Here is an 87,914-nt window from a genome sequence, read left to right on the forward strand (position 1 = left end):
GATCATCAAGATTATTACAGGATGAATTTCCAGAACTCAAAAAGAAATACTGGGGCCAGCATTTATGGGCAAGAGGCTATTTTTGCGCAACGGTTGTTAACACTTACTTTAGGTAAGTGGGCAATTAGTGGGCAGTAAACAATTTAAAAGCATGCACAAAAAAATACCAAGGGACTCAAAACCCTTGGTATCATTGATGCGGTCGAGAGGACTCGAACCTCCACGGGGTCGCCCCCACTAGGCCCTCAACCTAGCGCGTCTGCCATTCCGCCACGACCGCATATTGCAATATGAGAGATCATTAATTGAATTGGTGCGGGTGAAGGGACTTGAACCCCCACGTCATAAAGACACTAGATCCTAAGTCTAGCGCGTCTGCCAATTCCGCCACACCCGCTTATTAGATGCCAGATATGAGAGGTCTGAGATTGATGCATCACTTCGAAGCAATGCTTTTAATCCGATTTCTCACTTCTAGGATGGTGAGCCATGAAGGACTCGAACCTTCGACCCTCTGATTAAAAGTCAGATGCTCTACCAACTGAGCTAATGGCTCATTTTAATAATGAGTAGTAGTAATATATTGTTTTGCCCTTGTCTCAGGCACCCTCATCTCAGGAGGATTAGGCAAGAAGCAGCTCGATGAGTGCGCTGGAGATTCGCTTCGAAGCTTACTCGTTCGTGCTCTGCCAACTGAGCTAATGGCTCATTTTATTACTATTGTTATAAAAAATGGCTGGGCTAGCTGGATTCGAACCAACGCATGACGGAGTCAAAGTCCGTTGCCTTACCGCTTGGCTATAGCCCATTGAGTAATCACCATAAACGTTTCTTTGAATTATCTTTATGAATTTACATCCAAGAGGATATTGCGAAATATCGCCGATTTCAAAGGGAAAATTTGTTTTCCAGAGAACTTAGAATGTGGCTGTTTCATACGATTAACATAAACCGGTTGATTGTCAATTCAACTTATGGTGGCGGTCCCGACGGGAATCGAACCCGCGATCTCCTGCGTGACAGGCAGGCATGTTAACCGCTACACCACGGGACCATATGCTGTGTTTAAAGAAAGTACTGTCCAATGGTGGAGGATGACGGGATCGAACCGCCGACCCTCTGCTTGTAAGGCAGATGCTCTCCCAGCTGAGCTAATCCTCCAGATAATGGTGTTATGAAAGTTGATAAGTGGGAGGCCCGGTTTCTAAGGCTCCCACTTAGGAAGAATGACCCGTACGGGATTCGAACCCGTGTTACCGCCGTGAAAGGGCGGTGTCTTAACCGCTTGACCAACGGGCCAAATCATTAGATAAATGGCGGAGAAGGAGGGATTTGAACCCTCGCGCCGCTTACGCGACCTACACCCTTAGCAGGGGCGCCTCTTCAGCCACTTGAGTACTTCTCCATTTGGCTCCGCAGGCAAGATTCGAACTTGCGACCGATCGGTTAACAGCCGATAGCTCTACCACTGAGCTACTGCGGAATAATTAGCTTATAAAAAAATGATAATCTGCAATTAGATCGCAGACTTCTTTAATTATATTTATTTTTAAATGGGTTGTCAAGCCCCAAAAACTCAATTATTAGTCAGCTGTTTATCAGCGACGGCTTTTATAATTTATCATACAGTTAATCATTAGTCAACACTATTTTCGAGAATAATTTCCCTCCGCATATACCGCAGACATACCTTTTCGTATTTATCCTTCTTTTTCTAGCGAACACCTGTGAGCACGAGGAACAGATATAATGATATCGCTTTTCGGGTTTTCGATTTTCTTTGAGAGGCTTACAGAACCTTGGGGCATCCACTCTTTTAAGCAACCGTCTGAAGTCCTGATCTCTATGCTGATACCCTTTCCCTTCTAGATGCAAATGGTAATGACATAACTCATGTTTGATAATTCCTTGTATCTCATCCATTCCAAACTCATTAAAGTATTTAGGGTTTATCTCTATATTATGAGAGTTAAGCAAGTACCTCCCGCCTGTAGTCCTAAGTCTGTTGTTAAAGATGGCTTTATGACTAAAGGGTTTGCGGAAATATGATAGAGAAATGGATTCAGTTAATCTTTGTAGTTCTTCATTTGTCATGACATTCACCCACTTTTTTAGAACAGGACATTTTTTCCGTGCATACATTAGTTATTACCCATACTTCATTATATCTATAAAGGGGGCTTAAGCAATGCCATCTTGGTTGAAAAGTCAAATGCAAAAAGCATTTTATGAAAAAAACCGTTACCAAATCAAACTCTTAAATCAGTGTTGGTTTTTTTACAGAAAAAAACACTGCTAAATGCAGTGTTCAAGCTATTTTACCATCGTTAAAGCTACTCTTCCTTTTTTAATGTCCACCTGGTCAACCCAGACAGTGACGATATCTCCAACAGAAACAATATCAAGAGGATGCTTTACAAACGATTTACTTAACTTCGAAATATGAACTAGTCCGTCTTGCTTTACTCCGATATCTATAAAAGCGCCGAAGTCGACAACATTCCTTACAGTGCCTTGCAGCTCCATTCCCTCTGTTAGATCTTCTAACTGCAGAACATCCTTTTTTAATAATGGTTTAGCAACTTCATCCCTGGGATCTCTTTCAGGTTTAACAAGGGCGTCGCAAATATCCTTCAAAGTTAAGCTGCCGACCCCTAATGATTTTTCTGCTTCTTCAAGATTTAAAGAGGCTAATTTTCCCTTTAATTCTTCTGTGCCTAGTGCATTTACAGTCATATTTAACTCACCTAACAGCTGATTAACAACTTTATAGCTTTCTGGGTGAATTCCAGTACGATCTAAAGGCTGATCACCATCAATTATTCTTAAGAATCCAATACTTTGTTCATAAGTTTTTGCACCTAATCGCGGGATGTCTTTAATTTCAGCCCTGTTTGTAAATTTCCCTTTTTCTTCACGCTTCTTCACAATATTAGCAGCTACTGTTTTTGACAGACCTGATACATACTGCAGCAATGCTGGTGATGCTGTATTCACATTTACACCAACCTGATTTACCACTGTCTCTACTACAAATGTAAGGGAATCATTTAATTTCTTCTGGCTTACATCATGCTGATATTGTCCGACTCCTACTGATTTTGGATCAATTTTTACTAATTCAGCAAGAGGATCCTGAAGTCTCCGAGCAATTGAAACAGCACTTCTTTCTTCGACTTTTAAATCAGGGAATTCATCTCTAGCAAGATCAGAAGCTGAATAAACACTTGCGCCTGCTTCATTTACAATCAAGTAGTAAAGATCTTGATTGCTTTCTTTAATCGTTTCAGCGATAAATTGTTCTGTTTCTCTTGAGGCCGTACCATTACCAATTGCAATGACTTCAATTTTATATTCTTCGATTATATTTGATACCACTTTCCTTGCTTCAACTGTTTTGTTAACAGGTGCATGAGGGTATATGACCCCGATATGATGAACCTTCCCAGTTTCGTTAACAACCGCTAGTTTACAGCCGGTTCGATAGGCAGGGTCTACACCTAACACCATCCTTCCTTTCAGAGGAGGTTGAAGCAATAATTTGCGTAAGTTTTCTGAGAAAATGTGGATCGCTCGATCTTCTGCTTTCTCTGTTAATTCTTTTCTAATTTCGCGTTCAACGGAGGGCTCGATTAATCTCTTATAAGCATCTTCCACCGTTTCAATCAAAATATCATCCACAATTGAAGGCTTCTTTAATTCTTGTTTTTGGAGGTAGGATAAAATTTTGTCAACAGGTGATCCAACTCCAATCTTTAGTATATCTTCCTTTTCTCCGCGATTTACCGCCAGGACACGGTGGGGCACAATTTTTTGAATAGGCTCTTCATACTCGTAATACATTTCGTACACATTCTTCTCATCCTTCTCTTCGTCTTTCACTTTTGATGAAATAGATCCAAATTTAAACGTTGTGTCCCGAATCCACTGCCGGTATTTAGGCTCATCAGAAATTTGTTCAGCAATAATTTCCTTTGCACCTTGAATGGCCTCTTCAATCGTTGCAACCTCTTTCTCAGGATCGATGAATTTTTGAGCTTCATCCGCTAAGGACCCTTGAGCGGGTAATTGAAGAATCCACGCTGACAGGGGCTCTAGCCCTTTTTCTTTGGCCATAGTTGCTTTCGTTCTTCTTTTTTGTTTATAAGGCCGATAAAGATCTTCAAGCTGTTGTAATTTCACAGCTTGCATAATTTCTTTCTTTAACTCACCCGTCAGCTTCCCTTGCTCTTCAATTAATCGAATGATTTCTTCCTTTCGATTTTCTACATTTTGCATGTAAGTCCATTTTTCCGAAATGTCTCTGATTTGAACCTCATCTAATGCCCCTGTTTGCTCTTTTCGGTATCTAGCAATAAAAGGGACAGTGTTCCCATCGTTAAGAAGCTCAATAACACTTTCAATTTGTTTATATGTAATGGAAAGATCTTTACTTATCACTTTCATGATACTTATTATTTTGTCTGACATACTTGCTCCTCCAAATCCAAAAGTGGGTATGAAGCTATTTTAACAAACTTCCCCCTGATTGTTGAAATAGAAAAGCATATGAACATCTATTCTAAATAAAGAATAGGGCAGAGCACTCGCCTAATTGACAGCAAACATAAGAAAACTGGCTGAAAGGAGGTTGTTGTTAAACAACTTTGCCTGTTGACCTATGAATCGAATTCATTCACATGGATAACTCACTTTATTTAAACTAAACTTTTTGAAACTACAAAAAAGCCGGCCGCCTAAAGCAGCTGACCGACTATATAAGTTAAATCATCATCTCTTTTTCTTGTATAAGCTTCGAGATGATTGGAAATGTCTTCAATTGTATGAAAATCTTTAAGGAGTGACTTTACACTTGGAGCCTTAAGTCCATCTGTATAAAGGATAAACTTTGAGCCTTTTTCATAGGAATAAGATTGAGTTCGGTATTTTTGAGGCTTGCCCGAAAGATAACCCAAAATCGGGAGAGGGTAAATAAACTTTCCAGAAGGAGAGTATAAAACAAAAACTATATTTCCAACGGAGCTATAAACAAATTGCTTATTTGTAAATTCAACCTTCAAGATAGACACAGTTGCTCCACGCTTGTCCTTTACAACTGTATTACAGCGTTCCATCAAGCTTTGGACATTGTCCTCATGGTGGTTTTCAACTACGCGGCTGATGGCAGCAGAAGACATGTATGCCATTTCCCCGCTTCCCAGCCCATCTGCAACTACACAAATAAAATATTCATTGGTTGCTTTGATGAAATAACTATCTCCACAATATACTGTACCTTTTTTACCAACCTGATAGGCTAAGGTGTGGACAAAAGGATTTGATTCAAACTGAATCATCCAGGAAGCTCCACTGTTTGTTCGTTAGACAAAGCCTCTTTTAGTTTAAGAACCGCTCTCCGCTGCAGTCTTGAAACATGCATTTGCGATATACCGAGTATTTCTCCTGCCTCTTTTTGACTCTTATTCTCTATATAGGTGTATTGTATGATTATTTTCTCTCGTTCTGACAAAACATGAAGAACACTTTCAAGCATCATTCGCTGATTCACTTTTTCATAGCCTTCATCACTTGCTCCTACAATATCAAGAATTGTTACGGTGCTTCCGTCTGAATCAGCTTCTATGGAGTGGTCTACCGAAAGTGCCTGATAACTTTTACCCATCTCCATCGTTTCCAATACATCTTCTTCAGATACTTCAAGATAATCTGCAATCTCTATTACTCGGGGAGATCGCTGCAGCTGGTTTGTTAATTCATCAACAGCCATTTTAATCTTCGGGCCAAGCTCCTTAATACGGCGGGGAACATGAACACTCCAGGTTTTATCACGTAAAAACCTCTTAATCTCCCCAATAATCGTTGGAATGGCAAAAGCCTCAAATGATTTTCCAACTGTTGCATCATATCTTCGAATCGCCCCAAGTAAACCAATCATACCCACCTGCTTTAAGTCTTCATGAAAGCTTTTACCTCTGGAATATTTATTTGCAAGTGTTTCAACTAGACCAGAATAGGTAAGGACAAGTTTCTCCTGGGCCTCTTCTACCTGATGCAGCTGATAATCACTGATTAGCTTGTTAACTTCTTCTTTAGTTAACTTCTGATTTCTTGATGGTTGTGTCATGATCCATCTCACACTCCCCATCTAAGTACTTGGTCATGAAAACTGTTACACCGAAGTTTACATGCACCCGGACTTCATCCATGAGCGTTTCCATCAAATACAGCCCTAACCCTCCTTCTTGCAGTTGATCAACAGAGCTGGCTGCTGTATAAGGACCAAGTTCTTCTTTCTTTTGTTCAAAATTAAAGCTTTGTCCGTTATCAGAAATCATTACTTCCAATCGATCTCCGTATAAACCATAGCCAATAACAACTTCTCCTGTTCCCTCTTTGCTGTTATAAGCATGCTGTACGGCATTTGTACATGCCTCACTAGTAGCAATTTTCAAATCTTCAATTTCATCGTAGGAATAACCCATTCGGCTGGCAATTCCAGATAAGGTCAATCTGACAATACCAACATATTCAGGTTTCGCCGGAATCTTCATTTCAATATAATCAATTAGCTGATTCATTGTACTCCACCTTCCGACTTTGCAGAAATATTAATTATGTCATTTAAACCTGTGATCGAAAATAAACGTTCCAGTCTAGGAGATAACTCAGTTAATTTCATATCTCCATCATTTTTCCGGACGGTTTTAAATAACCCTACAAGTACTCCTAATCCTGTGCTATCCATGTAAGATACACCTTTTAAATTTATAACAAGCGACGGTTTAGACCCATCTACTAATGGAACTAATTCCTCTCTAAGCTTAGGTGCGGTATAAGCGTCAATTTCGCCGGCTACAAAAACTTCTGTATTTTCTCCTAAACGGTTAACATCTATCTTAATATTCATCCATAATCACCCCAAAGTACAAAATTAACATTTCTCTTTTTACTTACCCTTATAGATACAATTTAAACCTCACGCCGAAGGATTATTAAAGTAAAGTCATCTTTTAAATCAAAATCCTGTAATTTAAGAAAATCCTGATAAATGTTTTCTGCAATTTCCTGTGTATTGTATTTTTTATATAACCGAATCGCATTCGTAATGTCTGAACGGTCTACAAATCCGTCAGCGGTTCGGGATTCTGTTACTCCATCTGACAATAGAACGATCATATCTCCAGGTTCTAGCTTTTTTTCATAGTGTTTATATTTTACATGTTGATTCACACCTAAGATAAGACCCTTTGAATCTAAATCATAGAATTTGTCTTCGGCATGGGAGTAATAAAAACCTGGCTCATGACCTGCAGACGCATAAGAAAATACATTTCTATCCAAATCATACATTCCATAAAACATCGTAATAAACATGCTCGGATCCACATTTCGCTCAACCACACTGTTTAAATTTTCCAGTACTTGATTCGGATTTCTCCTTGACTCCGGCAAGCTGTCCATCGCGTATTTAATCATCGACATACATAATGCTGCAGGAATTCCTTTCCCGATAACATCTGCGATCGCAATACTAATATGTGTGTCATCTTGTACAAAATGATAGTAGTCTCCGTTCATTTGTTTAGCGGGTATACTAACGGCCCCGATATCCAGCGAATCGACTTTAGGGACATTTGTCTCAAGCAGCGTTTGTTGAACGTTAGCGGCAATTTCAATCTCTGACCGGATTTCCGCCTGTTTGTCCCGCAAGCTCTGATGCTCCTGATACGCAAGTCCATACCCCATCATAACCTCTAAAAGAAAATCCAAAGAGTGCAAAATATCTTCTTTGATATCTGGAAACAGCTCTTGTAATACTTTACGATGAAAGCTGACAATCTCTTCAGGAGGGACTTGGTGTGCAATGGAATGGCGGCTAAACTTTTGACCTTGATAAAGGGATGTTTCTGTTAATTCATTGATATAGGTTCTTAGCAGATCTCTGTATTTTAATTCAATGTCCTCCCTAAGTTCCATAAGCTCCTCCTACCTAAGCCATTTGACAGCTTGGATATCAGTTCCTTCCCCTGTGGACGAATCAATCGTAAACTCGTCCATTAAACGCTTCACTCCCGGTAAACCAGCCCCTAACCCTCCTGAGGTAGAGAACCCATCCTCCATCACCTTGCGAATATCCGGAATACCCGGACCACTATCAAAGGCTATAATTTTTAGTCCCTTCTTTCCAAACTCTTCAATTCGTTCTATACAAATCTGGCCTTGTCCAGCATAAAGATAGATATTTCGGGCAAGTTCCGAAATTGCGGTAGTAATACGGGCTTGATCGACACTTCCAAAGCCTAATTCTTTGGCTTCATTACGGCCGAGTTGCCGAGCCGCTACAATATCCCACTCCGTCACAATTTTTACACAGGATTGGTTATCCATGTATCTATTCCCCCAATTCCTGTTGTAATGTTTCAAGTCCTTTTTCAAGATCTAATGCTGTTTGTACATCTTGCAGCACGATTCCAAGTTCAATCAGTGTAATCGCAACTGCGGGCTGGATTCCGGTAAGTACGACTTTTGCTCCCATTAGCTTTGACATATTAATGACATCGCCCAGCACTTTAGCGATAAAGGAATCTATCACGTCGACTGATGTTAAATCAATGACAACACCATTCGCCCCTGTTTCATGGATTTTATGGAGCAGGTCCTCTTGGAATTGGAGAGCCGTTTGATCGTCAAGCTCCCATTGGATGGACACTAAAAGACAATTGTACAGCTTAAGGATCGGTATTTTTGGGGTCATGTCTTATCCCTCCAACGAAACGATTTTACGATTTGTCATTTCTAATGCAGTTTGTATTCCTTTTTGCAAAGAATTTTTTGTCGTAATTTGATTTAAATCAATGCCTAAATTAACAATAGTTTGCGCAATTTCAGGACGGATACCGACAAGCAAACATTTCGCCCCTACTAATCTTACAGCTTCAGCAGCTTGAATAATATGATGTGCCACCATTGTATCAACAACAGGCACTCCAGTAATATCGATTAAAACTACCTGGGATCTATGCTTCACAACTCCTTGCAACAGATTCTCCATAATACCTTTCGCACGTTCTGTATCAATAGTACCTACCAAAGGCATAACTGTAATATGCTCAAAGACTGGTATTAATGGAGCAGATAATTCCTGCAGGGCAATTTTTTGCAATGATACCGTTCTCTCCCATGAATCAGCATATTGATGGATAACCTCATTGGTGATGGGGGATAAATAACGATCAATTTCCCAAACTAATTCTATTTTTTCTTTATCAGACTTTTCTTCCGTCATTCTATTAAAAATAATGATACTTAATTCTTTAATCGCACTTGACACAAACTTTAAAGTCCACCCGTATTGAACCGTTTTATGAGCAAAGTCATTAACTTTATCTGTCTGATCCTCTTGAGGATTTTCTAAATGATTCATAATGAGATTTATGTATTCATTACAAATATTTGAATACATTTGATCAGAAATCACTGCTAATAGCTTTGTATCTACTAATTCTTTAATTCTCTCAGTCCATTCTTCGCAAACCTCATTACGATTTTGTTGAAGAAAAGATAAGAATGGATTATTGGTTTCTATCACGGTTTCTCCTCCTATAGTGCTTCCGTAAATATGATCCTTCCTATATTATACCGATTAATGTCATGAAATTAAAAAAAAAGTTGCCCACTGGAGCAACTTACTAATTTTTTTAACTAAATCAATTAAAAGTCGATAAGTCCCAAACTGATCTGCAAGGCTTCATCTACTTTATCCATCATCTCGTCATCGAGATGGGTAATTTTATCAGTTAACCTTTGCTTATCAATTGTACGTATTTGTTCTAGCAAAATAACTGAATCCCGTTCAAATCCATAACGTTTCGCATCAATCTCAACATGTGTGGGTAATTTTGCTTTTTGAATTTGCGCAGTAATGGCTGCTACGATTACAGTAGGACTAAAGCGGTTTCCAATATCATTTTGAATAATTAATACCGGACGGACGCCTCCTTGCTCTGAGCCTACAACAGGTGATAAATCCGCAAAATAAACGTCACCGCGTTTAACAATCAATCGATTACCCCCCGCTTACTAAGCGGTCAACGGTGTGATCTGCCTCGGACTCTGCCAGGAAAGCTTCAGAAGCAATATTCAAGTTTATTTTCGCCATCTCCATGTAACCGCGTCGCATAGATTCTCTAATCTGACGCTTCTTCCGCTCACGCAAATACATTTTCGTTGCTTGATAAATAAGCTCATTACGGTTTCCGTTTTCTTGCTTCACAAGACCATCTAGTTCTGAAACTAAAGTCTGTGGTAAGCGAATTAAGATTTCAGTTGTTGCGCTGGATTCAGACACAAACAAACACCTCCACCAAACTTTCACACCCGATATTTCGTTCCATTATCCATAATACCATTAATAAATCAAGAATACAAAGCCATTTTATAAAAACGTAATAGAGAAGCCGCATTTACTTATAAAATCTAGCCTACATGTGTAGAAACCAGATGGCACATGGCTTTATAGCTTTACCTGGACATCCCCGCTCATCCTTTACTGGAATCGTTTTTAGCCCAATGACAAAATCAACTGTTTTATAATAATTCTTAACTATTATTGGCATTAAATCCTCTTTTTTATTCATCTAACTTCATTTCATTCTAATTTTATGTGGCAAAAGAGAGTTTTCCACTTCAATTATTTTATTTTTCTTTAAATATACTCTAGGGACTCTCGAAGTTATCGTACAAGGTACCTCATAATTGATTGTATCAAGTCTTTCCGCGACTTCGTCAATTGAAATAAACTCTTGTTCCTGGTGTCCAATTAATGTAACCACTGTTCCAACCTTGATATTTTCAGGTAATCGAACCATAAATTGATCCATGCATATCCTTCCAACAATCGGCACCCTTTTTCCGTTAACTAAAACATCAGAATCCCGCAGGCGGCGAATCCACCCGTCCGCATAACCAACCGGCACCGTCCCAATCCACTCTTCATCTGATGCCGAGTAAGTTGCTCCATAGCTTACTTTTTCTTGTGCATGAATTGTTTTAACATGTACAAGCTTTGTATGCAAGGAAAAAGCTTCTTTTAGAGGAAAAGGAAGCTCAGGTTTAATTTCATTTGAAGGAGACAGTCCGTACATTGAGATTCCGAAGCGAACCGAATTGAACAGCTTTTCAGGAAAACGCAATCCAGTCGCACTATTACCGCAATGAATGATCATTTTATCCAAGTCGAAAGCTTCAATTAAGTTTAAAAGCTTTTTATATTGCTCATCGAAATAATCTGTGTTTATCTCATCAGCCGTTGCAAAATGTGTGAAGGCTCCGCTTAATACCAAGTTTTTCTGCTTTGAATTAAATTGGATGACATCATTTACTTCTTCTTTATCCCGTACACCTAATCTGCCCATTCCAGTATCTAGCTTTAAGTGATAATTGAGCTTTCCTTCCCTTATATGACCAGCAGCTTCTTTTAGCCATTGTAGCGAAATGGCTGTAGCAATCACGTTATATTGAATAGCGATCTGCACATCTTTCGGCCTAATCGCACCGAGGACAAGAATTGGAGAAATAACACCCGCCTCCCTCAGTGAAATGGCTTCATCTAAAAAAGCAACTGCAAGCATAGCTGCTCCTGCCTCTAATGCCGTACGAGCAACTTGAATATCTCCATGGCCATAGGCATTTGCTTTAACAACAGCAATTAAAGATTGTTCGGTCCCAATGTGTTTTTTCATATTTTTAATATTTTCGTCGATAGCATCTAAGTTAATTTCCGCCCAAGTATCCCTGTAAAAACCTGTTGTCATGTCATACACTTCCTTATCAAGATTACCTTGTTCGATTATCGGACGAGTATGAGGTTTTTGTCAATCGGGAGGGCAGAAAAAGACAGAGGCGGACGCGGTACCGCATACGTAAAAAACGGCCGAAGCTTCGGCCGTTTTTTACGTTTATTTATTTTGCAGATTGGCCTTCTACAGATTGAGCAACCATTATCATTTCCTCTTGTGAAAGCTCTTCTGATGCAATCATATATTCCACTCCGTCTTGTGACCAAGTGAGGGATTGTTCTGTTAGGACTCCGACAGTAAAGCCTAGATTAGCAGGCTCTCCCCCGCTCACATATGTGGAAGTGGATGCAGGTGCTGCTATTTTCACTTTTTCCTGAATAAGTGTGAAGTTCTTCTCTCCGCCATATAAGATGACAACTCGTTCTCCACCGTCAGTTGATACTTCTTTCTCTTCTACCTTTTTTACCCCATCAGGTAAATTAGTCGGGTATTTTACTGCAAATGGTTCATTTTCTGCACTTGCATTTGCAGGCACCTCTAATTGAGCGTAGGACATATTCTTTTGAGTATCAAATGCATCTTTATCAAAAGAAGGGTTGAATTCGAACTCAGAAAATTCCACTACTACAAGTGGATTTCGGTCCGCGTCCATCACTTTTACATATTTCGGTGATAAATCCTTTTTGTTAAATGCAATTTCTTGGATTGGCAGCATTTGATTGTTTTGGTAATTTGTTTTCGTTTCGAAAACATATTGATCCTCTGTCGCTTTAAACTTTGCTTCTGGATCCTCCTTAATATCCTTCACAAGTGATTCATATAAATAGGCCTGACTGCTGTTCTGCGGCCATTCACTTTGAAAGCGGAAGCTTTTATTCAAGGCAGGAGTTAAAACAAAAACCCCTTCATCATTTCTTAAAATCATCTGGCTTTGATCTTTTTCCGTATTCTTTAAATTTACACGATAATAAGCTGGTTCTTTGTGCCAAATTTCCACATCATACACTTGCGGTTCACTGCCTGTTTGCAAAGTCATTTTGGCTTTTGTTTTATTCCCCGTTAACTCCTCAACCTTTTTGTTCAACGCTTTTACAACATCCGCTTGAGATTTCTCCCCACAAGCAGCAAGCAGAACAACGAGCAGTCCTACCAAAAGTAAAACAAAGCTTTTTCTCACCTTTTTCAACCCCTTTTTAATTAGATGACGTTTTAAAAGGAAGAAACCGCTTGTTCGACTCCATTGATACGCGCGGTTAAGACCGCTGACATTGTCCTCTAGCATATAAATGCGCGACTACGTACCATGAAAGCCTGAAGCAACTTGTCTCCCCTATTGCAATATCCAATATATGAGGCAAGTGCTCCTAATATGCAGACTAGCTTGACAAGCTTTCAATAATTACTTGGGCAGCCGCGTAATTTTTTGTGTGTGTGATAGAAAGGTGAACCCCATCTGCTCTTGAGTTCATTAGAAAAATCTCGGGTTTCCCAGCTTCGTTATTTAAAATTTCGATATCCAAAAAACTAAGCTTTTTTCCAATCCCTGTTCCAGTTGCTTTTGCATATGCTTCCTTTGCCGCAAACCTGCCGGAGATGAATTCAATTTTTCTTTTGGCAGATAACTTACAAAATGTTTCCTTTTCCTTTAAAGTTAAAATACGGTCGACAAACTTTGATTGCCTTAATAAAAGTCCCTCTATCCGCTTTGTTTCAATAATATCCAGACCTATTCCATCGATCATCTTTTACACCTCTTATGTACTAACTAGGGGCTCGGACGCATATTCGTGTTACTATAAGTTTACTATTCTTGTCTAAAAGGGTGAATGCCAATGTTTGTCCGAACAGAAAATTTTCGTACCTTTATCCATTTATATCCGATTGTTACCGCTATAATCGCTCTTCAAATAGGATTATGGTTAATTTTCCTTATTCCAGTGCCAGCTTTTTCTTTATTTTTTTCATTGTTTGCTGGTTTCAATGCTGGAATAGCGAATGGAGAATGGTGGAGACTTATAACACCTATCTTCTTACACACAGGATTTTACCACCTTTTCTTCAATACTGTTTCTTTGATATTATTTGCACCTGCTTTGGAAAGAATCTTAAATAGGGTTTTATTTCTTATCATCTATTTTGGTTCTGGAATTTTCGCAAACTTAGCAACTTACTGGCTTGAACCCCTGGCCTTTACACACGTTGGGGCATCTGGGGCAATATTCGGTTTGTTTGGGGTTTATCTGTTTATGGTCCTCTTCAGAAAGGATTTAATCGATGCAGCTAATTCACAAGTTGTGATCACCATCCTTGTGATTGGAGTCATTATGACCTTTTTGAACACAAATATTAATATCGCCGCCCATTTGTTCGGCTTAATTGGCGGATTCCTCCTTGGAAGCATTTTTTTGAGGTCAAGAAAAACGAGATCCCCTTGGAGATGACGTGTTCATTGAAACGCTTCGCTGATAGGCGAACTCTTTCTTTAATTTGATGCTTTTGTACAGAAATCAGATTAATTGCACCGTCAGCAAATTATTTGCACTTTATTCGAATATTTGCGCGCTTATCGAATTAATCGGACACAATTGTGACAAAAGTGCGAAACCACTATACTCTTGTCCACAGTTTGCATGCATGATTGATGGTGTGAGTTTAAAAAATAAATAACATAATATATTCTGATGTTTGAACGAAAAGTGCTATCGGCGAAAAGCAAAAGAAGAGCCGGCTGAAAGTTTGTTCTTTAACCTTCCAGGGCGGATTGGCTTATGTTCTATGGCAGATTCGCCAAAAAACAGGACATCGACAGCTTAATACTTTAATTAACCTAATTATTCGCACCTTAAAACAAAAGCTGACCGAAAAAACATTTTTCAAGTCAGCTTTTTTGTTCATAAGAGTACCAGCCATAGATTTCTTCCGCATGCTCTCTTTCTAGGTCAACTAACTGATGGTGTTCTCCAAGAAAAGCAGAAATCGTAGAGGTTTTTACAGTTCCTAGATTCGATCTTTTTTGGAAAAAGGAAGATTTCACTTCTAAAGATTGAACCCTTCGTTTATGTACTAAAAACGTTGTTTTCGAGAAGGTTCTGTAGGTTAATTGTAGTTGCTTTTCTTTTATTGCCCAGCCTGCATCTTTATAGCCCCTGTACCCAAGTAAAATACCAATTGGGATTAGCAATAAAGAAAACAGTCCCCAAGGAAATAAAAAGATACTAAAAGGAATGCTGATTAAAATTCCAGGAACTACACAGCGAAACAAATACCGTTTTAAAGCCCTTTTCGGCAAAGGATTTAAAGTCGATTGATTGGTGTATTCAGGTAGGAACTGTTTAATTAAGTCGGTTGCCTTGGTTTTCTTCACTACCGGAAACAACAAGGTAGAAACGTCTTTATCTTTGCTTCCTCCGCCGGCGCTAACCAGATGAACCGTTACAAACCCAAGCATTTGACGGATAGGGTTCTCTTTTATTTTGATTGCTTGAATCCTTTTGATTGGAACGGTAACTTGATTTTTTTCGAGCAATCCTCTGGAAATCACAATTTCCTCGTCTTTTTTTATCACAGTAAAGGATGCATATTTTAACATCATCCCTGCAATACTAAGCACCCACGCAAGCAGAAGCCCTACTGCGACTAAAATAGCATAAACCGTTACACTTGCACTGATAAACGAAGCGAATTGATCAAAGATTTTTTCATAGGGGATAATATCGTCAACCTGAGAAAATAATGCTGCTCCCGCAGAAAGAATAACTCCAATTCCACTTGAAGTGGACGCCGCTATAATTAATTCTTTTTTTGTCATCTTATATGTTAAGTCAGGCTCTGTGTTAATCATCTCTTTTTGAACATCTTCCTCATGAGTCTGTACTGTCTTTAAAAGCTGTTTTCTTTCATTGATGTGTTCTCTAATTTTATCTGCTTCATCTTTTCTTATGGCGCCAAGAACAATTTCAGCTTCATGAGCCCCTCCAGCCGTTTCTACTTGGAGCTTCACAAGACCAAACAACTGCTGAATGATCCCAGCACTTACATTGATTGTTTGAATTCTTTCAATTGGTACGTAGCGCTTACTTGTAACAATCACACCTTGTTCAATCCGAAATTCATCCTCTTCAATTCTGTAGGTGAATTTCATCCATTTCATGATACTAATGACAATAAACGCTAAAAGAATGACGCCAAAAGCTATAAATGAATAGAAAGAATAAGATTTCATATCATTCGCCATATTAACAAAAAAGAAAATCAGCATCGGGATTAGAAAATCCTTCAATTGTTTAAAAAAATTCAGCAAAACAGATGCAAAGTGCAGCCTTTTTTGATTAGACATCATCATCTGTCACCCTTGCTAATTTAGAAATAAAGTCTCTTAATTGATCTGCTTCTTCGAGATTTAATGCAGGTATTACATGAGTAGTGGCAGCAGTTGAAATTGTGACAGTAGCAAGTTTGTATTTTTTCAAAAGCGGTCCCTGCTGTGTGTCAACATGCTGGACTCTAACCATAGGAACCAGCACTCGTTTGACTACAAAAACCCCAAATTGAAGATCAATTTCATGTTCAAACACCTCGTAGCGCCAAATACGATGTCTGAGCTTTGGAATAATGAATATTGATAAAATGGCAGAGATCGCCCAAACGATCGTTACGCTGACTGGAATCCAGTAAGGCCAGTCAAAAAAGTATTTTAAGATATAAATTCCTATTACGACCAATAAGCTGATTCCATGGAAAACAGAACTAGATAGTTTCCATACAGTTAAAGCTTTTGGGCTGATCTGATTTTTTGGTGCAGATCGCATATTTCTCCTCCTAATGGTTTATCTCCTTCTATACGTATCATAACAGGCTTTAGTTTCAATTACTTCCCAAAAATAAGCCAATCTCCATATAGATATGATTTTTTAATTGAGGCTTAAAGGTGTTCTGCAAACAAAACTTCTTCCCATGTAGGAGGTTGAAGTTATGAGTACTCCTGGTTATATCTGTTGAATCAAAAAAAGAAAGCACTCATCATTAAGTGCTTTCTCTTCAATCATTAGCTTTGTTGAGATTTTTTCTGATATCTTCCACCGCGGGAGTTTGATTTTGAACGGTTTTTATCTGAGCCGTAGCGGTTTCCTTTTGAGCGATAAGAATCTCTGCCATCTCTTCTTCGCGGTCCGCGTTTGTTATCTTTTTTGCTATATAATGGCTTTTCTTCTGTCAATCGAACTGGGGTTTGATTTGGTTCTTTCGTCATCATCTTAATAGCCGCTGAAACAATCGCAACAGAATCATGCTCTTCTAACAGCTCTTCTGCTGCTTGTTTGTAGAAGGCTAAGTTGTTTTCTGTAATAATCGAGCGCAGTTTCTCCAAGACCATTTGCTGCTGGCCTTCTAGTGCCTCGTCAAGAGTTGGAGCTTTCATACGATCCATTTTTCTTTTTGTAATTCTTTCAATGTTTCGTAAGTTATCCATTTCTCGAGGAGAAACAAATGTCATGGCCATACCTGTTTTTCCTGCACGGCCTGTCCGTCCGATTCGATGAACATAGCTTTCAGGATCTTGAGGCAGGTCAAAGTTGTAGACGTGTGTAACACCAGAAATATCAAGTCCGCGCGCAGCTACATCTGTTGCTACAAGCACTTCAATGGAACCTTCTTTAAATCTGCGAAGAGCTGTCATACGTTTAGCCTGACTTAAGTCGCCATGGATTCCTTCTGCTGCATAGCCGCGGATGTTTAACGCTTCTGTCAGCTCATCAACACGGCGCTTTGTACGTCCGAATACAATCGCAAGCTCCGGTTTTTGAATGTCAAGAAGACGTGTTAGTGTATCAAATTTTTTCTTCTCAGGTGTTTCAACATAAAATTGTTGAATGTTTGGCACTGTTACTTCTTTCGCTTTTACTTTAACATGTTCAGGGTTTGTCATGAACTTTTCAGCGATCGCTTTAATTGGTGCCGGCATTGTTGCCGAGAATAGCAATGTTTGGCGCTCATTTGGAATGTTAGATAGAATAGATTCAATATCTTCAATAAAACCCATGTTTAACATTTCGTCTGCTTCATCTAAAACAACTGTGTTTACTGCGTTTAACTTGATTGTTTTGCGGTTAATATGGTCAATTAATCGACCTGGCGTACCAACTATAATGTGGGGATGTTTTTTCAATGAACGGATTTGACGGCTGATATCTTGTCCTCCGTAGATAGGTAAAACACGAGCACGTTTGTAGAAAGTGAATTTATAAAGCTCTTCTGATACTTGAATCGCTAGCTCACGTGTTGGGGCAATAACAATCGCTTGAATGTTCGGGTTATCTATATCAATTTTCTCAATAAGCGGCAAGCCGAACGCAGCAGTTTTTCCCGTACCTGTTTGCGCCTGGCCGATTACATCTTTATGTTGAAGTCCCAATGGAATGGTTTCTGATTGAATGGGTGTTGCTTCTTCAAAGCCCATGCGATGAATAGCTTTCATCATATTTGAGCTAAGACCTAACTCTTCGAATTTTTTTGTCAATTTATTCCTACTCCTTTTTAAACCTGTTAGATAGCATTTTCAGACTCAGTTAAACATGGCAAAAATGCCCTTCACACCTAAGGGCAGAATCAAATTGTATATATAAGCCCGGAAACACTTTAAATTTTATCTTACCACTAAGAGAACCGAATTTCAATAACCCCTATAAATTACCACTCTCTCCGATTAAGAATTCATCAACCTTTTTGACTAGGTCTTCAAAATCACATCCATGGCAAACGTGATGGTGAGAGCCTGGAAGAAACATCAATTCTTTTTGTGGTGAAGGGATTTTTTCATATAAATAAAACGCACTTTTTACGGGAACAATCCCATCAACTTCCCCTTGAACAATTAACACTGGAACCTGAATCTTTTGGAGGAGAGGCCTCACATATTGGACTAGCTTCCGAAATTCCATCGTTGCACTAAAGGGCGTATTTTTTATTTTTTTCTTATAGCGTAAAAATAAATCATTTTCCTTTAGCTTCCCTCTAAATGTGTCTCTTATCATGCCGCCAATATCTGCAAATAACCTTTTTGGATTGACATAATAAACCGCTGCACTTAATAAAACCAGCTTTTCGACTGGATACTTTGTCGAAAGATAAGAGGCAATTAGTCCTCCCATTGAAAAACCAATGACATACACTTTTTCACATTTCGATAATAGCTTCTCAATCGCCTGCTCAGCATGCTCGATCCACTCTTGATAAAACACACCTTTTAAAACTAATTCTTCTCCATGTCCAGGTAACGTAACCATCTGGATTTCCCAATCAGTCACCTCTTGGAGATGAAGAGCTAACGGCTCTACCTCGTATGGCGCTCCTGTAAAACCATGAATACACAAACAACCAATCATCATTTTTCCTCCGAAGATATCGAAAATTAATGGTGGGCCATTAAGCTTATTTTCAGACTATCAGCAATTATTATTTTAACAATTTTAAGGGAACTTATTAATAGTAGTCCAGCTCTTTAATATGAATATACCCGATTTTTATGAAAATCAACCATGAATTTACATGGAATTCATTTCAATATACGGGATTAAGTTAATCAAATTTTTACTTTTTTTACTGACAAAAAAGCCAAACCATTGAGGAGTGGCTTTTCATATAAAATTCTTTTAGACCCTCTTTAATTTTCTGCTGTTTGCTGTCTTTTCCTTTTTGCGTTTGTGACCCAGTCAATAAAGGCACGCTTTTGAGAAAGGACGAAAGCTTCAATTCTTAGCTATTGGATCTGTACAAAATTTATTGAGTAATTCCTCGAAGTTTTTTTACACTTTCTTATTTTAACCCTTCAACTACTTCTTCAAGCCTCATTCCACGGGAAGCTTTGACTAAAATGAGATCTCCCTTTCCTGCCGTTTGTTTAAGATCCGCAATCAACTCCTGTTTATCTTCATAGTGCTTCACTTTTTCTGGAAGGAAATTTTTTAAAGCGCCGTTCGCAATATAAGCTCCCAATTTTCCGAAAGTATATACATAATCAATGGCCGTGTGATTTATTTCCCGGCCTACCTCAGTATGAAAGAACTCTTCATGGTCGCCTAGCTCAAGCATGTCCCCTAGAACAACGACTTTCTTTATATATCCATCCAAATCCTCCATCAATTTGACTGCTGCTTTCATTGATGTTGGACTCGCATTGTAAGCATCATTAATAATTGAAAGGCCGCTTTCCGTTTTTGTCATCTCGAGGCGCATGCCTGTCATCTCTAAACAGCTTAAGCCTTCTCTTATTTTTTCTTCAGATAAACCGAAATGCTTGGCGGCTGCAATAGCTGCAAGAGCATTGTATACATTATGTTTACCTAAGATTGGAATAGAGTACTCTGAGCCGTTCACTTTAAAAGAGGTGCCTCCAGTCTTCTGCAGGATTTCATCTGGATAAAGGTCATTCCTGTCCCCATCACCAAACGTGGTCTTCTTAAATGGGAGATCCTTTACCCGCTCTTGTAATAAAGGTTCATCTCCAATGTAGATTAACTCTCCAGAAGAATTTAAGCCTGATACAATTTCCAGCTTTGCATCTGCAATTCCTTCACGTGAACCTAAATCCATTAAATGAGACTCTCCGATATTCGTTATCACAGCAATATCAGGTTTCGCTAATTTAGACAACAGCTCTATTTCACCTTTACTGCTCATGCCCATTTCAAGAACAGCAATGTCAACTGATTCAGGCATAGCAAGCAGAGTAAGGGGCAGGCCGATATGGTTATTGAAATTCCCTTTTGTTTTATGTACTTGATAAGCAGTTGACAAAACCGATGCGATTAAGTCTTTCGTCGTTGTTTTTCCATTACTCCCAGTGACCCCGACAACTTTAACCTGTAATTGCTCTTTATAATTCTGTGCTAATAATTGGAGAGCTTTCAACGTATCTTCGACAAAGATAACCGGTTTATTCTGAGGGGGATTCTTTTCTTTTTCAGACCATAAAGCAGCGCCTGCACCATCTAAAAGCGCTTGAGCCGCAAAACGATGTCCATTAAAATTTTCTCCTGCAATTGGAATAAAAAGGCTTCCTTTGACTACCTTTCTAGAATCTATTATAACTTGTTCAATTACGTTGTTTTCATATTTGGAATCCAATCCTCTGCCGTTTACCATTTCTTGAATCTCTTTTAGAGATCGTTTTATCATTTACGGTCCCTCCTTACTAAAAGAAAGGCCGACTCCATTGGTCAGCCCCTCCTTTGTCTTTTAGGCTCTTTTCTAAGAGATTTTTATTGTTTAACTTAAATTAAGACACTCATTGATTCACCTATTGCTTCATGTCCTCATACTTGACCTTCCATCTCGGGAGTACTATAACTCTTGAGGTAATAGGTTTTGTTTAACAACAAAGTTTCGAAAACAGCTTTCATTTAGAATGTATGTTTAATTTGTTGTTTGGCTTCATGGCGTTCAATAGCTAAATGAACAAGCTTTTCAATTAATTGCGGATATTCTACTCCAGTATGCTTCCATAAGAGCGGAAACATGCTAAAAGGTGTAAAGCCAGGCATTGTATTTACCTCATTAATTAAGGCTCTTCCGTCCTTCGTTAAAAAGAAGTCTGCACGCACAAGTCCTGCTCCATCAATCGCTTTAAAAGATTTAATCGCCATTTCTTTGATCATTTCATATTCTTCCTCTGATACCTCTGCAGGGATGATGAGATCTGTATTCCCGTCTTCATATTTTGCTTGGTAATCATAAAAATCTTTTTTCGGAGCAATTTCCCCAACGACAGAGCATTCAGGATGGTCATTACCTAATACGCCAATCTCTATTTCTCTCCCTGCAATTCCTTCTTCAACAATGACTTTACGATCGTATTCAAATGCTTCTTTAAAGGCTTTCTCTAAGCCGGCGCGGTCATTACATTTGCTGATTCCAACACTTGACCCTAAATTTGCCGGCTTAACAAAGCAAGGGTAGCCTAACTCGCTTTCTACTCTCGAATATGCATTTTCAGGTGATTTATCCCAATCGTTCTTAATAAACCACACATAGCTTGCTTGCTCTAAACCAGCTTGAGCAAAAAGGTTTTTCATGATGACTTTATCCATCCCAGCGGCAGAAGATAAAACTCCATTCCCAACGTAAGGCATATTTAGGAGTTCAAGCATACCCTGAATGGTTCCGTCCTCCCCATTTGGACCATGCAATAATGGGAAAACAACATCAATTTGTTCCTGCTTTATTTCCGTTTTAGCTGGGAATAAATCTTGGTTTAATGCCAGTGGAGAAACTATTTCTCCTTTATCTAATTGAAGAAGCTTCACATCTGAGACAGCTCCTTCGAGTTGATTACCTCTTATCCATTCGCCATTTGATGTAATATATATGGGATGTATTTCAAATTTTGTTAGATCTAACGCTTTAATTACTGCGAGGGCTGTCTGCAAGGAGACGTTGTGTTCTGCTGATTTTCCGCCATATACTAGCCCAAGTTTAATTTTCATTCGTTTTCCCCCTCAGAAGTTCATCTCTTACATTTTATCACTTTCGCCTATTTTTGTTCTAACTTTTAAAAAAATCTCTATAGTATTCGTCTTGTTTGGGAAATTTCGTCCTTCAAGCATGAATTCCCTCTTCATTTATGTTTTATAATACAATAGATGTAGAAAAGAAAGGTGTGTTTTTCATGGAAGAAATTCAATCAACAGAACAATTTAATGAACTAATTAACGGAGACCGCGAAGTACTTATTAAATTTTTTGCTGACTGGTGTCCTGACTGCACTCGAATGAATATGTTTATTGAGGAAATATTAGAAGAGTATAGCAGGTATGAGTGGTATGAAATCAATAAGGATAAGTTTCCTGATATAGCAGAAGAAAACCAAGTAATGGGAATCCCAAGCATCTTAATTTTCAAAGAAGGCAATAAGATCGCTCATCTCCACAGCGCTAATGCTAAATCACCTGAGGAGGTTCAAGAATTCTTAAGCGAACATTTGGGATAATGAAAACTTTCATGGACACCCCAGCCAAAAGCAATTTTATACAGAAAACCTGAGGGATTTTCTCTGCAAGCGGAGCTTAAAGAACAGACAGCCTGCTAAATTAGCACATACGATTGGAAGATGGGACAACCCTGTTAGCAAAAAATGGAGCTTTTCTTTCAATTAAAGGAAAGTTTTTATAAACATTGTTTATCCAGGATCTAAATAATTTACATTAATAACAAAGGGCAAACTAGAACCGAAAATAAGGTTTTAGTTTGTCTTTTCTTTATATAGCGCAATAGATCACGCTGTCCTTGATGAGTCTCTTGCATTTGACCTTCAAGAAAGTTCCTAGTTCGGTATTCCCTGATATTTCGTAACATTAAATCAAAACGACCTTTCCAAATAAATGGAGATAACCTGACAAATTTAATCCCTCCCCACAAGGTTAATAGGTTAAAATAAAGTTACATTTTCAGAATTCACCAAAAACAGGAGAGGTCTAACATGCTTCTTCGCAACAGTAATTTTTTATATTTTTGGTTCGGTCAAACGGCTTCCATATTTGGCAGCAGGTTAAGTGACCTGGCCATTCCGTGGATTGCTTTACAGCTTACGAATTCGCCTATGCAGACTGCTTTGATCACGATGAGCTCCCAGTTAGCACCTCTTATTTTTTCTCTACCAGCAGGAGCATGGGTAGAATCACGATCTAAAATTAGAATGGCCATGTTATCAGAAGCTGCTAGAGCGGTGATGATTACCCTTTTGGCTATTTTTGTTTTTTCGGAGCAGTTTAATGAATGGGTCGTTTTTTTCCTTCTCTTTTTCAGCGGTTTTTCCGGACTGATATTTCGAATTTCAACAAATGCCATGCTCCCTTCCCTTGTTGGCAGGAAACATTTATTAGATGCTCATAATTATTTAGAAGGGGCAGACGCCATCAGTACATTCATTGGTCCATTATTAGCAGGCTTTATTTTCACAGCTTTAGGTGCGGGTTGGACGATTGCTATTGATGCTGCTACCTACTTTGTTTCTTTGCTGGGCATTTGCTTCATTTGCTTTGAACCCAATAAATCTTCAATCCAAAAGGATACACTGATAAAAGGTACTACATTCAAGCTGGCGTTAGAAGGAATCTTGTATATGTTTGCTTCACCCTTACAGCGATTCCTATCCTTCAATCACATTATGCTAAACTTTTTATCAAACGCTGTAATCTTATTAGTGATTATTTACAGTAAAGATTCCTTGAATCTGAACCCAGCTCAAACAGGGATCCTTTTATCTGCAGCAGGTCTGGGTAATATTGCAGCTGTGTTATTATTAGACCGTATGAAATGGCTTACTTGGCGAACCCTTTATTTCTTTTCAACGTTTGTTACTTTGATAGGAATCTTATGTATTAGCACTGGAAATCATTTTTACGTTCTTTTCATTGGGATGTTTTTGTTTGACGGGGCATTGTCAATGGGGTTTGTTATTCATGGGACTAGTAGACAATCTGTTACACCTGACCGATTGCTTTCACGAATTAGCAGCGGCGGTCTTTTTATTTCTGGTATAGCCACTATTACTGGACATCTGTATGCTGGCGGATTGGCTGAAATGCTCGGCGCAAGGCTGGGATTACTATTTTGCAGTGTCTTGCTGGTACTTGCGATTCTTTATTCTTTGTCAAAAAAAGAAATGCGACTTACCTTACAGGAGCTGGAGCCGGAAAAAGAATAACACGAACAATTCGCAGTAATGTTCATGTTATCCTTTAATCGCTTCAAATGTAAACGTCTGATCATGATGAGAAGGTTCTTTTTCATATTGATAATCCGCTGAAAGAGTAATGCCTGAGAATCCAATCCGTTCTAATATTAATTTGAACTCTTTTATTCCATACCATCTTTGCGGAAGTCGCTGAAGCTCACTTTTCATTAATTCTCCTTGTTTCCATTTCTCATATTTCAAGAAACTTACACTGTATTGATTCAAAAAGTCTACTTCAACCATCTTAGTCTCAAGAGTGATCAATTCGCCAGCCTTTGTATTCCACGACTTCGTTGTGACTGTATTTGGAGACAACTCATTTTGTAAATATAGATCAAGGATTAGCTTGCCGCCAGTTTCAAGATGATCGTAGAAATTTTTCAGGGCTTGAATCGATTCTTTACGGTCTTCAATCAGCAAAAAGGTTCCTGCAGGCAAGATGATAGCCTCGTACTTTTTCGGCAATTTGAAATGATGCATCTCCATTTGATAAAGAGTGGGTTTGATTCCCCTTTCCTCGCACCTTCCTCGGCATGATTGCAGCATATGGACAGAATGATCCAATCCTTCTACTTTAAATCCAGCTTCAAGCAGCGGAATCAAGACTCTCCCAGAACCAGTTCCAGGTTCTAATACATGGCCTGAAACACTTTTTAATCTTTTTTTATAATATTCGATATCACCAAAAGTATGGCCTAGCGGTTTATCCAGATCGTACACTTCTGTTGCAAGTTCACTATAAGAATGAAACATTCAAGTCTTTACCTCCCGCAATTGCTTGAATAGCTTGGCACACTTTATAAAGAGTGAGAGCTGATCTTTTCCTTATTAGGTATTCCCAACTTTACTGTAATTTCTTCTTATGTTTTGGAAAACGCTTGTGCTACATAATCAAAATGCTGCAATTACCCAATATGAAATAAACAACAAAGCTTTTTAGACAGCAGGTGGTTCGCTTCTTTTTCATTTAATTCATAATAGCTCCAAGTTCCTTTTGTTGTTTTTATTATAAGGCTTGCATCCAATAAGATTTTCAAATGATAGGAAAGCTTTGATTGCGGCATTTCTACCACATCACTTAAATCACAAACACACACACTTCCTCTCTTTACAATCTCATTCAGAATTTGTAATCTCTTCTTGTCAGCCAGTGCCTTAAATTTCTTCTCATAAAGCTCAAAGGTTTGCTCTATGGATAAATCTTTATGGATGAATTCTGCCATTTACGTTCCTCCTGTAGGAAAATTCAGTTAACGCTTCACCTATGTGAGTTTTTTTGGGGGATTCTTTAATTATCTTCATTATAGAAAAGCGAATCTTATCCAACAAGCTTTCAATTTTATTTCTAAATAAAGACAATTTGCTTCAAGTATCACATCAGATCTCAATTTTTTGTTTTATCAGAACGAAGTTTTTGAGACAGCCTTTTTATTCGACGTATTTCCCCAGAAATATTTCCGGGGAAACATTTTCTCGTAAGATCAGACAAAAATAAGACTAAAAACTTAATGGCGGCTTGTCCAATGCTGACAAATAAAGAGGAGCCTTCTGGAAAAAAGTTATTTTTGCCCTGTTTGGAGACTTGCTTATAACCTTAAACTATTTAGCGTTTGAACTCGATAAAGATAACATTCTTTTGATAAAAAAATCGGCCAAGGATTGGCCGATTTTTTTCTAGCAGGTTATCCATTCACACTTTAATGAAGAAAGCTCCCAGTCTTCAGGAACGGGGACATCTGATAAAACTTTATTAATAGTAGATAGGCTTGCCATTTTAAAATTTGCTTTTACGCCTAACTTCGAATGATCAGTAAGCACGAAGGCCTCAGTAGAATTTTTGATAAGAATTTTTGCCATTGATGATTTTTCTAAATCATAACATGTCAGTCCATCATCAGGAAGAAGTCCATCAATTGAGATAAATGCCTTATCAATAAAAAATTCCTTTGCCATTTGTTCTGCAAGTGAACCCGAAGTTCGATAGTGGCGGCAGCGGACAATTCCTCCAATAAAGATGACTTCCCCATTAAATTGCTGCTTATTTGCATAGCATAGAAGTTTAGATGCCGCTGGGAACGAGTTTGTGATGATCGTTATATTGTTCAGATCGCATAAATTGTGAATCATTTGGAGGGTAGTACTTCCTTCATCAATAAATATGACGTCTCCGTCACTTATAAAAGATACTGCCCGATCAGCAATCCTGCGCTTTTCTTCAATATGAAGAATTTCTCGTTCGAACATGGATGGCTCTTCTGCTTCACCATCCAATTTCACAGCACCGCCGTATACTTTCTTTAGCTTTCGTTCACTTTCCAATTCTTCAAGATATCTGCGTATTGTCTCAGTAGAAACAGCGAAGCTTTGTGCAAGATCATTCACACGTACTTTCCCATTCTGATCAATGAGTTCGATAATCACTCGTTTTCTTTCCTCAGCTAATAAAGACATCCTCTAAACTCCTTGCTCTATTTTCATTTCTACTTTCGTTACTTGTTCTTTGACAAATATACCACGTTTTTCTAATTCTTTGAATATAAGGGTGGGATCAATAAAGGCTTCTTCTGGAATGACAATCCCTTTTTGTTGTACCACTCCTTTGGCCAAAAGTTCTGTCGCAATAGCAAATGGAATGGCAACATTTCTTGTGTAGGCTCTTAGTTTTTCCCAGCCCTTCACACTTCCATCTGAAGACGGGTGAGTATGGGTGAGAGTATGCTTATACGTGTTGCAGTCTTTTTGACCGATCACTTCAATGTGCAAGGCATATCCATATAACTCCGTCTCAGTTCCTTCTCTAGATTGATATAAATATTCTGATATACAATCTAAAATACCGACATTCATTCCATTTATTGAAATCTCATCATTCCGTAAAAAACCATACTCATATAAAGCGCGCACAAGCTTCATGTTTGGCTCCGGCCATTTACCTCTTACTTCTATTAACTTTACACCTTTCCCACTTAAAGCCTTAGCCAGAGTTTTCGTCTCAGAATGAGGAATAATATATTGGATCCCCTTCCCGTATGGTTCAGGCAGTTCAATTTCTCTTGGTCTTGCAAATGGCGGAACCTGTATAAATTCGCCATTTTCATAGACGACCCTTGTTGGAAGATTTGGATCGTATTCATAGGTTGTCGTTTCGGTTATTGATTTTGAGAAGGCAATGGGACGATACGATCCATGGCTTACACGGACAGATTCCACTGTATCAAGCTGACCTGCTGCATGCATCGCCATCATTTGCGTTAATCCAGGCGTCATTCCAAAGCCAGGCAGACATGTCCTTCCCCTTGAAACAAACAAATCATGGTGCTCATCTTCCTCGCCAAAACCATTTAAATTAATACCATGACAGCCCGCTTCTGCAATACAAGCAGTTGATTTACCATTTAACGTGATTGTCGTACCATCCATCACAATGTCATAACCTTGCATTTTTTTTACTGTATCCTCATGGTCAAATACGTTCACCTTTATAAAATCAACACGAGGATCGTCCAGCCATTCTACTACCTTTCTCCCTTCTTCTTCATTAAAATCCGCCACTGTAATTTTTTCAAAAGAAGAGAATTGGACTAAATCTAAAATTGCTTCTCGACAAATCTTTCCTGCTCCGCCAAGGCAAAATACTTTCATACACTAAAAACCCCCTCACTTAAGTTTACGTCCTTCACTGTCTCTACTAATCTCTCAATATCTTTAGGATACACTTCACCAATATTTCCTATCCGGAACGTTTCGACCTTAGAAATTTTACCTGGGTATATAACAAAACCTTTTTCTTTCAACCTTTTATAAAAACTCTCAAATGTAAATTCACGATTTTTTGGATAAAGAAAAGATGTGATAATCGGTGATTGATCCTCTTCTTTTAGAAGTGGTTTAAAGCCATTTTCCATCATTCCGCCCACTAATCGTTTTTGATTACATCTGTACCTCTCATATCGGGCAGGTACTCCACCTTCTTTTTCAAGCTCCAATAATGCTTGGTAAAATGCCCTGACCACATGGGTTGGAGAAGTAAACCGCCACTTTCCATGGTGCTCTTCCATTGTTCTATATTGATCATACAAATCTAGTGATAACGATCTGGCAAAACCTTTACAACCTTCAAGCTCTGCCCGATTTGCAATAACAAATCCGAACCCGGGTACACCTTGAATGCATTTATTTGCACTGCTAATTAAGTAATCTATTCTAAGCGCTGAGACATCTATTTGAATTCCTCCAAAGCTGCTCATCGCATCAACAATTGTCACTTTGTGATATTCCTTTGCTAAGCGGCATACTTCTTCAATCGGATTGAGCATACCTGTTGTTGTTTCACAATGAACGACAGCAACATGAGTAATATCAAGATCTGTGTCCAATATTTTCTTTATCTCTGAAAGATTTGTTGAAGATCTCTCATCAGTTACACTAACGGCAACAGGTATATTCAGCATTTTTGCCATTTGAACAATCCGGTCCCCATATGCTCCATTGGTTGCGATTAATAGCTTTCCTTTATCCTGTGGAATGACAGAGCCAATAACCGATTCTACGCAAAACGTTCCGCTTCCCTGCATGAGGACTGCAGTATAAGCATCCGAATCGTTAGCTGCTAAAGCTGTTAACCTGTTTCTTACTTCTTGAACCAATTCATTATAATCTTGATCCCATGTGCACCAGTCTCTAAGCATAGACATGCGAACTTCTTTAGAAGTCGATAGCGGTCCTGGTGTTAAAAGCAAATAAGGATTTTCCATGTCCACCCCACCAATCCAATTTAAGAATGATTTATACTTAAATGATTATTTATCTCCTCAAGAACACTAGGAAGCTCTTCAAAGCGATCAATTACATAGTGAGCTCCAGCTTGGAAGAAACGTTCTCTGATAGCCGCCATCTTTTCAGTTAATACGCTTGATTCCATTCCTTCAACCTCTTCCTGCGAAAGTCCAAGCTCATTACTTCCTAAAATAATCCCAACTGTCAACATACCGGCATTTAGCCCTTCCTTCATATCTGCCACTGTATCTCCGACCTTCACAAGCCTTTTCATCGGGAAAATGCCTAGCTCCATTGCGTTTAAATAGCACATCCAAGGAAAAGGCCGCCCTTCTTTCACATCATCAGGAGTAGCAAGATAGTCAGGTTCATACCCTTTTTCCTTTGCTTTAGGTGCGACAATATTCATCATATCCTTTGTATAGCCTGTGGTTGAGCCGATTTTATACCCTAGCTCGCGAAGCTGTTCAACAGTTTGCAAAACTCCTGGAATCGGGGTTGTATACTGAGGAAGTACTTCAAACAGCATATATTCAAAATTTTCGTACATTTCATTGATATCCCTTTGAGTAGGAGCTTGCCCATGAACCTCAAGCCATTTCCCTTTTACCCGCGGCATTTCAGCAATTGCCCGGACATGGTCAAGCTTAGGCAGACCCATTGGTTCTCTCGCTTCCTCAGCCGAGATTTCTACACCTTTCTTTTTAAAAATTTCTATAAATACCTTTAAGGGGGCAAAGCACCCATAATCAATTACTGTTCCAGCCCAATCTAAAACAATACCCTCAACTTTGTTCATCCTTACTCCTCCTTATGATTTTTGCCAGATAGCAGATCGCTTTCGAATGGCTTTGGTTGATACTTCGTAGATAATACGTACAGCGATGTTCGTCACGACAATTAAAACACTCATGGCTGCGGCAGATGCTACATTTCCTGCATCATCCATATTAACGATCGAAATTGCTGCCAGCTTGAAGTCCGCTGAATATAAGAAAATAACAGCTGAAACGGTGACCATTGCATTCACAAAATAATACATCGCCATTTCTAAAATGGCCGGCAGGCACATCGGCAATGTGATCGTAAAAAATGTTTTATAGAACGGAACTCCCATTGATTCAGACACTAAGTCATATTCCTTATCCAACTTTTTCAATGCTGTTGTCGCCGTTATAAACGTGACAGAATAAAAGTGGACAATATTTGCAATAACAATAATTGCGATCGTTCCATATAAAAAGTTGAAAGGATTGCTTAATTCAAATCCAAACAACGTAAAATCCTGTTTACTAAAAAAGAAAATGTAACTTAAACCAATGACTAAACCTGGGACTGCCAAAGGTAAAATGGATAGAAAGTAGCTTATCTTTCTTAGTCCTGTCATTCTCCTGAACTTTTCAATGACATATGCATAAATAAACGTAAAGATTGTTCCAAAGACTGCTGTGAGCGCCGAAGCTATTAAACTATTTTTATATGCGGATAATCCATCTCCAGAGAAGCTATTAAACTGAAAATGTTCAATGGTTAAACTCAAATCGTAGGGCCAAATTTTGACACTCGCTGCAAGCAAAACGGAAAGCATTAGGATCAAAATCACCATTGATATACCCGAACAATAGAAGAAAGCAAGTATATCTCTCCGCTTATTTTTCTTCAGTTGGTAGGGAACAGATTTTGATGTTAAATAGTTTACTTGTTTTCTTTGAGTGAATTGATCTATTCCAAAAGCAAAGACTGCCGGCAGCATTAAGATCATCCCTACTGCAGCTCCCATTGCCATATTTTGTTGACCAATCACTTGTTTATAAACATCTGTTGCGAGCACATCATACTGCCCGCCTAAAATCTTAGGCGCTCCATAGTCGGTAAAGCTTAATGTGAAGACGACAAACAGAGAACTAATCAAGCCATATTTAACGGATGGAAGTGTAATAACAAAAAACTTTTTCATATTGTTTGCTCCCATCGTATCAGCTGCTTCATATAGGCGATTATCTGACCCTTGCAAAGCAACAACCATAATGAGAAAAGCTTGCGGAAAGGTGTAAATCACCTCTGCTATCACAATCCCAATTGGGCCATATAAATCAATTTTCACCCCCGGCAGCATGTTAAAAAATCCATTTGTAACCATCCCTTGGTTCCCAAATAAATACACAAGCGCTATCCCATGCATCATTGTAGGAGCGAATAAAGGTAATAACGCTGAATATCGAAAGAACGTCTTCCCTTTGACATTGGTTCGTACGATTGCATAGCTATAGGCGAAAGCAAGACTCACAGATAGTACAGTAGTTAGAGTTGAAACAAATAGCGTGTTTTGTAAAGACTGCAGGAGAGCGGGTGTTTGAAAATATCGTATAAAGTTCTCGAGTCCTGCAAATGCTCCTTTTTCATTTAAAAAAGCTTGTACAAACAATGACAGCAGCGGAAACACAAGGACAATACATAGGGACAACACCACGAGGAAAATAAGAATCCGCTGCAGCCACTCGTTTGTACCAGCTTTTTGCCTGATCGCTTTTTTCTTATTAAAAATCGCTACCTTTTCTGCTAATTGCATTTAAACAACCACCTGTTCCTTATATGCTAGTATGCGGTTTTCAGGTAAGGTAATCGCCAATTGGCTGCCTTTTTGGATGTTTAGCCTATGGGCGATATGAGCGGAAACATCCACCTTTACTAATTCATTGAATAACGAAGATGTTGGTTCAACAACCTTTACTTTTAGGCGGTAAACAGGGCCTTTAAATTCAACAGTCTCTACAATAGACAACAAACCATTTTCCTCTGTAACTTTAATATGCTCAGGCCGTATTGCTACAACATCCTTAAGATTCGAATGTTTATTGATAAAATTAATCGAACCGATAAAGTCCGCAACAAATGGGTGATTCGGTTGATAATAAACTTCTTGTGGAGTACCTGTTTGAACAATCTTCGCATTATTCATCACAATAATTTTGTCTGCCATGGTCAGCGCTTCTTCTTGATCATGGGTGACCATGATTGTTGGTATCCCTGTCTTTTCTTGAATCATACGGATTTCATATCTCAACTTTTCCCTGACCTTGGCATCAAGCGCTGACAGCGGCTCATCTAATAATAGAAATTCAGGTGATAATGCAAGAGCTCTTGCTAGAGAAACACGCTGCTGCTGTCCACCTGATAACTGCGCAGGATGTTTGTCCATTACATGTAATAGATCAACCAGCTCCAGTGCTTCCATTGCTTTTTCACGAACCTGCTGTTTAGGGATTTTCTTAGCTTTTAAACCAAATTCAACATTTTTCAAAGCAGTTAAATTCGGGAACAAGGCATAGGATTGAAAGACAATGCCGAAGTTCCTTTTAGCAGGCGGTAAATTGGTGATGTCCCTTTCGTTAACATAAATTCTCCCTTTTGTTGCTTGATCCAAACCGGCAATTAGACGCAATAAAGTAGTTTTCCCGCAGCCACTCGGACCCAGAAGACAAACAAACTCATTTTTATTCATCTGAAAAGAAATTTGCTCTAATGCTGTAAATTGTCCAAAGTGCTTGCTGACACCTTCTACCTTTAAAAAAGAATTTGTCACAACTCGTCCACCCTTTCTGGAAGTGAGAAGCTAGATGCAAGAATATAGAAATCAGCGAAAAACCCGATCTCTTATAAATAACCACCTTAAGCTCCTTCGTACTTTGTCTAACTTTACCTTTTGAATTGATAAGAAAATCCTCATGGCCTGGTCCTTTGGCGACAAAGACGAGCCGCCAGCAGGTTGTTCTTTAACTTTCTCAGCGGATAGGCTTATGTAGGAGTAGCTGATAGCGCCTTGACCCAGACATGGGAATTTGCAGCCTTGCCATGAGATCGTTCTGCCAGAATTATTTATTCTTTTGGTTCGGCTTTGCCTCCAAATTCAGACTCCCACTTTTCCAGGATAGAATCACGATTTTTTGCAGCCCATTTAAGATCATTTTCCTTATACATTTTGTCTTCCACGGTTTCTGGAAACCCTTCAGGCTTTTCAAAATCGTTTTCCATTGTAGAGAAACCATTTGCATCATAATATTTTTTCATGACATCTTCAGAAACAGCCCAATCCAAGAATGCCTTTGCTGCCTCTTCGTTTTTCATATTTTCTTTATTAATAAGGCCATTTGCCTCAACATCCCAGCCTAAACCTTCCTCAGGCATGATGACCTCAACAGGTGCGCCTGTTTGCTTTTGAGTGACACCGCTGTATACAAGTGAAATTCCAATCGGATATTCACCTGATGCTGCCTGTTTTGCAGGCTTTGAACCAGAGTGAGTATAGGCTGCTATATTCTCATGAAGATCAGACATATATTCCCATGCCTTTTCTTCACCCATCATTTGCACCCAAGCATTTACGGTTAAGTACCCAGTACCAGACGAAGCAGGATGAGGCATAACAATTAGCCCTTTATATTCCGGCTTACTTAAATCTTCATATGATTTAGGGTTTGGCAGATTACGCTTTTTAAGTTCTGTCGTATTCACAACAACCCCTGTCATAAAGGCTGTATTCCCTACCCATTTTTCCGGTTGCTCAGAATCTTTATATTCTGGTAAAACTTTTTCTGAACCTTTCGGGGTGTACCCTTTTAACAAATCTTTTCCTTCAAGCGCCAGAAGACTTGAAGCAGCAAGTCCCCAAACGACGTCAGCCTTCGTATTCTCTCCTTCAGCCAGCAGCTTAGCTGTTACAACTCCTGTAGAATCTCGCACAATATTCAATTCGACGTTCGGATATTGTTCTTCAAACGATTTTAAGTATTCAGGGATTAATTCTTCTTCAATAGCTGTGTAAACCGTTAATTCTCCTTTAACCTTTTCGTTTGCTGATTGTTTTCCGTTGCTTGAATTTGAGCCGCAAGCTGCTAACACTGAAAGAGATAAAATTAATATAAATACTTTTATTATGTGGTTTTTCATTGTTTTTCTCCTTTTTTATTAATTTTGTTTCTTAAGTACAATATAAAACCACATTATTGAGCTAGTATTAATAAATTGTAAAGATATTGTTTTTTTGTGTATTTCATTTGTTTTAAGTTGTTTTTTAAAAAATTAAGCTTAAAAACAACAAAAAAGAACCATGGCCAAAATGACCAATGGTTCCCTTTGTTTGGTTTAAAAGCTTTATTCATGCCAGGCCTTAGAAGGTCTGTCACTTGGATATCCATGCTTTTCTCTATAGGCTTTTCTTTCCTCTGTGAAATCCCACCAGTTTTTCTTACTCCCTGGGTGATTCGCATGATGGACTATACATCTTATAGAATCCTCGACACAAGGATCCATCCATACCCCGTAATATTTTTCCAATTCGAGCGTTAAATCTTCCCCGCGGCAGTTTCTAATTTCCTCAAATGAATGGTAGCCAAGATCTATCACAACCCAATTGGCAAGCTTTGGACCGATAGAGGGAATGGCTTGAAATAAAGCTAATGCAATTAGCTCCTTTGCTCTATTTTGAGAAATTTTAAGGCACTTGGCCAGTTCCTCTTCCTTGTAATTTTTCACGGCAGAAAGCCTGATTTTATTTTTTCTAAGGCAGTCCCGTTCCTGATCTGTTAAGGGAAGCTTTGGCGTCTTCTCGTTTCCCATCCAAATTTCACCTTCTTTTAAACAAACGTTTGATTATATTATTGAACGTTCATTTTTTATGTAAACTTATATTTTTATAATGTTATCCAATACCTTAAAACCACATTCCCATTATCTTCAACGAATTCAGATTCCAATTTTCCATGATTGCTTACTATCGTTTTTGAAGAGGCTGTATTATCTTTATCACAAGTAACTAGTACCCTCTCCAGTCCAAGGTCCCTCGCTTTTTCCAATGCAAGCCTTAACATCATTTTGGCATATCCATTTTCACGAGCACTCGGCCGGACTCCGTATCCAATATGTCCGCCCTTTTTTAGCAAGTACTCATTTAAACGGTGACGAATATTTACAGCACCTAGCATCACATTGTCCTTATTCATCAGCCAGTAGGTAGAATGTGGCACAAAGGTTTCTGGAATATTAATCCCTTCTTTATAATCATTCATTTTTTCAATAAGCGTGGAAAAAGGCTTCGGCTCAAGTCTTAACACAAAAGGAACCATGGTTTCTCCTGCTTCACACCATTCTTGCACCATTTCTTCATAAGCTTTTTGAAAAGAAAGGGCTGGCTCTACTAATCTTACACCGTTCATATCATCACCTCTAAAAGTCATAGCGCTGCACTTTTCTTCTTGTTCCCTGTTTTCACTATTTCCAGGAGTCTTCTAAGCCATTTTAAAGCATACTGAAAGACAGGGCTTTGGATAAGCGTATAAATAAATGAAACGATAAAAATTGGACCACCTAGTAAAAAGCCAATGAACAAAACAACACTTTCTACTAAAATACGGGCTCTGCTAATGGACATCCTAGTCTTATCACTGATTAATAGCATAAACCCATCTCGGGGACCTGCCCCCATCCCTGCTGCAACATACATTCCTCCCCCGACCCCTGTAATCACTATCCCGCAAAATAGAATGAAATAGTCCAACCATGTATACGTGGCTTGAGGCAGTATATCCAACCACAGGAAGAAATCCATAATCGGACCAATTAAAATGGCATTTAAAAAAGTTCCATAATGAATATACCTTCGATCAACGATAAGAGAAATAAGAATAAGGAAAAGTCCGCAAATGACTGCCCAAGTTCCAATCGTAAGGCCAAATCTTTCAAAAAGGGAAACATTCAGAACCTCCCAAGGATGAAGACCGAGAAACTGAACCTTGACAGCAATCGCGTTACCAAGAGCATACAGAACAAGCCCAAAAAAGAAAAAAATCCCCCTCACTGCTATAATCATCTGTTATCACCACTATTTTCTTAAATACTTCAACATCTTAAAAATCCTATTTACCATATTATGCTATTCCAATAAGAAAGAATCAATTAATTGGTTTCGAGGATTTCCTAAACTACCTTAACAAGGAAACTGAAGGCCTCCTATTGAATAGTAATAGAAAGTGATGTTTACTAATGGAGGTGTTCAATATGAAGGATCATGATCACACGAATTGGATAGATTCTATTTTTCAAGAGGAAGAGAAAAAAGGAAACGTAAATAAGCTCCCCGGATTTGGAAAACCGCTTCCTAAAAAATCACTTGAAGGGGACATTTTCACAAACATTGTAAAACGCGCTAACTACTTGCCTGTATGGGTCAGCACTCAAAAATCAATTCACGAAAAGATCGAAAAGGCGATCAATCTCCTATCTTATAATCAATTAGCAGAAGCAGAAAAGCTCGTAGAAGAAATTAATATCGCGATTAAAAAATATAATTCCATATGCCCGCCTTCCATGCAAAAATGCCTTGTACAATTGGAGAAGCTATCAGATCAGCAAAAATATTGGGAATGATAATGTAATAATTAATAGGTAAGTCTCAAGAGTTAAATAAACAGTGGATGGCGCAAATTTAACCTTGATCTAGACAGTATCACTCTTGTCTAGACAATAATTTTTCAAATCGGCAAATAATAGTTCGCTTCCAGATAATAAATCTTCAAAATCGGCAAATAAATTTTACGACTCGGCTCAAATAAGGGGAGCTTCAGACAATAAAACTTAAATGAAGACAATTTAAGTGGACCTCTCATTAGCTTCTTTGCAATTTAGCTTTTTATGTTTCCTTTCTACCATACCCGCTTCTATGCTCGGGCAATCTATTTTTTAATAAAGGAAAATAGGGTACTCTTCTAGTAAAAGGAAAGAACGAAGGAGGTAACAAATGAAATTAGATCATGTGGTGCATTATGTGGAAAAGCCTGCAAAAGAAGCAGCCGGCCTTTTTCAATTACTTGGATTTCATACGATAGCAGGCGGTATTCATGATAAATGGGGATCGTCCAATAGCTTATGTTATTTTGACCTCTCATATCTTGAATTTTTGACCATTGATGATCGAAAAAAAGCCCTGCAATCAGATAATCCTCTTATCCAGCTTGTAGGTAATCAGAAAAACGAAGGGCTCTATCAGGTGGCCCTAAGAACAAATGAGATGAATTCACTTGTAGAAAGATTTAAACAAAAAGGGTTAAATGTAATGGGTCCCTTCCCTGGGCAGAGAAAGCGGGCTGATGGAAAACTGCTTGAATGGAAGATGTTGTTTGTTAGCCACCAGGAGGCTTCTTATCCATTACCATTCTTCATTGAATGGAAGGATTCAGATGAGGAGCGCAGAAGAGATTTAGAGGAAATCGGCGCTATTCTGCCACACCCAAACAAGTATACTCATATTTATGAGGTAGGGTATGCGGTCAAACAGCCTACACTAGCTCTCAAACAGTGGAAGGAATGGTTTGGGATCGATGGTGAAGAATATGTGGACGAGTCTTTCATACACGGAAAAGGAGTCCGCTTGCTTCTGGATGATGTTTTCATTACATTCCTAACTCCAAAAGGAGATTCAGAGTTTTCTTATACCAATGAGGGACCGTTATATGTTTCTTTGACCGAACGGTTTCAATCTAAAGTAAAAGAGATTATGGGGGGTTATTATATTCTATAATCTATGTTGATAGTCAGGTGCAAAGCCTGACTACTTTTTTTAGCTGACCTACCTGAGTTCTCTAACAATCAGTCATATCTGTTTGAATTACCTCAAATTCAGCGTGGATATTCATACTTTTTCTAATGAAACTCGCCATCAGATCAAATAAATTTATTCTGATGGTGAGTTCCGTTTATAGAAGTACCTGTTTCTTCAATTCATTGACCGCTTCTGATACAGATGCGGCATGACTTATCGCAGTTATAACCGAAACACCATCTGCTCCCGCCTTCACAACTTGTCTCGCATTTGAAGCATTGATCCCGCCGATTCCTATAAATGGAATGGTTATACCGTTTTCCCTCAAATCTTTAATAAGGGAGAGGCCTTGTACAGCTCTAGTGTCCTGTTTCGTTTTTGTCGGATAAATTGGTCCAAGGCCTAAGTAGTCTGCTCCGCTTTCAATCGCCGCCTGGGCTTCTTCAATTGAGTGAGCGGAAACCCCGAGAATTTTATTACCGATTTTCTTCCTCACGATTTCGACCGGTTCATCCTCCTGCCCGATATGCACTCCATCTGCATCTAACTGAAGGGCCAAATCGATATCATCGTTTACAATAAAAGGGATTTGGTTCTCTCTGCAGATTGCCAAAAGTTTTTTGCCTAACTCTGCCTTTTCTGTTCCTTTTAATGCCCCTGTCCCTTTTTCCCGAAACTGAAAAAGAGTGATGCCTCCTGCGATTGCTTCCTTTAACACTTCTTCAGGCTTTTGCAGACAATTGGGACTTCCCATAATAAAATACACTTTTAATAATTGACTTAATTGTTCATGATCCACTGTCACAATCCCCCTATAATTTCTCGATTGAAAGTCTATTTTCTAGTTGTTCAGCGGAAATAAGAGAGAGTTGATTTATTAATTCCACCTGGAAGCTTCCTGGACCGTGTTCTGCTGTTTTCTCAGCGGCTATTTCGGCAGCTGCTCCATAAATGGAAAGGGCAGCCACAGAGGCGTTAAATAGATTCTTTTCTACAGCAGCAAAAGCACCAACAATCGAAGTTAATAAACATCCTGTTCCCGTTACTTTAGTGAGAAGCGGGTGACCGTTATGTACAAGGAAGGTCGTCTTTCCGTCTGTAATTACATCTTCTCTTCCTGTTACAATGACAATATTTTTTAATTTTTGGGCGGTAGATATGGCAAGCTTGGTTTTATCCCCACTCCCTTCCCCAGCATCAACTCCCTTTATGGACCAGGTTTCACCTGCTATATTGGCTATCTCTGCAGCATTTCCCCTAATAATTGCAGGGTTAATCTCGCGGATTACCTTTTGAGCCGCGGCGCTTCTATAAGGGGTTGCTCCTGCTCCAACTGGATCAAACACAACTGGAACGTTCTGTTCATTTGCCGATTTTCCTGCTAGGATCATCGATTCTACTACAGATTCATTTAGAGTCCCAATATTTAAGACGAGAGCCCCTGCAATCTTAGCCATGTCTGCCGCTTCTTCTGGGGCATATGCCATAACAGGCGATGCCCCAAGAGCTAACAGGCCGTTTGCTGTAAAGTTTGTCACAACTACGTTAGTTATATTATGAACGAGCGGGTTGTTAGCCCTTACTCTTTCTAGTAATTCACAGATTTTCACTTTTTCCATTTAACTATTCTCCTCCATTGATGATTGACCATGTACGACTTCGCCATTCAATTCCGCACTCATTCTTTTGGTTTCTTGATCGTAATACCTGCATCTAGCAATGCTGTGGTAATATATTTTGCGAAGTCCACTGCATTCTCCCCATCTCCATGAATACAGATTGACTCGGCCTTTATCTTGAGATCTGTTCCCTGAAGACACGTAACTTTTCCTTCTTTAACCATTCTGATGACTTGGTTTACAGCTAGTTCGTGATCCTTAATTAGTGCATTTAGCTCAGATCTTGATGTTAATGTTCCATCACTTTGATAGGTCCGATCCGAAAAAACCTCATTTACCGTTTTCATTCCTATTCTTTCTCCCGCCTTAACCAGTTCGCTTCCGGCTAATCCGTAAAGAATTAGTTCAGGATCGATTTTATAGACTGCTTCAGCTATGGCTTCAGCAAGGAGCTGATTTACTGCTGCCATATTATAAAGAGCCCCATGAGGCTTTACATGCTGGAGCTTTCCCCCTTCTGACAAGACGAAGCCTGAAAGTGCTCCAATTTGGTAAACTGCCATATCATAGGCTTCCTGGGGTGAAATATCCATCATTCTTCTACCAAACCCTGCTAAATCTTGCAGGCCCGGATGTGCACCGATCCCGATGTTTTTTTCCAAAGCCATTTTGACTGTTTTTCGCATCGTACTTGGGTCACCAGCATGGAAACCACAGGCTATGTTTGCAGATGTAATATAATTTAGAATTTCTTCATCTCGGCCGATTATATAGGAACCAAAGCTTTCTCCCATATCGCAATTAAGATCAACTGTGAACACTATGATTCCCCCTGTTTTATTTTCAAAAGTATCCCTTGTTTCAATTGCTCCAGCTTCTCTTCTTTTTCAAAGATTAACCGCTGAGATTCTTCATGAGATATTTCAACAAATTGAACATATTCACCTGGCTTTAACTGAGCCATCAAAGGGATATCAACTGATGCAATCTGGCCGATCTTTGGATAACCACCAGTCGTTTGCCGGTCAGAGAGCAGAATGATCGGATTCCCTTCCGCTGGAACTTGAATCGTTCCATGTGAGACAGCTTCAGAAATCATTTCGGTTGAGTTTTCAAACTTTAAGACAGGCCCTTTAAGCCTGTAGCCCATTCGATCTGATTGATTGGTTATTTCAAAACGCTCAGAGAATAAGCTTTTCTGACTATCTGGTGAAAATAAAGAGAATTGTCTTCCTTTAATGACGCGAACGTAAGACGGAGACATGGGGTTTGGAATAAGATCAGCAGAAACAGACCAGTCCATTTCGACAACCGATTGGTCTAACAATCGTACCATTAATTGTTCCTTGATTTTTTGAGAGTAAGGATTCAGTTTTCCAGTATTTATTGTATCATTTGCTTTTAAAGCGCGACCCTTATATCCACCAATGCCAGCTCGCAAATAGGTAGATTTGCTATTTAATACTTCCTCTACGTCAAATCCTCCTGCAATCGCTAAATAAGTACGACAGCCATGTTTGACTCCTGCAAAGCTCAATCTGCTGCCTTTCTTCACCAAAACAGGCTTCCACATATGGACAGGCACTTTATTAATACGAGGAGAAAGATCTCCACCGCATACTGAGATTAATGCGTCCTCGTTAAACTCGATGGACGGGCCAGTCATTGTCATCTCTATTGTGGCATCAGATTCCTTATTACCTACAAGATGATTCGCAATACGATGTGAAATTGGATCCATCACTCCGCTTGTAATTACACCAATCTTCTGAGAACCATACCGCCCTAAATCTTGAATACTTGTCAGGAGGCCAGGCTTTTTAATCGTGATCATTGCATGTCCTCCTTCAAATGTTGATAGTACTCAAACGAAATAGAGTTAAATTTAATTCGATCTCCTGCCTTTAAAAGTGATGGATGTTCCTCATTTGGACGGAATAATTTTAATGGCGTTCTTCCTATTAACTGCCAACCTCCCGGGGTTTCAATCGGATAGACACCTGTTTGTTTCCCGGCAATCCCAACAGAACCTTCTGGTATCTTTAGTCTCGGAGTATCTTTTCTTGGAGCAGCTATTTTTTCAGACATGCCCCCTAGATAAGGAAATCCTGGAGCAAATCCAATCATATAGACAAGATATTCCCCTTTTGTATGAATATCTATCACCTCATTTTCAGACAACTGGTTGTGCTCAGCTACAAAAGGTAAATCAGGACCGATTTCGCCTCCATAACAAACAGGAATTTCCACCACCTTGGATGGCACACTTTCTTCCTCTTTAACATTCTTTAAAATACTAATAAGATAGTCGCAAACGAAATCATAAGGCAGCTTTCCGTTATTTATCCCAATTTTTATCGGATCATAATATACAGCAACAGTTGTAAAAGCAGGAACATATTCTAGTAGCCAATCTACGGATAAAGTCTCTAGTTTGCCCAAAATCACTTTTACTTTTTCATGATTTTTTATTGTAATATCATCACCAAGCTCAATAATAACAGCTTGATCTCCTAATGGATGAAGGTGAAAATCCATCCTCATCCCTCCTATTTGAATAAAAAATATTTTGTAATAACCTTAATCTTATAATACCAATTCAATAGCTTTTGCTTCCATTTTTACTATACCCTTGCTGCAGATTCATAAGCTTGAAAATAAATATTCACAGAAAAAGGTGCGTCTCAATATGGGCGCACCTTGTCATTGATCATACTCTTTTGATTTTGTCGATGAAGGACAACCATCTTCTTTTGCTTAATACCTAATCTTGCTGAGTAGAAACTGTGGACCGCCATGCCAATGACAATCAATGCTATCCCTATCCATGTAATGCCGCTCGGTAAAGGACTTGATAAAAGGATAACCTCGCCAATCAAGACGAACAATACTTGTGTCGATTGAGCAGCCTCAACTGATGCAAGTCTTCCCTGGTGATTTCTGACTCGGTCTGTCGCAATAAAAAATAAAGTAGTAGCAATGACGCCAGAGCAAATGGCAACTATAAATGACTGTGCTACCTGGCTGCCAGATGGCAAGCCGACTCGTATAAGACCATACGCACTTATAATGAACCAAAATGGAAGACTTGCGATTGTCATCCCCAGCACTCTCTGGAAAGTATCAAGTCTTCCCCCGCACAGCTCCATCATTTTTCGATTTCCTAATGGATATGCAAATGCAGCAGCAACAACAGGTAATACTCCCAGTAAAAGCTCGCTTAACGATACTTGGCTTCCCTTTTGCCATTGAATTAAGACAACTCCAATGACAATAATGAATGAAATACATAGAGCACCGAAGGGAATTCTTTGCCTTCTTTTTGATGAGCCTTTCTTTTCAAAAAACAATGGAGCAAGTAACGTCCCCGCTACAATGGTAAACTGCCAAGTACCAGCAACTAACCAACCTGGTCCATACGATGCTGCAAATGTAATGGGGGCATAAAATAACACAAATCCGAAAAAACTCCAGCAGAGCCATTGGAGCGGATTCATGAGCATTTCATCGATTACTTGTTTTAAATTCCTGCGAGCGATTACAATGATAAGTAAGAAAGGGACCATAAAAAAGAACCTTAAGGAAGAACTCCATATCCAGCTTCCTCCTGCCAGCTCCATTGAACGATTTAAAATAAATGTAACGGCAAAAAACATGGAAGCGATGATCCCTATTAAGATCTCTTTCATATGGCAATCCCCCTTGTCGATATATTATAATTAATCATCAGTATAATATATAATATCACAAATCCTTTTTAATTTGTTTATATTTTTTAGGAGGATGCAAATGAATGACCACCAACCAACAAATAATGCAAACCAGCTGGCAAAAAGAGTAGGCATCACCCTCCGCCGAATTCGGCAGGAAAAAGGGCTGAGCTTGCAGGAATTATCTAACATCACAGAAGTCAGCAAACTAACCTTAGGGAATATCGAACGTGGAGATGCTAATCCTTCCCTCTCCGTTATTTGGAAAATCGCAAATGGACTGTCTATTCCCATTTCCGCCTTACTAAACGAAAGCAATGAGATCATTATCTCTAGAAATAATGAGGGCAATCAAGTGATCAGTGCTAACGGGGCATGCACACTAGAACCAATCTTCGATTCTTCGGCTTACGGCTCAATGGAAATCCATAGGGCAACTTTAAAGCCAAATAGCAGCTACTCTCCGGATCCCCACCAACATGGGGTAATCGAGTACGTCACCGTCATGAAAGGAGAAGCCATCATTAAAATTGAGGAAGACTCCTATCACTTATACGAATACGATTCTATTAAATTCAATGGGGACCTAAACCATGCTTATATGAATCCAGCCTCATCTACCACAGTATTACATTTTGTTATGACTTATGCACGATGATGTGAACGAAAAGCTATGGGACGCTTGTCCTTTGGCGGTAAGCATTCGGGCGAGCCGGCAAGAAGGTTGTTCTTTAACGTTCTCAGCCAGCTCGGATTATGACAACCGAAGGGCAAATGGCCTGGAGCTGGACAACGGTAACTAACTTTAATCAACTTAAACTTTCGAAGCTATAAGAAAAACCCTTCGCTTTTTTCTGGAGGTATGAAGGCGGAGGTGGGAATTGATGGGGCTGTCCAATAAGTCGATTTTTCGGCTATTGATTAACATTCTTGGTTTTCAATTAATAATGAATTTGCCCTTTTCGGACAGCCCTTTTTATTCTGTACTCTTTGACTAGTTTTTTAAGGATGTTTCACTTCTTTTTGCCATATTTCAAACGATTTCTGTTTGTTCATTCTATATCAAACACCTATTTGCTCTTGATCACCCTCATCAGTAGTTTACTTATCTTCGATTTTTCCCTTTATATCTTCGAAATCTGAAATTTATCTCCGAAATCGGCAGACTTATCTTCGAAAATTTCAAAATATCGATTATTCGACATAAATCAACAAAACTAAGTGGTATATAGGGTCTTACATAGTAGTTAAACCTCCCAAAATGGGATGCCTTCTAAATTCTGATCCTTCAATGAAAAGCAAATGCGTCCGTCTATCGGCGACAAGCAGAAGCCAACCCGGCAGGAAGGTTGTTCATTAACCTTTTTGACGGGTTGGCTTATAAGACATAGAGGCCGATTGTACTAGTGCTAGACATTGAAAAAAGGAGCTTCATCTAACAAACTTCAATATTATTTTGAGAATACTCCTTTTTCAAAAATAGTTTCCTCGTTAAGCTTGGAACAAACATTACTAAAAATATGGAACGTCCAAAACTAAAAATGATAAACGCTAACCATAAACCATGATTCCCAATAGCAGGAACAAGCGTAAATTGAGCGATTACAAAAACGATTAATGCCAAAACCATCGAGTTTCGAATAGGCACTGCCTCGGTTGCCCCTGTAAAGACCCCATACAATACGATTCCAAGGCTTGCTGTAAGCGGAAATAATACAATCCATTGTCCGTAAGTGTTAGCTAGTTCAATTACAATTGGAATCTTAGTAAAGAAAAGAAGGAAATAATCGCCAAAAAAGTGAAAACTCCCCGAAAGAATAATCGATGAAAATACAGCCCACTGAATGGATAACTTAAGGGTCTTATGATATAACTTTTCATCATTTGATCCTATCGCTTTTCCAGTCAAAATACTCGAGGCATTGGAAAAGCCGTCAAAGAAATAAGCCATTATGTAATGGATTTGGATAAGAATGGCGTTAGCTGCAAGTATCTCTGTTCCAAATGAAGCCCCCATTCCGGTAAACAAATTAAAGACGATTAAAAGGCATAAAGTTCTTATAAATAAATCCCGATTTACACTCATCATTTTTCTAAAAGAAACAGGATCGATTATTACCTTTAAAGAAGGGAATTTCAGCTTAAAAGCAGAAACCTTTAACACAATGATAACCCCGATAATAAATGCAGCAGCTTCAGCAATTAATGTAGCTGCTGCAACTCCGGATACACCAAGGGAAAACACATTTACGAAGAGCAAATCCAAAGTAATATTTATACAATTCATGAAAACTTGCAAAAGCAATGAGATTTTAATCATTGACATTCCCATTAGCCAGCCGAGAATGACATAATTAAGCAAGGCAAACGGAGCACCCCATATCCGAATTCCAAAATAATCAGACGCATAAGTTTGAACATCAGCATCCTGGCTTAATAACGGCAAAAAGCCATGGAGGATTGGCCATTGAAGAATGATTAAGCAGACCCCGACGAATGCTGCAATAAGGGATGGTCTAGTTAAAGCTATAATTCCTTGTACCTCATTGTTCGCCCCTTGTGCTTGGGCAGCATAGCCTGAGGTGCTTACTCGGAGGAAACCAAATAGCCAGTACATGGTATTAAAGATAATAGTTCCTATCGCAACTGCCCCGATATAGGAAGGATCAGGAAGCTGGCCGACGACTGCTGTATCGACAGCCCCTAATAAAGGAGTTGTTATGGTTGAAATGGTAAGCGGAATAGCTAAACCAAGATAGGCTTTGTGATTCAACATTGTTCACCTCCTTAAGAGTCAAAGACTTGGAGCAGCTCCTTTGTGTAAGGATGCCTTTTATTTGAAAATAAACCTTTTTTCGAGCATTCGTCTACAATTTGTCCTTGCTTCATGACTAGAATACGATCGCTCATAAATTTTACAGCTGCCAGGTCATGTGAAATAAATAGGTAGGATGTTTCTAATTCATCTGTAAGTCTTTTAATAAATTTAATATTTTAGCTTGAATAGACACATCCAGACTGGCCGTCGGTTCATCTAGGATGATGAGAGAGGGTTGAATACTGATTGCTCTAGCAATCATTACCCTTTGTTTTTGCCCGCTCGTTACGATTTATAGAATGTAGTTTAGCATTATTTTGTTAAACTGATCAATATAAAGTTCTTTAAAAAAGACGCAAAGACTCCTTTAGGCCTTTACCTAAAGGAGCTAGCTTCAACTACAAAACAATAAATCTTTTTATACAAGCAGACACTTACAACCTTATTTTATCGGAACCCAGATCTCAGAATATGAATCCGGACTGGCAGGGTCAAGATTTGTATACACTTCAAATGAGGGGGTACCCGCAGGTGCATGTTCATAGCTATTAGATGGGAACCATTCCGAAAAAATTTTCTTCCATGTCCGTATAATCGCTTCTGGAACTTGCCCGCGGACTTCGAAATTCACCCACTTGGATTCTGGAACTTCTAAACTGAATAATCCAGGAGGAAGGTTGCCAGAGTATTCAGCAGCAACCCAATAAACCAGTTCATTCTTCTGTTTACTGTTGTCCACAGACATACCCAATAATCCTGTAATCTCTCCGTTGTCTAATTCGAGTAATCGATTCACTGTTCCATTTTGCTGAGCTTCTCTCCAAAGCTCCTGTATCCCCGGAATTCCCGCTTCCGTACTTTCTTCACATGAAACTTCATTCTTTAATCCGACAACTTGGAAAGCATCTCTTTCGACAATATGATATTTCATAGGTTCTACTCCTTTCAAATTCACCTGAATCGTCATGCGGTTATAGGATTGCAGCTTTCCAATACCCTTTCGCGCATCTCTCGGAGTTACACCATGTTGTTTTCGAAATGCTTTGGAGAAAGCTTCGGGAGTGTCGTAGCCATATTTGTAAGCCAGGTCAATGATTTTATAGATCATGGGCAGCTAACGTTAATCGGCGTCTTCGCATGTATTCTCCGACCGATACATTTGTCAAAATCATAAATGTACGCTGAAATTGGAAGGGAGATATATGAGCTTGTTTTGCTATATCCTCTATCGTGATTGGATCCAGTAAGTGCTTTTCCATAAAGTCAATTGTTTTTTGCAATGATTCAACCATGGCCATCTACAAACTCACTCCTTGACTAAATTCTACATTAGATTTTACCTTAGTTCCTGTCATTTTGTGCTCTGATAGAACAGTAAACAAAAACTCCCTCAGGCTTATACCCAAAGGAGTTCGCTTGCTTCGTTCATTGTTAACAATTCTTTTTATCGATTGCTTAGGATTGCAAACGATCCTTAAATGACGCTGTACTACCTGATCTGCCTTTTCGCAATCCTCAACCTGCGAAAGTCTGACATCAAAAGGATCAGAAATGACTTCAAAATTCACCTGTTTTTCCTCTTACACATTTAGAAACTTTACACAAACAGGATCTGGAACCGTAATATCTGATTGCAGCAGAGTATGGGTATTTGTTGCTTTGTCTCTTTCATACAATGCCATATTGCTTGATTTTTCGTTCGTGACAACCAAAAACTCTTCGCTTGGATCTAAAACAAAATCCCTTGGCCAATTGCCTTCAGAAGAAAGATGCTCGATAAATGTCAGCTTCCCGGCTCCATCTGCTTTATAAACGGCAATGCTGTTATGACCGCGGTTACCTGCATATATTGTGCTGCCGTCAGATGTAACATGAATGGCACTGCACTGGTTGTTTTCATTAAAGTCTGCCGGAATGGTAGAAATCGTTTGCAGCTCTGTAAAGCTCCCATCCTGAGGATTGTATTTCACGACAATGACTTCAGAGCTTAATTCTGTAATAATATAGGCCGTTTCACCATTTGGATGAAAGGCGATATGACGAGGACCGCTTCCTGGCTTAACAGATAAACTGCTTGCTTCTGTTAATTTCCCATCAACCAACTTATAAGTATTGACCTTATCTATTCCCAAGTCTACTGCTATTACATATTTTTCATCAGGGGTAAATCCTGAATAATGAGCATGTGCTTTTTCCTGCCGTTCTAGATTGGGACCAGATCCCTCATGCTGGATTATAGAAGCAGCAGGAGAGAGTTGTCCATTATCTGCGTTTACTTGATAAGATTCAATCGTGCCTTTATGATAGTTAGCTGTAACAACCGCTGTATTGTCTTTGTTTATGCTGACATGACAAGGGTTTGCACCAGGGGAAAGCTGATCATTTATTTCCTCCAATTCCCCTGTTTCAGTATTGATGCTATAGCCTGCTACTCCACCCTTTTCATCTCCTGCTTTCACCGCAAACAAATACTGATTATCTGAACTAACTGTTACATAGGTAGGATTCTTTAGTTCTGCCGCTTCCTTTACGTCTACTATTTTTTTCGCTTCCTTATCAAGCAGGAAACGATAGACTCCTTTGCTGTCTCCCCTTGTGTATGTACCGACATATCCGATGAATTGTTGATTAGACAATGCTTTCACTTCCTCTTTAAGATTTGGTTCAATTAACTAGCTTCTTTTAGTTTATCAAATGTTGCGTTTAGTTGCAGATTTTAACCATTACTTAGCGTAAAAGCATCTGATGGCACATCCCTTAACAGCGGCGTTTTTTCCGCTATGAAAAACAACTTCAAATCATGCATGGCCCTTGTACAAGCCGTATAAAACAGCTTTCGTTCAAATTCCTTACTATATATTGAGCTTGAAGCATTGTAGATAATGACCGCATCAAATTCAATTCCCTTTGCTAAATAAGCAGGAAGAATGATAATTCCTTTTGTAAATGTGTACGTTTCTTTGTCCATAAGCTGGACATCTAATTCACCTTTTAACAAATGAAATGCTTCTTTCGTTTCTTGTGCGGTTTTGCATATGATGGCAACAGTTTGATGACCGTTTGACAGTTGATCTTTAGCAGTCCCGATAATTTTCCGGTGGAGGTGATCTTGGTCAGCTGTTCGAATTAAGGATGGCTTTTCCCCATTTCTGTTAAAAGCCTCAATTGCTTCTCCACCTGCTACTAATCCTTTGGTGAATTCGACAATTTGTCTGGTTGAACGATAGCTTTTCATTAAAACCATTCTATCCTGTTTTTCTTTTTCATAGAGTTCGCTTGATAACAGGGTTGGTGCATTTATTGTATGGGCATAAATAGCTTGATTAAAATCACCTAATATCGTCATTCTTGTATTGGGAAACAACTGCTTTAAAACCGCAAATTGAAAAGGCGAATAATCCTGCGCCTCATCAATAAACAAATAACGGATTCGTGTGTTGATCTTCTGTCCTTCTATTCGATCCTGAAGATACAAAAACGGTGTTGCATCTTCATAAGGAAGTTCTTTTTGCTTCAATCTTTTTAATGTATAGCCGCATATTTCTTCCCAATTTTCAGGTGATTTTTCCCACTGCTTGACCTTTCCACTGAAAAGCTGCCGATAGATGGCTCTATGGTCAATAAATTTAAGTTTTTTTATCGCTTTTATGATCGGTCTAAAATGCTTTTTGACTATTTTCTTTGCTAACAGCCTTTGCTCCCGGTCAATATCATCAAAAGTATCCTCATCAGATCTAAGCTCCTGATAAACCTCTGTATATTCTTCCTTGTTGAGAAGTTCACTTTCTTCTAAAACCCATTCTTGCTTTCTCTCCATTTTCTCTTTTCGAGCCAACTCTTTTAAAAGCCGCTCCTTCACCAATTGTATACGGTTCGGAATAGAGATAGACATGTCTAATGAATGGAAGGTTTCTTTTATTGTTTGAGCAGAAATAAGGATTTCTCCTCGAAACGTAATATGTTTAAAAATCAATTGATCTTTTGCTAGAAAAGACACATAATCATCGATTAACTCTTTAAATTGCATACTTGCTTTATATTGGATTCCTTTTAACCTTGCCTGGTAATTTTCCTCTTTATCTGCTGTAAGAACATATTCCATTTGCTCAAAAGGATCTTCAAGCTTAAATCGTTTGCCAACTCTTTTCTCTACATACTCTTGAAAAGTGGACTGCTGCATATTATCCTCACCAAGCTCTGGAAGGACCGTTGCAACATAGCTATTAAAGAGCGGGTTAGGAGAGAACAGCATAATGTTTTCAGCTGTCAACTCATTCATATGGCGATAAAGTAAATAGGCAACACGCTGAAGGGCAGCAGACGTTTTCCCGCTCCCTGCCACGCCTTGTACAATTAAATATTTACTTTTTTCATTACGAATGATTTGATTTTGTTCCTTTTGAATGGTTGCCACGATGCTTTTCATGTTTGAATCCGCATGATTTCCAAGCACTTCTTTTAACAGCTCATCCCCGATTGTGACACCTGTATCAAACATGCTCTTCATTTGGCCGTTTCGAATGATAAACTGACGCTTTAATTCCATCTCTCCTTTAACAGTCCCTTCCATTGTTTCATATTGGGCAGGACCAGGAGAATAATCATAATACAAACTTGAGATTGGTGCTCGCCAGTCATAAATGAGAAACTCCTCTTCATTCTCATCCATTAAGGAGGCTGTTCCAAGATACACTACATCCTTTTTTGATTCATCATTTTCTAAAAAATCTACTCTTCCAAAGTAAGCAGAATCCTTTAAGCGTGATAATGTAGCAAGCTGCTTATGAATAAGCTGGTGCCCTCTTTCCCTTTCCGATAATAGCTCAGCCTGCTGCTTTACACTTGAAAGGGTCTCAATTGCTTCTTTCATATTGTCCACATTCACTTTAATATCATCCCAGAAGGTTTTCCGCAGGTGAATAACATCCTTTTTCAATCCGCCTGAATGCTGCTTTAGCTTCACTGCCTTTTTATCTATTTCATTCAACACTGCATGAAGGCGATCTGTCTCTCGCAAGAGTTCTTGATTATTATCCGCCATTACTCAAACACTCCCCGGAAAAAATAGTTGACAATTTTCTCAGTTTTATATTATAATTATAATAAGGTTAAATATATACATAAGAAATAAAAACATAAAAACTAAGTAAATCTTACCATATGGATTCGTGATTTACAATGTTTTTTAGATTATTTAATCAGGCCAGACAGATCAGATCTGTTTTGGTCTTTTTTATCGTTTTGGATCGTTAAAATTAATGAAAGGGCTAAAGTTTACTTTTATCGTCCTGCTCCAGGCGCCATCTGCCCCAAGGCCATATGCCAATCCGGCAAAGGTTAAAAAACAACCATTCTGCCGCTAATCTTTTCCTTGTCGCCAATAGACGATGGATGCCCTGTGCTTTTCGACTCCAAAAGATGGCCCAGATGACAATTAATAAAAAAGCTTCCCAGATGGGAAGCTTTTTTATTAATATCTATGTTTAGTTCGAGCCTGTCTTCTTTAACTCCCCATGTTCAGGTGAAACATCCACTACTTCTTTCTTCAAAGTTTTTGCTTTCTTATAATTTCCTAAAAGAATGACAGCAGCTATCACTAATATTTCAAAACCATATTTTATAAATCCATTTTCAAAATAAGCTTTCAGGAACGGTTCGCCTACAATCATTTTTGATGCTGTCCATGCTAAAACAGCTGCACCGATTGTAACGATGATCGGAAAACGATCAATCCATTTTAAAATAAGCGTGCTTCCCCACATAACAACTGGAACCGAAATTAATAATCCAATGATTACAAGTACAATGTTCCCGTGTGCAGCCCCTGCAACAGCTAAAACATTATCCAGACCCATTAACGCATCAGCAATAATAACTGTACGTATCGCTGCCCAGAAGCTGTCTCCTGCTTTAACATCTGTGTGGTCATTATCATCTACAAGTAATTTATAAGCAATAATAACTAATAAAAGCCCTCCCACTAGATGCAATCCTGGGACATTTAATAACCAAACAACAGCAAGTGTTGCAATGACTCGAATGATAATTGCTCCTAAGGAACCCCAAAGGATAACTTTCTTTTGCTGATGAATAGGTAAATTTCTAGCTGCAAGACCAATTAAAATTGCATTATCCCCTGCTAATACTAGGTCAATAACTATGATAGTCAATAGGGCTGTTAAAAATTCCATTTCCATCTTGTTTCCTCCAATCATAATTTAAAATTTTATATACCAAAAGAAAAGTGCAGGCGTCATGAATATTCCAGCGTAAGTAAAATCAAGCCTCCTTTGCTTTTTTGTGAGAATTAGCTGGTGATCTCAGGAGTAAGAGCTGGGCAACAGCAACCCAACTTTAACACATTAACGCTTTAATGACATTTTGAAACCACCAAAAAAAGACCTTTGCCAAAAATGGCAAAGGTCTCGCTAAGCATAAGTATGCCAACAAAGCCGGTGGATACGATCCACGTAATGACGACTTTGTTTCAGGAAATTCCTGACGCTACTCCCCTTTACAGGGTAAAACATCTAAATTCAGTTTTACTTCCACTACTTATCTTAATTAATATATACCAATCTCGCATTCTATTCAAGAAAAAATAGAATGATTTTTGTTATCCAATTACCTCCATTATATTACGATTGATCTAGTCGTGAATTATGTACCTATCTGATAGCCTAAAATGGTGGATCGATCGGTTTGATTTTGAATTTATTTTTTGATTTTAGTCTCTCACTTAATACAATTTAGGTCTATAAACCTATGGTCATACCTATACAAACAGCTGGTGGATTAAAGCGTTGATTCAATCCTTCCTAGCTTACCAGTACCCAGTGGAGGCTTCTAACCGACTGCACCATTGTATAAGTGATGTGCTAGCGATTTCCTGACTGATCCATACGCAAAGGGCAATGAGTTCGTTTGCTTGATATTTACTAGATCGCTGTACAAAGCCAACTTGTTTGGAAATATCTTGGTTTCTGAAACCATAAAATAAGGTTATTGACATTTGTCAAACTCCTGTTTTTCTGTTTCTGTATTGTTTTGGGGTTAGACCGGTGTGTTTTTTGAATACCTTGGTGAAGTAACTTTGATCGGAAAAGTTCAGTAGTGCATGTATTTCTAATAAGGAATAATTGGAGAAGGACATTAATTTTTTTGCTTCGTCAATCTTTGTCTTTTGGATGTAATCGGTGACCGGGATGCCTACTTCCTTTTTAAATAAGTTGGAGAGGTATTTTGGGTTCACCAAAACATGCTCTGCCAATTTAGCAAGTGTCAAATCTTCATAAATATGTTTAAAGATGTAATTTTGGGAATCTCTAACTATTTTGGAATATTTCATATTTCTACTCTTATCTACTCGTTGTGTAAAATCATAAATGACATGCTCAATAAAACTTTCCACATCTTTGATGTTTTGAAGTTCCTCAAGTTCTTGAATATAGATATCTCCGAGAGTATAGGCAATTTCGGGATGAAGTCCCCCAGCAATAGCCGCCCGCGTTGATAAAGTAATAGATGCTATTTTCCGATTCTTTTGGTTCCTAAGCTCGCTTGTTTTAGACAATTTTCCGAATTTAAAATCTGTGTTCTGATGATAAGCTTTCCAATATAGAAGTACCTCCTCCGTATTTCCATCGGTAATATTTTGATAGATTTGCTTTTCAAAGGCAGGATCTTGGTGAAAAGTAGCATTTTGAAGAACCTCTGCAATACTCTTATCCGACATTCCTTCTTGAAGGATCTTACCCTCATCCACAAAGTTATTTTTATTAATAATTACTTTGAAATCTAACATCTTATTATAAATAATGTAAAACAGCAGCATACTTGCATGAATAAGTTTCCAACTGCTCATCACCTTCAATGATTGTAAATACTCCGCCATGGCCTTTTGTGATTTTTTTATTCCGATCAATTCCTGTAAGGAAGCTTTTGTAGGTTGAGGAAATACCGTAGGTCCTAAAATGATATTTCCGCAAAATTGATTGTCGTCTACCATTGGGATAACAACAAAGTTTTCCAACCAAACCGTCCTGTGAATGGTAGGAATTACTTCCGCACCATCAAATTTACATAGTTTAATTAAATAGTCTTTTTTTGATGCATATAAGGGATTATGAACGCCATATAAGGAAAATTCTAGCACCAACTCCCCGTCTTTATCCAAAAAGTAAATAGGTACATTTGCAATTTCGTTCACTAGTTTGCATCCAAATGTTACATGATCCACCCGCTATTCCCTCCAAACCTATCTATCAAAAAAAGGTGCGAAAATACCATTTTTATAGAAATTTTACCATAAAGTCATCTGAAAACATTATAAGATTTGTGTTAACGATAAATATAACCTTTTTCATGGTCAATTCCAGTAAGTAAGCGTTATCATTTATCTCTTTTTAATAATTAAATCTATTTTTATAAAAATAAGGGTGGTGCTTAACAAGTGAAAAAGTCGTGGTTTATAGCAATTGTTTTCCTGATGTCTTTATTTATAGGAGCGTGCAGTAACTCATCCAATGGTGTGGAGGATCTGACCATACCGGAAAATCCTAAAGATATAAAAGGGGATATTACAGTTTGGGCATGGGCCCTAGAAGCAAACTACTTGGAAAAAGATGTCCTGCCTGAATTTAAAAAGAAATATCCTAATGTCAATGTAAAGGTAGAAAATATTGGGGTCGACCAAGTGTATCAAAAGCTTAGCGCCGGTTTGTCAAGTGGCGGGAACGGCCTGCCTGACTTAGTTCAAGTGGAAAACAACCGCATCCATTCGTTTACAAATGATTTTCCCGATGCTTTTACCAATCTAAGTGCACTTGGTTATGACAAATATGAAGATAAATTTCCAGAATCAAAAATTGATGGTCTAAAGGACAGTAAAGGCAATCTTATAGCTGCACCTCGAGACCTAGGTCCTGTGGGTGTTATTTATCGGACAGACATTTTTAAAAAAGCTGGAGTCGATCCTGCATCCATCGAAACATGGGATGACTATATTAATGCCGGTAAAAAAGTGGTCGCCCACACTGGAAAGGCTTTCGTGGGTATGTATGATGAGGGTCTATTACGGATTATGATTCAACAACAAGGAAAATATTATTTCACAACGGATGGTAAATTGGATATTACTTCAAAGGAAGCACAAAAAGCCGCTGATATTTTACAAAGAATGAAGGATGAAGGTTTAATCACTTATACCAAAAACTGGGATGGCCAAGTCGCAGCGATGAAAAATGGCGAAGTTGCAACACATCCGGGCGCTGTATGGTGGAGTGGAACGATGCTCGAACAAATGTCTGAATTATCAGGAAAATGGGGCATGTTTGAATTACCGGCTTTTGAAAAAGGCGGAGTAAGAGCATCAAATGATGGGGGGTCTGCCTTAGCCATTCCAAGTGCATCGAAAAATAAAGTAGCGGCATACGTATTTGCTGAATTTGCAACCACTGATGTTGCTTCGCAAATTAAGGGTCTCACCAATAGAGGCTTATTCCCTTCGTTGTTAGCCGCTTATGAAGAACCCATTTTCTCTGAGAATCAGACATATTTTAATAACCAACCATTTTTTAAAAAATTTGCTGAAACTGTTTCAAATATCTTACCTATTAACCATGCGCCAGCTGAATTGAAAGTCAGAACTATTATGAAAAGTGAAGCCGAGGCTTTCTTACTTGAGGATAAACCGTCCCAGCAAATGTTAAAGGATGGAGAGAAACAATCCGAACAACAATCAGGATTAGAAATTGCCAAATAGAATCGGACTTAGGACAGCCCTGGTTCCTAAAAGGAGGGATTTACAGTGCACACGAATCAAGCATTACGATCCGAGAAAAAAATACCGGTGAACATGAAGAAGAGAAAGTTTTTGATTACACCAAAAACTGCCCCATACATCTTTATCGGTCCAGCCGTACTCTTATTTGTCGCCTTTACGGTATATCCGATTATTTCCTCCTTTTTATTGAGCTTTCAAACAAAGGTTGGAGGAGTCTATACATTCTCGGGGTTTACAAACTATACGCGACTTTTTAATGATCCACTTTTTTATAAAGCATTGGGAAATACGTTTATGATTTTGTTAATACAGGTGCCAATTATGATGTTTTTAGCCGTTGTGTTAGCAGTTTTTCTGAATTCTTCCCTTTTAAAAATGAAAGGCTTTTACCGGGTAGCATTTTTTACACCGGCCGTCACTTCGCTCGTTGCCGCATCAATTATCTTTGTACTATTACTTAATAAAGACTATGGTTTGATCAACTTTTTGCTATCCCAAATGGGAATCGAGAAAATAGCCTGGTTAGAAGATTCCTTTTGGGCCATGGTATCGTTAATTGTTGTCACAACTTGGAGATGGACTGGCTATAATATGGTCATTATTTTGGCAGGATTGCAAAATATCCCAAACAGCCTATATGAAGCAGCAAGTATTGACGGAGCTGGCGCGATTAGAAAATTTTTCTATATCACGATTCCGCAGCTTAAGCCCGTTCTTCTCTTCACTTTCGTTCTTTCAACGATTGGATCCTTCCAATTGTTTGATGAACCATATAATTTAACAAAAAGCGGACCAAATAATGCGACGTTAACCATCACTTATTATCTTTATAATCAGGGATTTAGTTATTTTGATTTTGGGTACGCCTCCGCCATTGGCTATGTAATCGTCTTGTTTATTGCGGTGCTGTCATGGATTCAATTTAAAGTGGTGAGGGATGACTAATGGGAACGAATAAATGGCTTCAAAAGACTTTTTTACATGTATTTTTATTAATAGGTGTAGTTATTTCTTTGGCTCCTTTCTATTGGATGGTAGTTGGAGCAACCAACCCATCTGGAGATGTGTTAGCTTTTCCGCCTAAGTTGATTCCAGGAAATTTCTTATTTGAAAATTTTAAAAACTTGAATGATTCTATTGATATTCTTCCTGCTGTCCTTAATTCTGCAGCGATTGCTGTTATTTTCGTTGTGGTGAGCCTTTTAGTCTGTTCTGCGGCGGGATATGCTTTTGCCAAATTTAAATTTAAGGGGAACAACCTTATATTTGGGTCCTTTTTACTTGCCATGATGATTCCGTACCAAGCAACCATTATCCCTTTATTCCAGATGTTTGCTTCATTGGAATGGATAAACGCGTTTCAGGCCGTTATTTTGCCGCAAGTTTGCTATCCTTTTGCGATTTTTTTGATCAGGCAAAATATGAAAGGGATTCCGGATTCCTTATTGGAAGCGGCTAGAATAGACGGAGCCGGGGAGCTTTTCATCTTCTTTAAGATTGTGCTGCCAACGATGAGGCCGGCGTTAGCAGCTGTCGGCATATTCCTATTTACCCACCAATGGAATAACTTTATGTGGCCTTTGATTGTAATGACCACTCAAGAACACTATACATTGCCAGTTGCCTTATCTACACTTGCCGGTCTCAACTCGATCGACTACGGGCAGCTGATGTTAGGAACAGCAATCTCCGTTCTACCTGTTATGGCCGTTTTTTTAATCCTCCAAAAACACTTTGTGTCAGGGATTCTTGGGGGATCGATTAAGGAGTAGGGCTGGATTCACCGGATAAGTTGATTTTTCGGGCAGCCCGGACGGCATGGTCCATGGTCCAAGATCTATTTTTTATAAAAATTTAGTAAGGGAGTCATTTGATTATGGTAAAAAAACTACAGGAAGATATGTTAAAGTTAGGGGTCTGTTATTATCCGGAACATTGGCCTGAGGAATTATGGGAAGAAGATTTTAAACGGATGAAGGAATTGGGTTTCACTTATGTTCGTGTAGGTGAGTTTGCTTGGACGATTTTTGAACCAGAGGAAGGGACATTCTCGTTTGATTTATTTGATCGTGCAGTAGCCAAGGCCCACGAGTATGGATTAAAAGTTTTCATGGGAACACCGACTGCAACACCGCCAGCCTGGTTAACACATAAGTATCCTGAGGTACTGAATGTTTCTCAGGATGGCATTTCCTATCAACATGGGGCACGCCGTCACTATAATTACAACTCTGAAACGTATAAAAGGTTATCATCTATTATTGTCACTGAAATGGCAAAACATTATAAAGACAATCCGGCTATCGCAGGCTGGCAAATAGATAATGAATTAAATTGTGAAATCGATGCTTTTTATTCAGAAGCAGATCACACCGCATTCAGGGAATGGGCGAAAAAAAAATATAAAACTTTGGATAAATTGAACCAAACCTGGGGAACTGTGTTCTGGAACCAAACGTATACGAGTTGGGATCAAGTCTACTTAACCCGTAAAACAGTGCCAAACTCACCGAATCCTCATCATATGTTGGATGAAAAACGATTTATTTCCGATAGTGCGATTTCCTTTGCTAAATTACAAGCAGATATTTTGCGTCTTCATGCACCGAATCAGTGGGTGACGACAAACGGCATGTTTAAACATTTAGATAATCACAAAATGACAAATGAATTACTCGATTTTTATGCTTATGATTCCTATCCTAACTTTGGGCGGGTGATTGAAGATGATTCAGAAAAACCATTGCGGGATAGGAAATGGAGCTGGAATTTAAGTATCGTAAGAAGTATTTCACCAAACTTTGCTATTTTTGAACAACAATCTGGTCCTGGCGGGTGGGTAACTCGGCTGGAACAGCCTTCACCAAAACCAGGTCAACTTCGGCTTTGGACCTATCAATCGATTGCTCATGGTGCAGATATTGTTATGTATTTTAGATGGAGAACGGCAACAAAAGGGACAGAAATTTACTGGCACGGAATCAACGACTACCATAATCTCCCGAACAGGCGTGTCAATGAGGTCGAGCAGGTAAGCAAAGAAATTCATCAAATTGGTGAAAAAGTGGCAGGGTCGTCCTATAAAGCAGAGGTTGCGCTTGTTACAAGTTATGATAATGAATGGGACGGAGAATTTGATAAATGGGTTGGTCCATATGCTGCAAAAAGTAATGATTTATGGATCAAAGCCTTTCAATATAACCACGTACCGGCAGATGCTGTTTACTTAAGGAATGAAACAACTATAGATGAATTAAAGAAATATAAAGCATTAGTTTATCCACACGCAGCCATCGTAACAAAGCAACAAGCTGATTTATTTAGGGAATATGTCAATCAAGGCGGTAAGATCATCTTTGGATGTCGATCTGGATATAAGGATGAAACCGGTCAAACGTATATGAAGGCATTCCCTGGATATCTGGCTGACTTAGTAGGTGTAACCGTTGAAGAGTTTACAAGAGTGGCTCCATATGAAGAGATACCTAGAATAAACTTCAAAGGTGAAAATGAACTTGAAGCGAATGATTTTAATGAAGTTCTGCACCCACAATATGATGTAGATGTTATCAGCACGTATACCAATACGCACTTTGAAGGAAAACCTGCCTTAGTAAAACGAACCCACGGAGCTGGTACAAGCTACTACTTCGGCGGGGTGTTCAATTTAAAACTAGCTTCCTTGCTGATAGATGAATTACAACTTAATAATTATAAAGACCAATTCGATTTACCTGAAAAAATCGAGCTGGCTATCCGAAGTAAAGTAGGAAACGACTACGTGTTTCTACTAAACTATGCAGATACAACTCAAAAAATTGTAGTTAAGCGGAAGATGCGTGACGCAATAACAGGGAACATCATCAGTAACAAAGTTACCATGCAACCTTTCGACGTGCTGGTGTTAGAAGAGGACTGACCCACGCAGTTTAGTTGTAGACGCTCTGGTTCTGTTTGTGATTATGATGCAACAAACGGAAAAGACATTTCTGGAGCAATTATTGTGGAAGACCAATTTCAAACTCAACGGTTTATTTGTAGTTAGTTTCTTGTACCAAGTAGAACCTTTCTTTACAATCAATCCGAAACGGTTAACTATAAGACTACGTCGAAATGCATTTGTGAGGGTTTAGGTTTCCTCTATGTTCTAAATTTAGACCCTTACATTCGGAAGTTCGTCAGTTCCTTTAGGGTGGAACATTCTCACCTTATCTAGTTTTTCAGCCATGCGGTCTATCCGTCGGCATACCTTTCCATGGGAATGGCTTCAGCCTTCGTTCAACTGAATCCACCTGTGCTTCACACTCCATGACCTGTCAATCATGACGGGTGCAGGAGTATTAACGGGATGGTTTCAGGAAACATGGTTCTGTCATTCCCATCCTCCGTTATAAAGTTGAAGTTAATCTAGTAAACTTCCAGCTTTACACTCTGCCAAGCGCTTATAGCAAAATTTGTCGTGCGCCCTTTAACATGAACTTTTTTATGTCTCTTCTATATTATTTAGCAGAAATTAGATTTTGTTTTGCTTCTCTTACCCAGACAGATAATTGATTGTCGCAGGAGCCCCGATAATAATACTCTCCTTGTTTAGATCTATAGATTATATATGTGAAGTATCGTCTGTAAAAACAGGAAAAAAGATCCTATTAATTGAAATTTTTAGGTTCTCTGTCTTCAAAAACTGCAAAACTTAATTGAGATTGTACCAGCCATTTGTTATACAACCAGTGTTAAGTTAAGCCTTCCCTCTTACCTTCCAATTCTTTTTCCTTTTTATTACCTAAGTATTTTCAATTCTTTCAGCTGAAATTTACATTACAACAATATTCCCTACAGCCCTTTTAAAAAAATTATTATTCCCCATTGACAAAGAAAGGAAATGGTTGTAGTGTTTTATTTGCACTAGGTGTCCTACATTAATTAATACAATTAACACAAAACATATCTTATAAAGGGAGTGGAATTATGACCTTTCGTGATCTTGCGTTTCATAATGTGTTTCGAAATTTTCGGACATATGCCGCTTATTTTCTTAGCAGTGCTTTTTCGGTGATGGTGTTTTTTGTTTATGCGACATTTGCCTTCCATCCAAAATTGACTGCTGAAACATTGAAGGAAGCTTCAACAGGCATGCACTTTGCAGAAGCCATCATCTATGTGTTTACATTTTTCTTCATTTTGTACTCGATGAGTACGTTTTTAAAAACACGCAAAAAGGAATTTGGGATTTTAATTATGAATGGAATGGCTGACATGCAGCTAAAAAGACTTGTCTTCATTGAAAACATGGTCATTGGGTTTTTATCTACTTTAATCGGAATTGGAGCAGGGTTCATATTCTCACAAATTATTCTTTACTCTAGTTCCTACTTGCTTGATATGGATGAACCCCTGCCGTTTTATTTGCCAACAAATGCTGCGTTATTAACGTTTGTTGCGTTTATCGTTTTATTCCTGTTTATTTCTTTGTTTACAGCTGCGATCCTTCGAGGTAACAAGCTGATTGATTTGCTGACGGGCTCAGAAAAGCCAAAACCAGAACCAAAAGCTTCAGTTTTTCAATCCTTACTTGCCGCAATTCTTTTAATTACAGGTTATACAGTTGCTCTGCTCGTTGAAGGAATGGGCGTTGTTGCAGCTATGATTCCAGTAACAGTTGTTGTCATTATCGGAACCTATTTTCTTTTTACACAGCTTAGTGTTTGGATCATTACAAAATTAAGGAAGAATGAAAAAATTTATTTGCATAAAACCAATATTGTTACTTTTTCAGATTTGGCTTACCGAATGAAGGATAATGCCAGGATGTTTTTTATTGTCACCATCATCACAACAGTTGCATTTTCCGCGATAGGTTCATTAGTAGGGTTTCGTTCGCTTATGGTAAATGGGGCTGTGAAAAGTGATCTTTATGCATTTCATTACACTTCTTTCTCGAACAATGCAAAAGCAAATGAACATCAGCAAAAAATTGAAAATGTTTTAGAAAACAATAAAATACACTATCAACAGCTTGATGCTTCCTTTAAAAATGTCTCTGAAAAAGCCAAAAACGAAGGGGAAGGAAGCTTTTTTACAGTCATTAAACAATCGGATTACAACAAATTTGCTAAAGCAACAGGCGCAAATGAAATAACACTTAAAGGGAAAAGCGCAGCTGTCATTCCCCAATATTTTTCCTTTAACTCAGACGCAGATAGAGAGCTGTTTAAGAGAAAGGTGACTCTAAACGAAAACAATCAAGAACTGAGGATAGAAACAGTGCTTGGTCAGTCTGTCATTCCATTAAGATTGCTGCAGGGAGACGGGCTGATTGTAACAGACTCCCTTTATGAATCGATCAAAGCTGAGTCTAATCACTATTCAGCTTATGATGTTAACGATTTGGAAAAAACCGAAGAGATTGGAGAGGATTTATTAGCATCTATCCCCCTGACTGAAAATGGAGCATATGATTTTTCATCTTTAGCAGTGAAAGTGAATGAGGTCAAGCAAGGAATAAATACGATTTTATTCGTCGGCTTATTTATCGGAGTTGTTTTCTTCGTAGCCGCTGGCAGCTTCTTATACTTTAGACTCTATTCCGACCTTGAAGAAGATTCTAAAAAATATCTGGCAATCACAAAGCTTGGTATAACAGAAAAAGAGTTAAAGAGGGTCGTAACAACACAAATAGCTTTATTGTTTTTTGTACCTGTCGGAGTGGCACTTGTCCATGGTTTTGTTGCTTTAATAGCCCTAGGACATATGTTTAATACAACATTGTGGACCGAAATTGCAATGGTGCTCGGAAGCTTCTTCCTTATTCAAGTAATCTATTTTGTGTTTATTCGAATTCGATATATAAAAAATTTAAAAGAAGCACTTTAAACGAGGAGTGGTGAAAATGGCAATGTTACAAGTGAAAAATGTTTCAAAGGTATATGAAGGAAAAATATCTTATCAAGCTTTATCCGGGATAAGCCTCACGATGAATGAAGGAGATTTTGTCGGCATCATGGGTCCATCAGGAAGCGGGAAAACTACATTGCTGAACATGGTATCTACAATTGATTCACCATCATCCGGAGAAGTGCTCCTAGATGGAGAGAATCCGCATAAGCTTAGTAAGAACAAGCTTGCTTTATTTAGACGCAGGGAGCTTGGCTTTGTCTTTCAAAACTTCAACCTATTAAACACTTTAACAGTAAAAGAAAACATCGTTTTAAGTCTGACCCTGGATGGAGCAAAGGTAAAAGAAATGAATGAAAAGGCAGAAAAATTAGCAGCTACATTGGGTATCCATGCAATCTTAAACAAAAGAACCTATGAAATTTCCGGCGGGCAGGCGCAGCGGACAGCAATTGCCAGAGCAATGATTCACAATCCAAAGCTGATACTGGCAGATGAGCCAACAGGCAACCTTGACTCAAAATCTGCGAAGGATGTATTAGAAACAATGGAAGAAATTCACCGTGCCAAAAAAGCTACAATCATGATGGTGACTCACGATGCACTAGCTGCAAGCTACTGCAATCGGGTGATCTTCATTAAAGACGGTATATTATCGCAGGAGCTTCGCCGCAGTGTGAGCAAGGAAGGCTTTTATCAAGATATCCTGCGCACGTTATCCGTATTGGATCAAGGGGAGTTAGAGAAAGCTCATTAATGGTATCATTGGTACCTAGTACCTTCCTTTATAGAAATTTGCTAAAATTAAATAGAAGCTTCATAAGTATATCTAAATAAGGAAGGCGAATTAAGGTGAACCGTCTAATTTTCTATGGTACGAGCGATTCGCAAGGTGTTCCAAGAATGCTCTGTTCCTGTAATGTTTGTTTGTCTAAGAATCGAACCAATAATCGAACAAGACCGAGTGTATCCTTTAATTTAGAAGAGGTCCATTTTCAAATAGATACTTCTCCGGATTTTAAATACCAATTTAAAACCTATAACGACGACAAAGTCCCAGACTATTTATTATTTACCCACGCTCATAATGATCATCTGGCAGGATTTGGTGACTTCGCCGATTTATGTTTTCGGAGTGATAACGAATGTAAAGTGATTGCCCCGGCTGAAGTAATGGAGATTATTAAAGGCAGATATCCCTATCTCCTGAAGAGAAAAGGGCTTATTTTTAAAGCGACGAACGAATTAAACCTTAATGGAAACATTATTTCCTTCCACAAGGTAAATCATGGTTATAACGGCTATTCTTATGGAATAAAAATTAAACAAAACAATGGAAAAACATGGGCTTATGTCTCTGACGCTTTTCATGTCACTAACAAACAAAAGTCACCATTTATGGATTTGAACTTGCTCATTTTGGGAACTACTTTTTGGGAAGAAAAGAAGCAAATCGAGTTAAGATCTGTTTATGATGTACAAGAAGCCTTAAATTTAATAAGAGAACTTAACTCTCAAAGTACTATTTTTACACATTTATCTCATGATATAGACATCCCTAACCGCCAAAGTAAATTACCTGAAAATGTACGGTTTGCCTATGACGGCATGGAGGTTCACCTTCCTGTTAGTGATTAGATTAGGAAAGCCAATATTGTTGTACACCCAACTCTATACTGCTAGAATATTAATAGAATAGTAAGAAGGGAGAGTATCCATATGAAAAAGAGATCTATATTATTTTTGTCTAAAGGAATCGGATACTCGACTGCTGTTTTTTTCAAAAAACTAATCATGGGAGAAGTCTGTCTAAAATTAGATATGCTGCGGCCTTTGATTAGAACTTTTTAGTTGATAAAAAACTCCACAGGCTGCTTCCCTGTGGTTAATATACACATTTTTTCACCACAGGACTCCTGTGGTGTTTTTTTATTTATAATAAATGGAGGAATGACAATGAAAAGAATAGGCAATAACATTTTTATTCAATCACAAGAGGAATCTGATGCAGAAGCAATGCTGCATTTGGAAACTAAAAACCGCAGCTTTTTTCAAAATTATACCCCTATAAGAGAGGATGATTTTTTCACATTAGAGGGTCAATTGGAACGAATAAAGAAAAACAAGGAAGGCAGCAGGCAGGATCAGCTTTACTCGTTTGCCATTTTTCTGATTGAGACAGAAGAATTAATCGGGAGCATCTCCCTTACAGAGGTTCTCCGCGGACCTCTGCAAAGCTGCTTTATAGGCTATTACTTAGACAAGGACCATAATGGCAAGGGGTATATGACCGAGGCAGTCAGGCTTGTCGTTTCTTATGCATTCAACGAATTAAAGCTCCATCGGATTGAAGCAGGGGTCATGCCGCATAACCTTGGATCTATTCGATTATTAGAAAAAGCAGGTTTTCATAAAGAAGGAATTGCAAAGAAAAATGTAAAAATCAATGGAAAATGGCAGGATCACCAGGTGCTGGCAATTGTGAACGAGGATGACGTTTAATCTCTTTGTGAATAGAAAAGCAAAGGACTTTTACGGTGCTTTGCTTTTCGGCAAAAATATGTTTAATTCCTCTGCATATGACTTTGTCCTTCCTCTTAAAAAAAATCATGTTACTTCTATACTGTATAAAACCTTGAAATTATACTTTCTTCCAAGTGCTCTTTTAAGTGATTATAAAATCAACTTGATTATGTAAGAAAAAACTCTATGAAAAGGGAATATACCCAAAAGCCGATTATTCACTTTTACTTTTATAAAAATATGGCCCGCAAAAGCTTTCGTGTGTGCGCACATAGGTCCAAGTGAAATCCTTATCTACTATGTAGACATCTGATAAATAAATGTCATTTTCGCCTGAAAAATCATCGGCTTTTATACGTTTTGCATCATGAAGCATTAAAGCATCGTCATTATGCTGGATGAAAACATAGCATTCTTTTTTTCTTTCTTTATTAAACGCATACATTGCTTCTCCCTTTTCTAAACATGACAATTTATTGTAGCTGAATGCATGCCATAATAAAGAATCTAAATTGATTTTTATCTTTTGCGATTTACTTAACTTTTTAACGAATTTTTCTTCCCATTGTTTACGGAAGTTTATCCCTTTATTTGGTAATTCCGTTAGCATAACCTCTTTATTTATTAATGATTCCCTCAACTCCATTTATAATCCCCTTTTTTTCCTTAAAAGACCCCAGCCTCTTGCTCCACTTCCTTTTTTGGAACGAAGGATTGACTCCTTGTCCTCTCACACTCTCCGCAAACTCCTATTAATCTCCTCCTTATCAAACTCGCGATATCCCTGCCTCATTCCCCATTCCAGCATATGCTCGTAGTCTTGATGGTTTTTATCGCTGGTGATAAGAAGAAATGCTTTGTAGCCTTGTTCTCCGCCTACATCTTCTGGCGGAGCAGCTCCTTCTCCATCTATACAGATAGGATAATTAAGATCGAAATTTTCAATCACTCTTACTACCTCGATAGTATGTTGCCAGCTATCTCCAAAGTCATAATTGTATACAATCTTAGCCGGAAGATATTCGGACAGCTTTATACCTGTATCCATTTTCATTGGTACATCACCTTGGTAATGAAAAGCTTCTTCGTCGCACACCAGGTTTACAATCGGTCTATCTTGGTTGATCGCGATGACTTTGCCATCTGTGTTAATTGGATAAATATAAAAATCATACAGATGTCTATTCTTCCAGTGAAATACAATTTGTAAAATTCTATGCAATTTAGGAAAAGTAGTATTAGTTGGAACGACAATTTTCCGCCAAACTTCGCGCCTCTCTAGCATCAACTTTACCTTAAGCTCCACCGCTTCAGATTGAAAAATCGGTTGACCCGCTAACTCCTCCAAATGCTTATACTTTTCTTCCTTTGGATAAATGTAGTCATTCTTCCCTACTCCTGCTAATAAGCCATTAATCCTTAAGTTCATCTCCACTTGATTGATGCTATCGTTATCGAGTAATTTCCCAAAGTAATAAACATTTTCACATGCCTTGTTCATTCTGGCTACAGATGTTCTATCTTTTGTTTTAGAAAAGGCAATATGAGGAGAGTGTTGCAAAAACTGCTCGATCACTTCATCCTTAATACACTCCGCTTCGAATGTTTCCCGGATGGCCTGTACGATTAACTTACCTATCGTTTTCATATCCTTTGCTTTTAGGCCATGGAGGACGATTGCATATAAGTTTCGATCATTCACCAACACAACCGTCTTCTTCCGACCAACCTTTAATAAGTTGGCATGCCAAGAAAATAAGGGATCTTCTTCTATCTGAGAAACCGGGGTTACCCCAAGTTCATCTAGTAGCTTTTTGGTACATTGAATTAGCATTTATATTCGCTCCTTCCATCAGCTCGGCTGTCCTTTTTGGTAGCTTAGTTGAGCTTTTAAAGTATTAACTATTTTAACACATATCTTATCCGGACCTGTTCGTATGTCCTTTTCAACTGGAAACAAGAGATCCACCCTTCACTTCCAAAAGGCCTTCAGGCGGTAAAAAGCGATTATTGGTAAACAGGTAGAAGGGAACTGAAAAAGGAGATTTATAATGGCCATTCTCCCTTTTCACTTCCCTATATTTCCATTCAATTAAATTATATACAACTAAAACTTGAGTAAAGTAATAGGTTTATCTGCTCAGAACAAATAAAGTTGGTTACTTTCGACTGCACAAATTTTCCCGTTTTGTGGAATGCGGCTTTTTCAAAAAATAGTTATTTACCTTTAATGGATCAGTAATGATTTATCGAAAAATACGTGACAAAAAAGTTCGTTATTCAACAATTTGTCCCTTTACAACAAATAGAAAGGGCACAATTCTTGAAGATCTTAAACTCCTATTAGTTGGTTTAGATAACAAAACCTAACGAATCAATGACTTTTCTTTAAATCCTTTTTTAAGTAATAATGCTTATATTCCCTACCAACATAATCAAGACTACCAAACACTTGATAACCGTGCTTTTCATAAAAATCTACTGCATGCACTTACGAATAGTAAAGTAATTAATGATAATCCTGCAATGATCGACTTTAAACCCTTCATTTTTTGTACCCCCTTACTGTATTTTTTCATTATCTATGAAGTGATTTAACATGTAACCGCTTCTAATAAGATGTTAGTGTCTTATATTTGAAACTTATTTTCTATTTATTTGAAAATAAAAATAGGTGTCATATATCCCTCTTAATAGAGAGAAATATGACACCATAGGTTGAAATCATTTTCCAAAGTTTGGGAGAGACAGAGTTCTTGAATTATTTTTCATACTCTATCACAATCATATCCCAGTATTTAAGACTCGGAAGTGTAAAAGTGACATCATGATTTTTCTGCTTAAAGTTCAATGATATAGGAACACCATTTTTCATGTCTGGCGAAGCTAGCCAAACTTTTTTAATAGGTTTATTCTCTTTAAGCTGAACATTCAACTGCCCACGCTTTTTAGGTTCTGATTGATTTGCATTCGTATCACGCCACTCCAGCGATTCAGCATCAAAAAAGTTTATAAGATGAATGATTTTTTTATGATCTTTTTGTTTTGCAAAGCTCCATATTTTTCCCTTCTCTGGCTGAGAGGAGAAGTTTACCCAATCAGACGATTGAATGTTTATCGGAACCTCCGCTAATTGATCCCGAAGAAGGTTTTCATAGGCCACTAGAAAATCATAATAATTTATTAGCTTTTTTTGCAAAGAGGAATCCATTTTTAAGTTTTCATGTGGAAAATATTCCTTAGAGAGCATATGTTCACCAAGCTCTAAGTGAGAACCGCCAGATGCAAAGATGACACTGTTGGCAAGCAATATACCAGGGGTATTAAATTCTCCCTTCTGGTTTGAAAACTCATAGTTCATATAGGCCGCTAGAACTGTATTATATTTTCCTTCTGAGAATTGACTGTTCTCATCAATGATCCGCTTTAGATCACTGTAATATTTGTGTTGATCCCATACTTCAGTATATAAGAAATCAACGGGAGATCTGCCTATCTGTCTTTGTCCATACTGGTTAACAGCATTCATGACTAAACGTTTATCTTCCATCTCCGATTTTGTATACTCTAAAAAAGGTTGGAAAGATTCATCTAACGCCACATGATTCCCGTCATAATCATAGACATCTCCCCGCATGCCTAGTTGGTCAATATGCCAGCCGTCAAAGGGAAGAGCCTCATAAACCATTTTTTGTTGATCATTTACATATTTTTGCCATTCAGAGTTTCCTGAATTAACTAGAAACACATCGCTTTTCCAGTCATCAGGTAAGGGATGGTAGTCATGGGCATTTTTTTGCTGATCTTTAAATAAACGCCACTCTGTGTTGACACCATCATTTTCAGCTCCTCCAAAAGCTCCGTATAGTAAATTATATGCCATTGCCTTCATATTTCGATTATGGGCAAGCTCGATATATGTTTTAATCGTCTTCAATGAAACAGGACGATTTGATATATCCTGCCAATGGGATGAAGGCTCATTGTTTTCAAATTTAAGTGGCTGATGATGCTTATAATGCCAATCATAAAATTGCAATCCATTAATATGAAATCGGTTCAATCCAGAAACAACCGACTCCATTTCTTCGTTGGACATATCATGAAACTTAGAAAGAAAGCCATATCTCGGAAATTTTGACCAGTCACTTGAAACATCTATCGCAATAGTTTGCTCATCTTTCTCACGATTAGATTCATACTGTACATGAACTAAATACCCCTTAAAATCTTCTGGAGGGGGGTTCCATGTCCATTTAGCTTCATTATTTTCTATCTTTATCTCTTGCTGAGAAATTGTCTGATTTAAATGGTAGTAGGTGATGATTAACTTACCACTTGAGTATTTGTCAGATAGATTGGTTGTAAAATGAACCGGTTTATTTGGTTGATACGAAGCTTTATCAGTTGTTATACTTTGAATGATTTGTTTTTCTTCCTTAGGTTGCTCCTTAGGGAAAAAGTATGACTTCATGGCAAATACCGAGCCGATTAACAGTAATAAGCTAAAAGACAAAATGATTAATAGATATTTCTTTTGTAAAGGCATACGATTTAACACCTCACTTACTAAACCTTTAATTAAAGTTAATAGCTATTATCTAAATAAACTATTAACTAAGAAGTGGCATTTGAATAGCGGCAATCGATGTGTCACTGATTGCTTAAGTTCTCACCTCTCGCCTTCTCGAAGTAATAGACTTAGTTTCAGGCAGCAACAAAGTTTGTGAAAACAGCCAATTAATAGACGCTGATCCAGTTGTTAGATTTCCTGTGCAGTTTCTGATGGTCTGTAATCAGACTGTAGTACTAGTTAGGTTTTTTATACGAGTTTGCTGCGCTGTACAGAGTTTTGCTGCGCAATGTATGAGTTCTGCTATGCTATGAACGAGTTTTCCGTTTTTATGCACGAGTTCTACTTATCTATGCATGCACGACCGCTACTCTATGAACGAGTTTCCTCTCTATGCACGACCCTCTCTGGATACTCCGCTTTTTAGGCCCAGATAATAATTTATCCAACATAAAAGCAATGTCTATATTAAAACAATAGAAGGAACTAACGATTCGGTTAGTCCCTTCTCTAAATGTTTACTTGTTTACTTTCACATTCACCTTTGCTTCAGCATGAATGAGATTGCCTTGGCTGATTTTAACATCTTTCTTCTCATCAGCTGGAATGCTTACATAAAGAGTTTTTGCACCTTCGTCATAGAAGAATGTATTTGTTTTACCTTGTGTTTCTTCTAGTGAACCAACCTCTTCATACTTCGTTCTGCCAGCTCTAACTTTAGATGGTTTTTCCACATTATTTAATTTTAACGTATATTGTTCAAGTTTTGATTCATCGTAGTCTCTTTCTACACGTTTTTGTTCGAATTCAATAGAGTTTCGCTTACGCTCAACCTCAAATTTTGTTAAGTTGTATTTACCTTGCTTGTAGTCTTCTGATTTACCATCATCTTCATAGAATGTATAAGATGCTTCTTCGTCTAAATAAGTATCTAATACTAGGTTTGTTAATGGTTTTTCGTCAGTATATTGTTGGACTTCACGTGTTGGAATAATTGACTCTTTTTTCACGAAAATTGGCAAATGATCAAGCTTAGCTTCTACATTAATTGTTTGTCCGCCTTCATATTCTTTACCAGTCCAATAGTCTGTCCAGTTAACACCCTCTGGCAAGTAAACGTCACGAGATGTTTGACCTTGCTTTACAACCGGTGCAAGCATCATAGAATCACCGAACATGTATTGGTCACTGATATCATATGTTTTTTCATCTTCTTGGAATTGATAGACTAGCGGTTGTTGAACTGGTTTCCCACTGTCAGCAGCCTCCTTAAATTCGTTGTACAGGTAAGGAAGTAATTGATAGCGCATTTCAATATATTTTTTACTGATTTTCTCAACCTCTGGACCGAATGCCCATGGCTCTTGACCTTGTTTCACTTCAGCTTTTGCATCACTATCATAGTGGATACGGGCGAATGGTAAGAACGCACCAACCTCAATCCAACGAGCGAATAATTCTGGATCTGGACGTGAAGCGAAACCGCCGATATCGTTACCTACAAATGATACTCCAGACATACCAATGTTCATGTTCATTGGAAGGGACATTTGCAAGTGTTCCCAATTACTTACATTATCACCAGTCCACAATGCTGCATACCGTTGTGTACCTGCATACATGTCACGCGTTAACACGAATGGGCGAGTACCTGGCTTTTGCTCTTTGAAAGCTTGGTATGTTGCATCTGCCTCATCATGACCATATAAGTTATGGTACTCAGTGTGCCAAATTTTGTTATCCTCTGTTCCGAAATACGTATCAAGCGGCATAGTATGAGAATGTCTTTCATCGTCTAGGAAAACTGCCGGCTCATTCATGTCATTCCAGATACCGTCAATGCCTTCATTTAATAAAACATCATGATTTTTGGCCCACCAATCACGTACTTCTTCTTTAGAGAAGTCTGGGAAAGCAGAATCTCCAGGCCATACTGGACCGATGAACGGTGTACCATCTGCATTTTTCGCCCAGTAATCATTTTTTGTTCCTTCTTGATAATGTCTATAGTTTTCATCCTGCTTTACAGCCGGATCGTTAATTGCAATAGAATGGAACCCAGGCATAGATTCTAGTTTTTTTAATGCTTGCTTGTATTGTTCATTCCAAGTAAACACCCGGTATCCATCCATGTAGTCGATATCAAAATGCATTGTGTCTAATGGAATCTTTTTGTCACGGTATGTTTTTGCGACATCCACAATTTCATCCGCTGTATATCCCCATTTACTTTGGTGCAATCCTAATGACCATTTAGCAGGAACATCCATTTTACCTGTTAATTCCGTATAACGATCGATAACATCGCCAACTTCTGGTCCATAAGTAAAGTAATAGGTTAATTTTCCGCCATTTGCATAGAAGTAGTAGTAATCATCTGACTCACTTGCCATTTCATAATATGAACGGTGTGTGTTGTCAAAGAAAATACCATACGCTTTTTCGTCTTTTAAACCAATGAAAAACGGAATCGCTGTATATAAATATTTAGTATCTTTCGTATAGCCGTAAGCATCTGTGTTCCATAGTCCGATGCTATCACCACGTTTGTTAACATCTAATCCGGATTGTTCTCCAAAGCCGTAAAAATCTTCACCCTCATCTGTCTTTTTAAAGACGTAAGGCTTTCCGTCTTCATAGCCAGACGTACCTTTATCTAAATAGTCTTCATTAATAACATTTCCTTTTTTATCAAGGAATCTTACACCAAATGGCTCCATTTTAATTTCAACAGTAATCTCAGATGTTTTTAAGGTATATTTATCTGTGCTACCGTTTGCACTAAAGCGTGGAGTTTTCCATTCATTGGCTTTTTTCTCAACTCCCGGCGATTCAAATTCCTTTTCGCCTTTTTCCAATACAGAAACCTTTGCTAAATCTTTGTCAAATAGACGGATATAAGCTTCATGTGTGCCTAAGTCTAATTTGACTCCATTCTTAAGCTTTGTTACATCTTGAACACTAAGCTTTTGAAGGTTTTCCTTTTTTAAAGGAGTGTCTGCCTCAGGTTGCGTTACTGCCAGCGCGCTTGGTGCTGCGGCTGTAAAAGCGACAGTAGCTGCAAGGGTAAGGCTTGCCAATACATTTATTGGCTTTTTCGATAAGAACATTTTACCACCTCATTTAATTTTTTTGATGAGTACGGCGTAAATATATCGAATTATAAAACTTACTGTCAATAAAGATTTCAAGCCATATATAGGATAAAGATTATTACCTAACTTCATTGATAAGATAATAATGGAAGCGTATATCTTTTACGTTGAAAACACTTTCAAAAATATCATTAAATTGAAACATTGTATCTATAGTTTTACATAATGTCATTTTATATAGGATATAAGAACTAATTTTCTTAATATTTGATATATTAATTATTCGTGAAATCGCGTTCATTTTCATTGAAATCGCTTTTCTATTAAAATATGAAAATGAAGAAATAGGTCTATGATTTTTAAAATATTGTAAATAGTGTTGATTAAAAAGATATAATTTTCCGAATATTTTTAGATTAAATAAGCTTAAAAACATATATCTTTTACTCATAAGTCATTTCGACCATAAATCATAACGGGTAAATAGATCTAGCATTTAATGTATTGTAAACCAAAGTGCTTTTTTGGAGGTTCTATTTTTTAAGCCATTGATCTTCATTTACGTTTGTAGTAAAATCTTTAAAATTTTTATCAGTAATCTTACTTTTCCTTCCTCGAGGGGCGCTTTGTAAAATGATAAAATTCTCTTTTTTGCATAGTGTCATAATGTATTACAAAAAGGATAGATAAAGCTAATAAAGTTCTGCTTTTATCTATCCATATATTTCACCTTTTATAATGTGTGACATTATTTTATTCTTTGTTATCAAGTCATTTCTTCATAACCTTGACATAAAAGAAAAACACTGAGGGATAAAATCGAACACCTCTACTCCGTCGGGGTAATTCTGACTTGCTATACTTGGAATTAAAAATGTGAATAAGCTCTTAAGTAGGGAGAATAACATCAACTATTGTTCCTTTATTCATTTCACTTTCAATAACAATCTTTCCTTGATGTGCTTCAACAATTTTATAACAGATCATTAATCCTAAGCCAATTCCTTTTTCTTTGATACTATAAAAAGGTTCTCCGAGATAAGGAATACGTTCTTTTGGAATCCCGCATCCTTGATCGATAAAGCGAATGCATACTCGATGATCATCAAGTTTATTAACTTGAATCAACACTTCTCCTCCTATCGACATTGCTTCAATTGCATTTTTTAAGATATTGATAAATACTTGTTTTAATTGGTTCCTTTCACAGGTAATCAAAGGAACTGCAGATTCAAATTCCGTTCTAAATTGAATGTTATTGATCGTTGCTTGAGATTGAAGTAATGCTGTAGCCTGTTTTAATAGCATGTGCAAATCATTGAGTTGAATCTTAACTGCCTGCGGCTTAGCTATCGTTATAAATTCATTAGTAATACTTTTAATTCGTTCCATCTCTGATAACACTATATCTATATAACGCTGATTGTTCTCATTTTCCGTTAATTTTAGTAATTGCATAAACCCTTTCATTGCGGTTAAAGGATTGTTAACTTCATGGGCGATTGCAGCGGCTAATTGCCCAACAACAGCAAGCTTCTCTGATTTCCGTAATAATGTTTCTGTTTTTAACCGTTCAGTAATATCTCGAGAGATAAGCAGTAAAACTTCCTTTCCATTCAATATAAACATACGGACACTAAACTCAGTATTTATTTTTTTGCCTGTTTTCTTAAAAACAAATTCGTTTTGTAAGGTGAAAGAACGTTTGCCTTCTCTGATTTTCTCTATAATTTTTATGAGCATTGTTGAATTTTGAGGAACAATATCGGAAAATGGCATCGAGAGAAGATCTTCCCTGCTATACCCAAATCTTTTACATCCTACTGGATTTACTTCAAGTAATCGAGTTGGATATCGATCCTCATTCAATTCTACTAAGTATACGGCATCAGGAGACTGTTCAAATAGAACACGGTATTTCATCTCACTTTCCTTTAATTGTTGATGTAATTGTTTGAGTTCTTTTTCTATTTGTTTTCTTTCAGAAATATCTCTATAGATTGCTGATAAAAAAATCACATTACCCTTTGAATCCAGAATAGGTGAAAGCGTCAAACTTATTTCGAAAAGACTGCCATCTTTTCTTTGTCTAACTGTCTCTAACTTAGTGGTAATAGATTCTCCAGATATAATCTTTTGAATGGTCACGTTAGACCGATCTATTAAAAATTCAGGTACACATGGTAATTTTTCTCCTACGATTTCGTGTATAGACCAACCCAACATCTTCTCATAAGCTGTATTGACTTGTAAAATATGCCCTTCTAAATCAAATATAATGATAGCATCTGTGTTATGACGAATGAATGATTCTAATCTCTCTTTAGTCGTCCTTAATTCCTCCTCCATCTTTTTCCGTTCCGTTATATCAATAGCTGAGCCGACAACCTCAACAACTTTTCCTTCTCGTTTAATAGGCCTTAGTGAGATGAATATAAAGGTGTTTTCATTTGGCCATGGCAGTTCAAACGTGACTTCTTGTCCTTCCCAGGCTTGTTGATAGAATTCCAATAATCGGGGAATTAAATGGGAAGGAATGACAGAAGAATCCAGAGTTTTTAAATCTTTACCTACCACTTGTTCAGGAGAGACTCCACATTTAGAATAAAACTGTCCATCACATAAGGTGTGGATATAACCTTTATTCTCCTTTTTAAACTTAAAAATACCTCCTTGCTGTTCATGTACGGTTTCCTTTAGTTCTTGTTTTGATTCTTCCAATGATTGATTCAATTTCGATAAATTCTGTGTTAACCGATACAATTTTTGATAGGCTTCCATAAGAAAAATACTGATTAAAAGTCCTATAGAAAGACATAGCAGACGTGTAATTTCGAAAGCGATGGATATTTTTAAGGACGAAAAGAATGTGAATAGAAAAATATGAACTCCTATAAAACCACCCATATAAAGAAAAACACTTTTTATGGGATCAAGGTTTTTGAAATATGTTTTAAATACGGTAAATAGAAGAGCTGTTCCAAAAAACAAAATTTCGCCTAGTACCCACTGATTGCCTCCCATGAAATGATAGGCTATATTAACACAAATGAAGATTGTCGTAATCCATCCAGCAGTACGACCAAAGTAAACAAATGAAAGGATAAAGGGAGCAGCCCGAAGGTCAAAGATCCATGCGTTGTATGTATTTGGGAAAAACATCAAGATAGCAGCAATTATTCCTGCATATAATCCCCCAAACAAATGGCAGTATTTAAAAGTTCTATGTATTACGAAAACTCGGGTGAATAAAGCTAAACTAACCAAGAAGGAAAAAATAGAAAGATTAATGAAAAATTCTCTGATGATCATTTAATAACCTCCTCCTATTCATTACTTTTTAATACCACATTTTATTACTTGGTACTAATTATAATTAAAAATTTCTAATTTTTCAATTATTTTGACTATTTCACGAAGTAGGCTTTGGATTCACACTTTGACCCAGTTAGCAACTTCATATTTATTAGTAATCGTTTTACATCCTCTAATTCTCCATTAAGAATGTATAATCTTGCCTCCAACGCACAAATTAAATAGCAGGGTGATATAAAATGTGGAATATGTTTGTCTCCTATCTTCCAGAATGGAAAGTTTTATTTGGTGCATTGATTACTTTCCTAGTTCCTTATAGTATTTCAAATTTATTTAGTTGGATTCGCTCGTGAGGGAGGATTGTTATGTTTGGATGGAAGAGATTTAAAAAATCCTCTCAAAAGAGTAAAAATCAAGAACAAATCAAAAATGAGAATTTGAACAATACTCAAAATCAACAATTAACAAGTGATATCGACTATAACCTACAAGTTATAAAAGACAAAATCGGTTTTAACTCAGACGTAACGATTCGAACGATTCATATTGGACAGAGAAATATGCGAGCATCGATCATTTATGTTGATGGTTTAGCAAATCAAGACTTAATTAATGAACATATATTGAAACCGTTAATGTTGCATTCCTTTGAAAAGGACACAACTGAGTTGTGGCCTGCAGATCATTCTGGTTTTAAAGAATATCTTAAAAATCATGTTCTATCAATTAGTGCGATATCAGAAGTCAATACATTTGAAGATTTAATTTCTCAAGTGCTTTCTGGGGCAACAGTTCTATTAATTGATGGTTTTGCATGCAATCTAGTCCTTAATACGCAGGGGTGGAAAACACGAGGAATTGAAGAACCGCCAACTGAAACAGTTGTAAGAGGACCAAGGATAGGCTTTACGGAAACATTAAAGGACAATACAGCCTATTTACGCCGATTTACTCTGGACCCTAACTTAACAATACTTAATTATCAAGTTGGAAAAAGAACTAAAAAAAAGCTAATTATTACTTACATAAAAGATATCGCCAATCCCGAGCTAGTTAATGAAGTAAAGAGACGGATAGAAAAGATTGATATGGATGATGTACCGGAATCAGGTTCTTTGGAACAACTAATCGAAGACAATTTTTTGTCACCATTTCCTCAACTTCAAAGTACTGAACGCCCCGACCGTGTGATTGGGGCGTTAAACGAAGGGCGAGTCGCTATCTTATTAGACGGAACACCTTTTGCTTTAATAGCACCTGTTACATTTTCGATGTTTATACAGTCACAAGAAGATTATTATATACGCTGGATTCCAGCGTCATTAACTCGTATGTTGCGTTTTTTTGCAACATTTCTTTCTTTATTCCTTCCGGCTATTTATATTTCATTCGTTTCTTTTCATCAAGGACTTATTCCATCAAAACTCGCATTTTCAATAGCAGGAACAAGGACTGGAGTTCCCTTTCCTACCCTTATAGAGGCTCTGATTATGGAGATATCGATTGAAATTTTAAGAGAAGCAGGACTTCGGTTACCAAAAACGATTGGGCAAGCAGTAGGGATCGTTGGTGGGTTAGTTATCGGAGAAGCAGCCGTTCAAGCAGGTATTGTAAGCCCGATTATGGTGATCGTTGTTTCCATAACGGCCATCTCTTCATTTGTTTTGCCAGGATATCCGATAGGACTAACATTGAGATGGCTTCGTTTTGTTGTGATGTTTTTCGCAGCTACAATGGGGTTATACGGCGTCATTCTTTTCTTTCTATTACTTATCATTCATTTATCAAAACATAAAAGTTTTGGTGTTCCGTATATTGGTCCTGCTGAACCATCTAGTTTGAGTGACTTAAAAGATTTCTTGGTCCGTATGCCTCTTATGATGATGAAAAAGCGTCCAACACTTTTGAATCCCCAGGATCAAGTTCGAAAAGGGAGCAAAGACTAAATTAGGAAGTGACACCTCGTGAATACGAATTCAATGGACCGAATTTCTTTGCTGCAAGCTGTTGTAATCTTAACCTCTACCAATATCGGCGTAGGGAGTCTCATCTTGCCCAGATCTGCCGTCGAGAAAATGGGAACACCTGATGCATGGATTGCAGTCATTCTTGGTGGTTTGCTTGTTATCCTTGCAAGTCTTATTATCACGAATCTGAACCGACGGTTTCCTGGACAAACATTCTATCAATATAGTCACGAAATCGTTGGAAAATGGCTCGGTTCATTACTTAGCTTAAGCTTAGTAACTTATTTAATTGTTTTCGCAGCTTTTGAACTTCGAATTGTTGGTCAAGTTACGCAATTTTATTTATTAGATGGTACTCCAATAGAATTTATCATCATGACGATGATGTGGGTAGGGGTTTATCTCGTTATTGACGGTATAAACCCATTAGCCCGTGTATGTGTGATTTTATTTCCGATTACTTTAGTCATTTTTTTACTGATCATGTGTTTAAGCATAAAAGTTCTTGAAGTCGATCATTTACGCCCTGTGCTAGGGTTAGGTATTCTACCTGTTATCAAGGGAATACCTTCTACATTTCTTTCTTACAGCGGTTTTGAATTTATGTTAATATGGCTGGCTTTTATGAAACAGCCCCAAAAAGCAGGAAAAGCAGCCTCACTTGGTACTTTAATCTCGATGATTCTTTACGTCATAACAACAGTTGTCGTAATCGGAGGATTATCAGTAAATGAAACAAAAAAATTGCTTTGGCCAACCGTTGAAGTTATTCGACAGTATGAGCTAATGGGATTAGTTTTCGAGCGTTTCGAAACGTTTCTTCTAGCTGTATGGATTATGCAAATATTTACTACTTTTGCTATATGTTATTATTTGGCCTCACTTGGTTTGGCCCAACTTTTTAGAAAAAAATTAAATTCTTGCAGTTTCTTTTTGCTTCCGATCATCTATATTGTAGCGATGTATCCTGAAAACATTAACGACATTTTAAAACTTGGGGATATGATTGGCTATACGGCATTTTTTTTCGGTGGAGCGCTGCCGATTATCCTGCTTTGTATTACTTTATTAAGGAGGAAAAGGTATGGAAATGCTTCACCGTAAAAAACATTATATACTTTTCCCACTTTGCTTAATAGTACTGACTGGTTGCTGGAGTAGTCAAGAAATCGAAGAGCTGTCCTTTGGCATAGCTAAGGGTATCGATCTTGCAGATGAAGAAAGCGTGGAACAAGAAATGGACGTCGGATATCCGAAAAGGAATTTAATTACGTTGACCGATCAGATCATTTTGCCCGAGGTGACTGTGGCTGAAGGTCCGCCATCACAGAAGCCTTATCAAAATGTTTCCCACACCGGAGATTCCATTCATGAAATGTTAAGAGAGAATCGATTAGAAAGGAATTCCGTCACCTCTCACCATCTAAAAGCGATCGTCATCGGAGAAGGTATTGCACGAAAAATAAGTATCCAAAATCTGATAAATCAGCTTCTTCGCGACAACGTATCTAGAAGAAGCTCTCTCTTATTAATTGCTAAAGGGAAAGCCAGCGAAACATTAGAAACGCAGGGAAAAGAAATTCCGGGTGAACAACTTAAAGAAATCGCAACGAATGAATCAACAAAACTTTTACAGATGGTAACCATAGGAGACGCATCATCTAAGATGGCGTCTAATCGTAGTTTTTTGCTCCAAAGCGTTGTTAAAGAAAAGGAAGAAAATAAGTTTGCTGGCGCTGCCATTATTCAAGGGAAGACCAAAAAGCTTGTCGGTTTTCTATCGGAGGAAGAGATAGGGGGAATCTCTTGGATAACTGCTAAAGGGAAAGGCGGGCTAGTCAAAACCTATGATGAGGAAAAAAAACAACTTATTGTCTATGAGATTCTATCAATGAAAAGTCGCATCAAACCCATGGTGCAAGGAAATGAAATTTCTTTTGACGTAAAAATCAAATCGGAAGGGCGCATAACTGAAGATTGGCTGTATCCCGGAAACGCTATTGATAACGATCGTTTTCTAAAAGCAGCTGAAAAGGAAGTAGAAGGAAAAGTACGACGAATGGTAGAAGAAACACTGACTAAAATTCAAAAAGAATATGAGGCCGATGTTGCCGGATTCGGAACTCAATTAGGGATTCATTATCCTAGGGTTTGGGAAAAGGTAGAAAAAGATTGGGACAAAGAATTTAGTCAAGTTCCAGTGAATTTAAATGTGAAAATTAACATTAAAACATATAGCGCTAAGGGATCTAAGTAAAATTATTAATTTTCACATGATTTTTAGATTCATTTCAAAAACCCGGGTTTTTAAGAATAAGGGAGTAAAATCAAAAAAAGCCATGAATAACCCTTCGGATTAGTCATGGCTTGCCAGTTTTTATTTACATGGTACCTTTGTTGCTCACAAACTGATTAACAATCTGCTCTCAAAGACACAAAAATTGATGTTAGTTAGACGGTTTTGATTTGGCGTAAACAGTGTTTTTTAAGGATTGTTTTTGCCAAACAATGGTAATGAAGAATGTAATGACCAATAAAACAAGCCCTAGAACGAATGGAGAAAGGATTTGAACATCGTATAGAACGCCTGCAAGAGTTGGTCCAAGTATGTTTCCGATACTCATATAAGCATTATTCAGGCCCATCGCAAAGCCTTGTTCATTTCCTGCCATTTTAGAGATAAGAGTATTCAACACTGGTCGAAGGATTGATGTCGCCAGGAAAATTAACAGCGTGATGCCGAAGAAAAGTACATAGCTTTTCGCCAATAATGAAAGGAAAAAACCAATCGCAGCTACTCCTAAAAAGATGTTTAACACCATACCTTCTCCATATTTACTGACAACTCGATCGACTACAAACAGCTGGACAATCACACTTATTATTCCTGTTGACGTAATCATCAAAGCAATTTGCTGAGGTGTTGCTCCGAATTGGTTATCAATAAAAAGACCGAGAACAGATTCATAAGCCATCAAACCGAAACTCATGACAAGGGTAATGATGAGTGGTATAAAATACGGCTTTTTAACAGATAAAGACAACTTCTGCAGCATAGACTCAGCTTCCTGATGGGTTTCCGTACCTTGTGAGCTTTGAATTGCTTCACTTTCCTTTAAGACAACAATCGAGAAAATCACTGCCACTAAAGAAACAATCGCCGAGATAAGAAACGGTACCTTTAACCCAAAATCAGCTAAGAAACCGCCAACACCTGGTCCTACTACTATCCCGAGAGACATGGCTGCTGAGATAAAGCTATTGCCTTTTGCACGTTGCTCGAGAGTTGTGATATCAGCTATATAAGCAAAGATAGCCGGCACCAATAGAGCAGCTCCTATTCCTCCGATGACACGGGAAGCATAAAGCAGCCAAATGGAATCGACTGCATAAAAAATAAACATAGACAGAGTTAAACCTGCTAATCCAAAAACAATCATTCTTCTGCGGCCATACTGATCGGCCCATTTACCAGCAATCGGTGAGAAAATAAGCTGAGCTCCGGCAAAAATTGCAATCATTAAACCGGCAGCTGTACCTCCCTGATTAATTGACTCTAAATATGCCGGCAAGATCGGAATAATGATCCCAAAGCTTCCTATTGCGATAAACATATTTATCATTAAGATGATCATTTGTTTTAATTGATTTGCTGTCATAAACGTTTCCTCCTTTTCTATATCTAGTGTTCGACAGCTTTTGGAATAGAAAAAATAGCGTGAACGAAAACACTCTATTTTTTAAAACAACAAAAAACTGCTACCTTTTTCTGGATAGCAGGTCGCATTACAACAAAAAGACAGATTACTCCCATCTTACAGAAGTAATAAACTTTTATTTATATAAATGCCCAAACTAACCCTATCCAGAAAAATAATCCGTTTTATATATACGAATGTTTTTAAAGATAGAATTAGTAAATCATAGCTTATCGGTCACCCTTCATTATTATATCGATACAATATTACCTTATTACTTTAATCAAATCAACGATTATGCTCGTAAAATTAAATTTCTTTTTTGAACTCATATTAAAAGAAAGATTTTTCAAGTGAGTGGCTCTCTGAAAAGTTTTTCGAACAGCGAGTATGGTCTGTTAGGCGTGAAAGCAAGCTAGAAACACATGAGAAGTCTGTCCAACGGATTGGAAAATGATGAATATTTATTCAGTTCGTTTTGTTTTATTCAATCATTTAGTTGAACGTGAAATATACATGTTAAATAAATACATATATCGAAAAAACTATTTCATAGGACAGGCTCCTTATTGGAAAGCCTTATTTTAAAAAGATGCCTAACTGCAAACCCATTTAAGTGTTAAGGGAGACATCTATGTTCTTCTTTTTATTTCTTTTACCACAGCATGTCTATCAAATTCGTTTCGAAGTCCAGTAACTTCCTTTTTGGTAAAAGGATAGGTTAATCACCTTACATTTTGTAGGTAATGAATATTCATACGCATTTTTCGGTTAAATGAAAACCCCACTTAAAATAATAAGCAGGGGTTAACTAAAACAAACACATGGACACACCTTGTGACAACCGTCTGTGTCTATTTACACAAACATGTTAGCAACTAAAAGGCAAATTAAGCTTACAAACCAGGCGATAGTTGTTGGAACAGACCAAACCATAATTTGCTCTTTCACTTCTTTTATTCCTAACATTCGGTTTACTACCCAGAAAAGACTATCATTAAAGTAAGAGAAAATCATAGAACCCATTGCAGCAGCTTGTGCTGCGAGTGCCATGTTTACATCCAGCTGTGCCAAAATTGGAGCTGAGATAGATGCTGCAGTGACCATGGCTACCGTTCCACTGCCTTGGACTAAACGAACGACCGTAGCGACGAAGAAAGGAATCAGAACAGCTGGTAATGGCAAGTCCGCTATTTTACCAGCAATAAAGTCTCCTGCACCACTTTCACGCAGTACATTTCCAAGTGCTCCGCCCCCACCTGTAACGAGCAGGATAATACCCGCTGATTGAATGCCTTCTTCCATCCGTCCAAGTGTTTCTGAACGGCTTAGATGTCCTGCGAGAGCGTATATAGCAACAATTACCCCAATGGTAACAGCGATAATTGGTTTACCTAAGAAAATTAAAATACCATAATAACCGTCTGTTAGTTCTAAAGCTGTAAGTGTAGTGTTTAGGAAGATAAATATAATTGGTAAAAAAATTGGTAATAATGACCGTGTTAAAGATGGCAGTTCTTTCGATCTTTCATCAACCAAACCCAAAAACTCTTGATATGAGGCTTTTGTGTCGGGTCTAACGAATCCATCTTCAGAATCATCAGGAATTTGATGGATTTTCGTTCCTAGCCATTTTGCATAGAGAACCCCTGCAATTATAATTGGGATACCAAACATGAGACCCAACGCAATCATTAATCCCATGTCGACTCCAAAAATCCCTGCTACTCCCAATGGTCCAGGTGTAGGCGGCACGAGTGAGTGAGTGATGACAAGTCCAACAGCTAACGACACACCTAATGCGATGACTGATTTCCCCGTCTTTCTAGAAAGCGCCTTCACTAAGGGATTTAATATAACAAAAGCTGAATCAACAAAAATAGGAATAGAAATGATAAAACCCGCTACTGCCATCGCCCATTCTTCTTTTTTCTTCCCTACCAATTTTATTAATGAATAGGCAAGGGTTTCTGCAGCACCTGATACTTCAAGAATTCGACCAATCATAACCCCAAGTCCGATAACAATCCCGATGGATGCTAATGTATTTCCAAACCCCGCTGTAATTGAGTCCGCTACTGCTCCAGGAGCCATTCCCCCAATAATTCCTGCAACGGAAGCGGCGATGATTAATGCTAGAAAAGCGTGAATTTTAGTTTTTAATACAAGAAAGACTAATAGTATGACAGCTACGATTAAGCCAGCAACCATTTGTATGCCTGAAACTGTTTCCATCTTCGAACCCTCCCCCTTTGATGTAAGTGTTTACATTTTAGGGCAGAAATGAAGGATGGATCCCATCCCTCATTTCTGCAAATTGATTTCCTTTATCTATAAACTATTATTTGTGAACTTAGGTCCATACTGTGCAGCAAGCTTAATGCACTCTTCCATACTGATGCTTTCAGCAATGTTTTTTCCTGCAATATCGAACGCAGTGCCATGGTCAACAGAGGTTCTTAAAAAAGGTAAACCATTTGTGATTGAAACCGTTCTATGGAAGTCTGTCATTTTCGCTGCAATATGCCCTTGATCATGGTATAGAGATAAAACAGCATCATATTTACCGTTTAAAGCTTGGAAAAATACCGAATCAGCTGGAACTGGCCCTACCGCATTAATTCCGCTCTGTACTGCTGCTTCAATACCCGGTTTAATTTCTTCTACTTCTTCCCATCCGAATAATCCGCCTTCTCCACTATGAGGATTTAAGCCAGCAACTGCAAACCTTCTATTTTCTACACCTAATCTTTGCAAAGCCTTGTCACAACGAACAAGATAATCATGGACTCTTTCTTTCGTCATCACACCAATGGCATCTTTTAATGATAGATGACGGGTTAAGAAGAAGATTCTCATTCCATTAACTTCAAACATCGTTAATGGATCGTTAGAACCTGCAAGTGCTTCAAGCATTTCGGTATGTCCAATGAAAGGAACTTCCGCTGCTTTTAAGGATTCTTTGTTAATTGGAGTTGTAGCAAGCGCTTTTACTTCTCCTGCCATAGCCAATTCAACAGATTTTTTAATATATTCAAAAGCCCCTTGGCCGCATTGTGCCGAAACTTGCCCATATACGAGCTGATCCATGTCAATGTTATTTAAGTTAATGACATCAACCGTACCAAACTCATATTTGCCTTCTGCTGGAGAGCTTACTTCATTAATTTTCAAATTGGCCTCAACGATTGAAATTGCTTTTTCGAGTACTGCAGCATCTCCAACTACTAGCGGTTTGCACACATCATAAATCTCTTGTTTAGCTAAAGATTTCATCGTGATTTCTGGTCCTATACCTGCTGGGTCACCCATTGGGATTGCAATAATTGCTCTTTCTGTTGTCATAATCTTGTTCCTCCTAATCATTTTTAGAGACTTATTAATGAACTACATAAACAAAATACTGTTTAATTTTTATATATAAAATTTCATCTAATTTTTTATAGGTTGATAATCAGAGCCTTTTAAATTTGATGAAGAATTTTTTGTTATTAAGTGCTTAACGCTTGTATAAATAGCCTTCTTGTCTCCTACCATGCCGCCTTTTGTGACAAGAGGAATTCCATCAAAATACCCTCCGATAAATTTCCCATATGCTACTAAAGGGAGTACCTCATCTTCTAATTTGATCCCTTCTGCCCTTCCAACAGAGCATAGGGATGCAGTTACATCTCCCCCGCTGGAGAAACAGCCGCCAATTTCATGATGGCTTTTTTGAATGACCATTCGAGTAATTTTTCCCAAGCCATCTGCTATTCGTTTAGCCAATAAATCTTGGCTTACCTTTTGTTCATTTGCTAACTCTTCAAGGTTTAACCGTTTCAAAGCTGGAGAATTGGTTGTAATTATTAAAACTTCCTGGTTATTTATTTCCTCTAAGGCTTCGGCTACAACTCTATCTATCTCTTCTTCCCACGTTTCCGTTAAGCTAGCCAACTTCTCAGCGTTCACATAGATAGGCTGCGAATTCGTTTTTTCCATTAGATAATGCAGCTGCTTCCCGCTAATGGACGTTACACTGCCAACTGTCACAATGATTTTTTTATTAGTTGCGGATTGGCTGGTAAAGGCTTTAGCATAAGCTGCGGTAAGCGGACCTGGATCTACCGGAATCATTTGGTAATCTTTAATCAATGCCATCGCATTCGCTATCTCTTCTATTTCTTCATCCATGACAGCGTCTAAAACGAGAATCCTATTTCCCTTGTTTATATGCTCCTTTAATGCTTGTACAATTGCTTTTTCACCTTTTAAAACCGTTTCAAGTCCGATGTGGGAAACGGAATATTGGCTTTGCTTTTGTACAATTTGCGGCACGTTGGATTGGGTAAGCGGAATAACCGGATCTTTTGCTACATCTGTTGCCTGTACGGGCACGCCCTCAACTAATAAGTAGCCTCCTGATGTAATGCGTCCTGAATCAGGGAACGAAGCAACAACCACTGCAATCGATTTTTCGCCGAGTTCAGTTAATACTGTGTCGATTTCAACACCAATATTTCCCCTTACTGTACTGTCAATCCGCTTACAAATGACATCTGCACCCCAGTTCGCGAAATTTTTTAGTACTTTTTGTACTCTCATTTTCGCAATATCTTCTTTAGCATATCTACTATCTGTATCTACACATACGGCATTATAAGCTCCAGATACAAGAGGCTGGTCATAATAAACCATGGTAGCTGCTTCAAAGCCTTGCTTTGTAAGTCTTACTCCTGTTGCATTGGCACCTGTCAAATCATCAGCAATGACCCCTATTTTCATTTGACTTCACCCCCATGAGCTGTTATTACTTGCAGATGTTCTTTTATTTTTCCCTCACATTCATCTGTTATCCCATCATCCGTAATAACACCATAAATGCTTGAAAGATCACAAACCTTTGTGAGGGATTTTTGGTCAAACTTGCTTGAATCAGCCACTAACCATGTTGTTTCTGCTGCTTCTATCATTAGTTTCTTTATGGAAGCCTTCTCAAAAGTAGGTGCAGTGATTCCGGCTTCTAAATGAATGGCATGGGCTCCTAAGAAAAATAAGTCAACATGCAGGTTTTTTAAGATTTGCTCTGTTAAGGGGCCAAATAACGTCCCGACATTATTTTGGAGCTCCCCGCCCGCTACAATAACCTTTACTTCACTATCCATCAGCTCAGCTGCTATTTTTATATCATTTGTAACCACTGTTAAATCTTTTTTATCTTTAAGCAATTTTGCAATTTCAAGTGTAGTAGTTCCTGAATCCAATAATATGGTTGAATGATTCTGGATAAAATTTAAAGCTTTTTGTGCAATTTGCCTTTTTTGATGACTATGTTTGCCTTCCTTAGTATGAAAAGACGATTCAATAATCAAGGGTTTATTAAGAATTGCCCCGCCATGAGTTCGGATGATCTTTTCCTCATCCTCTAAATAAGCCAAATCCCGGCGAATTGTCATAGCTGAGACATTTAATTGCTCAACCAACTGTTCGATATCTATCTTTTCATTTTTATTTAATTGTTCTAAAATCATATTTCTTCGTTCTTTTGGTAACAATATCATCACCTTTGTTATTTTTGATAACTTCGTAATTACATTATGTTCGTTTTGAACATTTTTGTCAACTAATAAATTGCTTTTTATGTTCGTAATTAACAAATATGCTAGATAATAAGTTCATTTTTAACAGAATACTATTATTTTCGGATAATAAAGTGAGAGGCTATTTTGCGCCCGAAAACCTCAAGGTGAAAAGAGCGAATCTTAGTGGGATTGAAGTAAGGCTGCTACAATCGCAGGCATAGGTATCCTGATCATATGTGTACTTTGGCTTACTATAAATATGGTTCTCATTTTTGTTTTAAACCACTTCCTATTTTATTTTTTCCTTTCGAATAAAACAGTTACGTTATTTCCTTCTAAAAAAATCGTATTTATCGTCAAGTAATTTTTTGATTCATCATCACTTTTTGTGAAAATAGCACAAAAATAGGAAAACACGAACGAATTCCTGGCAATAATGTTAGTTACCACAACAAACATTAGG

Annotated in this window: 76 protein-coding genes, 9 tRNA genes, 4 pseudogenes and 1 riboswitch; of the genes and pseudogenes, 19 read left to right on the plus strand and 70 right to left on the minus strand. The window is 38.1% G+C overall.

The window, feature by feature from the left end:
• Window positions 1-95 (plus strand): annotated as a pseudogene (locus IC621_RS18065) (transposase); the annotation flags it as partial.
• 102 nt (window positions 96-197) lie between these two features.
• On the opposite strand, the gene IC621_RS18070 reads toward IC621_RS18065, so the two are convergent.
• From IC621_RS18070 to IC621_RS18115, 10 genes are all read right to left on the minus strand, one after another.
• Window positions 198-280 (minus strand) — tRNA-Leu (locus tag IC621_RS18070).
• 31 nt (window positions 281-311) lie between these two features.
• Window positions 312-397 (minus strand) — tRNA-Leu (locus IC621_RS18075).
• An 83-nt stretch (window positions 398-480) separates the two neighbouring features.
• Window positions 481-556: transfer RNA gene (locus IC621_RS18080), tRNA-Lys, on the minus strand.
• 177 nt (window positions 557-733) lie between these two features.
• A tRNA-Gln gene (locus IC621_RS18085) sits at window positions 734-808 on the minus strand.
• A gap of 170 nt (window positions 809-978) precedes the next feature.
• A tRNA-Asp gene (locus IC621_RS18090) sits at window positions 979-1,054 on the minus strand.
• Window positions 1,055-1,085: 31 nt separating this feature from the next.
• A tRNA-Val gene (locus IC621_RS18095) sits at window positions 1,086-1,161 on the minus strand.
• A gap of 66 nt (window positions 1,162-1,227) precedes the next feature.
• Window positions 1,228-1,299: transfer RNA gene (locus tag IC621_RS18100), tRNA-Glu, on the minus strand.
• A 15-nt stretch (window positions 1,300-1,314) separates the two neighbouring features.
• Window positions 1,315-1,405, minus strand: a tRNA-Ser gene (locus IC621_RS18105).
• Between the two features lie 3 nt (window positions 1,406-1,408).
• Window positions 1,409-1,483 (minus strand) — tRNA-Asn (locus IC621_RS18110).
• A gap of 146 nt (window positions 1,484-1,629) precedes the next feature.
• Window positions 1,630-2,094, minus strand: a complete 465-nt coding sequence (locus tag IC621_RS18115) for a SprT family protein (RefSeq protein ID WP_191160036.1) — start codon at window positions 2,092-2,094, stop codon at window positions 1,630-1,632.
• Between the two features lie 94 nt (window positions 2,095-2,188).
• Here IC621_RS18115 and cmpA point away from each other — a divergent pair, with 94 nt between their 5' ends.
• Entirely contained in the window at window positions 2,189-2,299 is a 111-nt protein-coding gene (gene cmpA / locus IC621_RS18120; RefSeq protein WP_191160038.1) for a cortex morphogenetic protein CmpA, read from the plus strand.
• Between the two features lie 14 nt (window positions 2,300-2,313).
• On the opposite strand, the gene IC621_RS18125 is transcribed toward cmpA, so the two are convergent.
• The 15 genes from IC621_RS18125 to acpS form a co-directional block, all read right to left on the minus strand.
• Entirely contained in the window at window positions 2,314-4,470 is a 2,157-nt protein-coding gene (locus IC621_RS18125; RefSeq protein ID WP_224752629.1) for a Tex family protein, read from the minus strand.
• A gap of 266 nt (window positions 4,471-4,736) precedes the next feature.
• Entirely contained in the window at window positions 4,737-5,336 is a 600-nt protein-coding gene (locus IC621_RS18130; RefSeq protein WP_191160040.1) for a PP2C family serine/threonine-protein phosphatase, read from the minus strand.
• Window positions 5,333-6,124 (minus strand): RNA polymerase sigma factor SigB, encoded by a 792-nt coding sequence (gene sigB / locus IC621_RS18135; protein ID WP_191160042.1) that lies wholly within the window; start codon window positions 6,122-6,124, stop codon window positions 5,333-5,335. Before sigB ends, IC621_RS18130 begins: the two co-directional genes overlap by 4 nt.
• A complete protein-coding gene (rsbW, locus tag IC621_RS18140; RefSeq protein ID WP_191160044.1) occupies window positions 6,090-6,578 on the minus strand; it encodes an anti-sigma B factor RsbW in 489 nt (162 codons plus the stop codon). The genes sigB and rsbW overlap by 35 nt, the downstream gene beginning before the upstream one ends.
• Window positions 6,575-6,907 (minus strand): anti-sigma factor antagonist, encoded by a 333-nt coding sequence (locus tag IC621_RS18145; RefSeq protein WP_191160046.1) that lies wholly within the window; start codon window positions 6,905-6,907, stop codon window positions 6,575-6,577. The genes rsbW and IC621_RS18145 overlap by 4 nt, the downstream gene beginning before the upstream one ends.
• A 62-nt stretch (window positions 6,908-6,969) precedes the next feature.
• The gene (locus tag IC621_RS18150) at window positions 6,970-7,977 is read right to left on the minus strand and encodes a PP2C family protein-serine/threonine phosphatase (RefSeq protein ID WP_191160048.1); all 1,008 of its coding nucleotides are present in this window, start codon (window positions 7,975-7,977) and stop codon (window positions 6,970-6,972) included.
• Window positions 7,978-7,986: 9 nt separating this feature from the next.
• A complete protein-coding gene (locus IC621_RS18155) occupies window positions 7,987-8,388 on the minus strand; it encodes an anti-sigma regulatory factor (protein WP_191160050.1) in 402 nt (133 codons plus the stop codon).
• A gap of 4 nt (window positions 8,389-8,392) precedes the next feature.
• Window positions 8,393-8,755 (minus strand): STAS domain-containing protein, encoded by a 363-nt coding sequence (locus IC621_RS18160; RefSeq protein ID WP_191160052.1) that lies wholly within the window; start codon window positions 8,753-8,755, stop codon window positions 8,393-8,395.
• A 3-nt stretch (window positions 8,756-8,758) separates the two neighbouring features.
• Complete coding sequence (locus tag IC621_RS18165) at window positions 8,759-9,586, minus strand: STAS domain-containing protein (protein WP_191160173.1); 828 nt, start codon at window positions 9,584-9,586, stop codon at window positions 8,759-8,761.
• A gap of 125 nt (window positions 9,587-9,711) precedes the next feature.
• Window positions 9,712-10,062, minus strand: a complete 351-nt coding sequence (gene ndoA / locus IC621_RS18170; RefSeq protein ID WP_035404386.1) for a type II toxin-antitoxin system endoribonuclease NdoA — start codon at window positions 10,060-10,062, stop codon at window positions 9,712-9,714.
• Between the two features lie 4 nt (window positions 10,063-10,066).
• On the minus strand, window positions 10,067-10,348 hold the full coding sequence (locus tag IC621_RS18175) for a CopG family ribbon-helix-helix protein (protein WP_191160054.1): 282 nt from the start codon (window positions 10,346-10,348) through the stop codon (window positions 10,067-10,069).
• 133 nt (window positions 10,349-10,481) lie between these two features.
• Window positions 10,482-10,616: a hypothetical protein gene (locus IC621_RS26895; RefSeq protein ID WP_263575997.1), complete on the minus strand. Its 135-nt coding sequence runs from the start codon at window positions 10,614-10,616 to the stop codon at window positions 10,482-10,484.
• A 27-nt stretch (window positions 10,617-10,643) separates the two neighbouring features.
• A complete protein-coding gene (gene alr, locus IC621_RS18180; protein WP_191160056.1) occupies window positions 10,644-11,813 on the minus strand; it encodes an alanine racemase in 1,170 nt (389 codons plus the stop codon).
• Between the two features lie 148 nt (window positions 11,814-11,961).
• Complete coding sequence (locus IC621_RS18185) at window positions 11,962-12,975, minus strand: LolA family protein (RefSeq protein WP_318153081.1); 1,014 nt, start codon at window positions 12,973-12,975, stop codon at window positions 11,962-11,964.
• Window positions 12,976-13,174: 199 nt separating this feature from the next.
• Complete coding sequence (acpS, locus tag IC621_RS18190; protein WP_191160061.1) at window positions 13,175-13,540, minus strand: holo-ACP synthase; 366 nt, start codon at window positions 13,538-13,540, stop codon at window positions 13,175-13,177.
• A gap of 90 nt (window positions 13,541-13,630) precedes the next feature.
• On the opposite strand from acpS, the gene IC621_RS18195 reads away from it, so the two are divergent.
• The gene (locus IC621_RS18195; RefSeq protein WP_191160063.1) at window positions 13,631-14,239 is read left to right on the plus strand and encodes a rhomboid family intramembrane serine protease; all 609 of its coding nucleotides are present in this window, start codon (window positions 13,631-13,633) and stop codon (window positions 14,237-14,239) included.
• Between the two features lie 437 nt (window positions 14,240-14,676).
• Here the strand turns inward: IC621_RS18195 and IC621_RS18200 are convergent, their stop codons facing one another.
• From IC621_RS18200 to IC621_RS18225, 6 genes are all read right to left on the minus strand, one after another.
• Entirely contained in the window at window positions 14,677-16,137 is a 1,461-nt protein-coding gene (locus tag IC621_RS18200; protein ID WP_191160065.1) for a PH domain-containing protein, read from the minus strand.
• Window positions 16,127-16,606, minus strand: coding sequence for a PH domain-containing protein (locus IC621_RS18205; RefSeq protein ID WP_191160067.1), 480 nt, complete (start codon window positions 16,604-16,606; stop codon window positions 16,127-16,129). The genes IC621_RS18200 and IC621_RS18205 overlap by 11 nt, the downstream gene beginning before the upstream one ends.
• Before the next feature lie 236 nt (window positions 16,607-16,842).
• Window positions 16,843-18,273, minus strand: coding sequence for a degradosome RNA helicase CshA (cshA, locus tag IC621_RS18210; protein ID WP_396653062.1), 1,431 nt, complete (start codon window positions 18,271-18,273; stop codon window positions 16,843-16,845).
• 202 nt (window positions 18,274-18,475) lie between these two features.
• Window positions 18,476-19,177 carry an alpha/beta hydrolase gene (locus IC621_RS18215; protein ID WP_191160071.1) on the minus strand — a complete coding sequence of 234 codons (702 nt, stop codon included), beginning with the start codon at window positions 19,175-19,177 and terminating at the stop codon, window positions 18,476-18,478.
• A 430-nt stretch (window positions 19,178-19,607) separates the two neighbouring features.
• On the minus strand, window positions 19,608-20,969 hold the full coding sequence (locus IC621_RS18220; protein WP_191160073.1) for a UDP-N-acetylmuramoyl-tripeptide--D-alanyl-D-alanine ligase: 1,362 nt from the start codon (window positions 20,967-20,969) through the stop codon (window positions 19,608-19,610).
• A 224-nt stretch (window positions 20,970-21,193) separates the two neighbouring features.
• Window positions 21,194-22,276: a D-alanine--D-alanine ligase gene (locus IC621_RS18225; RefSeq protein ID WP_191160076.1), complete on the minus strand. Its 1,083-nt coding sequence runs from the start codon at window positions 22,274-22,276 to the stop codon at window positions 21,194-21,196.
• A 182-nt stretch (window positions 22,277-22,458) separates the two neighbouring features.
• On the opposite strand from IC621_RS18225, the gene IC621_RS18230 reads away from it, so the two are divergent.
• Together IC621_RS18230 and IC621_RS18235 are read left to right on the plus strand one after the other, a co-directional pair.
• Window positions 22,459-22,779, plus strand: coding sequence for a thioredoxin family protein (locus IC621_RS18230; RefSeq protein WP_191160078.1), 321 nt, complete (start codon window positions 22,459-22,461; stop codon window positions 22,777-22,779).
• A gap of 489 nt (window positions 22,780-23,268) precedes the next feature.
• The gene (locus IC621_RS18235) at window positions 23,269-24,495 is read left to right on the plus strand and encodes an MFS transporter (protein ID WP_191160080.1); all 1,227 of its coding nucleotides are present in this window, start codon (window positions 23,269-23,271) and stop codon (window positions 24,493-24,495) included.
• A gap of 27 nt (window positions 24,496-24,522) precedes the next feature.
• Here the strand turns inward: IC621_RS18235 and IC621_RS18240 are convergent, their stop codons facing one another.
• From IC621_RS18240 to IC621_RS18295, 12 genes are all read right to left on the minus strand, one after another.
• Window positions 24,523-25,278, minus strand: a complete 756-nt coding sequence (locus tag IC621_RS18240; protein WP_191160082.1) for a class I SAM-dependent methyltransferase — start codon at window positions 25,276-25,278, stop codon at window positions 24,523-24,525.
• A gap of 152 nt (window positions 25,279-25,430) precedes the next feature.
• Window positions 25,431-25,718, minus strand: a complete 288-nt coding sequence (locus IC621_RS18245; protein WP_191160175.1) for an ArsR/SmtB family transcription factor — start codon at window positions 25,716-25,718, stop codon at window positions 25,431-25,433.
• 481 nt (window positions 25,719-26,199) lie between these two features.
• A complete protein-coding gene (locus IC621_RS18250; RefSeq protein WP_191160084.1) occupies window positions 26,200-26,976 on the minus strand; it encodes a DeoR/GlpR family DNA-binding transcription regulator in 777 nt (258 codons plus the stop codon).
• 3 nt (window positions 26,977-26,979) lie between these two features.
• The gene (locus IC621_RS18255; RefSeq protein WP_191160086.1) at window positions 26,980-28,167 is read right to left on the minus strand and encodes a saccharopine dehydrogenase family protein; all 1,188 of its coding nucleotides are present in this window, start codon (window positions 28,165-28,167) and stop codon (window positions 26,980-26,982) included.
• Window positions 28,164-29,279, minus strand: coding sequence for a 2-aminoethylphosphonate--pyruvate transaminase (gene phnW / locus IC621_RS18260; protein ID WP_191160088.1), 1,116 nt, complete (start codon window positions 29,277-29,279; stop codon window positions 28,164-28,166). The genes IC621_RS18255 and phnW overlap by 4 nt, the downstream gene beginning before the upstream one ends.
• 20 nt (window positions 29,280-29,299) lie before the next feature.
• A complete protein-coding gene (gene phnX, locus IC621_RS18265) occupies window positions 29,300-30,100 on the minus strand; it encodes a phosphonoacetaldehyde hydrolase (protein ID WP_191160090.1) in 801 nt (266 codons plus the stop codon).
• 12 nt (window positions 30,101-30,112) lie between these two features.
• Window positions 30,113-31,870, minus strand: a complete 1,758-nt coding sequence (locus tag IC621_RS18270) for a putative 2-aminoethylphosphonate ABC transporter permease subunit (protein ID WP_191160092.1) — start codon at window positions 31,868-31,870, stop codon at window positions 30,113-30,115.
• A complete protein-coding gene (locus tag IC621_RS18275) occupies window positions 31,871-32,884 on the minus strand; it encodes an ATP-binding cassette domain-containing protein (protein WP_191160094.1) in 1,014 nt (337 codons plus the stop codon).
• Window positions 32,885-33,177: 293 nt separating this feature from the next.
• Complete coding sequence (locus tag IC621_RS18280) at window positions 33,178-34,248, minus strand: putative 2-aminoethylphosphonate ABC transporter substrate-binding protein (RefSeq protein WP_191160096.1); 1,071 nt, start codon at window positions 34,246-34,248, stop codon at window positions 33,178-33,180.
• Window positions 34,249-34,452: 204 nt separating this feature from the next.
• The gene (locus IC621_RS18285) at window positions 34,453-34,917 is read right to left on the minus strand and encodes a helix-hairpin-helix domain-containing protein (RefSeq protein ID WP_191160098.1); all 465 of its coding nucleotides are present in this window, start codon (window positions 34,915-34,917) and stop codon (window positions 34,453-34,455) included.
• A gap of 74 nt (window positions 34,918-34,991) precedes the next feature.
• Window positions 34,992-35,513 (minus strand): GNAT family N-acetyltransferase, encoded by a 522-nt coding sequence (locus IC621_RS18290; protein ID WP_191160100.1) that lies wholly within the window; start codon window positions 35,511-35,513, stop codon window positions 34,992-34,994.
• A gap of 17 nt (window positions 35,514-35,530) precedes the next feature.
• Window positions 35,531-36,166, minus strand: coding sequence for a YczE/YyaS/YitT family protein (locus tag IC621_RS18295; RefSeq protein ID WP_191160102.1), 636 nt, complete (start codon window positions 36,164-36,166; stop codon window positions 35,531-35,533).
• Between the two features lie 188 nt (window positions 36,167-36,354).
• Here IC621_RS18295 and IC621_RS18300 point away from each other — a divergent pair, with 188 nt between their 5' ends.
• Window positions 36,355-36,723, plus strand: coding sequence for a DnaJ family domain-containing protein (locus IC621_RS18300; RefSeq protein ID WP_191160104.1), 369 nt, complete (start codon window positions 36,355-36,357; stop codon window positions 36,721-36,723).
• 370 nt (window positions 36,724-37,093) lie between these two features.
• Window positions 37,094-37,873, plus strand: coding sequence for a VOC family protein (locus IC621_RS18305; RefSeq protein ID WP_191160106.1), 780 nt, complete (start codon window positions 37,094-37,096; stop codon window positions 37,871-37,873).
• 175 nt (window positions 37,874-38,048) lie between these two features.
• Here IC621_RS18305 and thiE read toward each other — a convergent pair whose 3' ends face one another.
• The 6 genes from thiE to IC621_RS18335 form a co-directional block, all read right to left on the minus strand.
• A complete protein-coding gene (gene thiE / locus IC621_RS18310) occupies window positions 38,049-38,702 on the minus strand; it encodes a thiamine phosphate synthase (RefSeq protein ID WP_396653063.1) in 654 nt (217 codons plus the stop codon).
• A gap of 4 nt (window positions 38,703-38,706) precedes the next feature.
• Window positions 38,707-39,513 (minus strand): hydroxyethylthiazole kinase, encoded by an 807-nt coding sequence (gene thiM, locus IC621_RS18315; protein WP_191160110.1) that lies wholly within the window; start codon window positions 39,511-39,513, stop codon window positions 38,707-38,709.
• Between the two features lie 59 nt (window positions 39,514-39,572).
• Complete coding sequence (locus IC621_RS18320) at window positions 39,573-40,334, minus strand: LamB/YcsF family protein (RefSeq protein ID WP_191160113.1); 762 nt, start codon at window positions 40,332-40,334, stop codon at window positions 39,573-39,575.
• Window positions 40,334-41,347 (minus strand): 5-oxoprolinase subunit C family protein, encoded by a 1,014-nt coding sequence (locus IC621_RS18325; protein WP_191160115.1) that lies wholly within the window; start codon window positions 41,345-41,347, stop codon window positions 40,334-40,336. Before IC621_RS18325 ends, IC621_RS18320 begins: the two co-directional genes overlap by 1 nt.
• Entirely contained in the window at window positions 41,344-42,051 is a 708-nt protein-coding gene (gene pxpB, locus IC621_RS18330; protein ID WP_318153082.1) for a 5-oxoprolinase subunit PxpB, read from the minus strand. The genes IC621_RS18325 and pxpB overlap by 4 nt, the downstream gene beginning before the upstream one ends.
• Before the next feature lie 146 nt (window positions 42,052-42,197).
• On the minus strand, window positions 42,198-43,202 hold the full coding sequence (locus tag IC621_RS18335; RefSeq protein WP_191160119.1) for a DMT family transporter: 1,005 nt from the start codon (window positions 43,200-43,202) through the stop codon (window positions 42,198-42,200).
• 100 nt (window positions 43,203-43,302) lie between these two features.
• Here IC621_RS18335 and IC621_RS18340 point away from each other — a divergent pair, with 100 nt between their 5' ends.
• Window positions 43,303-43,881, plus strand: a complete 579-nt coding sequence (locus IC621_RS18340; RefSeq protein ID WP_191160121.1) for a helix-turn-helix domain-containing protein — start codon at window positions 43,303-43,305, stop codon at window positions 43,879-43,881.
• Window positions 43,882-44,658: 777 nt separating this feature from the next.
• Here IC621_RS18340 and IC621_RS18345 read toward each other — a convergent pair.
• The 10 genes and pseudogenes from IC621_RS18345 to IC621_RS18385 all read right to left on the minus strand — a co-directional run bounded on the left by IC621_RS18345 (window position 44,659) and on the right by IC621_RS18385 (window position 54,073).
• Window positions 44,659-45,996: an MATE family efflux transporter gene (locus tag IC621_RS18345; protein WP_191160177.1), complete on the minus strand. Its 1,338-nt coding sequence runs from the start codon at window positions 45,994-45,996 to the stop codon at window positions 44,659-44,661.
• A 14-nt stretch (window positions 45,997-46,010) separates the two neighbouring features.
• A pseudogene (locus IC621_RS18350) lies at window positions 46,011-46,330 on the minus strand (ATP-binding cassette domain-containing protein); the annotation flags it as partial.
• 153 nt (window positions 46,331-46,483) lie between these two features.
• Entirely contained in the window at window positions 46,484-46,972 is a 489-nt protein-coding gene (locus tag IC621_RS27060; protein WP_318153083.1) for a GyrI-like domain-containing protein, read from the minus strand.
• A gap of 166 nt (window positions 46,973-47,138) precedes the next feature.
• The gene (locus IC621_RS27065) at window positions 47,139-47,339 is read right to left on the minus strand and encodes an AraC family transcriptional regulator (protein WP_318153084.1); all 201 of its coding nucleotides are present in this window, start codon (window positions 47,337-47,339) and stop codon (window positions 47,139-47,141) included.
• A complete protein-coding gene (locus tag IC621_RS18360) occupies window positions 47,340-47,609 on the minus strand; it encodes a hypothetical protein (RefSeq protein WP_191160123.1) in 270 nt (89 codons plus the stop codon). It lies immediately after the preceding gene.
• A gap of 12 nt (window positions 47,610-47,621) precedes the next feature.
• Window positions 47,622-48,686 carry a lactonase family protein gene (locus IC621_RS18365; RefSeq protein ID WP_191160125.1) on the minus strand — a complete coding sequence of 355 codons (1,065 nt, stop codon included), beginning with the start codon at window positions 48,684-48,686 and terminating at the stop codon, window positions 47,622-47,624.
• 71 nt (window positions 48,687-48,757) lie between these two features.
• Window positions 48,758-51,082 carry an RNA polymerase recycling motor HelD gene (gene helD, locus IC621_RS18370; RefSeq protein WP_191160127.1) on the minus strand — a complete coding sequence of 775 codons (2,325 nt, stop codon included), beginning with the start codon at window positions 51,080-51,082 and terminating at the stop codon, window positions 48,758-48,760.
• Window positions 51,083-51,524: 442 nt separating this feature from the next.
• A complete protein-coding gene (locus IC621_RS18375) occupies window positions 51,525-52,238 on the minus strand; it encodes a TerC family protein (protein WP_191160129.1) in 714 nt (237 codons plus the stop codon).
• Between the two features lie 233 nt (window positions 52,239-52,471).
• A riboswitch (yybP-ykoY riboswitch) is annotated at window positions 52,472-52,566 on the minus strand.
• A 296-nt stretch (window positions 52,567-52,862) separates the two neighbouring features.
• Window positions 52,863-53,005, minus strand: a pseudogene (locus IC621_RS18380) (IS4 family transposase); the annotation flags it as partial.
• Window positions 53,006-53,056: 51 nt separating this feature from the next.
• Window positions 53,057-54,073, minus strand: a complete 1,017-nt coding sequence (locus IC621_RS18385) for a helix-turn-helix domain-containing protein (RefSeq protein WP_191160131.1) — start codon at window positions 54,071-54,073, stop codon at window positions 53,057-53,059.
• A gap of 420 nt (window positions 54,074-54,493) precedes the next feature.
• Between IC621_RS18385 and IC621_RS18390 the strand changes: the two genes are divergently transcribed.
• The 8 genes from IC621_RS18390 (at window position 54,494) to IC621_RS18425 (ending at window position 65,221) form a co-directional block, all read left to right on the plus strand.
• Window positions 54,494-55,804, plus strand: a complete 1,311-nt coding sequence (locus tag IC621_RS18390) for an ABC transporter substrate-binding protein (protein ID WP_191160133.1) — start codon at window positions 54,494-54,496, stop codon at window positions 55,802-55,804.
• Window positions 55,805-55,897: 93 nt separating this feature from the next.
• Window positions 55,898-56,770, plus strand: coding sequence for a carbohydrate ABC transporter permease (locus IC621_RS18395; RefSeq protein ID WP_191160179.1), 873 nt, complete (start codon window positions 55,898-55,900; stop codon window positions 56,768-56,770).
• Window positions 56,770-57,597 carry a carbohydrate ABC transporter permease gene (locus IC621_RS18400; RefSeq protein ID WP_191160135.1) on the plus strand — a complete coding sequence of 276 codons (828 nt, stop codon included), beginning with the start codon at window positions 56,770-56,772 and terminating at the stop codon, window positions 57,595-57,597. Before IC621_RS18395 ends, IC621_RS18400 begins: the two co-directional genes overlap by 1 nt.
• Before the next feature lie 104 nt (window positions 57,598-57,701).
• On the plus strand, window positions 57,702-59,744 hold the full coding sequence (locus IC621_RS18405; RefSeq protein ID WP_191160136.1) for a beta-galactosidase: 2,043 nt from the start codon (window positions 57,702-57,704) through the stop codon (window positions 59,742-59,744).
• Window positions 59,745-60,793: 1,049 nt separating this feature from the next.
• Window positions 60,794-62,698: an FtsX-like permease family protein gene (locus IC621_RS18410; protein ID WP_191160138.1), complete on the plus strand. Its 1,905-nt coding sequence runs from the start codon at window positions 60,794-60,796 to the stop codon at window positions 62,696-62,698.
• Window positions 62,699-62,720: 22 nt separating this feature from the next.
• Window positions 62,721-63,476, plus strand: coding sequence for an ABC transporter ATP-binding protein (locus tag IC621_RS18415; RefSeq protein WP_318153085.1), 756 nt, complete (start codon window positions 62,721-62,723; stop codon window positions 63,474-63,476).
• 95 nt (window positions 63,477-63,571) lie between these two features.
• Complete coding sequence (locus IC621_RS18420; protein ID WP_191160142.1) at window positions 63,572-64,357, plus strand: MBL fold metallo-hydrolase; 786 nt, start codon at window positions 63,572-63,574, stop codon at window positions 64,355-64,357.
• Window positions 64,358-64,675: 318 nt separating this feature from the next.
• On the plus strand, window positions 64,676-65,221 hold the full coding sequence (locus tag IC621_RS18425) for a GNAT family N-acetyltransferase (protein ID WP_191160144.1): 546 nt from the start codon (window positions 64,676-64,678) through the stop codon (window positions 65,219-65,221).
• 235 nt (window positions 65,222-65,456) lie between these two features.
• On the opposite strand, the gene IC621_RS18430 is transcribed toward IC621_RS18425, so the two are convergent.
• The 6 genes and pseudogenes from IC621_RS18430 to IC621_RS18450 form a co-directional block, all read right to left on the minus strand.
• Window positions 65,457-65,888 carry a DUF4275 family protein gene (locus IC621_RS18430; RefSeq protein ID WP_191160146.1) on the minus strand — a complete coding sequence of 144 codons (432 nt, stop codon included), beginning with the start codon at window positions 65,886-65,888 and terminating at the stop codon, window positions 65,457-65,459.
• Between the two features lie 84 nt (window positions 65,889-65,972).
• Window positions 65,973-67,076: a plasmid pRiA4b ORF-3 family protein gene (locus IC621_RS18435; RefSeq protein ID WP_191160148.1), complete on the minus strand. Its 1,104-nt coding sequence runs from the start codon at window positions 67,074-67,076 to the stop codon at window positions 65,973-65,975.
• Window positions 67,077-67,616: 540 nt separating this feature from the next.
• A pseudogene (locus tag IC621_RS26585) lies at window positions 67,617-67,727 on the minus strand (GNAT family N-acetyltransferase); the annotation flags it as partial.
• A gap of 276 nt (window positions 67,728-68,003) precedes the next feature.
• A complete protein-coding gene (locus IC621_RS18440; protein WP_191160150.1) occupies window positions 68,004-69,791 on the minus strand; it encodes a glycoside hydrolase family 66 protein in 1,788 nt (595 codons plus the stop codon).
• Window positions 69,792-70,333: 542 nt separating this feature from the next.
• Window positions 70,334-72,925 (minus strand): glycoside hydrolase family 31 protein, encoded by a 2,592-nt coding sequence (locus IC621_RS18445; RefSeq protein ID WP_191160152.1) that lies wholly within the window; start codon window positions 72,923-72,925, stop codon window positions 70,334-70,336.
• Between the two features lie 873 nt (window positions 72,926-73,798).
• Window positions 73,799-76,222 (minus strand): PAS domain S-box protein, encoded by a 2,424-nt coding sequence (locus IC621_RS18450; protein WP_191160154.1) that lies wholly within the window; start codon window positions 76,220-76,222, stop codon window positions 73,799-73,801.
• 368 nt (window positions 76,223-76,590) lie between these two features.
• Here IC621_RS18450 and IC621_RS18455 point away from each other — a divergent pair, with 368 nt between their 5' ends.
• From IC621_RS18455 to IC621_RS18465, 3 genes are read left to right on the plus strand one after another with little or no spacing between them, the layout of a single operon-like run.
• Window positions 76,591-78,171, plus strand: coding sequence for a spore germination protein (locus IC621_RS18455; RefSeq protein WP_191160156.1), 1,581 nt, complete (start codon window positions 76,591-76,593; stop codon window positions 78,169-78,171).
• A gap of 33 nt (window positions 78,172-78,204) precedes the next feature.
• Complete coding sequence (locus tag IC621_RS18460; protein ID WP_191160181.1) at window positions 78,205-79,296, plus strand: GerAB/ArcD/ProY family transporter; 1,092 nt, start codon at window positions 78,205-78,207, stop codon at window positions 79,294-79,296.
• Window positions 79,277-80,449 (plus strand): Ger(x)C family spore germination protein, encoded by a 1,173-nt coding sequence (locus IC621_RS18465; RefSeq protein WP_191160159.1) that lies wholly within the window; start codon window positions 79,277-79,279, stop codon window positions 80,447-80,449. Before IC621_RS18460 ends, IC621_RS18465 begins: the two co-directional genes overlap by 20 nt.
• 190 nt (window positions 80,450-80,639) lie before the next feature.
• Here IC621_RS18465 and IC621_RS18470 read toward each other — a convergent pair whose 3' ends face one another.
• The 5 genes from IC621_RS18470 to IC621_RS18490 all read right to left on the minus strand — a co-directional run bounded on the left by IC621_RS18470 (window position 80,640) and on the right by IC621_RS18490 (window position 87,424).
• Window positions 80,640-81,851, minus strand: coding sequence for an MFS transporter (locus tag IC621_RS18470; RefSeq protein ID WP_191160161.1), 1,212 nt, complete (start codon window positions 81,849-81,851; stop codon window positions 80,640-80,642).
• A gap of 897 nt (window positions 81,852-82,748) precedes the next feature.
• Window positions 82,749-84,125: a GntP family permease gene (locus tag IC621_RS18475; protein ID WP_191160163.1), complete on the minus strand. Its 1,377-nt coding sequence runs from the start codon at window positions 84,123-84,125 to the stop codon at window positions 82,749-82,751.
• Window positions 84,126-84,221: 96 nt separating this feature from the next.
• Entirely contained in the window at window positions 84,222-85,235 is a 1,014-nt protein-coding gene (gene pdxA, locus IC621_RS18480) for a 4-hydroxythreonine-4-phosphate dehydrogenase PdxA (RefSeq protein ID WP_191160165.1), read from the minus strand.
• 87 nt (window positions 85,236-85,322) lie between these two features.
• Window positions 85,323-86,654, minus strand: a complete 1,332-nt coding sequence (locus IC621_RS18485) for a four-carbon acid sugar kinase family protein (protein ID WP_191160167.1) — start codon at window positions 86,652-86,654, stop codon at window positions 85,323-85,325.
• On the minus strand, window positions 86,651-87,424 hold the full coding sequence (locus IC621_RS18490) for a DeoR/GlpR family DNA-binding transcription regulator (RefSeq protein ID WP_191160169.1): 774 nt from the start codon (window positions 87,422-87,424) through the stop codon (window positions 86,651-86,653). The genes IC621_RS18485 and IC621_RS18490 overlap by 4 nt, the downstream gene beginning before the upstream one ends.
• Window positions 87,425-87,914: the final 490 nt, after the last annotated feature.

It is taken from the genome of Metabacillus arenae (assembly GCF_014773385.1).
GTDB lineage: Bacteria > Bacillota > Bacilli > Bacillales > Bacillaceae > Metabacillus_D > Metabacillus_D arenae.

Bases quoted from the DNA above. Each gene is read 5' to 3' on its own strand.
- IC621_RS18340 (WP_191160121.1), top strand. From the start codon at position 43,303: ATGAATGACCACCAACCAACAAATAATGCAAACCAGCTGGCAAAAAGA.
- IC621_RS18255 (WP_191160086.1), bottom strand. From the start codon at position 28,167: ATGAAAGTATTTTGCCTTGGCGGAGCAGGAAAGATTTGTCGAGAAGCA.
- IC621_RS18450 (WP_191160154.1), bottom strand. From the start codon at position 76,222: ATGATCATCAGAGAATTTTTCATTAATCTTTCTATTTTTTCCTTCTTG.
- IC621_RS18425 (WP_191160144.1), top strand. From the start codon at position 64,676: ATGAAAAGAATAGGCAATAACATTTTTATTCAATCACAAGAGGAATCT.
- IC621_RS18400 (WP_191160135.1), top strand. From the start codon at position 56,770: ATGGGAACGAATAAATGGCTTCAAAAGACTTTTTTACATGTATTTTTA.
- IC621_RS18470 (WP_191160161.1), bottom strand. From the start codon at position 81,851: ATGACAGCAAATCAATTAAAACAAATGATCATCTTAATGATAAATATG.
- alr (WP_191160056.1), bottom strand. From the start codon at position 11,813: ATGACAACAGGTTTTTACAGGGATACTTGGGCGGAAATTAACTTAGAT.
- IC621_RS18280 (WP_191160096.1), bottom strand. From the start codon at position 34,248: ATGAAAAACCACATAATAAAAGTATTTATATTAATTTTATCTCTTTCA.
- IC621_RS27060 (WP_318153083.1), bottom strand. From the start codon at position 46,972: ATGAAATATCATATTGTCGAAAGAGATGCTTTCCAAGTTGTCGGATTA.
- acpS (WP_191160061.1), bottom strand. From the start codon at position 13,540: ATGATCGATGGAATAGGTCTGGATATTATTGAAACAAAGCGGATAGAG.
- IC621_RS18235 (WP_191160080.1), top strand. From the start codon at position 23,269: ATGCTTCTTCGCAACAGTAATTTTTTATATTTTTGGTTCGGTCAAACG.
- IC621_RS18240 (WP_191160082.1), bottom strand. From the start codon at position 25,278: ATGTTTCATTCTTATAGTGAACTTGCAACAGAAGTGTACGATCTGGAT.
- IC621_RS18195 (WP_191160063.1), top strand. From the start codon at position 13,631: ATGTTTGTCCGAACAGAAAATTTTCGTACCTTTATCCATTTATATCCG.
- cshA (WP_396653062.1), bottom strand. From the start codon at position 18,273: ATGATGAAAGCTATTCATCGCATGGGCTTTGAAGAAGCAACACCCATT.
- IC621_RS18335 (WP_191160119.1), bottom strand. From the start codon at position 43,202: ATGAAAGAGATCTTAATAGGGATCATCGCTTCCATGTTTTTTGCCGTT.
- IC621_RS18485 (WP_191160167.1), bottom strand. From the start codon at position 86,654: ATGAAAATAGGGGTCATTGCTGATGATTTGACAGGTGCCAATGCAACA.
- IC621_RS18300 (WP_191160104.1), top strand. From the start codon at position 36,355: ATGAAGGATCATGATCACACGAATTGGATAGATTCTATTTTTCAAGAG.
- pxpB (WP_318153082.1), bottom strand. From the start codon at position 42,051: ATGGATTTTCACCTTCATCCATTAGGAGATCAAGCTGTTATTATTGAG.
- pdxA (WP_191160165.1), bottom strand. From the start codon at position 85,235: ATGACAACAGAAAGAGCAATTATTGCAATCCCAATGGGTGACCCAGCA.
- IC621_RS26895 (WP_263575997.1), bottom strand. From the start codon at position 10,616: ATGCCAATAATAGTTAAGAATTATTATAAAACAGTTGATTTTGTCATT.
- rsbW (WP_191160044.1), bottom strand. From the start codon at position 6,578: ATGAATCAGCTAATTGATTATATTGAAATGAAGATTCCGGCGAAACCT.
- IC621_RS18160 (WP_191160052.1), bottom strand. From the start codon at position 8,755: ATGACCCCAAAAATACCGATCCTTAAGCTGTACAATTGTCTTTTAGTG.
- IC621_RS18270 (WP_191160092.1), bottom strand. From the start codon at position 31,870: ATGCAATTAGCAGAAAAGGTAGCGATTTTTAATAAGAAAAAAGCGATC.
- IC621_RS18145 (WP_191160046.1), bottom strand. From the start codon at position 6,907: ATGAATATTAAGATAGATGTTAACCGTTTAGGAGAAAATACAGAAGTT.
- IC621_RS18215 (WP_191160071.1), bottom strand. From the start codon at position 19,177: ATGATTGGTTGTTTGTGTATTCATGGTTTTACAGGAGCGCCATACGAG.
- IC621_RS18455 (WP_191160156.1), top strand. From the start codon at position 76,591: ATGTTTGGATGGAAGAGATTTAAAAAATCCTCTCAAAAGAGTAAAAAT.
- IC621_RS18440 (WP_191160150.1), bottom strand. From the start codon at position 69,791: ATGCCTTTACAAAAGAAATATCTATTAATCATTTTGTCTTTTAGCTTA.
- IC621_RS18325 (WP_191160115.1), bottom strand. From the start codon at position 41,347: ATGATCACGATTAAAAAGCCTGGCCTCCTGACAAGTATTCAAGATTTA.
- IC621_RS18125 (WP_224752629.1), bottom strand. From the start codon at position 4,470: ATGTCAGACAAAATAATAAGTATCATGAAAGTGATAAGTAAAGATCTT.
- IC621_RS18230 (WP_191160078.1), top strand. From the start codon at position 22,459: ATGGAAGAAATTCAATCAACAGAACAATTTAATGAACTAATTAACGGA.
- IC621_RS18410 (WP_191160138.1), top strand. From the start codon at position 60,794: ATGACCTTTCGTGATCTTGCGTTTCATAATGTGTTTCGAAATTTTCGG.
- IC621_RS18435 (WP_191160148.1), bottom strand. From the start codon at position 67,076: ATGCTAATTCAATGTACCAAAAAGCTACTAGATGAACTTGGGGTAACC.
- helD (WP_191160127.1), bottom strand. From the start codon at position 51,082: ATGGCGGATAATAATCAAGAACTCTTGCGAGAGACAGATCGCCTTCAT.
- IC621_RS18200 (WP_191160065.1), bottom strand. From the start codon at position 16,137: ATGATGTCTAATCAAAAAAGGCTGCACTTTGCATCTGTTTTGCTGAAT.
- IC621_RS18295 (WP_191160102.1), bottom strand. From the start codon at position 36,166: ATGATTATAGCAGTGAGGGGGATTTTTTTCTTTTTTGGGCTTGTTCTG.
- IC621_RS27065 (WP_318153084.1), bottom strand. From the start codon at position 47,339: ATGGCCATGGTTGAATCATTGCAAAAAACAATTGACTTTATGGAAAAG.
- IC621_RS18395 (WP_191160179.1), top strand. From the start codon at position 55,898: ATGAAGAAGAGAAAGTTTTTGATTACACCAAAAACTGCCCCATACATC.
- IC621_RS18130 (WP_191160040.1), bottom strand. From the start codon at position 5,336: ATGATTCAGTTTGAATCAAATCCTTTTGTCCACACCTTAGCCTATCAG.
- IC621_RS18115 (WP_191160036.1), bottom strand. From the start codon at position 2,094: ATGACAAATGAAGAACTACAAAGATTAACTGAATCCATTTCTCTATCA.
- sigB (WP_191160042.1), bottom strand. From the start codon at position 6,124: ATGACACAACCATCAAGAAATCAGAAGTTAACTAAAGAAGAAGTTAAC.
- IC621_RS18290 (WP_191160100.1), bottom strand. From the start codon at position 35,513: ATGAACGGTGTAAGATTAGTAGAGCCAGCCCTTTCTTTTCAAAAAGCT.
- IC621_RS18430 (WP_191160146.1), bottom strand. From the start codon at position 65,888: ATGGAGTTGAGGGAATCATTAATAAATAAAGAGGTTATGCTAACGGAA.
- IC621_RS18150 (WP_191160048.1), bottom strand. From the start codon at position 7,977: ATGGAACTTAGGGAGGACATTGAATTAAAATACAGAGATCTGCTAAGA.
- cmpA (WP_191160038.1), top strand. From the start codon at position 2,189: ATGCCATCTTGGTTGAAAAGTCAAATGCAAAAAGCATTTTATGAAAAA.
- IC621_RS18465 (WP_191160159.1), top strand. From the start codon at position 79,277: ATGGAAATGCTTCACCGTAAAAAACATTATATACTTTTCCCACTTTGC.
- IC621_RS18405 (WP_191160136.1), top strand. From the start codon at position 57,702: ATGGTAAAAAAACTACAGGAAGATATGTTAAAGTTAGGGGTCTGTTAT.
- IC621_RS18220 (WP_191160073.1), bottom strand. From the start codon at position 20,969: ATGATAAAACGATCTCTAAAAGAGATTCAAGAAATGGTAAACGGCAGA.
- IC621_RS18155 (WP_191160050.1), bottom strand. From the start codon at position 8,388: ATGGATAACCAATCCTGTGTAAAAATTGTGACGGAGTGGGATATTGTA.
- phnW (WP_191160088.1), bottom strand. From the start codon at position 29,279: ATGGAAAATCCTTATTTGCTTTTAACACCAGGACCGCTATCGACTTCT.
- IC621_RS18205 (WP_191160067.1), bottom strand. From the start codon at position 16,606: ATGCGATCTGCACCAAAAAATCAGATCAGCCCAAAAGCTTTAACTGTA.
- IC621_RS18415 (WP_318153085.1), top strand. From the start codon at position 62,721: ATGTTACAAGTGAAAAATGTTTCAAAGGTATATGAAGGAAAAATATCT.
- IC621_RS18460 (WP_191160181.1), top strand. From the start codon at position 78,205: ATGGACCGAATTTCTTTGCTGCAAGCTGTTGTAATCTTAACCTCTACC.
- IC621_RS18285 (WP_191160098.1), bottom strand. From the start codon at position 34,917: ATGGGAAACGAGAAGACGCCAAAGCTTCCCTTAACAGATCAGGAACGG.
- IC621_RS18445 (WP_191160152.1), bottom strand. From the start codon at position 72,925: ATGTTCTTATCGAAAAAGCCAATAAATGTATTGGCAAGCCTTACCCTT.
- phnX (WP_191160090.1), bottom strand. From the start codon at position 30,100: ATGAACAAAGTTGAGGGTATTGTTTTAGATTGGGCTGGAACAGTAATT.
- IC621_RS18225 (WP_191160076.1), bottom strand. From the start codon at position 22,276: ATGAAAATTAAACTTGGGCTAGTATATGGCGGAAAATCAGCAGAACAC.
- thiM (WP_191160110.1), bottom strand. From the start codon at position 39,513: ATGGAAAAAGTGAAAATCTGTGAATTACTAGAAAGAGTAAGGGCTAAC.
- IC621_RS18375 (WP_191160129.1), bottom strand. From the start codon at position 52,238: ATGGAAATGGAATTTTTAACAGCCCTATTGACTATCATAGTTATTGAC.
- IC621_RS18305 (WP_191160106.1), top strand. From the start codon at position 37,094: ATGAAATTAGATCATGTGGTGCATTATGTGGAAAAGCCTGCAAAAGAA.
- IC621_RS18475 (WP_191160163.1), bottom strand. From the start codon at position 84,125: ATGGAAACAGTTTCAGGCATACAAATGGTTGCTGGCTTAATCGTAGCT.
- IC621_RS18250 (WP_191160084.1), bottom strand. From the start codon at position 26,976: ATGTCTTTATTAGCTGAGGAAAGAAAACGAGTGATTATCGAACTCATT.